The sequence below is a fragment of the Mesorhizobium sp. MC2-1-1 genome, from assembly GCF_057597255.1.
Window position 1 is genome coordinate 4,403,458 of record NZ_CP195205.1, and the last position, 109,112, is coordinate 4,512,569.

Below are 109,112 nucleotides of genomic sequence, written 5' to 3' on the forward strand. Positions count from 1 at the left end.
GCCCGAAGCGCTGGCCACGGCTCGTGACATCAGGGATGCGTTCGCGCGCCCCGAAAATGCCGGCCGGGGCGTCATCGCGATCGATGGCCGGATGGTCGAGCGCCTGCATCTGGCGGAAGCCGAAAAACTGCTGGCGAAGGCCGCGATCATCGGCGCATGATGCGCCGGTATGCAAAGATAGGCTCGAAAGATGAAACTCTACCGCTTTCTGTCCGGCCCGGACGATTCAACCTTCTGCCACAAGGTGACGGCGGCCCTGAACAAGGGCTGGCACCTGTTCGGCTCGCCGACCTATGCCTATGACAAGAAAACCAAGTCGATGCGCTGCGGCCAGGCCGTGGTGAAGGATGTCGAAGGCCAGGAATACACAGCCGACACCAAGCTGAGCGATTGGTAGCTAGCCAATCTCCCCCAGGAGGGGGAGATGCCCGGCAGGGCTAAGGGGGGCGCGAGGTAACGAGGCTTCTGCCGCCGAGCTAACGTGACGCTCTCAGCTAGCAGCGGCCTGCTCGGCCGCCTCCTCGATCCGCTCCATGTCGTCATCCGACAGACCGAAATGGTGGCCGATCTCGTGGATGAGCACATGGGTGACGATGTCGCCCAGCGTCTCCTCGTTCTCTGACCAATAATCGAGGATGGCGCGACGGTAGAGCGTTATGCGATTCGGTCCCTCGCCGGTCTGCGGGTTCCAGCGCTCGGCGATGCCGCGTCCCTCGAACAGGCCGAGCAGGTCGAACGGCGTTTCCAGCGACAGGTCGTCCATGATCTCGTCGGTCGGGAATTCGGTGATCTGGATGATGATCTCGCCGGTGAGCTGGCGGAATTCTTCCGGCAGATGGGCATAGGCCTCCAGCGCCAGAAGCTCGAGCTCGTCGATCGACGGCGAGAGCTGGTCGTGCCAGATACGTGTCTTGTAGATGCGGGCCATGGAATGTCCTTTGATCCCGGCATATAGGCTTTCGCGCCGATAGAGGCAAATGAGCCGGCGGGGCGTTCGCTTTCAGGGTAAAGGGCGAAGGAATAAATTCCTTATGAGTCTGCTTGACTCTTCCGGACGCCTCTGGAATCTATAAGAACATAACAGGAACAACTGCTGCCGGAAGTGAACGTCATGGCGATGAGCGCCGTGGCGCGGGAAACTGTTTTTGCCCTGCGCCGCCAGATCGCGAAGATCGAGGGAACGCTGCCCGAGCGCCTGCAGGCGCCGGCGGGCGGGACGCCTGTCGATGCATCCGGCTCGGACATCACCATCATCCGGCGTGGCCTCGCCGTGGCCTCGCCGGACGCCTTCCTGCGCACCGGTATCGATCGGCTTGATGCAGCTCTTGGCGGGGGCCTGCCCAAGGCGGCGCTGAGCGAAATCCATGGCCTGGAGACCCGCGATGCCGGCGCGGTCGCCGGCTTCGCGCTTTCGCTCGTAAGCCTGATCCTCAAGGAGAAGCAGGGCCTGCCGATCCTCTGGGTCGGCACAACGGAAATCTTTCACGAGGCCGGCCTTCCCTATGCCAGGGGCCTGCACGCGCTGTTCGGCATGAAGCCGGAGCAATTGCTGTTTTCCGAGGCCCCGAAACTGCTCGATGCGCTGTGGATCGCCGAGGAGGCCGCCCGCATGACGGCCTTCGCCGCCGTCATCCTCGAGATCCGCGGCAGCCCCCCGCGGCTCGACCTCACCGCCACGCGCCGGCTGCACGCCCGAGCCCAGAATGCCGGCAGGCCAGTGCTTTTGCTGCGCCAGGCCGGCGAGGCCGATCCAACCGCCGCGCCCGTGCGCCTGATCGTTTCGGGGGCGCTCGCGTCAAACCGCGAAACGGTCGCCGGACCGCTCGCGGGCTCGATCGGCCGCCCTGCCTTCAAGATCGATATCGGCAAGAGCCGCACGGCCCTGCCCGGACAATTCACACTGGAGTGGAACCCAAATGAGCACGCTTTTGCAGAAAGAACAGAGAATTCTGTCGCTGTGGTTCCCGCATCTCAGCGCGGAGCGGATCCTGCGCCAGCGCCTGGGGCGGTCCTGGCGTTCCCGGCCGTCGCATCATTTGCCACTGGTGATCAGCCATCGCGACAACAACACCCAACGCATCGCGGCCCTCGACGAGCGGGCTGAGGCGCTGAAGCTGAAGCGCGGCATGGGCATTGCCGATGCCCGCGCCATGCATCCCTCGATCGATGTGGTCGAGGCCGACCCGGAGGCCGACCGTCGCCTGCTCGAAGGCCTTGCCGACTGGTGCGACCGCTACACGCCGCTGGTGGCGATCGACGCCGAGGATGGGCTGTTCCTCGACGTCACCGGCTGCACGCATCTGTTCGGCGGCGAGCGCGCCATGCAGGAGGAAATCCTCACCCGCTTCCTCCAGCAGGGTTTTGACGTCCGTGCCGGCCTCGCCTCCACGCCGGGCGCCGCCTGGGCGGCGGCGCGCTTCCATGGCGACCGTATCGTGGCCGGCGGCGAGGAGGAGGCGTTGCTTTCGCCGCTGCCGCTATCGGCACTGCGCATCGCGCCGGAGACCCGCGCCGGCCTGGAGAGCGTCGGCCTGCGCACCGCCGGCGCGGTGATGGCCGCGCCGCGCGCGCCGCTCGCCCGCCGCTTCGGCGCCACCCTGCTTTTACGCCTCGACCAGGCGCTCGGCCGCCTCGACGAGGCCGTGTCGCCGCGCCTCCCCGTCGCGCCGCTCTCGGTCGAGCGCCACCTTGCCGAACCGGTCATGCTCACCGACGACATCGAGCGGCTGGTGAGCCGGCTTGCCGTCGCCCTGAAGGCCGACCTCGAACGGCGCGGCGAGGGCGCAAGGACGCTGGCGCTGCTTCTCTTCCGCGTCGACGGCGCCGTCAGCCGCATCGCCGTCGGCACTTCGCGCCCGATGCGCGAGCCCCGGCTGATCCAAAGGCTGTTCCATGAGCGGCTCACCGCGCTGGAGCAGAGCATCGACGCCGGCTTCGGCTTCGATCTGGTGCGGCTGTCGGTGCTGTCGGTTGCCGCCTTCGACATGGTTCAGGGCGACCTGACCGGCGAGGCGGACGACGATGATGCCGACATAGCTCTCTTTGCCGACCGTGTCCGCGCCCGCCTCGGCGAGGCGGCCGTGCTGAAGCCCGTTATCGTCGAGAGCCATCTGCCGGAGCGCGCCGTCAAGAGCGTGCCTTTCGCCGAAGCGCCGCAAAGACGCGCGCCGTCGGCCGGCCGGGCGGCGCCACCCCGAACAGCGCCACCGGTGACCATCTACCCGCCGGAGCGGCCGGTGCGCCTGTTCCGCTCGCCCGAGCCGATCGAGGTGCCGGCGACCGAGATCCCGGAAGGGCCGCCGATGAATTTCCGCTGGCGCCGCGCGCTTTACCGCGTCGCCCGCGCCGAAGGGCCGGAGCGCATCGCCGCCGAATGGTGGCGGCAACTGCCCGGCGAGGAAGAGGCGCCGACCCGCGACTATTACCGCATCGAGGACAGCGAGGGACGCCGCTACTGGCTCTACCGCCAGGGTCTCTACAGCAGCGCCGCGCAGGCCGCGCCGCCGCGCTGGTTCATGCATGGGGTGTTCGCGTGAACGCGCTGACCGTCATCCCCTATGCCGAGTTCGGCATCAGCTCGAACTTCTCCTTCCTGCGCGGCGCCTCCAGGCCCGAGGAGCTGGTGGTCACGGCGAAATTCCACGGCTTTGCCTCGATCGGACTTGCCGACAGGAACACCGTCGCCGGCGTCGTGCGCGCCTGGCAGCAGGCCAAGGTGGAGAAGATGGCCTATCACCCGGGTTGCCGCCTGGTGTTCGGCGACGGCACGCCGGACATCCTCGCCTATCCCCGCGACCGCCAGGGCTGGGGCCATCTCTGCCGCATGCTGACCCAGGCGAATCTGCGCGACGAGAACGAGAAGGGCGCGACATTGCTCAAGCTCGACGACCTGCTCGAATGGGGCGATCGAATGTCACTGGCGATGCTGCCCGATCTATCGGCGGGCGCGGAAGATAATCTGACATTAATTAGCCGGCTCAGGGATCGCTTCGGCCCGACGCTCAGGCTGGCCGTGGCGCCGGACTATGCCGGCAATGACCGCTTCCGCGTCGAGCAGGCGGCGGCGATGGCCGAGCACGCCGGCGTCCCGCTGATGGCGACCAACGACGTGCTCTACCATGCCGCCGAGCGCCGCCCGCTGCAGGACGTGCTCACCGCGATCCGCCTCAACACGCCGGTTTCCGATGTCGGGCTGGAGCTGGCCGCCAATGCCGAGCGCCACCTGAAGCCGCCGCTGGAGATGGCGCGGCTTTTCCGCCGCCATCCGCAGGCGCTTGCCGAGACGCTGCGTTTCGCCGGCGAGCTCACCTTCTCGCTCAGCGACCTCGAATACAATTATCCGGACGAGCCGACCGAATCCGGGCTTGGACCGCAGGCCGAGCTCGAACGCCTTGCCCGCGAAGGCGCGGCAAGACGCTATCCGGCCGGCGTTCCCGATTATGTGCTGAAGCGCATCGGCAGCGAGCTCGCGCTGATCGAACGCCTGAACTACGCCCGCTATTTCCTGACCGTCCATGACATCGTCAAATTCGCCCGCGACAAGGGCATCCTCTGTCAGGGCCGTGGCTCGGCCGCCAATTCGATCATCTGCTTCTGCATCGGCATCACCGAAGTCGGCCCCGAGCGCATCGACACGCTGTTCGAGCGCTTCATCTCGGAGGAGCGCAACGAGCCGCCCGACATCGACGTCGATTTCGAGCATGAAAGGCGCGACGAGGTCATCGCCTACATCTACGAGAAATACAGCGCCAAGCGCACCGCCTTGGCCGCCGCCGTCATCAGCTATCGCGGCCGCTCGGCCTTGCGCGAGGTGGCCAAGGCCATGGGCCTGTCGGAAGATGTCCGCAGCGCGCTGTCCAGCACCATATGGGGCTGGTCGACCTCCGAGCTCGGCGAAAGGGAAGCCAATTCCGGCGGCCTCGACCGCACCGACCCGCTGTCGCGCCAGGTGCTGGAGCGCGCCAACGAGATCATGGGCTTTCCCCGCCACCTTTCCCAGCATGTCGGCGGCTTCGTCATCACCCGCGACCGGCTCGACGAGGTCGTGCCCATCGTCAAGACGGCGATGGAGGAACGCAAGATGGTCGAGTGGGACAAGGACGATCTCGACGCGGTCAAGATCCTCAAGGTCGACGTTCTGGCGCTCGGCATGCTGACCTGCCTGAAGCGTGCCTTCACCTTGCTCACCGATCATTATCCCCGGGCGCGGGATCCGTTCGGACGACCTTACGTGCTCGCGACCCTTCCCGAGGAGGACAAGGACGTTTACGCCATGATCCAGAGGGCCGACACGCTCGGCGTCTTCCAGATCGAGTCGCGCGCGCAGATGTCGATGCTGCCGCGTCTCAAGCCGGCAGATTTCTACGATCTCGTCATCGAGGTTGCGATCGTGCGCCCGGGCCCGATCCAGGGCGACATGGTGCACCCCTACCTGCGCCGTCGGCAGGGCAAGGAGGAAGTCAATTATCCCAGCCTGGAGCTCAAGAAGATTCTCGGCAGGACGCTGGGCGTGCCGCTGTTCCAGGAACAGGCGATGAAGATCGCCATCGTCGCCGGCGGCTTCCGGCCGGGCGAGGCCGACGAGCTGCGCCGCGCCATGGCGACCTTCAAGCGCACCGGCACGATCGGCAATTACCGCCAGCGCATGATAGACGGCATGGTCGGTAATGGTTACGACAGGGACTTCGCCGAACGCTGCTTCAAGCAGATCGAGGGTTTCGGCGAATACGGCTTTCCCGAAAGCCATGCCGCGTCCTTCGCGCTGCTGGTCTACGCCTCCTGCTGGTTCAAGACCTTCTATCCCGATGTCTTCTGCGCCGCGATCCTGAACGCGCAGCCGATGGGCTTTTACCAGCCGGCCCAACTCGTGCGCGACGCGCGCGACCATGGCGTCGATATATGCGAGGTCGACGTCAACCATTCCGTCTGGGACTGCACGCTGGAGCAATCCGCTTTCGATCCGTCCCGCATCCTCGAACGCCATGCCTCGATGCGCGGCGTGATCGGGACGGCGCATGCCGTCAGGCTCGGTTTCCGCCAGATCAAGGGCCTGTCCGAGGAGCGCATGGAAGTTCTCGTCGCACGGCGCGGCGACGGCTATCGGTCGGTCCGCGATGTCTGGCTGCGCTCTGGCCTCGATGTCGGTGAGATCGAGAAGCTGGCGCAGGCCGACGCCTTCCGCTCGATCGGCCTCGACCGTCGCTCAGCCCTCTGGGAGGTGCGGGCGCTCGACGGCAGGAGCGCCGCGGAGAAACTGCCGCTTTTCGACCGGCCCTCGCTCAGCCTGCGCGAGCTGGAACCGGAAACGAAACTGCCAAGAATGCCGCTCGGCGAGCATGTCGTTCACGACTACCGCGCCCTCGGCCTGTCGCTGAAGGAGCACCCGGTCGCCTTCCTGCGCGAAAGGCTGGATCGCGCCGGCGTCACCCCCAATGCGCGCTTGCCATCGGTGCGCGACGGCCGCCGTGTCTCCGTCGCCGGGCTGGTCCTGGTGCGTCAACGTCCCGGCAAGGGCAACGCGATCTTCCTCACGCTGGAGGATGAAAAATCGATCGCCAACGTCATCATCTGGCCCCGCGTCTTCGACCGCTTCCGCTCGGTGGTCATGGGCGCCCGCTTCATCCGCGTCACCGGCAAGCTGCAGCACGAATCGGACGTCATCCATATCGTCGCCGACCGGATCGAGGATTTGACTCCATGGCTCGGCGTGCTGCTGGAGTCCGCCAACCGCCCGGTCATCGAGCATAATCCAGCCGAACGGCCGAACTCCACTACAAGCCGCGGCCTACCGGCCCGCCAGGACATCGAAGCTCTATCGGGCGCCGCGCAACAGGTCATGCCCAAGGGGCGCAATTTTCAGTAGCGTCGTGTCCAGCACCACAGGGAACGTTTCAGGGGCAAGAAAGCGCCTTCATCATCGACCGGCGGAGCAAGGAGCGAAGCCCTGGAATGACGGCATAAGCAACGTTCCGCCAACCCCGACGGCCGCCCCCGATGGCGGCATGACAGCGCCGCTCGCTTTACGACTGCCCGCTAAGCCGCGGTGGCGGCGGGGCCAGCATGTCCTCGGCGGAAATCGTGCGCGCCTCCGAAGGCAGCATGATCGGGATGCCGTCGCGCACCGGATAGGCGAGCTTCGCCAGGCGCGAGACCAGCTCGCCGCGCTCGGGATTCCAAGTCAGCGGCCCCTTGGTCAGCGGGCAGGCCAGCAGCTCCAGCAGCTTCGGATCGACCTCGGCCTTCCGCCCGTCACGTCCGTAAGCAGGCATCGCACCTTTCCACTGTCTATCCCCTCACCCTTGAATGGCTTGAGACTCAGGTCGGGCCCGCTCCAAAATGGCGGCCTCCGACAACCGGCGGAGCGTACCTGAAGTCCGTGAGCAGCGAAAGCGCGGCAAGCCGCAATTGGCAGGCCGGGCTCACCTGAATATCAATGCACTTACTGGATGCTGGAGCCAAACTCGTCGCCCTCGCGCGCCAGCGTCATCTCGGTGATGGCGATCAGCGTTTCGGCGCGCGTCTTCAGGTCCGGCGCTTCCAGCAGCGCCTGCTTCTCGGCCGGTCCGTAGGGCGCCATCATCGACAGCGCGTTGACCAGCATGCCGTTCTCGGCGCGGCTGACGCTTTCCCAGTCGGCCTCGAGGTCGTTGGCCTGCAGATAGGCGCGAAACGCCTTGAGCAGCGCCGGCCGGTCGACTTCGGCGGCGGCCGGGTCTTCCTCGAGATCGGCGAGAAAAGGCGCGATCTTGCACTGCCGGAACGGCGCCTTCGCCGCGAGTTCCTGCACGACGCGGAACCGGCACACGCCCTGCAGCGAGATCAGGTAACGGCCGTCGCCCGTCTCGGCGAGCGAGATGATGCGCCCGGCGCAACCGACGCTGCACAGTTCCGGCTCGCCGTCATCGCGCAATGCGCCGTCGAGGCTGGGTTGGATCATGCCGATCAGCCGTGAGCCGGCCATCGCCTGGTCGATCATCTGCAGATAGCGCGGCTCGAAGATGTTGAGCGGCATGCGACCACCGGGCAGAAGCAGCGCCCCGGCAAGCGGAAAGATCGGTATCGCCGACGGCAGATCCTTGGCGAGCCGATAGAGGGCGTTACCGACGCGCACCGCAATCCTCCAAAAGCCACGCCGGCAAGCGCATCACCCTGCAATCTCCTCTCGCACCGGCAAATCCTTATCCGGCTGGCGGCGAACCATGAGCCCGCCCTTATCTGGCGCTGGCGCTCCGCTACTCAAGCCTTCCGGCAGCGACAGCCGGCAAAAAATTCATGGCAATCCCGGATCGGGCACGCCAGTAGCCGTCCGTAACTGCGCAAACCCACCGTAGAGCGTTTCGACGATCCTGTGAAACGCCGGGCATCTCTACGAGAACAGTAGCGACGAAAGCTTACGGCGAGCCGCCAGCGTCGCCTCGTCGGTCATCCCCCAGGCCTCGAACAGCTTCAAGAGCTGCGCCCTGGCGCCGTCGTCGTTCCAGGTCCGGTCGGCCTTGATGATCGCCAGCAGATTGTCGGCTGCCGCATTGCGCTCGCCGCGCGCGTTCTGGATCATTGCCAGGTCGAAGCGCGCCTGATGGTCGGCCGGATTGGCGGCGAGCCGCCGCTCGAACTCCGCCGGATTGCCGAGCGCGGCCGCTTCGGCCGCCAGCGTCATCTTGGCGCGCAGCGCGGCGAGTGCGGGCGCATCCTTCTTGTCTTCCGGCGCCCGGGCCAGAACGCCCTCGGCGCCTTCCGCGTCGCCGGCATCGAATAGGATCTCGCCCAGGCCCGCGATCGCCTCGAGCGTCTCGGGCGCCTGCTCCAGAATGGCATCATAGATGTCGGCCGCGGTCTGGACGTCGCCCGCCGTGCGCGCCTCGGCCGCCGCGGCAAGCGCGTCCGCGATCTGGGGCGCGCCGCCGCCCTTCCCGCCCACCTTCTGGATGAACTGGGCGATCTGGCTTTCGGGAACAGCACCCATGAAGCCGTCGACGGGCTGGCCGTCCTTGAAGGCGATGACCGCGGGGATGGACTGGATGCCGAGCTGGCCGGCGATCGAGGGATGATCGTCGATGTTCATCTTGACCAGCTTGACCTTGCCGCCGGCCGCCTGCACCGCCTTTTCGAGCTGCGGAGTCAGCTGCTTGCAAGGCCCGCACCATGGTGCCCAAAAGTCGACCAGTACCGGCTGGCGGCGCGATTCCTGGATGACGTCGGCGGCGAAGGTGGCGGTGGTGGTGTCCTTGATCAGGTCGGCGGCCGCCGGCGCCTCGCCCAGCGAAACCTTGGCGCGGTCGCCGCCGCCATATTGCACCGTCTGGGCATACTGGCCCCCATTACCGCCAAACGCGCCGCTGTAAGGATTGTTGTCACTCATCGTGTCGCCCTCTCGGTCGCGCCCTGAGCGTTGGGGCCCGGCGCGTCATTGTCGAATTTCGCAAACCGCCCTCCATGTGGCGATCGGCCCCTGCTTTTCAAGGTCATGAGACTTTCAGGATAACAGGATCGTGGCCGGTTGCCTCGACGAATCTGATCAGATCGGCGGCGGCGATCGAGGTCGTCGCCTCGTTGGTCAGCGGATGACCGTTGATGACGTCGTGGCTCATCAACGCCTGGTCGAGCACCACCTTGACCTTCCCTTCCCTGTCGTTGATCAGGCCGAAGACGGTGACCGCCCCGGGGATGACGCCGAGCAGCTCCATAAGCATCTCGGGCTTGCCGAAGGACACCCGGCTGGCGGCGCCGATGAGGTGGTGGATCTGCTTCAGGTCGACCACTGCCTCCTCGCCGACGGTGACGAGGAAATAATTGTCCTTTTTGTCCTTGAGGAACAGGTTCTTGGTGTGGCCGCCGGGGATCTCGCCCCGTAGCGCCTGCGAATCGGCGACCGTGAACAGTGGCGGATGCCGCACCGTCGTGACGGAAATGCCGAGATCGGCAAGGAACGCATTGAGCTCGGCTTCGGTCTTGGGCATCGGTCCTCGCATCGTCCGGCAGGGTCATGCCGTTTACGGCCAACAATGCCGCGGGGGCAAGGCCGTGTGGGCCTCTAAGGGAAAAGCAGGAAGCGTTTTCCGCGGGGAGCTGCGGAGAAACGCAGCGCAGTTCCGGATGAGGCTGGTGGATTTTCGCGCGGAAATTACGATCGGCGCCGTTTCGGGCCGCGCCATCCCACGCTTGCGCAATGGAGTTGGTCAGGTGAGGAACGCCTCCAAAAAAGACCGTCATTTCCCTGTTGCAATCGCCGCGCTCTTCGGCCATATAGGCGCGGCTTGCGGCCCAAGGCCGCGCGAGCGGGTGTAGCTCAGGGGTAGAGCACAACCTTGCCAAGGTTGGGGTCGGGCGTTCGAATCGCCTCACCCGCTCCAGTTTCCTCATCGAGGATCAAGCAAACGAAAAGCCGCGGACCGCCGCGGCTTTTTCGCGTTTAGGGCTCGCAGGCGAGGCCCCCCGGAACCCGGAATTGCGCCTGAGCGTCGGCGAGGGCCGCCAGCGCCTCCCGTCACGGACTTCCTGCAAACGGGATCAAGCACAGGGATCTCACGATATTTTTCCCGGGCAGGTAGCGTTCGCCATCCGAAAATATCAGCCGCCCATCCGACTTGGGTCGCATGCCGAAGGGACTGTAGAGCCCCTGTTGTCGGGCGACCAGCAACTATATGTTCAGTAAAAGTGCTGGAACTAATCCGGCCGGGCAGTCTCGCGGGCACCAGTCCCGTAGGTCGTTACGTTGGGGCATAGCTAAAAACGCCATGAGGTTCACAGCCTTACAGGACCCGTGCGGGCAATGGATGGTCTACGATCTGCGCTCCGGTTGCCCGGCGCAGATACCGGACACGGTGCTGATCGGCCTGACGCGCACGCAGGCGGAAGAGCTCGCCACCCAGGCGAATGAACTGGTCTCGGCTCGGCGGCCGGCGGTCCTTTCTCGATATTCCAGCCTTTTATCGATATTTTACTGGCCCCCGCCGGAACAATCCGACTCTATTTCGACTTCTCTGCGTGTCGTGGAAGCGCGCTGCAGTGCCGGGGCGAACAAATGGGCAAAAACAAAGACTTAGGGCGGCTCGGCGATTCTGTGCGCACTGGGCCCGCTCTAACCACGCTCAAACAAGGAGCGTCAATGAGGTTCGCAGCGATGCAGGATCCGTGCGACGACTGGCTTGTGTATGATCTGGTTCTCGACATCCCGGCGGAGATGGACGGCCGGCCGCTGATCGGGCTGATGCGCGGCGAGGCCGAGCACCTTGCCGACCTAGCCAATGCCGGGCTTGGCGGGCAGACCGTCAGTTTACCGGTCCCGTTCGCCAGCGTCGCCTGACGGTACTGCCAGGGAACCTATATGGGGGACGGCTCCCATGGCGGCCACTATCCGAACGGCTGAAGATATTCGTTCTTCCTAAGGCGGTTGCCGGTGTGATCGAGCCTTCCTCGGCTTCACACCGGCGCTGCGGCGTGCCCACTATGCCGCCCACACTACCGGCCGCTTCGGCCAATGCCCGGCGTCTAATGATTGTGGGACTGCTGGAACCCGGCCACGTCATATTGCGATACGCTCTTCGAGTTCTTCGAATTCTGCGGCTGGGTGCCCGCGTAATGCGTTCCGGCATTGCCGTCCGGGTTGAAGGCAGAACCCGGAGCGGAGGCGGCATGGCCCGGCGTGGCATCCCCTGTCTGAGGCGTGCCGATGGTTTGGCTCGGCTGACCTGTCGTACCAGTTACCGTGTGGACGTTCGCGGTCAAGGCTATGCCGGTGGAAGCCATGAACAAGCTGGCTGCTATCGGAGTGAGAAGATGTTTCATCGTATTCTCCTAAAAGCACTGAGGTGTCAGGAGGGGCTCTCGGGTCTTTGGGAGCACCCGGCGAGTTCAATGCATGGCGCCCAACGCCGCGCAGCGGTTGTGGAAGGGCGATATGCATCAAAACAGGCCTAAGGCGCATCGAGCGAATCCCTTTCGGCGCGACGCGCTTTAGACATGTCGTAAACGCCTTTCGGGCCATCGGCCGTCCCGGGGCTCGCGAAGCTGTGATGTGACAAAGGGCTCGCTGGCCCGCCGGTTGCGCGACTACCCCAGCCTTGCCCGCGTCGTCCGCGGCGTCGCGAGCAGCAGGCTCGTCTCGCTGCCCGTTATGCCCGGTATCAGCCGGATACGTCGCAGCACTGCGTCGAAATCGGTGAGCGTGGTGGTGCCGAGTTCCACCACAAGGTCCCAGCGGCCGTTGGTGGTGTGGATGGTCGAAACCTCGGGAAAACCGCCGAGCGCCCGGATGACGCGGTCCGCGGCATGGCCCTCGATCTCGATCATCATGACGCCCCGAATGCGTTGATCGACCGCGTCGGCTCGCAGCACCACCGTATAGCCGATGATCTCGCCGGATCTCTCCAGCCGCTCCATGCGCGCCCTGACCGTGGCGCGCGAGACGCCGAGATCGACGGCGAGGTCGGAGACGCTGCGCCGCGCATCGTGTCTCAGAAGCGTCACCAGCCTTTCGTCGAGCGCATCCATGATTGCCATTTCGGTCAAATTGCTTGCCGGAATGATAAATCATTGTTCTCGAAATGCCAATTTCACCTGTTCAAACCGCCAGCGCCTGATGATCTAATCCGGCCAGTCAATCGCGAGGGCGGAGAAACATGCGCTGCAGGATCGTCGGCGCGCCGGTGCAGGACGGCGCGGGCAGGATGGGATGCGAGATGGGGCCGAGCGCGCTGCGCACGGCGGGCCTCGCCTCGGTGCTTTCGGTACTCGGCCACGAGGTCGAGGACTGGGGGGCGGTCGAGAAGGCAGTGGCGCGGCCCGTGATCCACGGCAACCTTGCGCTGAAGGCGCTGCCGGAGATTTCAGCCTGGACGGCGGCGATCGCCGAGACCGCCTACGCGGCTTCCAGGGACGCCATGCCGATCTTCCTCGGCGGCGACCATTCGATCTCCGCCGGCACGGTCTCGGGCGTGGCGCGCCGCGCCGCCGAGCGCCGCCGGCCGCTCTTCGTGCTGTGGCTCGACGCGCATCCCGATTTTCACACGCTCGACACCACCACCAGCGGCAACCTGCACGGCGTGCCGCTCGCCTATGCCAGCGGGCAGGCGGGTTTTCAGGGTTATTTCCCGGACCTGCAGCAAGCGGTCGACCCGGCCCGAATCTGCGCCATCGGCCTGCGCAGTGTCGACCCGGCCGAACGCCGGGCGCTCGCGCAAGCCGGCGTCACCGTGCATGACATGCGCGCCATCGACGAGCACGGCATCGCGCCCTTGCTGCGCGCCTTCCTGGCCCGCGTCGAGAAGGAGAACGGCCTGCTTCATGTCAGCTTCGACGTCGATTTCCTCGACCCCTCTATCGCGCCGGCCGTCGGCACCACCGTGCCCGGCGGCGCCACATTCCGCGAGGCGCATCTGGTGATGGAGATGCTCTCCGACAGCGGCCTGGTGTCCAGCCTCGACCTGGTCGAATTGAACCCGTTCCTCGACGAGCGCGGCCGCACCGCGACGCTCATGGTCGACCTCACCGCCAGCCTGATGGGCCGCCGCATCATGGACCGCCCGACCCGCAGCCACTCCGGAAGCCTCTGATCATGACCCAGCCGTCCCGCCTTGCCATCGTCCCCTTCGTCAGCGTCGACCGCATGATGAAGCTGGTGCTCGCCATTGGCGTCGAGCGTTTCCTGACCGAGCTTGCCGCTTACATCGAGGAGGATTTCCGCCGCTGGGAGCTTTTCGACAAGACGCCGCGCATCGCCTCGCACAGCCATGACGGCGTCATCGAGCTGATGCCGACCAGCGATGGCAAGATGTACGGCTTCAAATATGTCAACGGCCACCCGAAGAACATGCGCGAGGGTCGCCAGACGGTCACCGCCTTCGGCGTGCTCGCCGATGTCGGCTCCGGCTATCCGATGCTCTTGACCGAGATGACCATACTGACGGCGCTGCGCACCGCCGCCACCTCCGCGCTCGCCGCCAGATATCTGGCGCCCAAGGGCGCGCGCGCCATGGCCATCATCGGCAACGGCGCCCAGTCCGAGTTCCAGGCCATCGCCTTCAAGGCGCTGCTCGGCATTGACCGGCTGCGGCTCTACGACATCGATCGCTCGGCTTCCGAAAAATGCGCCCGCAACCTGGCGGCCAAGGGTTTCGACATCACCATCTGCGCGACAGGGCAGGATGCGGTGGAAGGCGTCGACATCATCACCACGGTGACGGCCGACAAGCAGTACGCCACGATCCTGACGGACAACATGGTCGGCTCCGGCGTCCATATCAACGCCGTCGGCGGCGACTGCCCCGGCAAGACCGAGCTGCATCGCGACATCCTCTTGCGCTCCGACATCTTCGTCGAGTTCCCGCCGCAGACACGCATCGAGGGCGAGATCCAGCAGCTCGCCGCCGACCATCCGGTGACCGAGTTGTGGCAGGTGATGACCGGAAAGGCCGAGGGCCGCAGGACGGCCAAGCAGATCACGCTGTTCGATTCCGTCGGCTTTGCCACGGAAGATTTTTCCGCGCTGCGCTATGTCCGCGACCAGCTCCAGGCCACCGGCCTCTACGAGGAGCTCGACCTGCTCGCCGACCCCGACGAGCCGCGCGACCTGTTCGGCATGCTGGAGAGGGCGGCAATGCAGCCGGCTGCTTGAGCGGGCCGCGATCCCCGGCCTTCGGGTCCTGAGTCACATAGTCGTTCGAGACATGCGTCGGAAAGCCGAAGCAGGAGGGATCGACTTCCGCGAAATCGTCGTGGCCTGCTCGGTCATCTTTCGGCAAAGCCTTCGACCACGATCTTGCCTCGGGTGGTGCCGCTTTCCAGAAGGCCATGTGCGATCTTCAGATTTGCCGCGTTGATCGGCGATAGGCGCCGGGTCAACGTCGTCCTCAGCCGGCCCTCGTCGACCAGGCGCGACACCTCCTTGAGCAGTCTGCCTTGTTCGGCCATATCGGGCGTGCCGAAGATCGAGCGGGTGAACATCAGCTCGTGATGGATCGACACCGACTTGCGCTTGAACAGCATGACGTCGAACGCGCCGGGATCGTCGATCAGGCCGAACCGGCCCTGTGGCGCGATCAGCTCCGCGATCTCCTTGACGTGCTGCCCGGTCTGCGTTGTCGAGAAGACGAAGGCGGGTGCGCCGAGGCCAAGCGCGGCGACCTCCGCCGCCAGCGGCTTCAGATGGTCGACCACATAGTGTGCGCCGAGTTGCTCGACCCATTCACGCGTCTCTGGCCGCGAGGCGGTGGCGATGACGGTCAGATCGGTCAGTTGGCGAGCGATCTGGGTGGCGATCGAACCGACCCCGCCCGCGCCGCCGACGATGAGGATCGCGGGAGCCGCGCCTGGCACAGCCTTCTTCACGTCCAGCCGCTCGAACAGCGCTTCCCAGGCGGTGATCGCCGTCAGGGGCAACGCTGCCGCTTCAGCCCAGTCCAGCGTCCGCGGCTTCGGGCCGACGATACGCTCATCGACGAGATGAAGCTCGGCATTGCTGCCGGGCCGGGAGATCGAGCCGGCGTAGAAGACTTGGTCACCCGGCCTGAACAGCGTCACGTACTTGCCAACGGCCCGGACGATGCCCGACGCGTCCCAGCCGAGGACTTTCCAGTCCGTCCCTTGCGGCGGCGTGCTGCGGCGGACCTTGTAATCCACGGGATTGACCGAGACGGCCTTCACCTCGACCAGGATGTCATGTCCTTCGGGCGAGGGCTCGGGCAGATCGATATCGACCAGCGAGGTGTCGTCGGTGATCGGTGACGGATTCTGATAGCCAATTGCGCGCATCGGTGGATCTCCTTGTCGCAGGCATCACTAGCGCATATGATTGAACTGCGTAATATGCATAAAAGATGCAGTTAGTATCGAAAGGATACCAGTTGGCGAAGCCCCGGCATTCCCGGTTCGACTGCAACCCAGGCTGCGCCGTGGAAGCCGCGATCAGCCTCATCGATGGCAAATGGAAGTCCGTGATCCTGCACCACCTGCTGGCCGGCACCGCGCGCTTCAATGAAATTCGCCGGCTTGTTCCCGGCCTGACGCCGCGCATGCTCACCAACCAGCTGCGCGATCTGGAGATCGACGGGCTGGTGACGCGCACCGTCTATGCCCAAGTACCGCCAAAAGTCGAATACAGCGTTTCCGAATTGGGGCGCAGCCTCGAACCGATCATTCACGCCCTGAGGGTCTGGGGCACCGACCACATGGACCTGTTTCAGCGCCGGGAGCCATCCGCGACGTCGCAGGTGACACCGCTTGAGCATCGGCCACCTGGGCTGTCCTGATTATCCGCGCCACGCCGCGCAGCTTTCCCGCTCGACAAGCACCGGCGCCAGCACCTCGCGCCTTGACGGCGCTTCCGGCTCGCCGAGGCGCTCCAGCAGCAGGCTCACCGCGCGCGTGCCGATCTTTTCCACCGGCTGCGCGATCGTCGTCAGCGGCGGCCAGGTGGTGACGGCATAGGGGATGTCGTCGAAGCCGACCATCGAGATGTCGTCGGGAACCCGCAAGCCGCGCGACCGCAGCGCCGTGACCGCGCCCATCGCCATCAGGTCGTTGCAGGCGAACACCGCCGTAATGTCCGGTGCCTGCGCCATCAATTGCTCCATCGCCAGGCGGCCGCCGGCGAAATGATAATCGGAATCGACGATCGACGAGGGCGGCAGTTCGAGGCCTGCTTCCCCCAGCGCGCGCACGAATCCGTGCAGGCGGGCCGGACTGGAGCTCGAATCGCGCGGGCCGCCGATGACGCCGATCTTCCGGTGGCCTAACCGGGCCAGGTATTTTCCGGCGAGATAGCCGCCATGCTCGTGGTCGACCAGCACCGAATCGACATTGACCGACTGGATCTCGCGGTCGAGCAGCACCGCCGGCACGCTGGGCAGGAGGCGGGTGAACACCCGAGCATGGTCGGACGAGCCGGCGAAGATCAGCCCGTCGATCTGCTTGGCCATCAGCACCGAGAGATAACGCTCCTCCTTCTCGGCATTGCCGTCGGAGTTGCACAGGATCACCGTGTATCCGGCAACGAAGCCGGCGTCCTCGATCTGCCGCGCGACGCTGGCGAAGAACGGATTGGAATTGTCGGGTAGAAGCAGGCCGATGGTCTTGGTCTCGCCGCGCCGCAGGCTCCGCGCCACGGAGTTCGGGCTGTAGCGCAGCGCCTTGATCGCGGCGCGCACGCGCTCGGCCGTTTCCGGCTCGACATGCCGCGTATGGTTCATCACATGCGAAACGGTTGCGACGGACACCCCCGCATGGCGCGCGACGTCGGCAATCGTCGTCATGGCACTGTTTCCCCAGGCAATCCCTGGAGCATGACGCTGAAAGGCGTGAAGCAGGACGGCATCATGCTCTGCCTCTTCGACCCCGGCCTCTTCAGCAACAACCTCTGGCGGTACGCGTCCACGATAACCGCGAGCACGATGGCAAGGCCGGCGGCGGGTTTGAAATTGTCATAGCCGCCGGACAGCTGCGGTCCGCACGACGGACTGGCTCCGCCCGCGATGCCGGCGGGTTCGTCCGCCGACGGTTGAGCCCTTGCCCTTGCCATCCTCCCCTCGATACCGGTAATCGGTTGCGTAACCGATTACGCAAACTAGAGCGCGGATTTGGCCAACGTCAATCCCGCGGGAAGAATGCACCGGCCCCATGGCGGCGCCGTCACCGCCAGCCGAGCGCCGGCGCGACGTGCTTCAGGATCGCTTCGATGACATGGGCGTTGTAGTCGACGCCGAGCTGGTTGGGCACGGTGAGCAGCAGCGTGTCGGCTTCGGCGATCGCCTCGTCCCCCCTGAGCTGCTCGACGAGCTTGTCCGGCTCTGCGGCATAGGATCGGCCGAACACGGCGCGCTTTTCCGGCTCGATATAGCCGAAATGGTCCTCGCCCTCGCTGCTACCGAAATAGGCGCGGTCCATGTCGTTGACCAAGGCAAAAATGCTGCGGCTGACAGAGACGCGCGGCTCCCGCTTATGGCCGGCTTCCTTCCAGGCGGCGCGATAGGCCCTTATCTGCTTGGCCTGCTGGATATGCAGCGGCTCGCCGGTCTCGTCGAATTTCAGCGTCGAGCTCTGCAGGTTCATGCCGAGCTTCGCCGCCCATACGGCAGTGGCGTCGGTGGCCGCGCCCCACCAGATGCGCTCGCGCAGGCCCGCCGAGAAGGGTTCCAACCGAAGCAGGCCGGGCGGATTGGGGAACATCGGCCGCGGATTAGGCTGGGCGAAGCCTTCGCCGCGCAGCAGGTCGAGGAAGATCTCCGAGTGCCGGCGCGCCATGTCGGCGTCGCTCTTGCCCTCTTCCGGCACGTAGCCGAAATAGCGCCAGCCGTCGATCACCTGCTCGGGCGAGCCGCGGCTGATGCCCAGCTGCAAACGCCCGCCGGCGATCAGGTCGGCCGCGCCCGCGTCCTCGGCCATGTAGAGCGGGTTTTCGTAGCGCATGTCGATGACGGCTGTGCCGAGCTCGATACGCTTGGTCTTCGCGCCCGCCGCGGCAAGCAACGGAAACGGCGAAGCGAGCTGGCGGGCGAAATGGTGGACGCGGTAATAGGCGCCGTCGGCGCCGAGCTCCTCGGCCGCGACCGCGAGGTCGATCGATTGCAGCAACGCGTCGGCGCCCGAGCGGGTGCCCGATTGCGGCGAGGGCGACCAATGCCCGAAAGACAGAAACCCGATCTTCTTCATGTGCTCCGTTCCGCTCGTCGCGATCCCTTGAACCGCTCACATTGCTTGTTGCCCAGCAGATAGCCAGCGCAGCGCCGCGATACAACGGACATCAAACGGATACAGACCGTCAATCGCCGGGAACCCGGGCGCGGCGCGATGCTGAAATCGTCGCTGTCACATGGATGTAATGGACATTTCGGAATGTCGGCGCCGTAGCGACTGCTACGAACCTTTGGCAATGGCCGACCATAATGACATCCGACGACCCCGAGGACGGGCAAAGCGCTTTCGACGATCGTGTCTCGGCAGCCTTCGAGACCCTGCCGCCGGCCGAGCAGCGCATGGCGCGTTTCTTCGTCGGCCAGAAACAGGCGGTGCTGCTGGGGTCGGCGGCGGAAATCGCCGCCCTCGCCGGCGCCAGCGATGCCACCGTGGTGCGCACGGCGCGCTCGCTCGGCTTCGAGAGCCTGTCGGCCCTGCGCCAAGTGCTGCTCGCGGATCTGACCGGAACGGCCTCGCCGGGCAGGCGGCTCGCGCGCACCTTGCAGGAGACCGGCGGTGACAGCGCCTCGGCGCTTCGTCACGTCGTCGGCCTGCATGAAGACGCGCTGGAGGCGCTGAAGCAGCCCGGGATGGAGGCGGCCTTCGCCGACGCCATCGATATCCTGGCGGCGGCCCGCCGCCGTCACATTTTTGGCATCGGGCCTTCGGGCGCCATGGCCGAATACGCGGCCCTGCAATTCAACAGGATCGGCTTGCCGAGCAGTGCGCTGTCGGTTTCGGGGGTCGCGCTTGCCGACCGCCTGCTGTGGCTGGAGAGCGGCGATGCCGTGCTCATGACCGCCTACGCGCCGCTCTACCGCGAGGTCGAGATCGTCCTCGACCAGGCCGGGGTGCGTGAGGTGCCGGTGGTGCTGATCAGCGACAATCTGGGACCGCTCGTTTCCGACAGGGTGGCGGCGACGCTGCCGGTCCCGCGCGGCAAGGCGGATCACCTGGCCAGCCATGGCGGCACCTTGGTGCTCATCGAGGCGATGATCATCGCCCTGGCGGCCAAGGCCGGCGAGGCAGCGTTCGATAGCCTGGACCGGTTGAGCGGCCTGCGCGGCGCGATCGATAAGGCATGGATGAAACGAGGAACGCGCAAGAAGTAATCGCCGCCGACATAAAAATGTCGGCAAATACAATATAATATAAAGTTGGCATTACCTTGCCTTATCGAACAACAGGAGTGCGAAATGAATATAAAGGCAACGCTTGGACTTGCGTTGAGTTTGACGGCCGTATCCATCGCCGCGCCGGCTTGCGCCGCCGACCTGGTGCTCTATGACGCCCTCGACTTTGCCGGCCCGGTCGCCAAGGCCTTTGAGGCCAAGACCGGGCTTACCGTCGACGTCGTCGAGCCCGGCAGCACCGGCGAGACGCTGGGCAAGATCGCTGCCGAGGGCAGCAACCCGCAATTCGACATCGTCTGGCTCGACGGTTCCGCGGTCATGGAGCGCATGGCGGCCGACCACGTGCTGCAACCGGTGCCGGCCGAAGCCTATGACAAGGTCGCCTGGACCGATCTCGGCAAGTCGCTGATCCCGCAAAGCCATGCTTTCCTGCCGACCGGCACCAGCACCACCGCGATCGAGGTCAACACCAAAAAGGTCAAGGCCAACAAGATGCCGAAATCCTGGGCCGACCTCGAGGGCTTCGCCGGCAGCGTCGCCGCCAAGGACCCGAACCTTTCCGGTCCGGCCTATCAGTGGCTCGCCGGCCTGTTCCAGACCAATGGCGTCGAAGCCGGCAAGGAGCTGCTCGCCAGGACGCTCACCAACAAGTCGCTCTCGGGCCTTTCCAGCGGCGGCAAGGTCAACAAGGCCGTGCTCACCGGCGACGCCTCGGTCGGCATCAACCAGGACAGCGCCATCTTCTCCAAGATCGCCGCGGGCGAGCCTGTCGTCGCTGTCTATCCGAGCGAAGGCTCGGTCTCGCTCCCGCAAGGCCTCGGCATCAGCGCCAGGACGCAGCATATGGACGCCGCGCGCAAGTTCATCGATTTCGTCACCAGCGCCGATGGCCAGGCCGCGATGCAAGACGGCGACGACACCGACTTCTTCTACATCCCGATCATCAAGGGCGTGAAGCCCAAGCCCGGCCGCGAGACCAATATCGCCTACACCCATCTCGACGACGCGACCGCCTCGGCGCACGAGACGGAGTGGAAACAGTGGTACAAGGACAAGTTCGTCCAGTGACCGCGATCGCCAGGCAATGACGATGGTGCAGCAATTCGATGCCGCCGCCGGCGGCATCGGCTCAAGTGCGTGGGCGCGCAGGCGCCTGCCCGCGCTGGCGCGTCTTGGAGGCCCGCTGGCGGTCTATGCTGTCTTCGTGCTGCTGATCGGCCTGCCGCTCGCACTCGTCCTGCTCCAGGCCGTCATGCCCGGGCTGTTCGCCGCCGACGGCGCGCAAGGCCTGTTCAGCATGGAGCCGCTGGTGCGCATCTTTGCCTCGCCCTCCGTCGCCGGCTCGATCCTGCATTCGCTGGAACTCGGCCTGCTTGCGGCGGCGACGACGACTGTTCTGGGCGGCGCCTTCGCCGTGCTGGTGCAGCGTTGTGAAATCCCGCTGCATGGCACGATTTCGCTGGTGCCCTGGCTGGTGTTCCTGACCCCCTCCTATCTGAAGGCGCTGGCCTGGGTGCTTCTGATGTCGTCGGGCGGCTATCTGGCTCAGCTCGGCCTGTTGCCGCCCTGGCTCGGCGCTTCCTTCTTCGGCCTGGGTGGCCTGGTCTTCGTGCATACGCTGAGCCTGTTCCCGCTGGCCGCATTCATCATCGGCAGCGCGCTGGCGGGCCTCGGCGGCGAGATGGAGGACGCCGCGCGCCTGTCGGGCGCCGGACCGCTCAGGATCTGGCTGCGCGTCAACGGCCCGTTGCTGGCGCCGGCGATCATGCTCAGCTTCATCGCCACCTTCGCCGAAGTGCTGTCCGATTTCGGCTTGGCCTCGACGATCGCCAGGATGTCCAGTTTCGGCGTGCTGACTTATGGCATCTATGCCGCCGCAAGCGACTATCCCGTCGACTTCCCCGCCGCCGGCGCGCAGGCCCTGGTGCTGCTGGCGCTGGTTCTGCTCGTCGTCGTTTCCGACCGCCTGCTGCGCCGGCGCGCCGATCCGCATCTGATTTCCGGACGGGCCAGGCCGGCGCGCCGCTACCAGCTCGGCGCCTGGCGCTGGATTGTTTTCGCGATAGCGCTTCTGGTCGCCTTCCTGGCGCTGATCCTGCCGCTTGGCGCGATCGCGGCAAGGGCGCTGACCAGCACGCTCGGCCATGGCCTGGCGGCCGACAATTTCACGCTGGCCAATCTCGGCGCGGCGCTCAGCCCGCAGACTTCGGCCAATGAGGGGCTGGTGCGCAGCCTCTTCTATGCCGCCCTGACCGCAATCATCGCCAGCACGCTAGCCTTGCTGCTGTCGGCCCAGCTCGATCGATCGAGCCCGGTCATGCGCACCGCGGTGCTAGGCCTGTCGCTCGGCGCGGTCGCGATCCCCGGCATCGTGCTCGGCTTCGGCTATATCCTGGTCTGGAACCGGCTGCCCGGCTTCCGCGACTGGCCGTTTCCGCATTATGGCGACGGCTCGCTGCTGGTCATGGGCTATGTCGCGGCGGCGCTGCCCTATTGCCTGGTGGTCATCCTCTCGGCCATCGGCCAGCTGGCGCCGAGCCTGACCGATGCCGCGCGGCTCTCCGGCATCGGCGCAGTCCGCCGCCTGGTATCGGTGACCCTGCCGCTGATCCTGCTCAGCGTCGTCACGGCTTTTCTCCTCACCTTCATCCGCACGATGTTCGAATTGCCCATGTCGCAAATGCTCATCCCCCAAAGCGGTCCGCCCGCGCCGACCCTGATCCTGAAGCTGTTCAGCCACGATCGCGACGGGCTGGCTTGTGCTATCGCGCTTGCCGCCATGACCGCCGCCGGCGGCGCTGCGGCGTTGGTCTGGTATCCCCTCAAGCGCTTCATCGCCGTCGGCCGGCCGCAAGGCATGCCGGCCGGGTCGGGTGAGCCGTCATGACCGCCTCGCTCCATTGCGCCGGCGTCTCGAAATCGCTCGGCGGCCGCGCCGTGCTCTCGAGCCTCGACCTTGCCATCAAGGCCGGCGAAGTGGTCTCGCTGCTCGGCCCGAGCGGTTCCGGCAAGACCACGCTGTTGCGCAGCATCGCGGGGCTGATCCACCCCGACCGGGGCACGATCAGGCTCGGCGAGCGTGTCGTCTGGAGCGAGAAATCCATCCTGCCGGCGGAAAAGCGCCGGATCGGCATGGTGTTCCAGGACTACGCGCTGTGGCCGCATATGACGGTGGCCGGCAACCTCTCGTTCGGGCTGCGCGCGCAGCGCCTCGCCGAGCCGGAGATCGCCGCCCGCCTCGGCCACGCGCTGGAGGTCACGCGGCTCGCGCCCTATCGCGATCGCTATCCGTCGGAATTGTCGGGCGGGCAGCAGCAGCGGGTCGCCATCGCCCGCTGCCTCGCCGCGCGGCCCGCCCTGATGCTGTTCGACGAGCCGCTCAGCAATCTCGACGCGGCGTTGCGCGAGGACATGCGCATCGAGATGATGGATCTGGTGCGTCGCGAGGCGGCCACCGTCATCTATGTGACGCATGACCAGGCCGAAGCCATGGCCGTGTCGGATCGCATCGCCGTGATGCGCGAGGGCCACATCGCCCAGTTCGACACGCCGCGGGCGATCTACGAGCAGCCGGCCGATTCCTTCGTCGCCGGTTTCATCGGCGGCTTTTCGGTGGTGCCCGGCACGGTTCGCGACGGACAGTTCAGCGTGCTCGGCGCCGCCGCCGACAGCCTGCGCGCGCCCGGCGCCAGACCCGGCGACGGCATGCTGGTGGTGCGGCCGGAGGATGCGCGGCCGGCCGAGGCGCATCCCGGCAACCGGCTGCAGGGCAAGGTTCTGTCGAGCGCCTTCCAGGGCCGCTGCTGGCGGCTGGCGGTGGAGCTTGGACCGCAGCGCGTCCGCCTCGATTGGCCGGAGGCGCCCCCGATCGGCTCATCACTGGCGTTCTCGCTGCCGCCGGAGCGCTGTATCGTTCTCACCAACTGATGATTCCCTCACCATAGGTTGCCTCAATGCATGGCCTGACACCGATATTTTCCACCGTGACGGCCTCATTCCTGGCGTCCTTCGTCGAGGTCGTCGAGGCTTTCACCATCGTGCTCGCCGTCGGGGTCACGCGCGGCTGGCGCCCGGCGCTGACCGGCGCTGCGCTTGCGCTCATCCTGCTTGCGGCGCTGGTGCTCGTTTTCGGGCCGCTGCTGGCGCTCGTCCCCATCACCGTCCTGCAATTCGCGGTCGGCGTGCTTTTGATCCTGTTCGGCATGCGCTGGCTGAGGAAGGCGATCCTGCGCAGCGTCGGGGTCATCGCGCTGCATGATGAGGAGAAGGCCTTCTCCAGGGAGACGGAAGAGTTGCGGCGGCAGGCCGGTGACCGCCGCGCCGATTATCTGGCCGCCGTCGCGTCGTTCAAGGCGGTGCTGCTCGAGGGTGTCGAAGTGGTTTTCATCGTCATTGCCGTCGGCGCCGCGCACGGGCAGACCCTCTATGCCGGCCTCGGCGCGCTGGCGGCCTTCGTGCTGGTGATGCTGATCGGTCTTGCCGTGCATCGGCCCCTGGCGCGCGTGCCCGAGAATTCGCTGAAATTCGTCGTCGGGCTGATGCTGACCAGCTTCGGCGTGTTCTGGACCGGCGAGGGACTCGGCGCCGAGTGGCCCGGCGCCGACCTCGCTTTGCTCGCCATCCTCGCCGTCATCGCCGCCGCATCCTTCGCCATGGTGCGCTGGCTGCGCGGCACCTACCCGTCGCCCGCCGAAGGAGCCGCCCGATGATCCGACTTTTCTTCAACGAACTCGTCGGCATGTTCGTCGACGACGGCAATCTCGCCCTCCTGGCGGTTATCCTGATTGCGCTGATCGCCGCCGCGGTGAAGGTGTTGGGATTGCCGCCGCTGACCGGCGGCGTCCTGCTCCTCGCCGGCTGCCTGGCAATTCTTCTGGAGAGCGTGCGCCGCGCCGCACGCGACAAGGCGCGCTGATCAAGGCAACGCCGCGAAAGGCACGCTGATATTCAGGTCAGGCCGAGCCGGAATCGAAGACGGGCCCGAAGCGACCAAACTGGGTGATTTCCGAGAACCGGCCTACGCCGTAGCGAAGCGTACTTAGATACGGAGCACCGGAAGCGCAGGAAGTCGCCATCTCCAGGCCGGCCTCGCCTGAATATCAGCCCGCCTTCAGTAAACCGTGAAAAGCGTCGGCAAGTGGCCGCCGACGCGGAGATACTCGACCGCCTCGATCACCGGAAACAGCGCCAGGAAATAGAGACCGTCGCGGAACGTGTTCCTCAGCGCGCGCGTCGAGAACAGCCAGTGTTCCTCGTCGCGGTAAAGCAGCGGGTTCGGCCAGAAACGCGGCGTGCGCTGGGCATAGGCCGCATGGACAGCGCCGAACTTGCCGGCGAGGTACTCCGCCTCCTTGCGCGCGGTGAACCGGAAGACGAGGAAGCTTCCCAGGCCAAGCAGCGCGGCCGCCAGCACCGAGCCGAACATCAGACCGATGCCGGCCGCTCCGACGGTCGAGAAGAAATAGAGCGGGTTCTGGGTCATCGAGAACGGGCCGGACACGATCAGCTCGTCATTCTTCCTGCCGCCGACGAACAGGATGCTCCACAGCCGTCCGAGGAAACAGGTCAGCACCATGGCGAAACCGGCCGCCTCCAGGATTTCGTGTCCGTTCGACCCTTCGGCCAGCGCCGGCCTGCTGAACAGGAGCAGGATGATGGCAAGCACGGCGGCCACCTGCACGACGATCAGGCGCTTGTGCTGATCGAACGCTTTCGGCGCCGATTTGAGGGACGTGTAGGCCATTCTTTATCATCGCTCCGGCGCCGACAGGGACGCCAGGCTTCTTCTAGACCTCCGGCCGCGCAATGACGAGACCCGGCGAATGGCTTTTTGGCCGACCTTACGAATTTGTAAGGACGCGGACAGACCGCGGTGAATTCGCCTCCTTACACCTGACGAGCGCCGCGCCGATTTTGAGTGGGCTCGAAAAGGCGCCGGACGCCGGCCCTCAACGTCAGGATTTGGTAGTGAACAAATTTGCCTTTGCCGCGCCCGCGGCCACCGCTCCCCTGGTTCCGGCTCTTGCCGTCCCGACGCCTTGCGAGACCGCGCTGAAGGACCTGCGCCCCGGCGAGGTCAAGGCGACCCTCAACGACGTCGGCGAGAACAAGGTTTACGATCTGGAGATCACGGGTATCGGACGCTGCAACGGCAAAGACGATAAGCGCGCCGACGAGCTCTTCGCCCGGGCCATGAAGGTCCTCGGCAGGTAAGCGCCCGGACCGGAAAGGATGCCGCCATGGTCGCGATAATCAATGAACACGGGTCCGGCTTGAACAGGGTCCCGGAAGTCACCCTCGATTTCTGGCTGATCAAGATCATGGCGGTGACAATGGGCGAGACGGCGGCAGACTATCTGGCCGTCAATCTCGGTCTCGGCCTTACCGTCACCTCCCTGATCATGAGCGGCATTCTCATTGTAGCTCTTGTCCTGCAATTCGGGCGGAAGCGCTACGTGCCCTGGGCCTACTGGCTGGCGGTCGTGCTGATCAGCGTCGTCGGCACCTTGGTCACCGACAACCTCGTCGACAATTTCGGCGTGCGGCTGGAGACGACGACCATCATCTTCTCGGTCGCCCTCGCCCTGACCTTCATCGCCTGGTACGCCAGCGAGAAGACACTGTCGATCCACACCATCTTCACCACCAGGCGCGAGATCTTCTACTGGCTGGCGATCCTGTTCACCTTCTCGCTGGGCACGGCCGCCGGCGATCTGGTCGCCGAGCGCTTCGACATGGGTTATCTGGCAACCGGCCTCATCTTCGGCGGCGTCATCGCGGTGATCGCTCTGGCCTGGTTCTTCCTCGGCCTGAACGGCATCCTCGCCTTTTGGCTCGCATACATCCTGACGCGGCCGTTCGGCGCCTCCTTCGGCGACCTGCTGTCGCAGCCGGTCGAATATGGCGGAATGGGCTTCGGCGCCACCTTCATCAGCCTGACCTTCCTCGGCTGCATCGTGGTCATCGTTCTTTATATGACACTGAAGGAGCTGATCGACGAAGACGACCAGGCCCTGCTCGACTGAGCGTGATCCTAGAAATTAGCACTCTCGCAAAAAAGTGTAGCGGTTTTCGGTCCACAAATGCGTAAAAACAGATGGTTAGAGCAATCTCCGTCCGGAATTGCGCCAAGACGACAAGATGGGGCATGATGCCGTCCAAAACCCGCTACACACTTTTCGGCATCATGTCCTGGGAACCAGCCAGGAAAAAGGCCCAGCCGGCGCCGCCATGCCGGCGAGGTTGAGGCGGCAAGGACAGCACGGGGCGATGCGACTTCTGCTTGTTGAGGACGATCCGAGAACCGCCGACTACATCGTCAGGGGCCTGACCGAGGCCGGCCATGTCTGCGATCTGCTGCGCGACGGCCATGACGGCCTCTTCGCCGCGACCCGCAACGCCTATGACGTGATCGTGGCCGACCGCATGGTTCCCGGCCTCGACGGCCTGTCGATGATCAAGGCGGTGCGCGCCGCCGGCGTGCATACGCCGGCTATCTTCCTGACCTCGATCGGCGGGGTCGACGACCGGGTCGAGGGCCTGGAAGCGGGCGGCGACGACTATCTGGTCAAGCCCTTCGCCTTTTCCGAACTGCTCGCCCGCATCAATGCGCTCGGCCGCCGGCCGGCGGCGCAGGAACAGAAGACGGCGCTGCGCGTCGCCGACCTCGAGATGGACCTGATCCAGCGCCGCGTGACCAGGCAGGGCCAGCTGATCGACCTGCAGCCGCGCGAGTTCAGCCTGCTCGAGGTGTTGATGCGCGGCGAGGGCCGCGTCATCACCCGCACCATGCTCCTCGAGCGCGTCTGGGATTTTCACTTCGACCCAAAGACCAGCGTTGTCGAGACGCATATCAGCCGGCTCAGGGCCAAGGTCGACCGGCCCTTCGACGTGCCGTTGATCCACACCGTGCGAAACACCGGCTACAGCCTGCATGTTCCGGGCTGATCATGCGTCCCCGCTCGTGGAGCGAGCAACCGCCTTTGCGGTGGCATGAGCGAGACGCGCTCCAGCCTGCTGCGCAGCACGCCGTTCAGGCTGGCGCTGACTTTCGCCTTTCTGTTCCTGCTGGCCTTCATCCTGTCCGGGGCGGTCGTCTATCAGTTGATGAGCGCCTCGCTCGCCAGGCAGCTCGATCAATCGATCAAGGAGACTTACTCCCTGATCGCCGCGACCTATTCGGAGACAGACAAGGAGGACCTCACCACAGCGGTGAAGGACCACGCCCAGTTCAGCCAGGACAAGGACCAGATCTTTTCCCTCACCGATAGTGCAGGGAACCGCCTGGCCGGGGATTTCACCGCCTCGGGTCTGCCGGAGGGGTTCTCCATGTTCGCGGCCGACTTGCCGGGCGTGCCAAAGGGAACCGAATATCGCGCCTATTCGGGCACGGTGGGCAACAGCAATTTGACGGTCGCCTTCTCGCTTTCGGAAACCGACGATCTTGAGATGATCGTGCTGATGAGCTTCGGCTGGGGCACGCTGTTCATCAGCGGCGTCGCGATCGCCGGCGGCGCGGTGCTTGCCTCGCGCGTGCAGCGGCGCCTCGATGGCATCGCCAGCACCATGGACGACGTCTCGCATGGCCGGCTCGACGCGCGCATTCCGCTGATCGGCAGCGGCGACGACATCGACGCCGTCTCCGCCCAGGTGAATGCCGCGCTCGACCGCCTCTCGGCGCTGGTCGACGGCATGCGCGAAGTGAGCGCCAACATCGCGCATGATCTCAAGACACCGCTCAACCGGCTGCAGATGATCCTGGAATCGGCCGCCGACAAGACGGCGTCGGGCGAGGATGTCTCCGTCGAGCTGACCGACGCCCGCGCAGAAAGCCAGCAGATCAACAGCACCTTCGACGCTTTGCTCCGCATTGCCCAGATCGAAGCCGGCGCCCGCAAGGCCCGCTTCGTCGACCTCGATGTCGGACCGGTCGTCGAGACCATCGGCGAGGTCTATGCCGATGTCGCGGAGGATGACGGCAAGTCGCTGTCGACGAGCGTCGTTCCGGATACAAAATGGTATATTCACGGCGACCGGGACCTGCTGATGCAGATGCTCGCCAATTTGGTGGAGAATGCGCTCAGGCATTGCCCGCCGGGCACCGCGATCGGGCTTTCGGTTACCGGCGACGGCAGCCACGTTCTCATCCATGTCCGCGACAATGGTCCGGGCATTCCTGCCGGGGAGCGCGAAAAAGTGTTCCGTCGCCTCTACCGGCTGGATACGAGCCGCACGACGCCGGGAAGCGGGCTGGGCCTGAGCCTCGTCAAGGCGGTGGCCGACCTGCATGGCGCCGCGATAGCGCTTGAGGATCGCAATCCGGGTCTCGGCGTGACCGTCAGCTTTCCGGCTGTGCGGGCGCCCGTCGCCTGATTCCGGGTGGGCTACCCAGACGAGGTGCCGGACGCATGGCGGGTGCCACGATGCCGGCCGGCTTACCGAGGCCGCCAGGTGATGGCGGAGTTGGTCACATAGTTCCAGGCCGCGCCGACCGCGGCGGCCGCGAGGCCCGCCACCCACCAGCGCGACGGATTTGTGTAGAGCAGGCTCGACACGCCGACACCCGCCACCACGCCGAATCCGCACAGGGCCGCGAACATGCCGAAGCCGGTCAGGAAGCGCCAGCCGCGACGGCGCAGGTCCCGATAGGTGAAGACGTTGTTGAGGGAGTAGTTGAAGGCCATGGCGGTGAACATCGCGGCCGTCTGGGCCACGGCGAAGGGCAGACCCCGCGACAGGAGCGCGTGCAAGACCGCCAGATGGACGACGACGCCGGCCGAGCCGACCAGGCCGAAGGCGAGAAACCGCGTCGAGATGAGGTCTCCCGACGCCTTGGCGATCAGCAGCCCGACATATTCGGCCACGACCATGGAATCGAGTTTGCTCTCCCCGTGCAGGCGCGGACCGAACACATAGGGAATTTCCTTGATGCGCAAGGCCGGCGAGGAAGCGACGATGTCGAGCAATATCTTGAAGCCTTGGCGGGACAGGCGCGGCGCCACCGCATCGACCACCTCTCGTCGGACCATGAAGAACCCGCTCATCGGATCCTTTATCGGCGTCTTCAGGAGCAATTGCGCGAGGCGCGTCGCCAGCCTGCTGCCGCTCGTGCGCAACCGCGTCATCGCGCCATCTGCGCTCTCATCCTCCTGGTAGCGGCTCGCGATCACCATGTCGGCCTCGCCGCGGCGAACGATCTCGAACATCGCAGACAGGCGCGTCTCGTCATGCTGGAGATCGCCGTCCATGACTGCGACGATCGGCGCCGAGCTCGACAGGATGCCTTCCAGGCAGGCGCCGGCAAGGCCGCGGCGGGCAATGCGCCGGATGGCGCGTACGCGGTAGTCGATCGCGGCTATATCGCGAACCGCCGCTATCGTTCCGTCCTTCGAATCGTCGTCGACGAACACGACTTCCCATTCGATGCCCGCAAGCGCCTCGCGCAGCCTGGCGACCAGCACTCCGATATTGGCGCGCTCGTTCAACGTCGGCACGACGACGGTGAGCTCGGCGCCTCCGCGCGGGGCAACCGCATCTCGGTGGATCGGATCGGCGGCGCGCGGCATCATGGATATGGCTTGGTTCATGGCAGGGGACCGCCTTTACCGGTCGAGGTTTGGACTGGCGGCGGCGTGTGCGTCGTCTCCGCTCGTTTGACGGGAAGGATCAGTATGTCGAAGACCGGGAATCCGGCGACGCGCTGCGCGACGTGCCAAGCCGGGCCGCTCGCCACGAACAGGCCAGCGAGGCTGTCGCGATAGCCCTTTTCGCTTGCGGCCTCGTTGGCGGAATCGAGCGCCGCGATGAAGTACCCCGCGCCGCGGCTGTTCAACCGGTCATCGCCCATGAACTGGAAGTGGCGGGGATCGCCCGGCAGCACCTGGATGGGAAAGTCAGGACCGATCGCCGCGCCGACGCGCGCCGCCTGCATCCAGTTCGACGCCACCACGAAGCTGTCGCTAGCCCTGGCCTGGCTGCTACCGGCCTTGCCGCTCAGGGCCGACCAGTCGACGATCTGCCAATTGATGTCGAATTTCGGCGCCCGGTCGAAGAAAGGCCGGGTGAAGGCGCCTGTTCTGGCCTGCGCGGCGAATCCGATCGCCAGCAAGGGAACCGTGATGGCGGGGACCGCGAGGGATGTGTTGAGCCAGCCGGAATGGCGACGCGAGAAATCGCGGCACCACTGGCCGGCGAGCGGAAACGCGAAGAGGAACCCGCTCATCGACCAGTGCGGAAGCGAATGTGCGCTGAACAGCGCGATCAGGTCGAAGAAGACCACCTGCGGGGCCGCGATCAACAGGAAGAAGCGGTCGGCCGGCGACGCGCCCGGTCGGGCAGCGCGCCACAGGCAGGCCATGGCGACCAGCCAGACCGTCGGCCACAGATAGGCCACCTGGCCGAGCAGGGTCAGCCCGAGATTGGCCGGGTGCAGGAGGTGGCCTTCGGTCGCCATGCCCCGGCCGGACTGGAACGCCAGCGAAATCCAGTCGTGGCGCATGTTCCACAGCAGGACGGGCACGAGGCCTAGCGCCGCGACGATGGCCGCCAGCCAGGGGCCCGGCATGCGCAGTTGGGCACGGCCCGACTTCGTCATGACGAGGATCGTCAAGGCGGAGATTGCGAACAGGCCGGCCTGGTATTTCGACATCAGCGCCAGGCCCAGCGCCAGGCCGGCCGCGATCCAGCGTGGCAGGCCATGCCGGGTTTCGCCGCCGAGCAGCATCGGCGCCGCCAGCCAGGCGCTGGCGAGCAGGAAGAAGTCGAGCGGTCCGTCCGGGACGACGAAGTGGCCGGCCGAGATCAGGAAGAACGGCGCAACGCTGTAGCAGGCGACAGCCCAGAAGGCGGCGGCGGCGCCGTAAGCCCGCCTGGTCAGGTCGAACAGAAGCAGCGCCGACAGCGAGCCCAGCAGCACATAGGGAAGCCTGACGACGAAGCGGCATTCACAGCCGGTGACGTCCGCCATCAGCCGGGCGAGGGCGAAGCCCAGGGGCGGATGATCGAAATAGGACAGCGAATGGCTGCGCGACACCACCACCGCGTAAGCCTCGTCTATCGACAGGGGAATGACCGCGGCAAGTCCGAGCCGCAGCACCAGGAATGCCGCGATCAGCAACATCGTCCGGGAAGCAGGGGAAGTCCCGAGATAGCCCGACGGCCCCGCGGAAGGCTTGTCGGCGGCGCTGCCTGCCCACGACTGGACGGCCTGCATCGTCATTACCGGAACGCAGTCATGTGAGCAGCGAGCGCCTGAGCGACAATGCGACGGGCGAGCGCCGGCGTCCGGGCACACGGGGCCGGGTAGAAATGATCACCGGAACGCAACATCTGGGACGGCCCCTCTCGAGCGCGGCTGGCTTTCGGCCTGCGGGAATATTAGCCGCGGCTGTTCGAGGGCGAATGTGCCTTCTCAACTATACTGGTGGTTTGCCGGGCTCTTACAAATCGGTAAACCGCAGGACGGCCGATCGCCGGACGGGCGGGTGTGCGGGACTCACCGATCGATCCTGGTCGACAGGATGATCGACGACGAGGTCCGCTCCACCCCGTCCATGGCCCCGATCTTGTCGAGCAGCGCGTCGAGATCCCTGATCGACGGCGCGTCGACGATGACGATCATGTCGAAATTGCCGCTCACCGAATGCACCGTGCGGACCGGCGGCATCGCTTCCAGGCTGCGCACCACCTTGTCGGCGAGTTTAGGCGTGACGGTGAGCAGCACATGCGCCTTGACCAGCCCCTGCTCGTAAGCGGGTGAGAGCCTCACCCCGTAACCGGCGATGATGCCGCGCTGCTCCAGCCGCTCGATGCGGCTCTGCACCGTGGTGCGCGAGACGCCGAGCTGCCGCGCGAGCTCGGCGATCGAGGCCCGCGCGTCGGCGCGCAACAGGGTGAGTAGAGCCTGCTCGGCATTTGTGAGCATTTCGACGAATTCCTTCGGCGTATCGCTTAATTTTAGGCTTCGCTTTGTCAGATTCCACACTTCCTTTCGACAGGCAAGCTGCAATGATCCGCGCCAATCGAATTGGCCCGGATCAGGATGCAGGGGAATTGATCATGAAGAACATCGTTGTCGTCGGCGCCGGCAAGATCGGCTCGACCATCGCCGAAATGCTGAGCGCCACGGGCGACTACCGCGTCACGCTCGTCGACCGCTCGGCGGCCCAGCTTGCCGCGGCCGAATTGCCGGCCGGCGTCGCGACGCGGGAGCTCGATATCGCCGCCACGGGTGAGCTGGAGAAAGTGCTCGCCGGCAAGTTCGCCGTGCTGAGCGCGGCCCCCTTCCACCTCACCACCCGCATCGCCGAGGCGGCCGCCGCCACCGGCGTGCATTATCTCGACCTCACCGAGGACGTCGTCTCGACCCGCCGCGTGAAAGAATTGGCGCACGGCGCCAAGAGCGCCTTCATTCCGCAATGCGGCCTGGCGCCGGGCTTCATCTCAATCGTCGCCAACGACCTCGCCAGCCGCTTCGACACGCTGGAGAGCGTACGCATGCGCGTCGGCGCGCTGCCGCAATATCCGTCCAACGCGCTGAACTACAACCTCACCTGGAGCACCGACGGCGTCATCAACGAATATTGCGAGCCCTGCGAGGCGATCGTCGAGGGCGAGTTGATCGAGGTGCCGCCGCTTGAGGAGCGCGAGGAATTCTCGCTCGACGGCGTCACCTACGAGGCCTTCAACACCTCCGGCGGCCTCGGCACCTTGGCCGAGACGCTGAAGGGCAAGGTGCGCACGCTGAACTACCGCACGATCCGCTATCCCGGCCACGCCGCGATCATGAAGGCGCTGCTCAACGATCTTGGCCTGCGCCACCGCCGCGACGTTCTCAAGGACATTTTCGAGAGCGCGCTGCCGTCGACGCTGCAGGACGTGGTCATCGTCTTCGTCACCGTCTCGGGCCGCAGGAACGGCCGCCTGCTGCAGGAGACATACGCCAACAAGATCTATTCGCAGCGCATCGGCGGCCTGGTGCGCAGCGCCATCCAGATCACCACCGCCTCCGGCATCTGCGCCGTGCTCGACATGCTGGCCGACGGCTCGCTGCCGGCCAAGGGCTTTATCCGCCAGGAAGACATCGCTCTCGACGCCTTCCTCGCCAACCGCTTCGGCCGCGCCTACGCCCAGCACGAGATGGTGAGCCGGCTGGCGAGCTGAAGGGCCCCGACGTCCCTTCCCCCTTGTGGGGGAAGGAATCTCAAATATGCAGCGCGTGGCCCAGCGCCTTCAGCGCCGCTTCCTGGAAGCCCTCGCCCTGGGTCGGATGCGCATGGATCGTACCTGCGATATCCTCCAGCCGCGCGCCCATCTCGATCGCCAGGCCGAAAGCGGCCGACAGCTCCGACACGCCCTGCCCAACCGCCTGGATGCCCAGCACCAGGTGATTGTCGGCCCGCGCGACGACGCGGACAAAACCATCCTCGCCTTGCCTGGTCATGGCGCGGCCGTTAGCAGCAAACGGGAACTGGCCGATCTTGATCTCGCCGGCAAGCGCCTTCGCTTCTTCCGGTGACAGGCCGGCGGTGACCAACTCCGGATCGGTGAAGCAGATCGCCGGAATGGCACGCCTGTCCCAGCTCCTTTTGTGGCCGGCGACGATCTCGGCCACCATCTCGCCCTGCGCCATCGCGCGGTGCGCCAGCATCGGCTCGCCGGTGACGTCGCCGATGGCAAAGATGCCGCGCATCGAGGTGCGGCACTGGTCGTCGATGCGGATGAATCTTCCGGCCCTGTCGAGGTCGATCTGCTCCAGCCCCCAACCCTCGGTCAGCGGCTTGCGCCCAACCGTGACGAGAATCTTGTCGGCGGCGATCCTTGCGTTCTTGCCGTCGGCCGTCTCGACCAGCAGGGCATCGCCCTTCGCCGACTGCCCCTTGGCCTTCGCGCCTGTCATAACCTCGACGCCGAGCTCGACAAGCCGCTTGAGCACCGTCCGGGTCAGCTCGGCATCGTATTGCGCGAGCACGCGCGGCAAGGCTTCGACCACGCTGACCTTCGAACCCATCTTCGCGAAGGCCATGCCGAGTTCGAGCCCAATATAGCCGCCACCGACGACCGCGAGCTTCTTCGGCACTTCGCCGAGCGCCAGCGCCTCGGTGGACGAGATGACCTGGCCGCCGAAAGGCAGGAACGGCAATTCGACCGGCGCCGAGCCGGTGGCGATCACCACCGTTTCGGCGCGGACGACCTGCGTTCCGATTTCGGTCTCGACCTCGACGGTCTTGCCGTCCCGGAACGTCGCCCATCCCTGCACGGTCTTCACCTTGGCCTTCTTCAACAGTCCGGCCACACCGCTGTTGAGCCGGCTAACGATGCCGTCCTTCCAGGCGACGGTGCGGGCCAGATCGAGCGTCGGCGCGCCGACCTTGATGCCCAGGGGATCCTTGCCGGAGGCCATATGCGCGATCTTGTGGAACTCGTCGGCGGCATGGATGAGCGCCTTGGATGGGATGCACCCGACATTGAGACAGGTGCCGCCCGGCTTGCCGGCCTCGACAATGACCGTGTCGACACCGAGTTGTCCCGCGCGGATCGCGCAGACATAACCGCCCGGCCCGGCGCCGATGACGAGCAGCTTGCAGGAGATTTCTTTCATCTTGTGGCCCTTCGATCCGAGGATCTTGCCGCAGCGTTCCTTCGCGCCCCCCTTTGTCCTGCCGGACATCTCCCCCACGAGGGGGGAGATTGGCAGCTTCGTCGCTTCGCTCATCCCTGCAACGTGAGAGATTGGCGAAACCCGGCGTGACATCTGATCTCCCCCCTTGTGGGGGAGATGCCTGGCAAGGCAGAGGGGGGCGCTGTCCCGCCAACATCTCTATCGTCCCACCCTCAATCCATGAAGATCAGCGCCGGCGTCTCCAGCAGCGCCTTGATCCGCTGCACGAACACCGCGGCGTTCCAGCCATCGATCACGCGATGGTCGAAGCTGGAGGACAGGTTCATCATCTTGCGCGGGATGAACTGGGTGCCGTCCCACACCGGCCGCACCATCATCTTGTTGACGCCGACGATCGCCACTTCCGGGTAGTTGATGACCGGCGTCGTCGCCACGCCGCCCATGGCGCCGAGCGACGTGATGGTGATGGTCGAGCCGGAAAGCTCCTCGCGGCTCGCCGTGCCGGCCTTGGCTGCATCGGCCAGCCGGTTGACTTCGGCCGCGCAGTCCCAGAGGTCGCGAGCCTCGGCATGCTTCACCACCGGCACCACCAACCCGTTCGGCGTCTGCGCGGCGATGCCGATGTGGATGCCCTGGTGCTGGTGGATGACGCCGGCCTCGTCGTCGAACAAGGCGTTGAGGCTGGGCTGCTCGGCGATGGCCTTGACCATCGCCCGCATCAGGAAGGGCAGCAGCGTCAGCTTTGCACGATCGCCGCGCTTTTCTTTGTTCAACGTCGCGCGCAACTCTTCCAGCGCGGTGACGTCGACCTCCTCGACATAGGTGATGTGCGGGATGCGCGATTTGGCGATCGACATCTTTTCGGCGATCTTGCGCCTGAGACCGACGACCTTGATGTCCTCGACGCCGTCCTTGGGGGCAAGGCCGGTTGGCCGGGCCGCCTGCGGACCCCGCGCCAGGAAGGCTTCGATATCCTCGTGGCTGATGCGCCCCGCAGGACCGCTGCCTGGAACCTGCCGGAGGTCGATGCCGGCCTCCTTGGCGCGCAGCCGGACGGCGGGGGATGCCAGCGGCTTTTCGCCCTCCGGGCGTGGCGCGCCGGATACCGGGGCGGGCCGGGCCGGTTTCGGCGCGGAAACGGCCGGTTTCGGCGCTTCCGTCGGCCTTGCCGCCGGCGTCGGGGCGGCCGGCGCCGGTTTTGCCTCGGCCGGCTCGGCCGCCGCTTTCATCTCGGGCGCTTCCCCGGCCGCCGCCTTCACATTGCCTTCGCCGGCCACCTTCAGCCGCACTATTGGCGAGCCGATCGCCACCGTGTCGCCGATCTCGGCGCCGAGCCACAGGATCTCGCCGTCGACAGGTGACGGAATCTCGACCGTCGCCTTGTCGGTCATGACGGCTGCCAGCACCGTGTCCTCGCGCACGAGGTCGCCGACCTTGACATGCCATTCCACAAGCTCGGCCTCGGCGACGCCTTCACCGACATCGGGCAGCTTGATGACGTGTTCACCCATCTCAGGCCTCCCTCCAGAGCATGATGCCGAAAAGTGTGAAGCGGGTTTCGGACGACATCATGCTTTCGTTTCGATTTGGAGCCGGATTCAGATTTCAGGTCGGTTCAACCTGAAATCATCCGGCTCTAAGCTTCCATTGTCTCGATAAGCGCGCGTCCGACCCGCGCCGGCCCGGGGAAATAGTCCCACTCCTGCGCATGCGGATAGGGCGTGTCCCAGCCTGCGACCCGCGCCACCGGGGCCTCCAGATGATAGAAGCAATTATCCTGCACCAGCGAGACCAGCTCGGCGCCGAAGCCCGAGGTGAGCGTTGCCTCGTGCACGACGACGCAGCGCCCTGTCTTCTTCACAGAAGCGACGATCGTGTCGAGGTCGAGCGGCAGCAGCGTCCTGAGATCGATCACCTCGGCATCAATGCCGGTCTCCTCGGCCGCGGCCTGCGCCACATAGACCATCGTGCCATAGGCGAGCACGGTGACCGCCGAGCCCGGCCGGCGTATTGCCGCCTTGCCGAGCGCAATCGTGTAATGGCCATCCGGCACCTCGCCGAGCTCATGCTTCGACCAGGGCGTCACAGGCCGCTCGTGGTGGCCGTCGAACGGGCCGTTATAGAGCCGCTTCGGCTCCAGGAAGATCACCGGGTCGGGGTCCTCGATCGCCGCAATCAGCAGCCCCTTGGCGTCATGCGGATTGGAGGGCACGATCACCTTCAGGCCGGAGACATGGGTGAACAGCGCTTCCGGGCTTTGGCTGTGAGTCTGGCCGCCGAAAATGCCGCCGCCGGTCGGCATGCGCACCACGATCGGGCAGGTGAAGTCGCCATTCGAACGGTAACGCAGCCGCGCCGCCTCCGACACGATCTGGTCGTAGGCCGGATAAACATAGTCGGCAAACTGAACCTCGACGCAGGGTTTCAGCCCGTATGCGGCCATGCCGATGGCCGAGCCTACAATGCCGGATTCGCTGATCGGCGCGTCGAAGCAGCGGCTCTTGCCATATTTGGCCTGCAGGCCCTGCGTGGCGCGGAACACGCCGCCGAAGAAGCCGACATCCTCGCCATAGACGATGACCTTGCTGTCGCGTCCCATCGACACATCCATGGCGTCGCGGATTGCCTCGATCATGGTTCGTCTGGGCATGGTCAGACCCCCGCCTGCTGGCGCTGGCGCCTGAGATGCGGCGGCATCTCGGCATAGACGCCCTCGAACATGTCGCGGGTCGACGGCTTGCCGCCGGCGTGCAGCGTGCCGTGGCCCTCGGCCTCCTTCTGCGCGGCGATCACCGTCTCGAGGATCTCCGCTTCCGCCTGGGTGTGCCGGTCCTCGGACCAGGCTCCCTTCTGGATGAGGTGGTTCTTCAGCCGGATCACCGGATCGCCAAGTGGCCAGGCATCCGATTCCGCCTTCGGCCGGTAAGCCGAAGGATCGTCGGACGTCGAATGCGCGCCGGCGCGGTAGGTGACGTATTCGACCAGCGTCGGCCCGAGATTGGCGCGCGCCCGATCAGCCGCCCATTTCGCCACGGCGTGGACCGCCAGGTAGTCATTGCCATCGACGCGCAGCGAAGGAATGCCGAAGCCCAGCCCCCGCGCCGCGAACGTGCCGGAACCGCCGCGCGCGATGCCTTGGAAGGTCGAGATCGCCCACTGGTTGTTGACGACATTGAGGATGACCGGCGCCTTGTAGGTCGAGGCGAAGACCAGCGCCGAATGGAAATCGGACTCCGCCGTCGAGCCGTCCCCGATCCAGGCGGCGGCGATGCGTGAATCGTTGGAAATCGCCGAGGCCATCGCCCAGCCGACCGCCTGGATATATTGCGTCGCCAGATTGCCCGAGATCGAGAAGAAGCCGTGCTCCTTCGAGGAATACATGACCGGCAGCTGCCGGCCCTTCAGCGGATCCGCCTCGTTGGAATAGATCTGGTTCATCATCGTGACCATCGGATAGCCGTCGGCGATCAGCAGACCTGCCTGCCGATAGGTCGGGAAGTTCATGTCGCCCGGCCTGAGCGCCTTGCGGAAAGCGCAACTCACGGCCTCCTCGCCGAGATGCTGCATATAGAAAGAGGTCTTGCCCTGGCGCTGCGCCATCTGCATGCGGGCGTCGAAGGTCCTGAGCGTCATCATGTGGCGCAGGCCCTCGAGCAGTTCCTCGTCGCTGAGCAGCCCGGCCCAGGGCCCGACGGCTTCGCCGGCGCGGTTCAGCACCCGGATGATGGAAAAGGCCATGTCGCGGATCGTGCGCGGATCGACGTCGACCTCAGGGCGCGGCACCGAGCCCGCCTTGGGAATGGTCACGTTCGAGAAGTCGGGCGTGCCGCCGGGCCGCACCTCGGGCTCGGGCACGTGGAAGCGCAACATTCCAGCATCGGCCATGAGCTCACGTCCTCCAAATGTTGCCCGTGCAATCCTTGCACATCCGCGCCGCCAGACCAGTGCGAATTCGCCGGGTCTTGGCAAGGACGCCCTCCGGGTCACCGGCACGGCCGTGCCGATGCGGCACGCAGACGCCAAGATGCAGATATGGCGACGAAATTTCTTGTCGATGTTTTTGGCTTGCGCGCAATTTGGCGGAAGTTTGCGCGGCGTTTCCCGCCAGAAAAGGCAATTGAGAGGCCGCGGTGGAGGCGCGGTTTCCCCTTCTCCCTTGTGGGAGAAGGAAGAGACGCTGGTTCCCGCACCCCGCCCCGTGCTAACCCACCTTGCATGGCGCAGAAGAAGGGATACGAGGTCGATTCGTGGCTCGCGAGGCCGGATCCGGCCATGGCGATTGTCCTGCTTTATGGTCCCGACCGCGGCCTCGTCGCCGAGCGGGCGAAGACATTCGCCACCAGGACAGGGCTGCCGCTCGACGATCCATTCTCCGTTGTCAAGCTCGACGGCGCGGAAGTGGACCGCGACGAGGGCCGGCTGCTCGACGAGGCCCGCACTGTTCCGATGTTTTCAGACCGTCGGTTGCTTTGGGTGCGCAATGCCAGCGGCCAGAAGGCGCTGGCCGACGACATCAAGGCGCTGACGGCCGAGCCCGCGCGCGACGCCATCGTCCTCATCGAGGCTGGCGACCTCAAGAAAGGCACGGGCTTGCGGGCCATCGTCGAGGCCGCCGGCAACGCCATCGCGTTGCCCTGCTATGCCGACGAGGCTCGCGACCTCGATTCGGTGATCGACGACGAATTGCGCAAGGTCGGCATGTCGATGACACTGGATGCAAGGCAGGCGCTGCGCCGCAACCTCGGCGGCGATCGCCTTGCCTCGCGCGGCGAGGTCGAGAAGCTGGTCCTTTACGCCCACGGCCGCAAGGAGATCGGCATCGACGACATCAACGCTCTGTCGGGTGACGTTTCGGGCGCCTCCTTCGATGACGCGGTCGATGCCATGCTGGAGGGCAAGGTCGGCGATTTCGACATTGCCTTCACCCGTCATTGCCAGTCCGGGGGTCATCCATTCCTGGTGCTGTCCTCGGCGATGCGCCAGTTGCAGGCTATCCAAGTGATGCGCGGCCAGATGGAGAGCGGAGGCCGCAACGCCGCCTCCGTCGTCGCCGGCGCTCGCCCGCCCGTCTTCTTCTCGCGTCGCAAGCTGGTGGAGAAGACGCTCGAGCGCTGGACTGTCGAGGGGCTCGGGCGCGCGCTCGGCCGGTTGCAGACGGCGGTGCTGCAGACGCGGAAGCGGCCCGATCTGTCGGAAGCGCTCGCAAGGCAGGCGCTACTCGGCATTGCGATCGAGAGTGCGCGGCTGGGGCAAAGGTAGGCAACCAGCCAATCCGCCCCAGTAAGGGATGGCCGGCCACCAATACAGAAGCAGGCGTATTCGCCAACCCTTAGCGATGGTATCTTCGACGTATGAATATCTTACCCTGCAAAATCTGATTGCCTGCGCGGGATTCTGCGTGGGGTGTATGTTTTTCTCTGCCTTGATAACAACGATCGTCTATTTCACGACTCCCGCAGATCCTGAGGTGCACTGGTTGGGCATTTTTTCGGGTAATGCTGTTGGCCTGCTTATAACGAACGCCATCGTAGTTCCGGCCATTCGCCGGCGCATGGCGAAACGGAAAGAAGCGTCCGATCCCTCGTAAGAATCTGATGGTTCGAACTGTCGGCGGTAGCGCCATGTCTGCTGTTCTGTTGCGGGCCTGGGCTAACGACCGCGGTGGTATATCACCGATATATCAGGCGTATCCAATCCTCAGCCAGAACATCATGTTCAAGCCGAATACCGTTACGCCTCAACCGACTATCGCTCGTCCTTCAGCCGCCGGCATAACTCATCGAGTTGATCGAGCGAGCGATAGCTGACCTTCAGCACGCCGCCGCCCTTGCCCTTGTGGTCGATGCTGACGATCATGCCGAGCGTGTCGGTCATCAGCTTCTCGAGCGCCAGCGTATCGGGGTCCTTGTCCGGCGCGCCTGTGGGGGCCTTGGTCTTGGCGGGCGTCGGGCCGGCGGGCATTTGCGCCAGCGCTTCCGCCTGGCGCACCGAAAGCCCTTCCCTGACGATGCGCTTGGCGAGCCCGGCAGGGTCTTCCGCCGTCACCAGCGTCCGGGCATGGCCGGCCGACAGATCGCCGTCGACCAGCATGTCGCGGATCACATTGGGCAGCTTGAGCAATCTCAGCGTGTTGGCGACATGGCTGCGGCTCTTGCCTATCACCTGGCCGAGATCGGCTTGCGTATAGCCATGCTCGTCGATGAGCTGCTGGTAGCCTTGCGCCTCCTCGACGGGGTTGAGGTCGGCGCGCTGCACATTCTCGATGATCGCCAGTTCCAGCGCGGTGCGGTCGTTGACGTCGCGCACGATGAGCGGAATCTCGGTCAGGCCGGCGCGCTGCGCCGCCCGCCAGCGGCGTTCGCCGGCGATGATTTCGTAGCGACCGGGCTGCGAGGGGGAGGGGCGCGCCACCACCGGTTGCACAACGCCGTGCTCGCGGATCGACTGGGCAAGATCGGTCAATTCGGCATCGCCGAAATGCCGGCGCGGATTCTTCGGATTTGGGCTGACGAACTCGATCGGTACCTTGCCGTCGGCCGCCACGGCGGCATTCGGCTTTTCCGGCGCCGCCGGACGGTCGATTTCGCCGATCAGCGCCGCGAGGCCACGGCCCAGCCTTTTTCTCGATTGGTCTTCGCTCATTATATTGTCCAGATCGTTTCGGGGTCGAATCGGCTAGTTAACCAAGACAAGCGGAGTCGCGCCTCAGGCGGCGCGCAGCTTGCGCTCGCGGCGGATGACCTCGGAGGCGAGCTGTAGATAGGCCTGGCTGCCCGAGCATTTCAGGTCGTAGAGGATCGCCGGCTTGCCGTAGGACGGAGCCTCGGAAACACGCACATTGCGCGGAATGATCGTCTCATAAACCTTGTCGCCCATGTGCATGCGCACGTCCTGCACCACCTGGTTAGCAAGGTTGTTGCGTCCGTCATACATGGTCAGCACGATACCCTGGATGGTGAGGTCCGGATTGATGCTGTTGCGCACCTGCTCGACGGTCTCGAGCAGCTGGCTGAGACCTTCGAGCGCAAAGAATTCGCATTGCAGCGGCACGAGAACTGAATCGGCTGCCGCCATTGAATTCAAAGTCAAAAGATTGAGGGAGGGCGGGCAGTCGATCAACACATAGCCGAACGGCGCTGAACGCTCGGTCGCGGCGCGCAGCGCGTTGCGGAGCCTCAAGACACGGTCGGGCGCCGAAGCGATCTCCATCTCGATGCCGAGCAGGTCGAGCGTCGAAGGCACGATGGACAGGCCTGGCACAGCCGTCGGCACCGCGGCCGCTTCAAGATCGAGCTCGCCGGTCAGCACGTCATAGGAAGACACCGTGCGGTCCTTGCGGTCGATGCCCAGCCCCGTGCTGGCATTGCCTTGCGGATCGAGGTCGACGATCAGCACGCGCTCGCCGATGGCAGCCAACGCCGTCGCCAGATTGATGGCCGTGGTTGTCTTGCCGACGCCGCCTTTCTGATTGGCGACGGTGATGATACGCGGTCCAGTTTTCATGGGTCTATGCCAGTAGTTCATTGCGATTTCGCCGGGCGCAATTCGGTGATTTCGAGGATGACGCCTTCGGCGTCGGTCATGCTCGAATGTTCTACCAGATCGAAGGCCCAGCGGTGAGTGCTTTCTTCCACTTCGGCGCGGTAATCCCGCCCTTTGTGGAAGAGAGCGCGCGCGCCTTTGGTCAGCCACGGCGCCGACATATCGAGCAGGTCCGGCAGCGCCGCCAGCGCCCTGGCCGTGACGATTTCCGGTGTGGAAACAAGTCCATAGCTGTCGTCGATGCGCTTGGCCAAGACACGCGCCGGTAGAACGAATTGCCCGATGACGGATTGCAGGAACGAAGCCTTCTTTCGGTTGCTCTCGACCAGGGTGATCGATCCGCCGGGGCGCTCGGCCAGCAGGAAAGCCATCACCAGCCCGGGAAAGCCGCCGCCCGAGCCCAGGTCGACCCAGCTTGTCGCCGTGGGCGCGATTCGGGCGAGCTGGGCGCTGTCCACGATATGGCGCCGCCAGACATCATCCAGCGTCGATGGCGCGGCCAGATTGATGCTCCGGTTCCATTTGAGAAACAGCTGCTCGAAAGCCTGCAGTCGCTCGAATGTTTCACGTGAAACCGGACCCGCCGCTTTCTGCAGGTCCGCCCATGCATTCCCACTCACGCTACAGACCTTCGCGCAGCGCGTTCCGCGTTGCGGACATGCGCCACGATGATAGCGAGCGCCGCGGGTGTCATGCCTTCCATGCGCTGAGCATCCGCGATCGAGCGCGGCTGTCGGGATTTCATCTTCTGCTTAAGCTCGTTCGAGAGTCCCGGCACATCGGAGAAGTCGATGGCCTCGGGAATGAGCCGCGATTCCTCGTGCCTGATCTGCGCTGCGTCAGCCTGCTGGCGATCGAGGTAAACCGAATACTTTGCTTCCGTTTCGAGCCGCTCCGCAGTCTTCGCGTCAAGCGCGGCAAAGCGTGGCTCGACGCGTGTCAGCCATGCCATATCGACGCCCGGATGCGCCAAAAGGTCGTAAGCAGAACGACGCACGCCGTCCTTGTTGATCTCCAGCCCATGCCGCGCCGCTTCATTCGGTGTCCAGGCCACCGACTTCGCCAAGACGCGAGCCTGGTCGAGCTTCTCAGCCATCCCGGCAAAGCGCCGAAGCCGCTCGGCAGCAACGATGCCGAGCTTTTCAGCCAGCGGCGTCAGCCGCTCGTCCGCATTGTCGGCGCGCAGCGAAAGCCGGAACTCCGCGCGCGAGGTGAACATTCGGTACGGTTCGGCGATGCCCCGGCTGGTCAGGTCGTCGACCATCACGCCGATATAGGCTTCGGTGCGGCTGAGCACGACCGGCTCGCTGGCGGAGGCCTTGCGCGCCGCGTTGATACCGGCGAGCAGCCCTTGCGCGCCAGCCTCTTCATAACCCGTCGTGCCGTTGATCTGCCCGGCCAGGAACAGGCCGGCAACGCGCTTCGTTTCCAGCGTGGTCTTCAATTCACGCGGATCGACATGGTCGTATTCGATGGCGTAGCCGGGTTGCAGCATCGTCGCCTTCTCAAGCCCGGGAATGGTCTTCAGGATGTCGAGTTGCACATCCTCCGGCAACGAGGTGGAGATCCCGTTCGGATAGACGGTGTCATCGTCGAGGCCTTCAGGCTCGAGGAAGATCTGGTGGCCCTCGCGGTCGCCGAACTTGACGATCTTGTCCTCGATCGACGGACAGTAGCGCGGTCCGACACCTTCGATCGAGCCGGAATACATTGCCGAGCGGCCGAGATTGGCGCGGATCAGATCATGCGTCGACGGCATGGTGCGGGTGATGCCGCAATGGATCTGTGGATTGGCGATGGCGTCCGTCATCAGCGAGAATGGCACCGGATCTTCGTCCGCCGCCTGGACGTCAAGCGAGCTCCAACCGATGGTGCGGCCGTCGAGGCGAGGGGGCGTCCCGGTCTTGAGTTGCCCGAGCTTGAAGCCGGCGCGTGCCATGGTGATCGACAAGCCCATGCTTGCCTGCTCGTTCATGCGCCCGGCGACGATCTTCTTCTCGCCGATATGGATCAGCCCGCGCAGGAAAGTCCCGGTGGTCAGCACCACGGCGCCGCAGGCCAACCTCCGATCGCCCGAAACCAGCACGGCCGCCACGCGCCCGTCTTCGATGTCGAGATCGAGAACCTCGCCCTCCACCACGTCGAGATTGTTCTGCTGCCGAATCGCATCCTGCATGGCCAGCCGGTAGAGCTTGCGGTCGGCCTGGGTGCGGGGACCGCGCACCGCCGTCCCCTTGCGGCGGTTGAGCAGTCGAAATTGGATCCCGGCGGCGTCGGCGATGCGGCCCATCAGCCCGTCCATGGCATCGATCTCGCGCACCAGATGTCCCTTGCCGAGCCCGCCGATGGCCGGATTGCAGGACATGACGCCGATCGTGTCGAAGCGCAGCGTCACAAGCGCCGTCCTGGCGCCGGCTCGCGCGGCGGCGCTTGCCGCTTCGCAGCCGGCATGGCCGCCGCCCACCACCACCACATCATAGCGATTGGTCATTTTCTGAGATCCGATGCAGAGCAATTCCAGGAAGTCTGAGCGTTCTTCCGCTGAAACAGCAGAACAGATGTAACAGGCGACTCGTTGTTTCGGCCAAAAGCGAAGCGCGTTTGAGACTGGCGACACATGTCCCCGCCGTCGCGCGCTGTCAAGAAGTGGCCATCTATCCGTTTCACGTGAAACACAGATCGCGCCTCCTCTCGGTGTTTCACGTGAGTCACTGTCAGGCAGGAACAGTCGTTTGTTTCACGTGAATCATTTACCAATGCAGAACTGCGAGAAGATGACGTCGAGTAGGTCCTCGACATCGACCGCGCCGATGATTCGACCGAGTCGATCCGCCGCCAGCCGCAGCTCCTCGGCGCGCAATTCCTGGCCATGGCCGGACAGCGCCGCTCGCAAGAAGCCCACGGCCTCCCTTAGCAGCTCGACGTGGCGGAGCCTCGACGGAAGGACCTCAGTGGCATCGCCGACTGCCACGGCGGCACGATTGCCGATCTCGTCAAGGAGCGAGCCTATCCCGGTGCCGTCCCGGGAAGAGATGACCACGTCATATCGGCCGACCCCGGTAGTTCCGATATCCGATTTCGTGCCGACGCGCAGCATCGGAGCCGCGCTAGAAACCTCGCCAACGGGCACTGGATCAGCCATGTCCTCCAAGAGCAGGATCAGATCTGTGTCGCCGGCCTTTGCCTTGGCGCGTTCGATGCCGATAGATTCGACCTTGCCCGCAGCGTCCCGCAGCCCGGCCGTGTCGACAAGCCGCACCTTGAGTCCGTTGAGATCCATGACCACTTCGAGCAGATCGCGCGTCGTGCCCGGTTCATCGGTGACAATCGCCGCGTCGCGCCTTGCCAGCACGTTGAACAGGCTCGACTTGCCGGCATTCGGGGCACCGAGGATCACCACCTCAAAACCGTCGCGGATAATCTCGGCCGCCTTGAAACCTTCAATGTGCCGCTCTATCTCGCCGGTCATCGCCGCTACGTCGGACCAGACCGCATCCGAAACGGAGCCAGGCACATCATCTTCGTCCGCAAAATCGATCTCCGCCTCGATCATCGCCCGCGCATGAATGAGGCGGCGCCGCCAACTGGCGTAGAGCTCGCTCTGAGCGCCTTCGGCATTGCGCACCGCGAAGCGGCGTTGCGCTTCCGTCTCGGCGTTTACAAGATCGGCCAATGCCTCCGTTTCGACAAGGTCCAGCTTGCCGTTGAGAAACGCCCGCCGTGTGAACTCGCCAGGCTCCGCATGTCTGACGCCGTCGAAACCGGTTATCGTCTCCAGCATCTTCGCCGCGACGGCGCGGCTGCCGTGGACCTGGAACTCAGCGACGTCCTCACCGGTGAAGCTGCCAGGACCTGGAAAGAACAGGACAAGGCCATGGTCGATCGACGAGCCATCCGGGGCCTTGAGCGTCCGCAACGTGGTAAACCGATCCTTAACAGGCCCTGCGATCGTTTCGACAACGAATCGAGCCATTGGACCGGAAATGCGGATGACGGCAATGCCCGCGGGCAGGCGTCCGCTCGATAGTGCCGCAATCGAATCCGTCGAAGCCATAGGGGAAACCCTTTGCCGGAACTGCCGAACCGCCTAGATTGAGAGCAGAGCATGATGTCGGCCGGAAACCCGACTCAGACTTTGCGGCAACATGCTCCCAGTCTTTATCACATCAGACTCAAGAAACGCCGAGCCGCCAACGTGACCTTGCCCGCGCGAAATTTGCTTGCCGAAGAAGCCAGTCCCTATCTGCGGCAGCACAGCGACAATCCCGTCCATTGGCGCGGCTGGTCGCCGGCAGCCCTTGCCGAAGCCAGGGAGCTCGGACGACCTATCCTGCTCTCCATCGGCTATGCCGCCTGCCACTGGTGCCATGTCATGGCGCATGAAAGCTTCGAGAACGACGCCGTGGCGGCCGTCATGAACCGCCTCTATGTGAATATCAAGGTCGATCGCGAGGAACGCCCGGACATTGACCAGATCTACATGGCCGCGCTCCATGCCATGGGCGAGCAGGGCGGCTGGCCGCTGACCATGTTCCTCACGCCCGACGGCAAGCCTTTCTGGGGCGGCACCTATTTTCCGCGCGAGGCGCGTTACGGCAGGCCTGGCTTCATCCAGGTGCTAGAGGCGGTCGACAAGGCCTGGCGTGAAAAGCGTGAGAGCCTTGCCGAGAGTGCCGACGGGCTGACCGCCCATGTCGAGCAACGGCTTGCGGGCGCAAAGGGCAAGGCGGTGCTCAACCGCGACGCGCTGGCCGATCTGGCCGGCCGCATCGAAGGCATGATCGACCGCGATCTCGGCGGCCTGAAGGGCGCACCAAAGTTCCCCAACGCGCCCTTCATGCACACGCTTTGGCTGTCCTGGCTGCGCGACGGCAAGGCCGCCCACCGCGATGCGGTGCTCAGCAGCCTCGAAAAGATGCTTGCCGGCGGCATCTACGATCATGTCGGCGGCGGGCTCAGCCGTTATTCGACCGACGCCGAATGGCTGGTGCCGCATTTCGAGAAGATGCTTTACGACAACGCCCAGCTCATCCGCCTGTGCAACTGGGCCTATGCCTCCACCGGCAACGACTTGTTCCGGGTACGAATCGAAGAAACCGTCGCCTGGCTGCTGCGCGAGATGCGGGTCGAAGGCGGTGCCTTCGCCGCCAGCCTCGATGCTGACAGCGACGGGGAGGAGGGGCTTTTCTACACGTGGAGCCGCGACGAGATCGAAACCGCCCTCGGCGACGATGCCTCGACGTTCTTCCAGTATCTCCAGCTCGCCGCGCCGCATGGCTGGGAAGGCAAGCCGATCATCCGCCAGAACGAAGGGCAGCAAGACCATAGCATTGCCGACTACGCCCGGCTCGCGCCGCTGAAGGCCAAGCTGTTGGCCATCCGCGAGCAACGGGTCAGGCCAGGCCGCGACGGTAAGGCGCTCACCGACTGGAACGGCCTGATGATCGCAGCGCTCGCGGAAGCCGGCCGCTCGCTCGGGCGCCAGGACTGGATCGACGCCGCGGCGAAGGCCTTCGCCCATTTTGTCGAAGTCAGCCAGAACGGCCGCCTGCCGCATTCCATGCTTGGCGAGAAGAAGCTCTTTCCCGCTCTGTCCAGCGACTATGCCGCCATGACCAACGCCGCGATCGCGCTGTTCGAGGCCACCGGCGACCAGGCCTATTGCGATCGGGCCCGGGATTTCATCGGCGAGCTCGACCGCTGGCACCTGGACCGCGACAAGACGGGCTATTGGCTGACGGCGTCGGACAGCGGCGACGTTCCGATCCGCATCCGCGGCGATGTCGACGAAGCGATCCCTTCCGCCACCAGCCAGATCGTCGAAGCGTTGGTGCGGTTGTCATCGCTCACCGGCGATCTCGATCTCTGGGAAAAGGCCTGGACGACCGCCGAACATGCCATGGGCCGCGCGTCCCAGCAGGGCTATGGACAGGCCGGCATTGTCAACGCCTGCGCGCTGGCCCTCGAGCCGCTGAAGCTCGTCATTACAGATACGGCAGGTTCCTCAAGCCTCGTTCCGGTTGCGAATCGGAATCCAGACCCCAGGCGGGTCGATATCGTCGTGCCGATCGGAACGGAAGCGAATCGACCATTGTTACCCGGCGGCGTTCGGCCACCGACAGACAAGGTGGGCGCCTGGTTCTGCACTGGGCAGGTGTGCCTGCCAGTGGTAACCGATGCCGAAGAGTTGGAGAAGTTGCTGCGGCGATAGCGCCGACGGATGAGGTGTTCCAGCGGTGTGAGGCGCTGGCATTGCCCGGAGCACCCCTTGGTCCACCGCCTTCGGCGACACCTTCTCCCACTAGGGAAGAAGGTGAGAGCTCGCAAACCGACCCTCTACAACGAGGAGGGTCGCCCGATCACGTATTCATCGAATCGAAGAAGTCGGCGTTGGTCTTGGTCTGCTTGAGCTTGTCGATGAGGAACTCGATCGCGTCGGTCGTGCCCATCGGCGCCAGGATGCGGCGCAGCACGAAGATCTTCTGCAGGTCCGAACGCGGCACCAGCAAATCTTCCTTGCGGGTACCGGACTTGAGGATGTCGATCGCCGGATAGATGCGCTTGTCGGCAACCTTGCGGTCGAGCTGGATTTCGCAGTTGCCGGTGCCCTTGAACTCTTCGAAGATGACTTCGTCCATGCGGCTGCCGGTATCGATCAGCGCGGTGGCGATGATGGTGAGTGAACCGCCCTCCTCGATGTTGCGGGCAGCGCCGAAGAAGCGCTTCGGGCGCTGCAGCGCGTTGGCGTCGACACCGCCGGTCAGCACCTTGCCGGACGACGGCACCACGGTGTTGTAGGCACGGCCGAGACGCGTGATCGAATCGAGCAGGATGACGACGTCACGGCCATGCTCGACCAGGCGTTTGGCCTTCTCGATCACCATTTCGGCGACCTGCACGTGGCGCACCGCCGGCTCATCGAAGGTCGAGGAAATGACTTCGCCCTTCACCGAGCGCTGCATGTCGGTCACTTCCTCAGGACGCTCGTCGATCAGAAGAACGATCAGGTAGCATTCCGGATGATTGGCGGTGATCGAGTGCGCGATGTTCTGCAAAAGCACGGTCTTGCCGGTGCGCGGCTGGGCGTTGATCAGCGCGCGCTGGCCCTTGCCGATCGGCGCCACCAGGTCGATCACACGCGGTGAGATGTCCTTGGTGGGCGGATTTTCGACCTCCATCTTCAGCCGCGAGGTGGGATAGAGCGGCGTCAGGTTGTCGAAGTGGATCTTGTGCCGGATTTTTTCCGGATCGTCGAAATTGATGGTGTTGACTTTGAGCAGCGCAAAATAGCGCTCGCCCTCTTTCGGGCTGCGGATCGGCCCTTCGACCGTATCGCCGGTCTTGAGCGAAAAGCGCCTTATCTGCGACGGCGAGATATAGATATCGTCGGGGCCCGGCAGGTAGTTCGCGTTCGCCGAACGCAGGAAACCGAAGCCGTCCTGCAGCACCTCGACCACCCCGTCGCCGATGATTTCGATGTCCTGGGCGGCGAGCTTCTTCAGGATCGCGAACATCAGCTCCTGCTTGCGCATGACGCTGGCGTTCTCCACCTCGAGCGATTCGGCATAGGCGATCAGCTCTGGCGGCTTCTTGTTCTTGAACTCTGCGAGTTTCATTTCTTGCATTAGATAGACTCTGGGTAGGCTTTGGGGAGAGAAATCGGCTGAATACGACAAATGCCGGGCGCGGCCGAAAGCGAGTAAAAGGGGCGGCGCATGACGGGAAGGAAGACCCGTCTTTTATCGTCGGTCGTCTGAAAGAGCAAGCCGCCTTTTGCGGGGCCCTGGCTTGACGCGAAAGCCTCAGAACGGCTTCACGACAACCAGGATGACGACAGCGATCATCAGCAATGTGGGGATCTCGTTGACGATCCGCCAGTGTCTCGCCGGCTTTTCATTCTTGTCCTCGGCGAATTTCCTGACCGCCGCGGCGAGATAGCCATGCAGACCCGACAAGACGAGTACGAGCGCGATCTTGGCGTGCAGCCAGCCGCCCTGGAATCCAAAACCTTTCCAGGCCAGCCAGAGCCCGAACACCCAGGTCACGATCATCGCCGGATTGATGATCGCCCTGAGCAGCCTGCGCTCCATTACCTTGAAGGTCTCCGACTGCAGCGAGCCCTTTTCGGCCTCGGCGTGATAGACGAAAAGCCGCGGCAGATAGAGCATGCCGGCCATCCAGGAAATGACCGCGATCACATGGATCGCCTTCGCCCACAAATAGAAGCTTTCCGGCGCGACGAAATAAAGCAGCGCGGTCAGCACCACGAGAACGACAAGGCTGATCGCCATGCGCTTCATCGCCTGGCCGGTGCTGCTATCGTTGCCAGCGCTATTTCCGTTGCTTGTGGCGCTCATCGATAGTTCCTCACCATTTTCACCATCGCCTCGACATGCGCGACCGGCGTCTCCGGCGTGATGCCGTGGCCTAGATTGAAGATCAACGGCCCCCCGCTCAGGGTCCTCAGGATGGACTCGACGCCGTCGGCCAGCGCCTTGCCACCGGCGACAAGGCGCAGCGGATCGAGATTGCCCTGCACGGCCCCTTCGCGTTGCAGTTCCTTGGCCATCGACAAAGGCACCGTCCAGTCGAGGCCGAGGCCGGCGATGCCGGTCTTTCCCCTGTAGTTGCGATAGCGCTCGCCGGCGCCTTTCGGAAAGCCAATCACCGGCACATTCGGGTGAACCGCCTTCACCCGCCGGACGATCTCGGCCACCGGCTCGACGCAGAAGGCCTGGAAGGACGGGTCGTCCAGAACGCCCGACCAGGAATCGAAGATCTGCACCGCATCGGCGCCGGCTTCGATCTGGCGGATGAGATAGGCGGCCGAATGATCTGCCAGTATCGTCAGGAGCCGTGCGAAGGCCTCCGGCTCGCGATAGGCGAAAAGTCGCGCCGGCCCCTGGTCCGGTGTGCCATGGCCGGCAATCATGTAGGTCGCCACCGTCCAGGGCGCGCCGCAGAAGCCCAGCAGCGTGGTCTCGTCGGGCAGTTTCGCGCGCAACCGTCGCACCGTCTCGTAAACCGGTTCGAGATTCACGTGAAACATCTCGCCGCTCAGCGCCGCAATCTCCGGCCCCGTGATCGGCTTCAGGATCGGCCCACGGCCTTCCTCGAAGCGAACCTCGCGTCCCAGCGCATTGGGCACCACGAGAATGTCGGAAAACAGGATCGATGCGTCGAAGCCGAAGCGCTCTATCGGCTGCAGCGTCACCTCGACGGCAAGGTCCGGATCGTAGCAGAGATCGAGGAAGGAACCCGCGCGCCTCCTGGTCTCCCGGTACTCCGGAAGATAGCGGCCTGCCTGGCGCATCATCCAGAGCGGCGGCGGTGAAACCGTCTCGCCCTTGAGGACGTCCAGCATGATCCGTTTCCCAGCCATACAGTGCTGCCCTCTCCGGTCTTTCTAATCAAATATCTATTCTAAAAGAGTCTTCTGATTCTAAGAGTTTGTTGGTTGTGATGGTTGCGACCTGTCCAGCCTGCGGCTCGAAAAGGCCAGTCAGCATATTGTCGCGTGCTCTCTTTCGCAATTTGGAGGAATCTGGGGACGAGGCGGATTCAGGCTTTCGAGTCAAAAGCTTGGCCGTTCCGTTCCGAGTTTCGCATTGTGGATGAAATCGGCCAAGAGAATTTGATCCCCGGTTTTGTCCCCAGCGCCGCGACAAAGCCTACAGCGGGTCGAATTGTGGACAAGCGGCCATCTGATACAGTCGCTTCCTTACGCAAGGCCCGACCATCCAGCCTTGTCCACAATTGCCCACAGCCTGGACCCATCCCCTGTGAACAAACCTCAGAGCTTCTTCCACCTGCATCTGATTTCCGACGCCACCGGCGAAACGCTGCTGGCCGCCGGCCGCGCCGCATCCGCACAATACAAGGATGCGCGTGCCATCGAGCATATCTATCCGCTGATCCGCACCGAGAAGCAGGTCGCCAAGGTCTTCGAGGATATCGAGGAAGAGCCCGGCATCATCCTCTACACCGTCGTCGACCAGAAGCTCGCGCGCTCCATCGATGAGCGTTGCGCGGCGATGGGCCTGCCTTGCGTGTCGGTGCTTGAGCCGGTGCTTACCGTCTTCCAGTCCTATCTCGGCACGCCGGCCGGCCGCCGCGTCGGCGCCCAGCATGTGCTCGACGCCGAGTATTTCCGCCGCATCGATGCGCTGAACTTCACCATGGAGCATGATGACGGCCAGCTGCCGGCCAATATGGACGATGCCGACATCGTGCTGATCGGCATCTCGCGCACCTCGAAGACGCCGACCTCAATCTATCTCGCCAACCGCGGCATCAAGACCGCCAATATCCCGATCGTGCTCGGCGTGCCGCTGCCGGAAAGCCTGGTCGAAGCCAAGAAACCGCTTGTCGTCGGTCTCGTTGCCACGGCCGAGCGCATCTCGCATGTCCGGCAGAACCGCATCCTCGGCACCAGCGCCGACTTCGTGCCCACCGACTATATCGACCGCGCCGCGATCAACGAGGAACTCGCCTATGCGCGCCAGCTTTGCACGAGGCATGGCTGGCCGATGATCGATGTCAGCCGCCGCTCCATCGAGGAAACGGCCGCCGCGATCGTTGCCCTGCGGAGCAAGAACAGATAACGCATTGCCCCGATCAACCGGGGACGCGTTGGGCGAAACATCATGGCCGAGAAAATCATCCTCGCTTCGGGCAGCCCGTTCCGCAAGGCGATGCTCGTCAATGCCGGCCTCGACATCGAGGCGGTGCCGGCTCTTGTGGACGAGCGGGCCCTCGAGGCCCCGCTGAAAGACAGCGGCGTCTCGCCGGAAGACGTCGCCTCGATCCTCGCTGAGGCCAAGGCGAGCGAGGTCAGCGGGCGCAGGCCGGGCTCGTTGGTGCTCGGCTGTGACCAGACGCTGTCGCTGGGCGACGTGATCTTTCACAAGCCCGCCGACATGGAAGGCGCCCGCAGACACCTGCTTGCGCTCTCAGGCAAGACACATCAGTTGAACAGCGCCGCCGTGCTTTGCCGCGGCGGCGAGGTGTTGTGGCGCCATGTCGGCGTTGCCAGCCTCACCATGCGCAAGCTCGACCCGGCCTTCATCGGCCGGCATCTGGCGCATGTCGGCGCCAAGGCGCTGTCCAGCGTCGGCGCCTATCAGATCGAGGGCGAAGGCATCCAGCTGTTCGAGAAGATCGAGGGCGACTATTTCACCATCGTCGGCCTGCCGCTGCTGCCGGTCCTGAAGGAATTGCGCGCCCTGGGGGCGATCGATGGCTGAGCGACGAGCTTTTGTCACCGGGCATCCGATCGCCCATTCCCGCTCGCCGAAGATCCACGGCCACTGGCTGGCGAAATACGGCATCGACGGCAGCTACGAAGCGATCGACGTCGCGCCGGCGGATTTCGCCTCTTTCCTGGCATCGCTCGGCGAAAACGGCTTTCGCGGCGGCAATGTCACCATTCCGCACAAGGAAGCGGCCTTCGCCGGCGTGGCCCGCCGCGACCATGCGGCCCATGAAATCGGCGCCGTCAACACGCTGTGGTTCGAGGATGGCGTTCTCTGGGGCGGCAATACGGACGGCTATGGTTTCGCCGCCAACCTTGACGACCATGCGCCGGACTGGGCGGCCAATGGGCCGGCCGTGGTGCTGGGCGCTGGCGGCGCCTCCCGCGCGGTCATCCATGCGCTGAAGGAGCGCGCGGTGAAGGATATCCGCGTCGTCAACCGGACGCTGGCTCGGGCGAAGGAACTCGCCGGTCACTTTGGCGCCGGGGTCTCGGCGCATGGCGCCGATGCGCTCGGCGGATTGCTCGGCGATGCCGGCCTGCTCATCAATACCACCTCGCTCGGCATGCATGGCAATGAAGCTTTGGCCGCCGATCCGGCGGGCCTGCCCAGCCACGCCATCGTCACCGACATTGTCTATGTGCCGCTGGAGACGCCTTTGCTTGCCGCCGCCAAGGCGCGCGGCCTGAGGGCGGTCGATGGGCTTGGCATGCTGCTGCATCAGGCGGTGCCCGGCTTCGAACGCTGGTTCGGCCGCAAACCCGAGGTCACGGCCGAACTTCGAAGCATGATCGTCGCCGACATCGAAGGCCATTGACACCCATGATCGTGCTCGGCCTCACCGGATCGATCGGCATGGGGAAATCCGCGACGGCCAGGATGTTCGCCGAGGCGGGCGTGCCGGTGCATGATTCCGATGAGACCGTGCATCGCCTTTATTCAGGTAAGGCAGCTCCGCTGGTCGAGGCGGCCTTTCCGGGCACGACGCAGGCAGGCGTGGTCGATCGCGTGAAGCTTGGGCGGCAAGTGCTTGCCGATCCCGCCGCGCTGAAGAAACTCGAGGCGATCATCCACCCGCTGGTGCGGGCCGACGCCGATGCTTTTCTGGCCATGCACCGCGCCGCCGGCAGTCCGCTCGCTGTGCTCGACATCCCGCTCCTGTTCGAAACCGGCGGCCGCGACCGGGTCGACAAGGTCGTGGTCGTCACCGCTTCGCCCGAAATACAGCGCGAGCGCGTGCTGGCCCGGCCCGGCATGAGCGAGGAGAAGTTTGCCTCGATCCTCGCCAAGCAGGTGCCCGACGCCGAGAAACGCCGCCAGGCCGACTTCATCATCGACACCGGTCATGGCTTCGACGCGGCGCGAAACTCGGTCGGCGCGATCATCGCGGAACTGGGGGATAAGCAAGGCGCCCCCCATTCCTGACTCTTGCTGTCAGCGGCAGCCATTGCCATTTTTCGCCGAAGCACGATTCTGGCGCGCGCCAGGGAAAACTGATTCGCCAAACCCGTTGATTCGAAATGCGTGAGATCATCTTCGATACCGAAACCACCGGCCTCGACATGCGCGAAGATCGCATCATCGAGCTGGGCGGCATCGAGCTGGTCAACCGCTTCCCGACCGGCCGCAGTTTCCACAAATTCATCAACCCGCAGGGGCGGGCCGTGAATGCCGAGGCGCAGGAAGTGCACGGCATCAGCGCCGCCGATCTCGTCGGCAAGCCCACCTTCACCGAAATCTGCGAGGAGTGGCTGGCCTTCATCGACGGCGCCAAGCTGATCGCGCACAACGCCAACTTCGACATCGGCTTCCTCAATGCCGAATTCAGCCGGCTGGGCCACCCGTTGATAGACACCGGCCGCGTCGTCGACACACTCGCCTTGGCGCGGCGCAAGCATCCGATGGGCCCGAACTCGCTCGACGCGCTCTGCCGGCGCTATGGCATCGACAATACCCGCCGCACCAAGCACGGCGCGCTGCTCGACTCCGAATTGCTGGCCGAAGTCTATATCGAGCTCATCGGCGGCAAGCAGGCGGCGCTGGTCCTTGACGCCGTGGCGATGCAGATGAACGGCGCCGGCGAGGTTGCCGATATCGACATTTCGATTGGCGCCAGGCCCATCATCCTTCCGCCGCGCCTCAGCGAAGCGGATAGAGCTGCGCATGCCAGGCTGGTCGGCACGCTTGGCGAAAAGGCGCTCTGGCTGAAACTGGCGGCCGGGTGATCCCTTGGACCAGGGTCAGCGCGTCGCTTCTTGCTCCGTCGGGGAATGGCGACCGCTTGGCAAATCTCCGAAGCTGGGGCCGAGGTACGTCGCGATCGTCCTTTGCGCCCTTTGCGCCGACTCCCGGCGACACTTTTCCAACAAAGCCCGTTTGCTTGGAAGGATTTAACTCTACAAACCCGATAGAATTAGCGGACGATAGAAAGGCAATCCAGTTTCTCGGGGTTTTGGAGCCTTTCAATGTCAATACTTTCACGACGCATCCTGCTTCTCTCGTCGGCCGCGCTTACGGCCGCCGCCTTGCTCGGTCCGGCCAGCGCCGAGGATCTCAAGATCACCATCGGTTACCAGACCGTGGTCGAGCCCTCGAAGGTGCCGCAGGCCGATGGCGCCTATGAAAAGGCGACCAAGGCGGCGATCGACTGGCGCAAGTTCGATTCCGGCGCCGACGTCATCGCCGCCATAGCCTCCGGCTCGGTCGATATCGGCTATGTCGGCTCGAGCCCGCTGGCGGCGGCCGCGAGCCGCGAATTGCCGATCCAGACCATTTTCGTCGTCGGCCTGATCGGTCCCTCGGAAGCGCTGGTTGCCCGCAACGGCGCCGGCATCGAGAAGGTCGCCGACCTCGCCGGCAAGAAGGTCGCCGTGCCGTTCGTCTCGACCACGCACTACAGCCTGCTCGCGGCGCTGAAGCATGAGAATGTCGATCCGAAGTCGGTGCAGATCCTCAATCTCAGGCCGCCGGAGATCGCCGCCGCCTTCGCGCGTGGCGACATCGACGCGGCCTATGTCTGGGACCCGGCGCTCGGCCAGATCAAGACGACGGGCAAGGTGGTGCTGAATTCCGCGCAGGTGGCCGCCTGGGGCGCGCCGACCTTCGACGCCTGGATCGTGCGCACCGATTTTGCCGAGAAACATCCCGAGGCCGTGCGCGACTTCGTCAAGGTGACCGGCGAGGCCTATGCGCAGTTCCTGGCCAAGCCCGAGGCCTGGTCGGTGTCCTCGCCCGAGGCCGGCAAGATCGCCAAGCTCACCGGCGCCAAGCTGGAAGAGGTACCGGAACTGCTCAAGGGCTATGTCTTCCCGTCGCTCGAGGAGCAGGCCTCGGACAAGTTCCTCGGCGGCGCGACGGTGCAGGCCATCGCCGCGACGTCCGCCTTCCTCAAGGAGCAGGGCAAGGTCGACGCCGTCTTGCCGGACTATTCGAAATACGTGACGGCGAAATATGCCAGCGAGGCACTCGTCTCGAACTGAGCTTTTCTCCATGCAGTCTCCGGAAGGATGACCGCCTTTCCGGGGATTGTTCGCAAGCGCGGCGCCTTCTTCCCTGGCCTTGCGCTCGCCTGTCCCGAAGCCGCTTACGAGGCGCGGCTTCGGGGCAGGCTCACTCTAACGCAATTCCGGACGGAAGCTTCGGCGAAGCCGCCGAAACCTGCCGCCTCACGCTTTTCCTGGAATTGCTGGCAGCGAAGGCCAGATCCGATGCCGCATCTCACCCTCGACAAGGTCAGCGTCCATTATGACGGCCAGCCGGCGCCGGCGGTCGAGCGGGTTTCGCTCGACATCGCAAAGGGCGATTTCGTCGTGCTCGTCGGCCGTTCCGGCTGCGGCAAGACCTCGCTGCTCAACGTCGCCGCCGGCCTGGTCGAGCCCGCGGGCGGCCTTGCCACGGTTGGTGGCCGGCCGATCACAGGCCCTGGATCCGATCGCGCCGTGGTCTTCCAGAACGATGCATTGTTTCCCTGGCTGACGGCGCGCGAGAATGTCGCCTTTGCGCTCAGGCTGCGCGGCGTCTCGGCAGGCAAGCGAGCGCGCCGCGCCGACGAGTTGCTGTCGCTGGTCAAGCTCGGCGATGCCGGCGACAAGCGCGTCTGGGAGCTTTCCGGCGGCATGCGCCAACGCGTCGGCCTTGCCCGGGCGCTCGCCGCCGAACCCGAATTCCTTCTGCTCGACGAGCCCCTCGGCGCGCTCGACGCTCTGACGCGCGAGCGCATGCAGACGACGCTGCTCGATCTCTGGGCCGCGGCCCGGGTCGGCGTACTGATGGTGACCCATGGCATCGAGGAAGCGCTGGTGCTGGCGACCCGCATCGTCGTGCTGGCGCCGGGGCCCGGCCATGTCGTGCGGACATTCGAGACCCATTTCGGCCGCCGCTACGCGGCTGGTGAGCCGGTCCGCGCGATCAAGGCCGATCCGGCCTTCGCCGCGGCCCGCGCTGAACTCACCGATGCGATCTTCGAGGGAGAGGCGGCATGAGCGTCGGCGCCTATGGCGAACGCGCGAGAGCGAAGACCGGCGAGAATGATAGGTTTTCCGTGCCATGGTCGCGGCCTCGACCTAGACGGACGCTCATTTCGGCAAGGCTGGTCAGCGCGATCACCATCCTCGCGTTGCTGGCCGCCTGGACGGTGGCGGCCTCGCTGCAGCTGGTATCGCCGGTCTTCCTGCCCTCGCCGGTCGCGGTGTGGGCGAAGTTCGTCCTCGTCGCCCGCGACGGGTTCGTCGATGCGACATTGTTCCAGCACATCCTCGCGTCGCTTTGGCGCGTCTTCGCGGCGCTGGTCGCCGCGATCCTCGTCGGCGTCCCGGTCGGGCTCGCCATCGGCGTCAGCAGGATCGGGCGCGGTGTGTTCGATCCGCTGCTGGAGTTCCTGCGGCCGATCCCGCCGCTCGCTTATCTGCCGCTGATCATCATCTGGTTCGGCATAGGCGAGCCGTCGAAGATCCTGGTGATCGCCATCGCCATGCTGGCGCCGGTGGCGCTGTCGACCGCCGCCGGGGTGCGCGGCGTCTCACGCGAGCGCGTCGACGCGGCGCGCTCGCTCGGCGCCACCCGCGCCCAGGTCATCCGCCACGTGATCCTGCCCAGCGCGCTGCCCTCGATCCTCACCGGCTTGCGCATCGCGCTTGGCGCCGGTTGGTCGACGCTGGTCGCGGCCGAACTGGTGGCGGCGACGCGCGGGCTGGGCTTCATGATCCAGTCGGCGGCGCAGTTCCTGGTCACCGACGTGGTGGTGATGGGCATCCTGGTGATTGCCATCATCGCGTTCGTGCTGGAATTCGTGATCCGCCGGATCGAGCGGGTGCTGGTGCCCTGGGCGGGGCGCGAATGAACGGAACGAGAAGGACGATGACCCATTCCACCGCGATGCTGTTCGCGCATCTCGGCGCTTGGCTGTTGCGTCTGCCGCCAGGTGACGAGCGCATGGAGGATCGGAGACCGGAAGACGAACCGAAATCGCCGACGCCGATGCCGCTTGCCGGCGAACGCGATCGCCTGCCGCCCCGTGACGAGAGCTTCTACTGGGCCTGGCAGTACTGGTCGCATTGAGCCGTTGCCGGCCGAAGCTCGCACTTAAGGGGCGCCTCTCATGGCGGACAGAGGAGAGGCTGCGGCAGCTGAAGGGCAGCGCCGCCTGGACAATCACGAAAGCCGGCTCGGCGGCAACGCGCCCTGATCCGCAGGGCCGCTGCCGCCCCTCATCGTCCGGATTTCGCCGCGTCTGAATGCGGAGGATTAAACAAGCGCCGATCTTCAATTCCAGAAAATAATTCCGCATTACCGCGCTAGATCGCAAATCCTTTCCTCTACTAAGTTTATAGACATACCTAGCCTGAACCCATCATCCGGCAAACGGACATTCCCGGCGCCGATCCGCAGTGATGGAGAGGTATGATGCTGAATCTGACGAGACGCGCTTTCGGCGTTGGCCTGCTGGCGGCGGCGGCCTTTTCCGCATCCTTTGGGATGGCATCCTCCGGCGCCAGGGCGCAGGAGCTCAAGGCGTTCAACATCGGCTACCAGAAGACCGGCCTGCCGGTGATTGCACGCCAGCAGCAGATCATCGAGAAGGCGCTGGCCGACAAGGGCGTGACGGTCAAATGGGTCGAGTTCACCGCCGGCCCGCCGCTGGTGGAGGCCTTGAATGTCGGCGCCATCGATGTTGGGTGGACCGGCGACGCGCCGCCGATCTTCGGTCAGGCGGCCGGCGCCAACATCGTCTATGCGGCGGCGCTGCCTTCCAATGGCGACGGCGAGGCGATCTTCGTCAAGCCGGCCTCGCCGATCCAGTCGCTGGCCGACCTCAAGGGCAAGCGCATCGGCGTCGGCAAGGGCACCAGCGCGCATAATCTCCTGGTCGCCGCCCTGGAGAAAACCGGCATCGCGTTCGACCAGGTCACGCCGGTCTATCTCAGCCCGGCCGACGCGGCGGCCGCCTTCGCCAGCGACCAGATCGACGCCTGGGCGGTGTGGGACCCGTTCTTCGCCATCGCCGAGACCCGCTACCAGCCGCGCGTGCTTGCCCGCTCCAGCGACGTGCTGAAGGTCAACACCTATTTCCTCGCCAACAAGGATTTCGCCAAGGCGCATCCCGATTTCGTCTCGACGACGATCGCCGCCCTCGGCGAGGCGGCGAAATGGGCCGACCAGAACCGCGACAAGGTGGCGGAGGCGCTGCATGAGGTGACCGGCGTGCCGCTCGACGCGCAGACGATCGCCGCCAACCGCTCCAGGTTCGGCATCTTCCCGATCACCGACGAGATCGTCGCCGGCCAGCAGGCGACGGCCGACCGCTTCTTCAAGCTCGGGCTGATCCCGAAAGCGGTGCGGATATCCGACGCCGTGTGGACCGCGCCGGGCAACTGATTTTCGTCCATGGCGCCGGGCGGCGACCGCACGGCGCCGCCGTATTTTCTCCTGTCTTCCCCGGATATCGGCCATGACCGCTTCAGCCAGCCCGCTCGATTTCTTCTGGTTCATTCCGACGCATGGCGACGGATCCTATCTCGGCACCGAGAAGCAGCAGCGTCCGCCCGAGTTCGGTTACTTCAAGGAGATCGCCCAGGCGGTAGACCGGCTGGGTTTCCCTGGCGTGCTCCTGCCCACCGGGCAGAACTGCGAGGATTCCTGGATCACCGCCACCGGCCTGGCGGCGGTGACCGAAAGGCTGAAGTTCCTGGTTGCGCTGAGGCCCGGCGTGACGCTGCCGACCTTCGCGGCACGCCAGACCGCGGCGCTCGACCGGTTGAGCAACGGCCGTCTGCTGCTCAATGTCGTGGTCGGCGGCAACCCGACCGAGCTTGCCGGCGACGGCGTGTTCCTGCCGCATGACGAGCGTTATGCGCAGGCCCATGAATTCCTCACCATCTGGCGCGGTCTGGTGTCCGGCGAACGGGTGAATTTCGACGGCAGATATTATCGCGTCGAGAACGGCCGCCTCGACCTGTTGCCGCTGCAGGAGCGGCCGCCGCTCTATTTCGGCGGCTCTTCCGACGCCGGGCAGGAGCTCGCGGCCGACCTCGTCGACATGTACCTCACCTGGGGCGAACCGCCGGCGCAGGTTGCAGGCAAGATCGCCTCGGCGCGCGAAAAGGCGGCGCGGCGCGGCCGCAAGCTGCGTTTCGGCATCAGGCTGCATTTCATCGTGCGTGAGACGGAGGACGAGGCCTGGCGCGCCGCCGAGCGGCTGATCAGCCATGTCACCGACGCGCAGATCGAAAACGCCCAGGCGCGGTTCCTCAAGGAGATGGATTCGGTCGGCCAGCGGCGCATGGCCGAACTGCATGGCGGCCGGCGCGACCGGCTCGTCGTCTCGCCGAACCTTTGGGCCGGCGTCGGGCTGGTGCGCGGCGGCGCCGGCACGGCGCTGGTCGGCACGCCCGAGCAGATCGCCGAGCGTATCCGCGAATACCAGGCGATCGGCATCGACACCCTCATCGGCTCCGGCTACCCGCATCTCGAGGAGGCCTACCGCGTCGCCGAGCTCCTGTTCCCGCGGCTCGGGCTGGGCACTCAGCGGCGGCGGGCGCACAAGGATATCGCCAACGAGTTCTCGGTCGGCTTCCACGGCGCCGACCGGCTGCAGGCTTCGTCGTGAGCCTGTCGGCGCGCCTTGTCCGCAACGGCACGGCCGGCTGGCTGTTGCCGGCGGCAATCATCGCCGGCTGGGAAGCCGCCTCGCGCGCCGGCTTGATCCCGGCCAATGTGCTGCCGGCGCCGAGCGCGGTGGCCGTTGCCTTCTGGCGGCTGACGCTTTCAGGCGAGCTGATCCGCAACATCGGCGTCTCCACCCTGCGCGCGCTGTCGGGCTTTGTCATCGGCGGCTCGATCGGTTTCGCGCTCGGTCTCGCCAACGGATTGTCGGCGCTGAGCCGCGGGCTGACCGACACGACGCTGCAGATGATCCGCAACATCCCGCACCTGGCGCTCATCCCGCTGGTCATCCTGTGGTTCGGCATCGACGAGGAAGCAAAACTCTTCCTGGTGGCGCTCGGCGTCTTCTTCCCGATCTACGTCAACACGTTGCTCGGCATCCAGGGTGTCGATCCGCAGCTGGTCGAGATGGGCCGGGTCTATGGGCTCGAGCGGCGCGCTTTGTTCTTCCGGGTGATCCTGCCCGGCGCGCTGCCGTCCGTCTTCGTCGGCCTGCGCTATGCGCTGGGCATCATGTGGCTGACGCTGATCGTCGCCGAGACGATCTCGGCCAGTTCCGGCCTCGGCTACATGGCCATGCAGGCGCGCGAGTTCCTGCTGATCGATGTGGTGGTGCTGTCGATCCTGATCTACGCGCTGCTCGGCAAGCTTGCCGACAGCCTGGCCCGCTTGCTCGAGCGTCTGTCGCTCGGCTGGCATCCGGCCTTCCAGAAAGGGTGAGAACAAAGATGCCAGCCGCCACTCTCACCGCCACACGCTCCCTCGTCTCCACGCCGGCGCAAGCCCGCACGATCGGCTCGGTCGAGGGCCGGCGGGCCTTCGCCTTCAAGGATGTGGGGAAACGTTTCGGCGACAAGACCGTGCTTGCCGGCATCGATCTTGAGGTGCGCGCCGGCCAGTTCCTGGCCGTCATCGGCAAGAGCGGCTGCGGCAAGAGCACGCTGCTTCGGCTGCTCGCCGGGCTCGACCGCCCCAGCAGCGGTTCCCTGACCTTCCCAGGTGAGGAAGGCCACGACCGTACGCGGTTCATGTTCCAGGAGCCGCGGCTTTTGCCGTGGATGAGCGTGGCGCGCAATGTCGAGATCGGCCTGACCGGCATCGTCGGCGGTGCCGAGGCCAGGCAGAGGGCGCTTGCAATGCTGGACGAGGTCGGACTCGCCGATCGCGCCGACGAGTGGTCGTCGGTCCTGTCCGGCGGTCAGAAGCAGCGTGTCGCGCTTGCCCGCGCCCTGGTCGGTCACCCACGGATCCTGGCGCTGGACGAGCCGCTCGGCGCGTTGGACGCATTGACCAGGATCGAGATGCAGCAGCTTCTGGAACGGATATGGCTCGACCAGAAGTTCACCGCCGTGCTGGTGACGCATGATGTCGGCGAAGCCGTGGCGCTGGCCGACCGCGTCGTCGTGATCAGCGCCGGCCGGATCGCCCTCGATCTCGACGTGCCGGTGGCCAGACCCCGCCGGCATGGCGCGGCGGAGCTTGCCCATATCGAGGGCACCATCCTGGATCATCTGTTCAGCCGGGCATGACCGCGCGCGGCGCCGGACGCCGCTGATAGCCGGCAGTGCAGCTCAGATGCGCGAGCGGATTGCCCAGCTCAGCCACACCACGCCGACAAGCATGGTGATGAGGCCGATATAGAGCCATCGCGTCTGGCCGGTCATGAAGCTGCCACTGACAAGGCCGAGGCCCTGCAGCGACCACAGCGCACCCAGCCCCAGCACAATCAACGCCAGCACAAAACTGATCAATCGCATCAGCTAGACCATCCCCGAAAGTCGATCCTGAACGGCAATAGGAGCACGCAAAAACACACCAAGGAATCGGACCAGTCCGGCTCCTCTGTACTTGAATTACAAGGACCGATGCTGGCCGGTAAATCGCGAACATCGGTCCGATATTCATGAAGGATACGCCTTCCTGGCTCCGGCAATATCATGACAAACTGTTTCGCGGCGACTCCAAACGTGTGCCGCCGCCATGGAACCGCCAGATCGCTGCCGCATTTGCTGCCCCATTCGGCACATATCGCGGGGCCTGTCTGTAACGGAGCAACCCCCAAAGCATGAAGAAAACCAACCAGACCGCGCTTGTCGCGGTAACGATCGCGGCTGGCCTGATGGCTGGCGCCTCCTCCGCCTCTTCCGCCGCCGCGCAGTGCGGCCGCGCTTCCTGGTATGCGCTGCATTCCAGAACCGCCTCAGGGGAACGCATGAACCCCTCGGCAATGACTGCTGCCCATCGCTCCTTGCCCTTCGGCACCAAGCTCAAGGTCACCAACAAGGACAATGGCAGAAGCGTCATTGTGCGTATCAACGATCGCGGCCCATTCGTGAAGGGACGCATGCTCGATCTCTCCCGCGGCGCCGCCAGCCAGCTGGGTTTCATCGGTTCGGGCCATACCGCCGTCTGCATGGCGCGCGTCTGAACCCCCCATTGCCCGACCATGATCCAGCGCGGCCCGAGGGTCCGGGATCATGGCCGGCATCCGGCAATCGGGGTCGGACACATAGCCTTCACATTTCGGCAGCGCACATTAAGCCGGCTCCTCCGTTCTCGGCCGGTTCCCAACGACTTGCACCAAAGATGCATTCTTCACGCGACGTGACGTATTGCATCGCAACAATATGTTGTTAACCTCCGCGCGTGACATTCAAGGCTCGGCGCTGTTCGTCGTCCCTTTGGTCGTCGGACGGCAGCGGGGTTCCCGATGTTCTACCAGCTCTATGAATTGAACCATGCGGCGCTTCAGCCGGCCCGTGTCTACGCCGACGCGGTGCGGCTGTTCTATTCCAACCCGCTCAATCCGTTCTCTCACACGCCCTTCGGCCGCTCTGTCGCCGCGACGGCCGAACTTTTCGAGCGCACCACCCGCCGCTACGGCAAGCCGCAATTCGGCCTGGACAAAACCGTGCTCGACTGGAAGACCGTCGGCGTCACCGAAAGGACGGTCTGGTCGAAGCCATTCTGCAATCTCGTCCGCTTCGAGCGCGCGCTGCCCGCCAATCGCAAGGCCGACCCGAAGCTTCTGATCGTGGCGCCGATGTCTGGCCATTACGCCACGCTGCTGCGCGGCACGGTGGAGGCGCTGCTTCCTCACGCCGATGTCTACATCACCGACTGGGTCGACGCCCGGATGGTGCCGGTGACGCAAGGCAGCTTCGATCTCGACGACTATATCGATTATGTCGTCGAGATGTTCCATGCGCTCGGCCCCGACTCGCATGTGATGGCCGTGTGCCAGCCCTCCGTGCCGGTACTGGCCGCGGTGGCGCTGATGGAGAAGCGCGGCGATCCCTTCGTGCCCTCCACCATGACGCTGATGGGCGGCCCGGTCGACACGCGCCGCAATCCGACCGCGGTCAATCTTCTGGCCAAGGAAAAGGGCATCGACTGGTTCAGGGACAATGTCATCATGCAGGCGCCCTGGCCGGTGCCTGGCTTCGGCCGCGCGGTCTATCCGGGTTTCCTGCAGCTTTCGGGCTTCATGAGCATGAATCTCGACCGCCACATCATCGCGCACAAGGACTTCTTCATGCACCTTGTGAAGAATGACGGCGACGGCGCCGAAAAGCACCGCGACTTTTATGACGAGTATCTGGCGGTGATGGACCTGACGGCGGAGTTCTACCTGCAGACGGTCGACACCGTGTTCGTGCGCCACGCCTTGCCGAAGGGCGAGATGACACATCGCGGCGAGCCGGTCGACCCGACGGCGATCCGCAATGTCGCCCTGCTGACGGTCGAGGGCGAGAACGACGACATTTCCGGCCTCGGCCAGACCCAGGCCGCGCACGACCTTTGCACCAACATCCCCGACGAAAGGCGCGCGCACTACATGCAGCCGGCCGTCGGTCACTATGGAGTCTTCAACGGCTCGCGCTTCCGCTCGGAAATCGTGCCGCGGATCGTCGATTTCATTTCCAGCTATGGCCGCCCGCACCGGGTGGCGGTGAAACCGAGGCTGGTCCGTTCCGCCAAGAGCTGAACGCCACGAACCGCCCCGGAAAGGACTTCCACTCCGCCGCCTCGCGGCGGCCGTTTGCGCTGTGGCCGCGCCTCTGTTGCTAAAGTGCCGCTACGGGATACCCCGGGTAACCATGCCGCCAAACTGGCCGTCGTCCCTAATTGACACGGACTGTAAATCGCCTTTAACGTTTCGTTAATAAAGAACAGGGCGGCGGGGACAATGACTTCCTCAGCGATAGCGCGGATTCTGCGTTTGTGTTCGGTCGCAGGGCTGGCGATTTCGGCCCACTGGGCGGTGCCCGCCTGGGCGGCCGGCGCGATGACCACCGGCGGCCTGACCTCGCAGCCGATCGGGCACTATGATTTCTGCAAGGCGCGCCCGAACGAATGCAACATCCGCCCTGTCGATCTCGAGCCTGCAAAGATGACGGACAGCCTCTGGCGCAGGCTGGTCAGCGTAAGCGCCAAGGTGAATGCCGCCGTCAAGCCGTTGAGCGATCTCGATCACTATGGCAAGGAAGAGGTCTGGGCCTATCCGGATGACGGTTATGGCGACTGCGAGGACTATGTGCTGGAAAAGCGCCGCCAGCTTTATCGCATGGGCATGTCGCTGGCCGATCTTCTGATCACCGTCGTGCGCAAGCCGGACGGCGAGGGCCATTCGGTGCTGACGGTGCGCACCGACAAGGGCGACTATGTCCTCGACAACCTGACGGACAAGGTCAAGTCCTGGGACGAGACCGGCTATCGTTTCCTCAAGCGGCAGGCGATCGACAACACCGGCCGCTGGGTCTCGATCCGCGACGGCCAGGCCGTGCTGGTCGGTTCGGTGCAGTAGGCAACAGCTCCGGCTTACTCTGCCTTCGTCATACTATGGCCCAGCGGGGAGCGAAGCTACGCGCGCAAACCATAGGATCTCTTCAGTTCGTCCAGGCACTGCCCGGCAGTCGAGCGTTGCGCTCGCCTATATACTTAGTGACGGCCATGGCGTGGATCCGCTCCCGCCCAGCCCCTGAATTATGAGGCGAGGGGGCCTCCGAAAATTTTCTGCACAACTCCATGAACCGTTTTCGTCCGCCCGGCGACACACAGCCGTGGATGACAAACCAAACCATGGAGAACTCAAATGACTGCTTTCCTGCGAAACACCCTGCTGGCCGCCGTCGCGGTATCGGCCCTGACCGGATCGGCCCTGGCGGACCAGACCGTCAAAAGCTGCGCGGCGACCAACCTCAATGACCTGTGGAGCGGCCGCTGCTGCAGCGCCGGCTCCGCGGACTGCCTTGGCGGCGGCAATGGTGGCCGCGACCATGACGGCAATGGCGGCCGCGGCAGCCCCGGCAGCACCAACGGCGCCGGCAAGCCCTGATCTCAAGAGTAAGAGCGCGCGAAGGCTGCCCGCGGCGTGGCATGCAAGAGCTCGGCCCTCGCGGCTTCCGTTCCATCACCTATGGGCGCCATCGCGGCGCAGAACGAACTCCGTTCTGCGCCGCGTTTGCCTTTCGCGCGAGGTCACGGGATGGACCCTGGGGTCCCCGCATCCATTTCGCTCGTGGATGACGAAGGTACAGGAACGGCTTCGACAAGCTGTTTTTGGGGCCAGACTATCCCTTTAGCGCAACCCGGACCGCCGCGGTGATTTTCCGCAGTTCCGCCTCGTCCAGCTTCTCGATGCTCTCGGCCAGGAGATTGGCAAGCTCGGTCGCCGCCGGCGACAGACCTGATGTGTCGATCCTGACCCTCGGATGCGAGCTTTCGGCAAGGCGGGCGAGATCCTCCGCATCGTCCCAGATGATGTTGAAATAGCCGATGATCTTCTGGATCAGCGTCCAGGTCGGCGCACCGCGGCGTCCGTGCTCGAGCGCCGACAGATAGGCGGCGCTGACGCCGATGGCCGAGGCCATCGCCTTCTGGCTGACGCCGCGCTCGGCACGCAGCGCCCTGAGCTTCTCGCCGAACGGGGTCAATGGGGCGTCCTCATGGGCGCGTCCGCCGCAGCCGCACATAGAGCGCGCCCGAGCCGCCGTGGTTGCGCGCCGCGTGATCGTGGCTGGACACCAGGTGCCGGAAGGCAGGCGTCGACAGCCAGGCCGGCACGGCGCGGCGCAGGATGCCGTCGCCGCCGGACGACGAGCCCTTGCCGGTGATGATCAGCACATAGCGGATGCCGCCGGCATGCGCCCGATTCAGGAAGGTGAGCAGCAGCGAATAGGCCTCGTCCTGCGTCATGCCGTGCAGGTCGACCCGGCCCTCGATCGGCAGCCGGCCCTTCTTCAATTTCTGCAACGTCTGGTCGTCAAGCGCATGTGAGACATGCGGCGCCTTCGGTTTTGCGGCGACGGCCACAACACCGTTGACCGGAGCCGGCGCGGGCGTCGGCTTGGGCTCGATGACGTCGGGGATCTCGACGGCGGTTTTGCCTTTCAAGGGGCGGGCCGAACGCGCCACCAGGTTCCACAGGATGCGGTCGTCGTCGCTCAGATGATCGTCGCGGCGGCTCACCGGCGCTCTCCATCGATCAAGGCGCGCGGCACCAGGGCATGGAAATCGGCGGCGTTACGGACCACGCCGGCGATCTCGCCGGCCGCGTCGCCGGAGCCGGCGAAGAGATCGCCCCGGGCGGGGCCAGTGATGGCCGAGCCGGTGTCCTGCGCGATCATCAGCCGCCGGAACGGTTTCTGGTCGAAGGCGGTGAGTGTCGGCGCATCGACGTAGAAAGGTGTGCCGAACGTGTGGAGCAGGCGGTCGACCGCCACCGAGCGGCCTGGCGTCAGCGGCACCTTGGCGGCGGCGATGGGCCCAAGCGCCGCATCGTCGACCGCGGCTTCGCGGAAGAAGATATAGGAGCGATTTTGCCAGAGGATCTCGTCGATCCGGTCCGGATGCGCCTTGAACCAGGCGCGGATCGACTGCATCGTCACCTTCTCCAGCGGGATCTCGCCGAGTTCGCTCAGGATCTTGCCGGGACCGGTGAAACGCTGGCCCGATTTCGCGGCATAGGTGACGCGGGCAAGTCGGCCGTCGGTCATCTTCAGCCGCGCCGCGCCCTGCACATGGATGAAGAAGGCGTCGACCTTCTCGGCGAGCCACGCGATTTCGAGGTTCCGGCCGGACAGCGCGCCGCGCTCAATCGCGCCACGGTCGAAATACTCGACAGGACCATCATCGGTCCGGCGGGCGAATGCCAAATAGGGGTCCATGCCGGCCGGCCGGTTGTCGTCGTCGATGTCGATCAGGTCGAGGGGCCGGCCAAGCAGCGGCACGATGAACCGCTCCGTCCTGACCGGCGAGGCCTCGACCTCGGGTTCGTAGAAGCCGGTGACGAGACCTGAACCATTTTCAGCCCTCACCAGCATCGGAACGAAATGCCGTTCGAAGAAGGATCGCGCCTCGGACCGGCCGGGAGCCGAAACGGCGCGCGCCTCGGCATAGGCCTCCGCAAAAGCATTGAAGTCGACGCCGAGCGAACCGGTGCGGTAAGGCTTTACCTGCGCATGGAGGGCTGAGCGCCGGAACGCAGCGAAGGCCGCGCGGTGATCGTCCTCGCTCCAGCCCAAAAGGTCGCCGAAAGATTCTTCGCTGAATGTTGGAGAGAGCGGCACGACCGAGCCCCGCCGCCTAGAGGCGCATGATTTCAGGTCGTTTCGACCTGAAATCTGAATCCGCCTCTAATTCGAAGAGATGAACCATGATGTCTTCCGAAAACCGCTCCACACTTTCGGCATCATGCTCCGGATCAATCTTCTTCTTCGGTGGCGACGAGCTTCCAGTTCGGGTCGCGCGAGCGGGTGTCGCGGGCGAAGGTCCAGACATCCTTGACCTCGGCCACCGTCTCCGGGTCGCCGTCGATCACGGCGCCGGCCTTGTCGCGGGTCGCTGAGATCAGCTCGGAGACTATTCGCAGCGTGATATGCGCTTCCGAGCCCTTCATCTCGGCGGCGACGATGTCGGCCTTGTCGATGCCGACGAAGGAAGACTGGATCTTTTCCGATTTCGCCTCGCGCTCGCCGATCGCGGCGACGAAGCCGTCATAGACTTCGCGCGACAGGAGGTTCTTCAGCGCCTTGCGGTCGCCATCGGCATAGGCCATGACGATCATCTCATAGGCCATCTTGGCGCCGTCGACGAAGCTTTTCGGCTCGAAGGACGCATCATTGTCCTTGATCGCGCGCAGGCCCTTGTTGAGATCGGTGTCGGGCTTGGCGAAGGCGTCGATGTCGGCGTAGGTCTCGGCTGTCGGCTCGCCCGGCACGCGCTTGCGCGGCAGCGACACGACATTTTCAGGTTTTTGCGCCGCATCGGCGTCGCGCGTGCGGCTGGCCGAATAGGGATCGAACGGGGGACGCTCGTTCCCCGTGCGACGTCCAAGCACGTTGCGCAGTTGGAAGAAGATCACAACCGCCGCTATCAAAAAGAAAATCGTGCCGAAGTCGAAGAAACCCATATTTTCCGCCAACTCGATCCCTGTCCTTGCCGGACCGGCGTAACCCCTCGGGATCGCGGTCGCATAGCGTTCAACACTCAAAGCATATAGAACGGCAGGCGCAATCATTCAAATCAAAGGCAGCCATACCTATCTAAGAGCGCCAAGGCCAGCGGCGATTGTCCGCGAGCGCCGCAAAACAAGAAAGCGATCGGTCAAGACTTGCGCATTTCGCTCATTCCGCTGTTCCTGCTCCTGCTGCCGCTGCTGGAGATCGCCGGCTTCGTGGTCGTCGGCCGCGAAATCGGCGCCCTGGCGACGGTCGGACTGGTCATCCTCTCCGGCGTCGCCGGCAGCCTGCTTTTGCGGCACCAGGGCTTTGGCGTCATGGCGCGGGTGCGCGCGGAAATGGATGCCGGGCGCGATCCCAGCCGCCAGCTCGCGCATGGCGCGATGATCGTGCTCGCGGCGATCCTGCTGATCATCCCGGGCTTCATCACCGACATCCTGGCCATTCTTCTGTTGTTGCCGCCGGTGCGCGACCTCGCCTGGCGCCTGCTCAAGAGCCGGGTCGTCATGACGACCAGCTTCGGCCGCGGTTTTTCGGCGCGTCGGCGCGACACCGTCATCGATCTCGACGACAGCGACTATTCGCGTGACGATTATCCGAATCGGCCGGATGACAGCTCGCCGTGGCGGCGGCTGAAGAACGACTGAGTCGACCCGGTTCAAGCCGCCGTTTTCAGCGTCTCGCTTTCCGAATCCGCCAGGCACGCATAGGCTCGCGGCCTGTCACCGGCGGGAGGCGGCAAAACTTGTTTTGTCCGGCCGGCCATGGTAGCGAACCCGCGATTTCAATCCGGTCAGCAATGCTGCCCAGGCAAAAGGACCAAGGCTCATGGCCAGCAACGATGACGCCGCGACCGGCGCCGCCAACGGCAACGGCGCTCAGAACCAGCCCTCGCTCAATGTACTTGCCCAGTATGTGAAGGACCTGTCCTTCGAAAGCCCCGGCGCGCCGAACTCGCTGCGCGGCCGCGACAAGGCTCCGGGCATCGCCATCAATGTCAACGTCAACGCCAACCCGCTTTCGGACAAGCAGTTCGACGTCAACCTGACCCTGAACGCCAAGGCCTCCTTCGACCAGGAAGTGCTGTTCAACGTCGAGCTGGTCTATGGCGGCGTCTTCGCCATCTCGGGCTTCCCGCAGGAGCATATGCTGCCGATCCTGTTCATCGAATGCCCGCGCCTGTTGTTCCCCTTCGCCCGCCAGATCATCTCCGACGCAACCCGCAACGGCGGCTTCCCGCCGCTGATGCTCGACCCGATCGATTTCGCGCAGATGTTCCAGCAGCGCATCGCCGAGGACCAGGCGGCGGCGAGCAAGGTCCAGGTGAGCTGACAAGCCTCCCTGGACGTGAAGTTATGCAAGCCCGGCCTCGCGCCGGGCTTTTTGCTGGCGGGCAGCCTGGCTGCCGCCAAGCGATCGCGATATGCCAGGGCGGCCTTCCCACCCCTTGCTCGGCCCGTGGATGACGAGGTGCGGATAGCGCTCCACCAAGACTTTGCCTGAATGAAAATTCCTGACGTCATCCAGTTTCAGCAAATCCATGCTTCAAAGGGCAGGTGAATTGGAACCTGGGTTTCGTGTGCGGATCGCTTAGTATAGTAATCTTATCAACATTGGGAGTGGGAGAACGATGCGCGACCTTCTGAAGACCAATTCGGCGATCGTTCGCGGACCGCGGCCGAACCCACCCGTGGCCACGGCCGCGCGCTGATCGCTTAAGTCACGTTTTCGGCTGGAAGTCATGGTTGGACGCGCCAATTCCATCATCATTGTCGGCGGCGGCGCCAGCGGCGTCGTGCTGGCGGCGCATCTGTTGAAGTCGCCCAATCCGGACCTTCGCGTCACGCTGGTCGAGAAGCGGCCGCATTTCGGCCAGGGCATGGCCTATTCGACGCTGCTGTCGGCGCATGTGCTCAACGTCAATGCCTCCGGCATGAGCGCCTATGCCGACGATGCCACCCATTTCGCACGCTGGGTGCTGGAGCGCGGCCTGGCGAAGCCTGACCAGGGACCGTTCTACGCGCCGCGCAGCCTCTATGCCCGATATCTGCAGGACTTGCTCGACGGCCTCATGGAGCGCGAGCGCGAGACCGGCCGCCTGCGCCTGATCCGCGAGGAGAGCCTGTCGGTCGCGCCGACCTCGTCGGGTGTCGAGGTCGCGCTCGCCAACGGCACCAGCGTCGTGGCGCATCTGGCCGTCCTGGCCACCGGCCACGACGAACAGCCCGGCGCCTTCCAGGGCCATGCCGTCCGCATGGGGACCGAGGCCGACGCCGAGCTCGACGCGCAAGCCGCGGTCCTGCTGCTCGGCACGGGCTTGAGCATGGTCGACGCTTTCCTGTCGCTGGAACAGCGCGGCCATCGCGGCGCGATCATAGCCGTGTCGCGGCGCGGGCTGCTGCCCTCGCCGCACCGAAAGGGCAACCCGATCAAGCTCGATATCGCCGACATTCCGCTCGGCACGGACCTTTCCTATTTCGTCGGCTGGTTCCGCAAGCTGATCCGCCAGACCCAGAAGGCCGGCGGCGATTGGCGCGACGTGGTCGACGGCCTGAGGCCGTTCAACCAGACCATCTGGCAGAACTGGCCGTCCTCGGCCAAGCGCCAATTCGTCGAGCACACCAAGGCCTGGTGGGACATCCACCGCCACCGCATGGCGCCGGAGGTCTACGCGCGTGTCATCGAAGCGGTGCGCTCGGGCCGTATCCGCCTCGTCGCGGGCAGGGTCGTGGACATCGATGCCAATGACGGCTTCGTCGTGAAGATCCAGCCGCGCGGCACGCAGGATATCGAGACGCTGGATGTCGCCCGCATCTATGATTGCATGGGCATCGCCCGCGATATCTCGAAGACGTCGAACGGCCTCGTGCGCTCGCTGCTCGAGCGCGGCCTGGCGCGTCCCGATCCATTGCGCCTCGGGCTCGACGTCACCGCGAAATGCGCTCTGATCGCGGCCGACGGCACGGTTTCGTCCAAGCTGCTCGCCGTCGGACCGCTGACGCGCGGCACCTTCTTCGAGATCGACGCCATCCCGGATATCCGGGTGCAATGCGCCAAGCTGAGCAAGCAACTTCTGGGGTGAGACGCTAGGCTCACCTCGCCGCGACAAGAAATTTCTGGACGCTGGCGGGTTTGTGAGGGCCTCGCCCATAGAATTCAATTCCCCCACTCGCCGCCGGATTGGCACGATCTATCTTCTTTCCGAACGCAAAGGGCTGGAAAAGACGGATCGCGCGACCCGCGAAACCGGAATGGCATCCGGCGGCTGGAGCATGATCCCAAAAAGTGGGAACCGGTTTTTGGAAAAGATCATGATCCGCCAAGGATGCGCAAGATTCGCAACCACCTGCATCGAACTGCTTCCATGGAGCGTCTCAGATGAGCGAGCAGAGACAACCGGCGCCCGGCGGCGCGGACACCAATCTGTCGAGGCTGCGCCCGCCTTACGCGTCGGTACTGGAGCTGATCGGTCAGACGCCGATCGTCGAGCTGACCAAATTCGACACCGGCAAGTGCCGGCTTTTCATCAAGCTGGAAAGCCAGAATCCCGGCGGCTCGATCAAGGACCGCATCGCGCTGTCGATGATCGCGGCGGCCGAGAAGTCGGGCGCGCTGAAGCGTGGCGGCACCATCGTCGAGGCCACTGCCGGCAACACCGGCCTCGGGCTGGCGCAGGTCGGCATCCCGAAAGGCTACCGCATCATCCTGGTCGTGCCCGACAAGATGTCGCGCGAAAAGATCCAGCATCTGCGCGCTTTGGGCGCCGAGGTGCGCATGACCCTCTCCGACGTCGGCAAGGGCCATCCGGAATATTACCAGGACATGGCCGAGAAGATCGCCGCCGAATTGCCCGGCGCCTTCTATGCCAACCAGTTCGCCAACCCGGCCAATCCGCAGGCGCATGAGACCACGACCGGCCCGGAAATCTTCTGGCAGCTCGGCGGCGACGTCGACGCGGTGGTGGTCGGCGTCGGCTCCGGCGGCACGCTGACGGGGCTTGGCCGCTACTTCGCGAAAAATTCGCCCAAGACCGAGATGGTGCTGGCCGATCCGGTCGGCTCGGTGCTGGCGCCGCTGATCAAGACCGGCAAGATGGAAGAGGCGGGCTCTTGGACGGTCGAAGGCATCGGCGAGGATTTCGTGCCGCCCAACGCCGACCTCTCGCTGGTCAGGAAGGCCTATTCCATCACCGACAAGCAGAGCATGCTGGCGGTGCGCGATCTGCTGTCGCGCGAAGGCATCCTCGCCGGCTCCTCCTCGGGCACGCTCTTGTCGGCGGCGCTGCGCTATTGCCGCGAGCAGACGGAACCGAAGCGCGTCGTCACCTTCGTCTGCGACAGCGGCAACAAATACCTGTCGAAGGTGTTCGACGACATCTGGCTGGCCGAGCAGGGCCTTGCCGACCAGGAACAGCACGGCGACCTGCGCGACCTTGTCATGCGCTCGCCGCGCACCGGCGACATCGTGACCGTCGGGCCTGAGGAAAGCCTGCTCAACGCCTATGGCCGCATGCGCCGTTCCGACGTCTCGCAACTGCCGGTGCTGGATGATGGCAGGCTGGTCGGCATCATCGACGAGGGCGACATCCTGGCCAAGGTCGACGGTCCCTATGACGGCCGCTGGGACCGCTTCAACGCCCCGGTGCGCACCGCCATGACGTCGAACCTGCACACGCTGCAGGCCAACCAGACGCTCGATGCGCTCTTGCCTGTCTTCGACCGCAACGAGGTCGCCATCGTCTTCGATGGCGACGAGTTCGTCGGCCTGATAACCCGTATCGACCTGATCAACCATCTGAGGCGCCGCGCAAAATGACTTCCAACGGCAAGAACCGCCTGGCCTTTTCCACCCGCGCCATCCATGGCGGCCAGAGCCATGACCCGCTGACCGGCGCGGTGATGGTGCCGATCTACGCCACCTCCACCTATGGCCAGCAGTCGCCCGGCGTGCACAAGGGCTTTGAATATGCCCGCAGCCAGAACCCGACGCGCTTCGCCTTCGAGCGCGCCGTCGCCGACCTCGAAAGCGGCTCGGCCGCCTTCGCCTTCGCCTCCGGCCTGGCGGCGATCGGCACGGTGCTGGAACTGCTCGACGCAGGCGCCCACATCGTCGCCACCGACGATATCTATGGCGGCTCCTTCCGGCTGATGGAGCGCGTGCGCAAGCGTTCCGCCGGCCTGCAGGTCAGCTTCGCCGACTTCACCGATCTGACGGCGGTCGAGGCCGCGATCCGGCCGGAAACAAAACTGCTCTGGGTCGAGACGCCGACCAATCCGCTGCTGCGTGTCGTCGATCTCGAAGCGGTCGCGGCGCTGGCCAGGCGCAAGGGGCTGCTCACCGTTGCCGACAACACCTTTGCCAGTCCCTATATCCAGCGGCCGCTGGAGCTCGGCATCGATATCGTCGTCCATTCGGTGACGAAATATCTGAACGGCCATTCCGACATGGTCGGCGGGGTCGCGGTGGTCGGCGACAACAAGGACCTCGCGGCGCAATTGAAGTTCCTGCAGAACGCCATCGGCGGCATTTCCGGCCCCTTCGACAGTTTCCTCGCGCTGCGCGGCATCAAGACACTGGCGCTCCGGATGGAACGCCACTCGGCCAACGGCCTGAAGATAGCGCAATGGCTGGAAACGCGAAAAGACGTCCGCCGGGTCATCTATCCCGGCCTCGCCAGCCACCCGCAGCACGCCATCGCCGTCCAGCAGATGCACGCTTTCGGCGGCATGATCTCCGTCGACCTCGACCGCGACCTTGCGGGAACGAAGCGGTTCCTCGAACGGACCCAGCTCTTCACGCTGGCCGAAAGCCTGGGCGGCGTCGAAAGCTTGATCGAGCACCCGGCGCTGATGACGCACGGCTCGATCCCGGCGGAAAAGCGCGCGGCCATCGGCATTACCGATTCGCTGGTTCGGCTGTCCTGCGGGATCGAGGATGGCGATGATCTCATCGCGGATTTGGATCAGGCGTTGGCGCAGTAAGCAATCCCAGGACAGTGTGAGCGCTTCGGTTCGGCGGCTTCTCCGTAGCCTTCCGTCCAGGAATCGTCGTTTCGATGAAACGGTGAGACTCTCTGAGCGCAACTGAGTGCACTTTGCAATTTCGGAACGTATCATATTGGCGCTTGCCTTTCGGCGGGCGCCGATATGAGGACGGGAATGGCAAGGAAACGCAGCGACGACGAGAACCCTGCAGCGGACCGTGGGCGCGCCGTGCGCGCCGCCGACAGCGTCGAGCGGGTCTATGCGCGGATCAAGGATTTCGCCATCGACTACCGCTTCCGGCCTGGCGAAAGGATCAACGAGGTCGAGCTCGCCGCCGAACTCGGGCTCAGCCGCACGCCGGTTCGCGCCGCCCTCAACAGGCTGCAGCGGGACGGTTTCGTCACCGCTGTGCCAAACAAGGGTTTCTTCGCCCGCGAACTGACGCCGGAAGCGGTGCGCGATCTCTATGAACTTCGCGCGGCGATCGAGCGAGCCGCCTTCGTGCTTGCCTGCGAACGGGCGACCGACGCCGAGATCGAGGCGGCGGCCGTGGCCTGGACGGGGCACAGCAGCCTGAAGGACGAAGGCTCATGGGCGAAGATCGCCGTCGCCGACGAAAGCTTCCATAGGGCGCTGACACAACTGTCGAAGAATGCGCAGATGATCGGCGCGCTCGAAGGCCTTTGCGCACGCATCCGCTTCTTCAGACGTATCGATCTGGAGTCCACGCCGCGCCGGGACCGCACCTATCACGAACATGACGCGATCATCGACGCCTTGCGCCGCCGGGATGCGGCCGATGGAGCAAGCCTTCTCGAAAGACATATCACGCTGAGCTCCACGCATGCCATCGAGGTCGCCACGCGCGGCCTGGCGCGGCTTTTTCCGGACACCGCCGCGTAAAGGCCTTGGCCCAAAGCCTCCTTGCGTGATCCCTTTACACTGAAGGGGCTGCCAGAAGATCTGCCAATCGCAGGCTGCCCCTTGCGGATCGCGAATTCCATTCTAAAGTGTACTCACTTTGCGATCCCCGGAGGCGTGATGCGCGTGATCGTGTTGGGTGGCGGCGTGGTCGGCGTCACCACCGCCTATCAGCTGCAGAAGGACGGGCACGAGGTCGTCATCCTCGAGCGCCAGCCTCAGGTCGCCGCCGAGACCAGCTGGGGCAATGCCGGCATGATCGCGCCCGGCCATTCCTTCGTCTGGTCGTCGCCCAGGGCGCCGATGATCCTGTTGAAATCGCTGGTGCTGAAGGACCAGGCGCTGCGCTTCAGGCTCTCGGCCGATCCCCGGCTCTATTCCTGGTCCTGGCTGTTCCTGATGGAATGCACGGCGGATAAGGCCAGGCGCAACACACTGCTCAAGCATCGGCTTGCCGTCTATTCGCAGTCGGTCCTGCACGAGGTCGTCGCCGACGAGGCCATCGATTACGACCGCAACGATCGCGGCATCCTCTATTTCTACCGCAGCCAGCAGGCGCTCGACAAAGGCGTCGAGCATATGCGGCTGCTCGAATCCGACGGCCAGCTGATCAAGGTGCTCGACCGCGACGCCATCGTCGCGCTCGATCCGTCGTTGGCTTCGGCCAGGGAAAAGATCGCCGGCGGCATCCATTGCCCGACCGACGAGACCGGCGACCCAGCGAAATTCACCCGGGCGCTGGCCGCCAAGGTCGTCGAGCGCGGCGGCGAGATCCGCACCGGCACGACCATCAGCGGCATCGAGACGTCCGGAGACAGCGTCGCGCGGGTGATGACCGACAAGGGCGCGGTCAAGGGCGATGCCTATGTGCTGGCGCTCGGCTCCTACAGCCCGCTGATCGCGAAGACGGTCGGCATCAGCCTGCCGATCTATCCGATCAAGGGCTATTCGCTGACGATTCCAGTCGGCAACCGCCCGGCGCCGCCGACCATCGCCGCGATCGACGAACACAATCTGGTCGCCGTCTCGCGCTTCGGCGACCGGCTGCGCGTAACCGCCACCGCCGAATTCGCCGGCTACGACACCAGCCACAAGCCTGCCGATTTCACCTTCATGAAGGGCGTGACACAGGAACTCTATCCCGAAGGCGCCGATTACGACCGCGCCGAGATGTGGGCCGGTCTCAGGCCAATGACGCCCAACAACCTGCCCGAGTTCGGCCAGCGGCGTTTGCGCAATCTCTATTTCAACACCGGGCACGGCCATATCGGCTGGACCATGTCGCATGGCTCGGCCCGCATTACGGCCGATCTCATCGCCGGCCGCGAACCGGCGATCTCGATGGACGGACTTTTGAACTGAGAACATGATCCCCGGACGGGGTCGACCAGGAAAGGGAATGCCATGTCTGTCAGCGCGGCTGCCACCCGCCCTCAATCGTCGGGGCCTGTCGATTTGGGCGTGCTTCCATCCGAGATCGATGGCGGCCTCGCCTCGCGCGCGGCGATCGGCCTGGCGATCCTCGCCACCGACCAGACGCTGGAGCATGAATTCCGCGCGCTGGTGCGCATTCCGGGCGTCGCCTTCTACGAGGCGCGCCTCTTCAACGACAACGACATCACGCCCGATACTTTGCGCGCCATCGGTCCGCGCATCGCGCCCACCGTCGACCTCATCCTGCCCAGCATCCCGCTCGATGTCGTCGGCTTCGGCTGCACCTCGGCAACCATGACGCTCGGTGAGGAGGCTGTCTTCGCCGAGATCAGGAAGGCGCGGCCAGGCGTCGCCTGTACCACGCCGGTCACCGGCGCGCTCGCCGCCTTCAAGGCGTTGGGCGCCAAGGGAATCGGCCTGCTCACGCCCTACGCGCCGGAGATCAACCAAGGCCTGGTGCGCTATTTCACCGGCCGCGGCCTCGACATTGCCGCCGTCGCCACCTTCGACCGGCGCGACGACCGCGAGGCGGCGCGCATCTCGCTGGCTTCGATCGAGGCGGCCGCCGAACGCATGGCCGAAGTGCCGGGCGTCGACGCGATCTTCATCTCCTGCACCAGCCTGCGCGTCGCCGAAGCGGTGGCGGAGCTGGAACGGCGCATCGGCATTCCCGTCACCTCTTCCAACCACGCCATGGCCTGGCATTGCCTGCGGCTTGCAGGCATCGACGACGTCGTGCCGGCCGGCGGCAGGCTGTTTGCCTTGAAAGCCGGCCGATAGCCGGTTTGGCGCAGTGCCTCGCATGACCCGCGCGGATCAGACCGTCGTCAATTTGCGTATCGTGATCGAGCGACCGGTCGTTGGCGTGCTGCACAGCCTTCAGGCAAAGGACGAACAGCCCCTTGATCCGAAATACTCGCGTGAAGGCGAGCCGCTTGCCTTCGATTTCCAGCTGCGCGTCGGTCCCGGGCCCAAATTTTTCGGCGATCAGGTTCGCCGCGAGGGTCCGGAACGGCGGTTCGTTTACATCCGCATCGGCCAATCGGCCGGTGATCCGTCCTCGCCCTGGTCCCGACGAATGAAGATCGACATCCATGACATCGGCAAAGACCTGCTCGATCGTGCGGTCGATGGCGGTGGTATCATCGAGATAAGGGTTGCCGGCACTGGCGCGGACGGCACGCCCAGCTGCGCCACGGTGCGCCCGACTGGGCGACGTTTCATCGAGCATTGACGCCGGCTCGCGCTCACGGGCGCTCGACCCGTCGCCCGGAAATTGAGCGCCGGTGCATCCAGCGGATCGTTGCAAAGGAGTATCGCTGCCCGCGCGATCGCACCGGATCGTCGCCGATTAACGAATTGGAAGGAGATGTTTAACGCTTCGTCGCTATGTCCGTACCGGGGAGGCGCAGACAGAGCGAGCATGATGAACGACGAAAAGCGAAACGAATGGCGCGCCATCTTCTACGTGCAGGCGCGCGTCGCGATCCTGTTTGTTCCGGTCGTGCTCAGCCTTCTCCTCATCGGCATCTTCGCCGGCGCCGAGCGCAAATCCGTGCCTGACGCCTTGGACCCGACCGTGACGGGCTCGGTGCGGTAATCGGATTGCTGCGAGCAGACGTTCAGTAACGTACCCACCGTCGCGCAGTGTCTGGCGCGCATACGCTGGTCCGTTTGCTTTAAGCATGATTGTCGATGCCGACTTGGCGGCGAACTCCCCTTCCCACTAGATAAAAGCGATATGAGGATCCGGCGAGCTCGGAAGGCAAAGCTTTGAAACGCGTTTGGTCCGACGATCAGCGACTTTCCGCCCATTCCTTCCTGGTCGCCTATTTGCTGGCCAGCATTGCCGCCGGTTTCCTGCTCACGGTTCACATGATGTTGACGTCGACTCAAGTGAAGGGGTTTGATGCCAATGTTCTTGCCTGGCTCGTTATCTTTGTCGCGTACGTCTATGCGTCGGTATGCTTTTCCTTTTTGATCGGAATGTTTGCGGCCATCCCGGCAATTCCCCTGATCCTCTCCTTGCGCTCTTTCGGACTGACCGGGCCCGTCCCGCACGCATTGGCCGGTGCAGGCGCGGCCGCTGCAGCTGTCGCCGAGGTGGACTTGATGAATTCTTTCGGCGGAAACCATATTGATTGGTCGACCGTTGTGATCGGCGCGGTGGCTGGCCTCGTCTACTGGATCGCCTTTGGACGCGTACGCACCATATTGGCGAGCAGGAAGCCGTTGGAGCACGCGTAGCTTCAAACAAACTTCGGGATCGGCCCGTTCTGCGGCGTCGTATCGCCCTCGAGGTCGACGAAAACCTCGTCGACGAAGCACCAGGCCCAGCCTTCCGGCGGGTCGTAGCCTTCGATGATCGGATGCTGCGTGGCGTGGAAATGCTTTGTCGCGTGGCGGTTAGGCGAGTCGTCGCAGCAGCCGACATGGCCGCAGGTGCGGCAGAGCCTAAGATGCACCCACCAGGATCCGCTTTTCAGGCATTCCTCACAGCCCAGCGCGCTCGGGGTGACTTGTCTGATGTCCTTCGTATGCCTGCACTCGTCCATCACGCTCTCCTCGCCGCTTCACCGTTTTGCGCCAGATAGGCATGCAGCGCCGCGACCACCTGCGCGCCTTCGCCGACTGCCGCCGCAACCCGTTTGGTCGAGCCGCAGCGCACGTCGCCGATGGCGAACACGCCGCTTCGGCTCGTCTCCATCGGCCCATGTCCTGGCGCCGCGTCCGGCCCGGTGCGCACGAAACCCTTGGCGTCGAGCGCCACGTTGCAATTCGCCAGCCAGTCGGTGTTCGGGTCGGCGCCGATGAACAGGAAGAGATGGCGGATGGCGCGCCTCATCTCCTCGCCGGTCGCCCGGTTGCGCCAGCGCAGCGTCTCGAGATTGCCTTCGCCGCCCTCCAGCGCGACCACCTCGGTCTCGGTGAGCACCTCGATGTTCGGCTGCGCCGCGATGCGCTCGACCAGATAGCGCGACATGGTGGCGTCGAGGCTGTCGCGGCGCGCCAGCAGCGTCACCTTCCGCACCTGGCTCGCCAGATAGACGGCCGCTTGGCCGGCCGAATTGCCCGCGCCGACCAGCGCCACCTCCTGGTCCTTGCACAGCCTGGCCTCGATCGGCGAGGCCCAGTAATGCACCGACGTTCCCTCGAATTGCGCCAGGTTGGCGACATCGAGGCGGCGGTAGCGCGCACCGCTGGCGATCACTACCGCGCGTGAGCGCACGCTCTGGCCGTCGCCGATGGCAAGCTGGTAGCGAGCGCCGTCACGGGCGTCGTCGAGCAGCTTCGCCTCGTCGGGGATGACCATCTCGACGCCGAATTTCTGCGCCTGGTTGTAGGCGCGCGCCATCAGCGCCATGCCGGTGATGCCGGTCGGGAAGCCGAGATAGTTTTCGATGCGGGCCGAGGCGCCCGCCTGTCCGCCGAAGGCGCGGCAGTCGAGCACGATCGTCGACAGGCCTTCGGAGGCGGCATAGACGGCGGCGGCCAGCCCCGCCGGCCCGGCGCCGACGATCGCCACGTCGTAAACCTTGCCCGCATCGAGCGGCCGCAGCAGGCCAACGCAGCGGGCAAGCTCGGTCTCGCCCGGATTGTGCATCAGCTTGCCGTTGGGGCAGAGCACGATCGGCAGATGGTGTGGGTCGACATGGAAGCGCTCGATCAGCGTTTTGGCGCAAGGGTCGGTGTCGGAATCGAGAGCACGGTGGGGAAGTCCGCTGCGGCGCAGGAAGCCTTCCAGCCGTAGCACGTCGCCATTGCCCGGCGGGCCGATGATCACCGGCCCGCCGGCGCCGCTTTCGAGCAGTCCGACGCGGCGCAGGATCAGCGCTCGCATGACGCGCTCGCCGAGATTGGCCTCCTGCACCATGAGGTCGCGCAGCCGCTGCGAGGGGATCACGATCGCCTCGACCGGTCCGTTCGCCTCGGCATTGACCAGCGATGGCCGGTTCGACAACTGCGCGAGCTCGCCGACGAAATTGCCGGCACCGTAGGTGATGATCGGCTCGCGCTGACCCAGTCCGCCCGCCTGGGTGATGGCGACCTTGCCCGACAAGATGAGGATCACGCCTGGCGAAACCGTGCCCGCCGTGACGATATGATCGCCGGCGGCATAGGTGCGCGCTTCGCCGAAGCGCCGCATGCGCTCGATATCCGCATCGGTCAGGATGGGAAACATCTGATCGCGGCGGGCGGCGATGGTCGGGCTGACGGAAGGGGCCATGGCGCGAACCGTAGCGCCAGGGGCGGCAGGTTTGAAGCGGTTTGTTGGGGAACTGGCCGGATGGGGAGGTTGGGCTACGGCTTACACGCCTTCGTCATCCACGGGCGGAGCAAGGAGCGAAGCGACGCGGCGCAGACCCGAGGACCCATGCCGTGACATTGGCCGAATAGTGCCACGAAGCAGAATTCTAGAACGCCGCAGCGCTTCAACGTCACGGCATAAATCCCAGGGTTTCCGCGACGGAGCTACGCCCCTGCTCTGGCCTAGGATGACGAAGCTCAGAGGCTACGGCTAATCGCGAACGTCGAAAATCTAGGAAGAGCTATCCCCGTTGGCAGTCGGGATAAATGGTGCCCAGAAGAGGACTCGAACCTCCACTCCTTGCGGAACACGGACCTGAACCGTGCGCGTCTACCAATTCCGCCATCTGGGCTGGTGGGCGCTCATGTAAGCGGGCAAACGATATGTGTCAACGCGCTTTTTTCGCCGGCGCCGATGCTGGATAGGTGGGGCTCCGGCATCGCCTCGGGCCCGGAGAGATAATCGCCGAAGCTGAAGCTGCCCCTCATCCGCCTGCCGGCACCTTCTTCCCGTATAGTGACGAGGAGAAGGAAGCTGGTTCTCACCCCTCCAGCACGTCCTTCGACGCCACGGTGGAATCGGCGTTGAGCTTGTAGACGATCGGCACGCCGGTGCCGAGCTCGAGCTTGACGATCTCCTCGCCGCTCTTGCCGTCCAGCGCCATGATCAGGGCGCGCAGCGAATTGCCGTGCGCGGCCACAAGCACCGTCTCGCCGCGCAGCACATGCGGCTGCACCTCGTGCAGGTAATAGGGCCACACGCGCGCGCCGGTGTCCTTCAGGCTTTCGCCGCCGGGCGGCGCGATGTCGTAGGAGCGGCGCCAGATATGCACCTGCTCCTCGCCCCATTTCTTGCGCGCGTCGTCCTTGTTGAGGCCGGAGAGGTCGCCATAGTCGCGCTCGTTGAGCGCCTGGTCGCGGATGGTCTTGAGCTCGCCCTGGCCGACCACGTCGAGGATCAGCTGGCAGGTCTTCTGCGCCCGTTGCAGGGCCGAGGTGTAGGCGATGTCGAACTTCAGGCCGCGTGACTTGAGCTTCTCGCCGGCGGCAAGCGCCTCCGCGGTGCCCTGCTCGGTCAGGCCGACATCGCGCCAGCCGGTGAACAGGTTCTTCAGATTCCATTCGCTCTGGCCGTGGCGCACGAGCACGAGAGTTCCCGACATGTTTGCTCCTCTGGGGTTTGAGCAATTCCGACGATTTCCGCCCGGAACTGCGTAAGAAGGAAATACTTCAGGCTTGTGTCAGGAAAGTCCGAGCACATCGCGCATGGAATAGAGGCCAGGCTTCTTGCCGCGCGCCCAGAGCGCCGCCTTTACCGCGCCGCGCGCGAAGATCGCCCGGTCCTCGGCATGGTGGGAAAGCGTGATGCGCTCGCCGGTGCCGGCAAGGATCACGCTGTGGTCGCCGACGACCGAGCCGCCGCGCAGCGTGGCGAAGCCGATCGAGCCAGCCTTGCGCACGCCGGTATGGCCGTCGCGCACCCGCACGCTGTTGCCGGCAAGATCGATGCCGCGCCCCTTCGCCGCCGCCTCGCCGAGCAGCAGCGCCGTGCCCGACGGCGCGTCGACCTTGTGGCGGTGGTGCATCTCCAGGATCTCGATGTCGAAATCCTGCGGGTCGAGCGCCTTCGCGGCCTGCTCGACCAGCACCGCCAGCAGGTTGACGCCGAGGCTCATATTGCCGGATTTGACGATCGTGGCATGGCGCGCGGCGGCGCCGATCCTGGCGTCGTCCTCGGCCGAGCAGCCGGTGGTGCCGATGACATGGACGATGCGGGCCTGCGCGGCGTAGCCGGCGAATTCGACGCTGGCCGCCGGCGCCGTGAAATCGAGCACGCCGTCTGCCTTGGCGAAGGCCGGCAGCGGATCGTCGACGATCGGCACGTTGACGGTGCCGATGCCGGCGAGGTCGCCGGCATCCTTGCCGAGATGGGGGGAATCCGGCCGCTCCACCGCGCCCGCGACGCGCGCGCCGGGCATGCTGTGGATGGCACGGATCAGCGTCTGGCCCATGCGGCCCGCAGCACCGACCACGACCAGGCCCATATCGCCGGTTTCGCTCATGCGTTTCTCCTGACGGTCTTCCTGGCGCGGCTGCCCGGCGCCGGAGTTTGGCCCGAAGTCTGGCTTGCCTTGACGTCGTCGACAAGCCCCAGTCCCTTCTTGCCCTGGATCCGGTGGAAACGGGCATAGATGCTGTGCGGGTCGGCCATAAGCGTCGCATGCGTGCCTTCCTCGACCAGCCGGCCCTCTTCCAGCACGATGATATGGTCGGCATTGACCACGGTCGAAAGCCGGTGGGCGATCACGATCGTGGTGCGCCCTTCCATCACATGGGTCAGTGCCTCCTGGACGCGCGCTTCCGCCTCGTTGTCGAGCGCAGAGGTCGCTTCGTCGAGCAGCAGGATCGGCGCCTGGCGCACGATGGCGCGCGCGATCGACACGCGCTGGCGTTGGCCGCCCGACAGCGTCGAGCCGCCTTCGCCGACCGGCGTGTCGTAGCCTTGCGGCTGCTGGCGGATGAATTCGTCGGCGGCGGCGAGTTTCGCCGCTTGCTCGATCTCGGCATCGGTGGCCGAGAGCCGGCCGTAGCGAATGTTGTCGCGGATCGTGCCTTCGAACAGGTAGGGCGCCTGCGAGACATAGGCGATCGATTGGCGCAGCGAGCGCTTCGTCACCTTCGAGATGTCCTGGCCGTCGACTTCGATCGAGCCTTTGTCGACGTCGTAGAAGCGCTGCAGCAATGCCACCAGCGTCGACTTGCCGGCGCCCGAGGCGCCGACCACAGCCGTCAACTTGCCGGCGGCGGCGGTAAAGCTCAGGTCCCGCAGCACCGGCGTGTCGGCGTTGTAGCCGAAGGTCACATCGTTGAAGCGCACCTCGCCGGTGACGATCCTGGCGTCTGCCGCGTCGGGCGCGTCGCCCTGCTTCGGCTCGAGGTCGAGCAGCTCGTAGATCATGCGCGCATTGACCAGCGCGCGTTCCATGCCGACCTGTGTGCGCGCCAGGCGTCGTGCCGGGTCGTAAGCCATGATCAAAGCGGTGATGAAAGAGAAGACCGCGCCCGGCGGCTGCCCAAGATACAGCGCCCGGTAGCCGGAATAGGCGACCACCGCGGTAATGGCGAGACCGCCGAGAATCTCGGAAATCGGCGACAGCCGCTCCGCGACGCGGGCGATCTTGTTGTTACGCTGCTCGGCCGTGTCGGCCATGATGCCGATGCGGCGTGCCAGCTCGTCCTCCAGGGTGAAGGCCTTGACGATGGCGATGCCCTGCGTGGCCTCCTGTACGGAGCCGTTCAGCTGCGAATTGATCAGCACGGATTCGCGGTTGATCTTGCGCAGCCGGCGGGTGATGTAGACGACGGCCCAGATCAGCGGCGGTCCGATCAGCAGCGAGCTGAGCGACAGCACCGGGTCCTGGTAGATCATGACGCCGACGAGTGCGACCAGCGAGACCGCGTCGCGGCTGATCGAGGTCAGCGTCAGCGACAGCAGGTCGCGAACGCCGCCGACATTCTCGTTGACCTGCGCCGCCAGGCGGCCGGAACGCGTGTCGTTGAAGAAATTGACGCCGAGCTTCATCAGATGGTCGAAGACGCGCTTCTGGTACCGGGCGACCAGGTTGTTGCCGATCGCGGCCAGTGCCACCGCCTGGCCGTAGCCGGCGAAGCCGCGCAACAGGGAGGCTCCCATGAAACCGGCGCACACCCAGAAGATCATGTCGCTGCGCCGCTCGACGAATATCCCATCGATCATCGGAGCCATGACCCACGCGAGGAAGGCAGTGGTAGCCGAAACAATCAGCAGGCAAGAGACGGCGACGACATAGGTCCAGCGGTATTCACTGCCGTTCTCGGCCAGGATGCGGCGCAGCACAGCCCTGACCTCAGCGGGCTGGACTTTCAGTTTGAGTGAAGATTGGACAGTCAAATCAGGGGCGCTTCGTGGATTCTCGTCGGGCAGGGCTTCGTTTCGGCACTCCTCTTAGCGCCCCGGCTACGGCTTGCCTATGGCGAAACTTCGTCGCGGCGGCCGGTCGCCGGCCCATGCCAGGGCGCCATCAGGCCCGCCAGTGCCGCCCGGCGGTCTGCACGCCGAACAGCGAAGGCGTCCTGGCATAGGCGGCAAGCCCAAGCAGCGCCGCCAGCGGGTGGGTGATGACATAGACCGGCATTTCGCGCATCAGCGCGCTGTGCGGCGCCTTGTCCTCGAAGGCGGCGCGGAAATTGCCGGCCTTCAGTGCCGGCACGATCTTTTGCGCGATGCCGCCGGTCAGGAACACGCCGCCCCGGCTCATGAACACCAGCGCCAGGTCGCCCGCGGTGCGGCCGAGGCAGGTGACGAACAGCGCCAGCGCCTCCTCGGCCACCGGGTCGGATTTCGCAAGCGCCGCCGCGGTGACCTCGGCCGGCGTCGTGAACGGCGCCGGCCTGGCATCGGCCTTGGCCACGGCGCGATAGACGTTGACCAGCCCGCGCCCGCACAGGATCTGCTCGCCGGAGATGCGGCCTTCAAGCTTCTCGATATGCGGGAAGACCTCGAAGTCGCGCGGCGTGCGTGGGCCGATATCCATATGCCCGCCCTCGCCCGGCACCGGGATCCAGCGATCGAGCGCGTGGATCAGCCCGGCAACGCCGAGCCCGGTTCCGGGGCCAAGCACGACGCGTCCCGCATTGGGTTCCGGCGTGCCGCCGCCGATCCTTTCCATATGCTCCTCGCCCAGCGCCACCACCGCCAGCGCCTGCGCCTCGAAGTCGTTGAGCACCACGACTTCGCTCAGGGCCAGATTGGCGAACATCTGGCGCGGTTTGACCACCCACGGGCAATTGGTCAGACGGATCTCGTCGCCGTCGACCGGACCGGCCACCGCCAGCACCGTCGAATTCGGCTGGATGGACGAGCGGTCCAGAACCGCCGCCTGGATCGCCTCATCGATGGTGGCGAAATTGGCGGTCTGGACGATCTGCGGTTCTGTCGCTTCCGAATTGGCGTCGCGCACGATCGAGAAGCGCGCATTGGTGCCGCCAATATCGCCGATCAGGACCGGGAACCGCAGCCCCGTCTCGTTCTCGCCTGACATGCTCTTGATCGTCCTCGTTGCGGCGCCGCTGCGCCGTTTCAATCGATTGACTAGCGCATGGCCCCGGAAAGGGGAAGCCCGCTCAAGCGTCAGTTCCCGGGCCTGGGCCGCGGCAGCGGGATGCCGATCTTGGGCGTCGGCGCGAAGGCGCTCGCCGCCGACGGGATCGAGGCATTGCCGCTGGAGATCGTTTCCACCGGCTCGCTCTGCGGCGGCTCGGCCGCGGCGACCGCGGCTGCGCTGCCGCCCTGGAAGGTCACGGCCGCCAGCGACGGCGCATCCGCGGCGGCCAGCACCGCCTGGCACTCTTTCGGCAGATTGGCCATCGTCATCAGATCGCGGGCCTTCGGCGCGTCGGGATTCTTGTTGGGCCGCCACGGCTCCTCGGTAAACCACCAGGCCAGCGGCTTGCCGCAGCCGTCGTCCGCGGGCGTCGCCTCCTGCCCCTTGCAGCCGGGTGAGCCCGGCTGGCAGCCGATGCGCATGTGGAAGTGATAGTCGTGGCCCCAGAACGGCCGGATCTTGCGCAACCAGGAACGGTCGCCGGTGACGGTGTCGCAAAGCTTCTTCTTGATGCCGGGATTGACCAGGATGCGCTCGACTTCCGGATAGCTCGCTGCGCGCTTGAGCAGCCTTGTGTGCGCCGACGTCCACAGCGCGTCCTTCACCAGATGCGTCTTCTCGTCGACCATCAGCGTGGCGCTCATCGACTCGCGCTGCGCCATCGTCAGCGGACGCCTCGGCATCGGCGTCAGCCAGATGTCGGCGTCCAGTCCGATCTGATGCGAGGCATGGCCGGTCATCATGGGGCCGCCGCGCGGCTGCGAGACATCGCCGACCAGAAGTCCCGGCCAGCCGTCGGCCGCGGCGTCGCGCGACAGTTTCTCGATCAGCGCGATCATCGCCGGATGGCCCCATCGGCGGTTGCGCGAGGGGCGCATCACTTCCCAGGTCGGCCCGTCCATCGGCAGGGCGACGCCGCCGGCGAAGCAGCCCTTGGAGTAGAAGCCGAAGGATTGCGCGGGCACCACCGCCGGCAGTTTCTTGGCGCCGAACAGGTCCTTGGCGCGCGGCTCGGCCGAGATCGCGGCCGCCGCCAGCGCGGCCAAAGTCACCAGCGCAAGCGCGGCGGTCAGGAACGGCCTTCTCTCGGGCAGCGATCGCAGATTCATCAGGCTGGGTCCCTCTCCAGTCTTTCCGTTTGCCGCGCGGTCAGGCGAACCTGATCAGGAACGAATCATACCACACCGCGCGTCCCGCATCGATCAAAGCATTGGAAGGTGATGCCGACCGAAACCGCTCTGTCCTTCTCGGCATCATCCTCGCATCTGGCTGCGCGGCTCTCCGTCCCGCCAGTTGTCCTCGGCCCACATCCGCTCCAGCGCCACCCGGTAGTTCGGGAACCGGAAGCGATAGCCGGCCGCCTTGATCGCCTTGTTAGCGACGCGCTTGTTCTCGCCATAGAAAGACCGCGCCATGGGCGAAAGTTGGGCGGTCTCGAACGGAATTTCGGGCGGCGGCTCGACGCCCATCAGTCCGGCGGCATAGGCGACGACGTCCTGCGGTGGCGCCGGCTCATCGTCGGTGACATTGAATATGCCGCCGAGAGTCTTGTCGGCCAGCAGCCAGAGCGCGCCGGCGATGTCGTCGCAATGGATGCGGTTGAACACCTGGCCCGGCTTGACCAGTCGCCGCGCCGTGCCGTCCGCGAGATTGGTAAGCGCGTTGCGGCCCGGCCCGTAGATCCCGGAAAGCCGCAGGATCGCCACCGGCTTGCCGATCTCGCGGCCAAGCGTCAGCCATTCCTGTTCGGCCCCGACCCGCATCACCGAGCGCTTCGACATGGGCCGGCACTCGCTGGTCTCTTCCACCCAGGCGCCGCCATGGTCGCCATAGACACCGACGGTCGACAGATAGCCGATCCACTGTAGCGCCGGCATCTGTTTCCGCAATGCATCGCCGGCGGCGTTGAGAACCGGTTCGCCGGCTTCGTCGGGCGCGACCGAGACGATGAGATGCGTGGTCAGTGCAAGCGCCTCACTCAGTTCGGGCGACAGCGCGCCGTCGAATTGCAGCGGCTCGATGCCGGCCGATCGCAGCGCGTCGAATTTTTCGGGCGCCCGGGTCGTGCCGAAGACCGGCTCACGTCGGTCGTTGGCCCGCGCGAAAGCCTTGCCGGAATAGCCGGCGCCGAAGATGAAGAAGCGTCTTGCGCTCATCGATGAACCCCTATCAATCGGCCTTCACGGGATTTTTCAGATCCGCCAGCCATTCCTGGCGGACCTCCGCATCGGGCTCGGTCTTCGAAGCCGTTGCGGCAAGTTCGCCAAACTCGCGATCGGACAGCAGTCGCGACAGGGCCCAGATTGCCGCACCCCGCACCAGCGGCGAGGCGTCGCCGAGCAGTCCGCGCAAGACCGGCGTCAGCGAGGCGTCGCCCGAATTGCCGGTGGCGATCAGCACGTTGCGGATGAAACGATCGCGGCCGATGCGCTTGACCGGCGAACCCGAGAAGAAAGCGCGGAATGCCGCGTCGTCGAGCGCGAGCAGGTCTGAAAGCTTCGGCTCGCGCAGATCCGCGCGCGCGGCAAGCTTCGCCTCGGAAGCAGCGCTGGCGAACTTGTTCCATGGACAGGCGGCCAGGCAATCGTCGCAGCCATAGATGCGGTTGCCGATCTTGTCGCGAAATTCGCGCGGGATCGGCCCCTTGTTCTCGATGGTGAGGTAGGAGATGCAGCGCCGCGCATCCAGCCGGTAAGGCGCTGGGAAAGCATCGGTCGGGCAGGCGTCGAGGCAGGCGCGGCAGGAACCGCAATGGTCGATCTCGGCATGGTCGGGTTGCAGCTCGGCCGTGGTGAAGATCGTGCCAAGGAACAGCCACGAGCCATGCGTCCGGCTGACAAGGTTGGTGTGCTTGCCCTGCCAGCCGATCCCCGCTGCTTCCGCCAGCGGCTTCTCCATCACGGGTGCCGTATCGACGAACACCTTCACGTCGCCGCCGGCCTTTGCCACGATCTTGCCGGCGATCTCCTTCAGCCGGCCTTTCATCACGTCGTGATAGTCGCGGTTTTGCGCATAGACAGAGATCGCGCCGCGGTCGCGCCTTGCGAGGATATCGCGCGGATCGTGGTCCGGCCCGTAATTCATGGCCAGCACGATGATCGAGCGCACCTGCGGCCACAGCGTCGAGGGTTGAGCCCGCCGCTCAAGCGTCTCGGCGATCCATGCCATCGAGCCGTGGAAACCGTCGGCGACGAACTCAGCAAGCCTTGCCGGCGCCAGCGGGATAGCGTCCGGCCGGGTCACGGCGACCGCCTCGAAGCCGGCGCGGCGCGCTTCCGCGTCGATCAGCGCGCGCAGGTTTTCAGAAGTCGAGGTCCGCATAATGCGACACCGGCGACAAGCCGCGCACCCGGTCGGAGAGCAATGGCCGGAAGGATGGCCGCGATTTCACCCGCGTGTACCATTCGCGCGCGGCGGCGTGCTCGCGCCAGTCGATCTCGCCCAGATAATCGAGCACCGAAAGCGTCGCCGCCGCGGCGAGGTCGGCATAGGTCACCTTGTTGCCGGCCAGCCAATGGCGGGTGCCGGCGAGCCAGTTGGTGTATTTCATGTGCTGGCGGATGTTGGCGCGCGCGGCGCGGATCGCGGCCGAATCCGGCGAGCCGCCCCCTGCCGTTTCCGGCATGACAGGCTTCAGCACCCGCTCGCGCACAAGGTGGCGGGTGACCTCGCTTTCGGCCTTGCTGAGATACCAGTCGGTCAGCCGCCGGATCTCGGCGCGCTGCATCGGGTCCTCGGCGAACAGCCGCTTGTCGCGCTTGAGCACCCCGCGCGTCTCGTCGAGATATTCGGCGATCACCATGGCGCCGACGATCGGCACGTCGCCTTCGGCCAGCAGGATCGGAAGCGTTCCGGCCGGGTTCAGCGCCAGAAACTCCTTGCGCCGCGTCCACGGCTTTTCCTCGATCAGCGCCAGCTCCTCGCCATACTCGCCGAAGGCGAGGCGGACGAAACGGCAGGTGGCGAACATGGGATGATGGAAAAGCGTCAGCATGGTTCCGCGATGATAGGGCGCACTAGTGTGGTGGATTTGAAGTTCCTGTACCCTCAATGGCATTAGCGTCCAGGAACTTCAAATCCAAAACCACACTAGAACTTGAAGTTGACAGTGTGGCTCAGAATCCGGAATTCGCACATTGCGCTGCTCCGAGGTGCGGCGAATTCCGGATTGCCACACTGGCGAATCGTCTCCTGCGCCGGTAAGTCTTGGCGGCCCGTCATGCGGCCGTCACGGTGTTGCGACCTATAGGGGGACTTCCGCGCCGTGACAAGCAAGCCGTTGTCCCCAGCTGTTCCCGAAATCCTGAGGTTGCCATGGAAAGCCAGACCATCGTCGAAGCGCTGCTGCTTGGGCTTTTGGAGGGCCTGACCGAATTCATCCCGGTGTCCTCGACCGGCCATATCCTGCTTGCCGGCCATTTCCTCGGCTTCCATTCAACCGGCAAGGCCTTCGAGATCCTGATCCAGCTCGGCGCGATCCTGGCGATCCTCAGCGTCTATTTCAGCAAGCTGTGGCAGATGCTGATCAAGCTGCCCAGCGACCCGCAGACCCGGCATTTCGTCATCGGCATCCTGATTGCCTTCCTGCCGGCCGCGGTCATTGGCGCGCTGGCGCATGATTTCATCAAGACGATCCTCTTCGAATCACCCAGGCTGATCTGCATCATGCTGATCATCGGCGGCGTGGTGCTGCTCGTCGTCGACCGCATCAACTTCAAGCCGGTCCATCACGACGTCGAGCGCTTCCCGTTGAGCGTTTATCTCAAGATCGGCCTGTTTCAGTGCCTGTCGCTGATTCCCGGCACCTCGCGCTCCGGTTCGACCATCGTCGGCGCGCTGCTGATGGGCGTCGACAAGCGCGCGGCGGCCGAGTTCTCCTTCTTCCTCGCAATGCCCACCATGGTCGGCGCCTTCGCCTTCGATCTGTTCAAGAACCGCAACGTGCTGACCTCGGCCGACCTGCCGATCATCGCCGTCGGCTTCATCGCCGCTTTTGTCAGCGCGCTGATCGTCGTGCGCTTCCTGCTCGATTACGTCTCGCGCAAAGGCTACGCCCTGTTCGGCTGGTGGCGGCTCGTGGTGGGTATTGCGGGGCTGGCGGCGCTGATGGTCTGGGGGTGAGGCGGGGTCGCTCTCTTACTGCTTCGTCGAGTTTCTTCGCGCCCCCCTCTGCCCTGCCGGGCATCTCCCCCACGAGGGGGGAGATTAACAGTTCGGCCAGCGGCGCCACCTCTTGCGACGTTGGCGATTGGCGAAAGCGAGAGCGATATCTGATCTCCCCCCTCGGGGGAGATGGCCGGCAGGCCAGAGGGGGGCGCTGTCCCGCCAGCCTATCACCGTTGAGCGAACCTCAATTCCGCCCATAAAACGCGTTCTCGACATGTACCGGCCAGCGCCAGGGCAGCACGGCCACCATGTCGAAACGCATCGAAAGCCTGCCATAATCCGGCTGGCGCGACAGCCAGATATCCGCGGCGCCCTCGATGCGGCGCTCCGATTCATGGCCGATCGCTTCCATCGCCTCGATCAGCGTGCGGCGCGCCTTGACCTCCACGAACAGCACAAGGTCGCCGCGCCTGGCGATCAGGTCGATCTCGCCGAGCCTGGTGCGGTGGCGGCGGGCGAGGATCCGGTAGCCTTTCAGCATCAGCGCCAACGCCGCCAGCCACTCGCCGCGATGGCCGCGCCGATAGGCTTTCCGCCGGTGGCCGGCCGTGCGCTCAGCCATCTCTTTGTTTGACCATGATCTTTTCCAAAAACCGGTTTCCATTTTTGGGGATCATGGTCGCTCCTTCAGCTCCAGGAGCCGCCGGTAGAGCGCCTGCTTCTGGCCGCCGGTCATCTTCGCCGCTTCCGCCGCCGCCTTCGAGGCAGGCATTTCGGCGGCGAGCGACAACAGCAGTCGGTCGATGTCGGCCGGCTGGTCCGCCATGGCCTCCGCTGGACCGACGCAGATGACGATCTCGCCCTTCGGCGTGTCGGCGGCCGCGTAATGGTCCGCCAGTTCGGCCAGCGTCCCGGTGCGCATCTCCTCGAACGCCTTGGTCAGCTCGCGGCCGATCGCCGCTTTTCGTTCGCCACCCAGCGCCTCGACCATGGCGCCAAGCGTCTCGGCCAGCCTTCGCGGTGATTCGAAGAAGATCAGCGTCGCCGGCACCCCCTTGAACGTTTCCAGCTTGGTCAGCCGCTGTCCAGTCTTCACGGGCAGGAACCCGGCGAACAGGAAGGCGTCGGAGGGCAGGCCGGAAGCGGTCAGCGCGGCGAGCGCGGCGGATGGGCCAGGGATCGGCACGACACGGACGCCGCGCTCCAGCGCCTCGCCGACCAGGCGGTAGCCGGGGTCGGAGACCAGCGGCGTGCCGGCGTCGGAGATCAGCGCCACGCTCTGCCCCGCCGCCAACGCCTCGATCAGCTTCGGTCCGGCCTCGCTGGCATTGTGCTCGTGATAGGCGGTGGTGCGGCGGCGGATGCCGTAGCGTTCGAGCAGCACGCGCGAGACACGCGTGTCCTCGCAGGCGACGATGTCGGCGGCGGCAAGCGTCTCCAGCGCGCGCAGCGTGATGTCGGCCAGATTGCCGATCGGCGTCGCAACCAGATACAGCGCCGGCGCGAGCGGTCGTGCCGCGATCTCGGTCTGTCCGATCAGATAGCTGCGTTTGTCGCCGGTCACCCAATGCCCTCATTCCGAGCAATTTCAGGAAAGTGCGTCGCGGTTTTCTGTCCGGAGTTGCGACAGAGCCAAGTCTGTTTGGCATGGCTGACGCGTCGTTGCAAAAGGTGAGATCGACATGGGGAACCCGCCATGCCTTTGCCATAGTGCGGAACGAAACCCACATCGGCGAATTTAACCCCTGATTCCCCGGGAGGAGGCAGGACCGAACGATGCCCAATCGCTTCGATATTTTCATCAGCCGGCTTGAGAGCAAATCCGCCCGTGAGGGCGCTCATCCACACCCGATCACCGCCCAGAGCGGAGTCCGCCTTGACAAGGGCGATCAGAAGCAGGTCCGAGACGGCGCGGTGCATGGCGAGAAGCACCGCATCAAGCATCGCCAGAAGCACGACGCTTAAAGGTATCGGGGCACTTTCGCCTTGAGCAGCCGCACCAGTTCCGGGTCCATGAAGTCGTAATCGTCCGGGATGTCGAGGCAGATCACCCTGGCACCCTTCAGGCTCGACCGGAACTTCTTCTGCAGCTTGGCGCGGTGCGCCTTTTCCATGACGAAGATGATGTCGGCCCAGGCGACCAGCTCATGGGTCAGCGGGTTGTCGGCGTCGTGATTTGTGCCGGCGGACTCGACCTCGATATCGTCTGGAAAACACCTGCTCGGCGGTCGGACTGCGCAGCCGGTTCTGACTGCAGACGAACAGGACGTTCCTCACCGACTACTCATTCCAGATCTCACGCTGATTTTTGCTGAGAGGGATGTACTGATCAAATGTGAGTCCGTTCAGATCAAACTCGAACACCTCGTCCTTGGCGATCCCGCGAAGCTTATTTCCAATATATGTTATGAAACTGAGGACAACGCTGAATTCGCTCAAGTGGGACAATTTTAGTTTCGATGTGACCGTTGCGTTCCTGATGAAAATCGCCTGAGCCTCAAAGAGGTCGTCATGCTCTGGAGACCTCAAGATTTCGGTCAATCCAAACTCGAACACATCATCAGTGTTTAATGTCCGCAGCGTCTCGTGGATCAGGAACTTCATCGCATAGCCATCTAGATACGGCGCGGGCCCGCCTTTGGTTCAACAAGCCGACCTTCTAGCATCCTTACTGGAGCCGATAAATCGTCCACAACAGACCAGCCACTTGGCCTGTGGGCTTACCTAGCCAGATCCGCCACCACCGCGTCGAGCACGATCATGCCGGCGGACGTGGCGCGCAGCCTTGCATTGCCGACCGGCGCCACCAGCCCTTCCTCCTGCAGCACCGAAAGCCGCGCGCTCGACAGGCCGCGCCCCGACAGCGCCTCGTAGCGCTGCAGGTCGATGCCTTCGGCGAGCCGCAATCCCATCAGCAGGAACTCGTCGGCCTCTTCAGCGCGCGTCAGAACCTCGCCGCCGGTGACGCCATGGCCTTTGGCCTCGACCAGGTTGGCCCAGGTCTCCGGCATCCTCTCCGCTATCGTCACCGTGCGGCGGCCGTTCTCGACGAAACGGCCATGCGCGCCCGGGCCGACACCGACATATTCGCCGTAGCGCCAATATGTCAGGTTGTGCCGGCTCTCGGCGCCCGGCCGGGCGTGGTTGGAAATCTCATAGGCCGGCAGGCCATGCGCAGCCGTCACCTCCTGCGTCAGCGCATAAAGGTCGGCGGCATGGTCGTTGTCGGGCAGCGTGAATTTCTTCGCCGCGTAAAGCGCGTGGAAGGGCGTGCCCTCCTCTATGGTGAGCTGGTAGAGCGACAGGTGGTCGACGGCATAGCCGATCGCCTGCTCCAGTTCCGCCCCCCACGCCTCCGGGGTCTGGCCGGGCCGCGCATAGATCAGGTCGAAGGAAAGCCGCGGAAAAATCTCTCGGGCGAGGCCGATTGCCAGAAGCGCCTCCTCGACATTGTGCAGCCGGCCGAGGAAGCGCAGATCCTTGTCGTTCAGTGCCTGCACGCCGAGCGAGACGCGGTTGACGCCGGCGGCGCGATAGCCGCGGAAGCGCTCGGCCTCCACCGAGGACGGATTGGCCTCCAGCGTCACTTCGATGCCGGCCGGCACCGTCCAGTTCTTCGCCACGGCCTCCAGCACCGCGCCCACCGTCTCCGGCTTCATCAGCGATGGCGTGCCGCCGCCGAGGAAGATGCTGGTCACCTCGCGCGGCCCGGTGCGGTCGCGCATGGTTTTCAGCTCCGTCTCGAAGGCGCGCGCGAAACGCTCCTGGTCGACGGGCTGGTGGCGGACATGGCTGTTGAAGTCGCAATACGGGCACTTGGCCGCGCAGAACGGCCAGTGGATATAGACGCCGAAGCCGGGGCTCCGGTCGAGCGGTATTGTGACCGAGCTCATGCGGATCCTGATCGCGCTGAATCCAACCGGGCCAAATCCAGGCGTGCTTCGGCGAATTTCTGGAACGCACGGGCGCGGTGCGACAGCGCCGTCGCCTGGCCGGGCTTCCAGCCGTGCTTTTCTTCCGCGCTCATCTCGCCGAAGGTCTTGTCGAAACCGTTGGGCAGGAACACCGGATCGTAGCCGAAGCCGAGCGTGCCGCGGGGCGGCCACACCAGCCTGCCTTCGGCCTCGCCGCGATAATATTCGGCCTCGCCGTCCGGGAAGGCGAGACAAATGACGGCGACGAAGCGGCCGGTGCGCTGCGAAGGTTCGGTCGCGCCGGCCTCCTCAAGCGCCGTTTCGGTCTTTTGCATGGCCATGCCGAAATCCCGGCTGCCGTCGGGCTTCTCCGCCCAGTTGGCGGTGTAGACGCCGGGCGCGCCGTCGAGCGCGTCGACGCAGAGCCCGGAATCGTCGGACAGCGCCGGCAGGCCGGTCGCCTTGGCGGCGGCATAGGCCTTGATATAGGCATTCTCCTCGAAGGTGGTGCCGGTCTCGTCGGGTTCCGGCAAGCCGTATTCCTTGGCCGATTTCGCCTCGAAGCCGAACGGCGCCATCAGGTCGGCGAATTCGCGCAGCTTGCCTTCATTGTGGCTGGCGACGACGATCTTTTGTCCGTTTAGGGAATGCATCAAAGACCCCAGATCCTTGGTTCGGCGAATTCGATCGAATTGCCCGACGGGTCGCGGATATAGATCGATTGCCCGCCTTGCGGCCATTCGAAATCGCTTTCGATGGCGATGTTCCTGGCCGCGAGATGCTTGCGCCAAGCGGCGATCTCGTCGGCGGTCGCCGCAAAGCAGAGATGCCCCTCGCCCGCCGCGCCGTGCGGCGGCACTTTAAGCCTGGCGTCCGGCGCCGGCGGAATTTTCGTCGCCTCCGCGTTGAAGAGAAGCAGCACGCCGTCGCCGCAGCGGAAAAAGACGTGCCGGCCTTCGACCTTGCCCAACGCCTCGAGGCCGATGATGTCGCGATAGAAGGCTTCCGCCGCGGTCAGATCGGTGACATAGAGAGCCGATTCGAGGATCGCAGAGGGCGTCATTCAAAGCCTACGCCACCGCCATCTGCTGCAGGCTCACCAGCCGTGAGATACCCTTCTTCGCTAGGCCCATCAGCGCGGAAAACTGCTCTTCGGAAAAAGGCTCCCCTTCGGCCGTGCCCTGGATCTCGACGATGCCGCCCTTGCCGGTCATGACGAAATTGGCGTCGGTGCCGGCCGAGGAGTCCTCGATATAGTCGAGATCGATGACCGGCTGGCCGTCATGGATGCCGCAGGAAATCGCGGCGACATGGTCCTTCAGCACCTTGGCGACGCTCACCATCTGGCGCGCTTCCATCCAGCGCAGGCAATCGTGGAGCGCCACCCAGCCGCCGGTGATGGAGGCGGTGCGGGTGCCGCCATCGGCCTGGATCACGTCGCAGTCGACCGTGATCTGCTGTTCGCCCAACGCCTGCAGGTCGACCACGGCGCGCAACGAGCGGCCGATCAGCCGCTGGATCTCCAGCGTGCGGCCGCCCTGCTTGCCAGCGGAGGCCTCGCGCCGCATGCGCTCGCCCGTCGAGCGCGGCAGCATGCCGTATTCGGCTGTCACCCAGCCCTTGCCGGAATTGCGCATCCAGGCCGGCACCTTTTCCTCCAGGCTCGCCGTGCACAAGACATGCGTGTCGCCGAACTTCACCAGGCAAGAGCCTTCGGCATGCTTGGAAACGCCGCGCTCGAAGGAGATGGCGCGCATTTCGTCGGCTTGGCGTTTGGAGGGGCGCATCAGGCCTGCTTTCTTCTCGTTTCGGAATCGTGGCCGGCTTGTAGCCGCAAGCGAGGCAAGTCGCAAAGGAAAAGGGGCGCATGAGGAAAACGGCCGGGTGACCGCAAACGCGGCACCGGGTTGCGCCGCCGTGGCTTAAGTCTATATCTTTCGGCAGGAGGTTTCTCGCCGGAATGAACAAACCAGTCGATCCGACGTCCCAGAGTCCCGGGCTTCAGTCGCCCGTACTTCAGTCACTCGACATGCGCTCGCGCGATATTTTCCGGCGGATTGTCGATTCCTATCTGCGCGACGGCGAGCCTGTCGGCTCGCGTAGCCTGTCGCGCATCCTGCCATCCTCGCTATCGCCGGCCACAATCCGCAACGTGATGAGCGACCTCGAGCATCTGGGCCTTATCTACGCGCCGCACATTTCAGCCGGGCGGCTGCCGACCCAGACAGGCCTGCGCTTCTTCGTCGATGCCTTCATGGAGCTCGGCGACCTTTCCGACGACGAGCGCCGCATCATCGAGGCGCAGGTGCGCGCCTCCGGCTCGGGTGCGACGCTGGAGCACATGCTGACAGAGGCCAGCCAGATGCTGTCCGGCATGTCGCGCGGCGCCGGCCTTGTGCTCGCCTCCAAGAACGAGGTCGCCCTGAAGCACATCGAATTTATCCAGCTCGAACCGACCAAGGCGCTTGCCGTGCTGGTCTCGCAGAACGGCGACGTGGAGAACCGCGTCGTCGATCTGCCGGCCGGCATCACCGTGTCGCAGTTGCACGAGGCCTCCAACTTCCTCAACGCCCATATCCGTGGCCGCACGCTCGCCGAAGCGCGCGCCGAGGTCGCCCGCATCAAGGATGAAACCAAATCCGCCCTCGACACGCTGTCGCAGGATCTTGTCGAGAAGGGCCTGGCGGTCTGGGCCGGCGCCGAAAGCGGCCTGCCGGCGCGCCTCATCGTGCGCGGCCGCGCCAACCTCCTGGAAAATGTCACCGCCCAGGCCGACCTCGAATTGCTGCGCCATCTGTTCGAGGACCTGGAGACGCAGGACGGGCTGCTGCAGCTGCTCGACCTCGCCGAGGAAGGGCCGGGCGTGCGCATCTTCATCGGCTCGGAGAACAAGCTGTTTTCGCTGTCCGGCTCGTCGCTGGTCGTCGCCCCTTATCGCGACAAGGACGCCCGCGTCATCGGCGCGCTTGGCGTCATCGGACCGACAAGGCTTAACTACGCCCGCATCGTGCCGATGGTCGACTATACGGCGCAACTGATTTCGCGCATGCTGCGCTAGGCGTATCGATACTCAGGCGAGGCCGACCCGGCCCGAACCCGGCGACCGGGGGCGCGGGGAACTGCGAAGGAGAAAGACATGGCGCTGGAAGCGATAAAGGCCCAGATCGACCTCCTGCTGCAGGAAATGATCAACCAGCCCAAGGACGAGCACGAGATCCAGGAACAGCTGCGCGAGAAGCTCAGGGAAATGCGCGCCATGGGCCTGCCCTTGCCGGCGGACCTCGTCGAGCTGGAAAAACGCCTCGACGACGATCTGGATGCAAAAGAGGCCTGAGTCCGGCGTCATGCCGTAATATCCGCGTGGGCACGCTTCTCTTTGAGGACATTTGCCCAATATCTCCTGTCTGCAGGCGTCCGATCGATCGGCGCGCGCTGGCAGATGAAGGAGGACAGAATGATGCGGATCGCCGGCCTCGCGGGCATTGCGTTGTTTCTCGCCACCGGCGCCTTCGCGCAGCAGGCCGGTCAACCCTTGCTCGGCGAAAAGGCCTTCGGTGACTGGAAGGTCGACCGTCCGGGCGTGCGGCGTCTGATAAAGCCCGGCGATCTTCAGGAGCCCTATGCAACCGAGTCCGCCTCGAACGGTGGCGGCATCACCGATCGTCCCGAGGGCGCGAAGCCAAAGCTTCCGCCGGGCTTCTCCGCCGACCTGGTCGCTTCCGGCATCGACAGTCCGCGCGTCGTGCGCGTGGCGCCGAACGGCGATCTCTTCGTGGCCGACAGCCGGGCGAACCAGATCCGCGTCTTTCGCCTGGCCGAAGGCAGCGCCAAGCCCGCCGGGACGTCGATCTTCGCCGGGAACCTGACCCGGCCCTACGGCATCGCCTTCTATCCGCCCGGCAGCAAGCCGCAATGGGTCTATGTCGCCAACAGCAACAGCGTCGTGCGCTTCCCCTATCGCGACGGCGACCTCAAGGCGTCCGGCAAGCCGGAGACCATCGTCGCGAAGATCCCCGCCAACCATCACTGGACGCGCGACATTGCCTTCTCGCCCGACGGCAAGACGCTCTATCTGTCGGTCGGTTCCGGCTCCAACGTCGCCGAGGACATGGCTGCCAGGCCGAAGGGCGGCATCGAGGCGTGGGCGAAATCGCAGCCGCTTGGCGCCGCCTGGGGCTCGGAGGAAGGCCGCGCCGACGTGCTGGCGTTCGACCCCGACGGTAGGAACCGCAGGACGGTCGCCACCGGCCTGCGCAACTGCTCCGGCATGACCGTGCAGCCGGCGACCGGCGCGCTCTGGTGCGTCGTCAACGAGCGCGACGAGCTTGGCGACAATGTTCCCTTCGAATACGCGACCGCCGTCAAGGACGGCGCCTTCTATGGCTGGCCCTGGTATTACATCGGCGACAACGAGGACCCGCGCCACAAGGGCGCGCGCCCCGATCTCGCCGGCAAGGTCACGGTTCCGGATGTGCTGATGCAGGCGCATTCGGCGCCGCTCAACATCGCCTTCTATGAAGGCGCCAACTTCCCCGCCGACTACAAGGGCGATGCCTTTGTCGCCTTGCATGGCTCATGGAACCGCGATCTCCGCACCGGCTACAAGGTAGTCCGTCTGAAGTTTCGGGACGGCAAGCCAACCGGCGAATACGAGGACTTCGCCACCGGCTTCGTCATTTCCGACGACGCGGTCTGGGGCCGCCCGGTCGGCGTCGCCGTGGCCAGGGATGGCGCGCTGATCCTGACCGAGGACGGCAATGGTACGATCTGGCGCGTTACGTATGGTGGGTAGCGCGTGATCGAGCTGGCGCAACGATTCCCGCCGCGAGGGAGTTACCCGTGACCGGGCATCATGATAGAAGCCGCGCTCCCCCATCGGTATCATACGCTAGGCCAAAACCATGACACTGACCGGATTCCTCGCTTACAGCGCCGCGCTCGGCGTTGCCGCCGCCATTCCTGGCCCCGGCGTCACGGCGCTTGTCGCCCGCGCGCTCGGTTCCGGCTTCCGCTCGTCGCTGGCGATGTCGTTCGGCCTGATGCTCGGCGACCTCACCTATCTCACCGCCGTGGTGCTCGGGCTTGCTTTCGTCGCGCAGAGCTTCGGCATGGTCTTCCTGGCCATCAAATGGGCCGGCGTTGCCTATCTCGCCTTCCTCGCCTGGCGCTTCTGGACCAGCGGCATCACGCCCGAGACCGTCGAGGCGCGGAAGGCCAAGGGCGGTCTGGTGTCGAGCTTCGTCGCCGGGCTGACGGTCACGCTCGGCAACCCGAAGACGATGATCTTCTATCTCGCCATCACGCCGACCATCGTCGACCTGAAGACGATCACGCTCGCCGATTACGTCATCCTTGCGATGCTCACCGTGGTGGTGCTGTTCGTGGTGCTGGTGCCTTATCTGGCGCTGGCCGCCAAGGCGCGCTGGTTCCTGAAATCGCCCCAAGCCCTGAAGCTTCTCAACCGCACCGCCGCCGGTTTCATGATGGGCGCGGCCGCTGCCATCGCCGCCCGTCAATAAAGTGTATCGATATCAAGCCGAGGCCGGCCTGACCTGAATCCAGATGCGCTCTGGTGCATGATGGCTTTCATTTCCGCCAAACCATTCCTGGAACCGGCCATCTTGGAAAATGCATTTCCGGTCCTGCACGCTTTTGAGCAACCGCCCCACTCGGATATTTTCGGTGGCCGGCCTATCTTGCGCGGCTGAAAGCCCTATTCTGGATGTCTGATTTTCCTGGGAGCGAAACCATGAACAAGCCCGTCTCTTCCGCGCGCGTGCCCGGCCGCGGCCGCGTCTTCAATTCGATCACGGAGACGATCGGCGATACGCCGCTGGTCAGGCTGGACAAGTTCGCCAGGGAGAAGGGCATCGTCGCCAACCTCATGGCCAAGCTCGAATTCTTCAACCCGATCGCCTCGGTCAAGGACCGTATCGGCGTCGCCATGATCGAGGCGCTGGAAGAGGCCGGCAAGATCGAGCCGGGCAAGACCACGCTGATCGAGCCGACCTCCGGCAACACCGGCATAGCGCTCGCCTTCGCCGCCGCCGCCAAGGGCTACAAGCTGATCCTCACCATGCCGGAGACCATGTCGGTCGAGCGCCGCAAGATGTTGGCGCTGCTCGGCGCCGAGCTGGTGCTCACCGAAGGCCCGAAAGGCATGAAGGGCGCCATCGCCAAGGCCGACGAGCTTGCGGCCACGCTGCCCAACGCCGTCATCCCGCAGCAGTTCGAGAATGCGGCCAACCCGGAGATCCATCGCCGCACCACGGCCGAGGAAATCTGGAACGACACCAAGGGCGAGGTCGACATCTTCGTCGCCGGCATCGGCACCGGCGGCACCATCACCGGCGTCGGCCAGGTGCTGAAGAAGCGCAAGCCTTCGGTGCACGTCGTGGCGGTCGAGCCGGAGGCCTCCCCCGTTCTGTCGGGCGGCCAGCCCGGTCCGCACAAGATCCAGGGCATCGGCGCCGGCTTTGCGCCGAAGATCCTCGATACGTCGGTCTATGACGAGATCGTCAGGGTCTCGAATGAGGATTCGGTCGCCAACGCCCGCCTTGTGGCCCGGCTCGAAGGCGTGCCGGTCGGCATCTCGTCCGGCGCGGCGCTCCAGGCGGCCGTCGTCGTCGGCTCGCGGCCCGAGAACAAGGGCAAGAACCTCGTCGTCATCATCCCTTCCTTCGCGGAGCGCTATCTCTCGACCATCCTGTTCGACGGGCTGGGCGCCTAGAGCGGTTCAGCGTTCCACAGAGTGGCGGAACCGCTTTAGGTCTTTGTTTTTCGCAATTCCGGACGGAAAACCGCTACGCACTTTTCCTGGAATTGCTCTGGGCGCCCCCAGGAGCCGGTTCGCCGTCGTCGCGGGGCCTTGGGTGTCGGCACTCCAACTGGACTGCTCAAAAAGCGCCTGTGGCAAGCGGGCGCTGGCTTGAGGCAGATGTAGCTTCCGGCTCATATCGCTGCAGGCCCTTGGTCGACCGGCGGGAGGATTTCTCATGTACAAGCTCTATACGCGCCCGGGCAGCGGCGGCTTCGTCGTCGAGGCTGCGCTGGCCATGGCCGGCGTGCCCTTCGAACAGATCGACGTGCCGAAGAAGGAAACGCCCGATCCGGCCTTCCTGGCCATCAGCCCGCTCAACCAGGTGCCGGCGCTGACGCTGCCGGGCGGCCATTCGCTGACCGAATCGGCGGCGATCTGCATCCTGCTCGCCGAGCGCCACCCCGATGCCGGTCTCGCCCCGGAGGCGGGATCGCCCGGCCGGGCCGATTTCCTGCGCTGGATGGCCTTCATGTCGTCGGTGCTCTATCCGGCGGTCCTGCGCCTCTATTACGCGCATCGCTACACAGCCGATGGCGAAGGCCTGCAGCCGGTGAAGCAGGCGGCGGTCGCCGAGATGGATCGCGGCTTTGCCATTCTCGACCAGGCGCTCGCCGGCCGCGACTGGCTGGCCGGCGAGACGTTGTCGCTTGCCGACATCTACCTCGTGATGCTGGTGGCCTGGCATCCCGATGTCGAGAGGGCGCGCAAAGCCTGGCCGAACATCGAACGCCTGTGGGCGAGGCTGCGCGAGGATGCGCTGATGCGCAAGCTGAACGCATCGCACGAGATGTGGGCCGAGGCCTAGTTCCCAACAAGCTTCGCCTTTTCACCCTGCAGGAATCGGCGAAGCGCCGGGTCGCGCTCGAGGCCGATCGCGCGGTCGTAGGACTGGGCCGCCTGCCTGATATTGCCGAGCCTGGCCAAGAGCCCGGCGCGTGCGGCCCAGTAGGGCTGGTAGTCCTGCAGCCGCTTGTCGTCGCCCAGCACGTAAAGCGCCGCCAGTCCGGCGGTCGCGCCCTCGGTTTCGGCGATCGCCACCGCGCGGTTGATCGCCACCACCGGCGAACCGGCGACCGCGAGCAGCGCGTCGTAAAGCTGGCGGATCGCCGCCCAGTCGGTGCCGCCGCCGCGCCGCCGCGCCGTATGGGCGGACTGCACGGCGGCCTCCAGCTGGTAGCGGCCGATGATGCCTTCTTGCGCGGCGCGAACCAGCAAGGCTTCCGCCTCGTCGATCAGGCCTCCGTCCCAAAGTGCGATATCCTGCTCGGCCAGAGGCACGAACTCTCCGTCGGGGCCGCGCCTCGCCGAACGGCGCGCCTCGGCGAACAGCATCAGCGCGAGCAGCCCCAGCGCCTCCGGCTCGTCCGGCATCAGCGAGGCGACCAGCCGGCCGAGCCAGATGCCTTCGGTAGCGAGGTTGCGCCGCCGGCTGTCGGTGCCGGTCGGATCCGACCAGCCCTCGGCGAAGGTGGCGTAGGTCGCTTCCAGCACGGCGTCCAGCCGGTCGCCGAGCTCCGCCTTCTCGGGCACGCGAAAAGGAATCCCGGTCTCGCGGATGCGTGCCTTGGCCCGCACCAGCCGCTGGCCCATCGTCGCCGGCGAAACCAGGAAAGCCGAGGCGATCGTCGCGGCGTCGAAACCGAGGATCGTCTGCAGGATGAGCGGCGCGCGCACGCTGGTGTCGATCGCCGGGTGGGCGCAGGCGAACATCAGCCTGAGCCGTTCGTCGGGCAGCTCGTCATTGGCCATGCGCGCCTCCGCCTCCTCGGCAACGAGCTGCAGGTGGCCGCGAGCCGCCTCGCTCGTCAATCGCCGCCTCATCGTGTCGACACCGCGCCTGCGCGCCACCGCCAGCAGCCAAGCTTCCGGCCTTTCGGGCACGCCGGCGCTGGGCCAGCGCTCCAGCGCGGCGGCAAAGGCGTCGGCCAGCGCGTCTTCCGCGCCGGCCACGTCGCGCGTGCGGGCCGCAAGCCAGGCGACCAGCTTGCCGTAGCTTTGCCGGGCGGCTCTTTCCGCCGCCGCCCGAGCAATCCGGGAGCGCTCATCCATCACCGGATCATTTCCGCCGCGCAGGCTTATCCTGCCTTGGCCGCGTACTCGGCCATTTCCCAGATCGGCCGCAGCTCGACCGTGCCGACGCTGGCCGCCGGGCAGCGCGCCGCCCATTCGATGGCGGTGTCTATGTCCGCCGCCTCGATCATGTAGAAGCCGGCGAGCTGCTCCTTGGTGTCGGCATAGGGGCCGTCGAGCACGTTGGTCTTGCCGTTGCTCATCCGCACCTGGGTGGTGGCCTGGGATGGCTTCAGCCGGTCGCCCGCCAGCCAGACGCCCGACTTCTTGAGCGCCTCGGTATAGGCGCCATAGGCCGCGCTCATCTGGTAGGTCGTCTCGGCAGGCACGTTCGCCATCGCGGCTTCGTCGGCATGGATCAGAATCATGTATCGCATTGTTGTTCTCCCTTTCTCGCAGGCCGCTCCCTCGCGTGCCGACCTATGTCGCGCGGCATCGACCGATTTCGACAGGTGCCTGAAGAATTTTCGCCCGTTGCCGTCACGAGCACAAGGACGGCGCGACAGGCTTCCGCCTTGGCGGGATATCGGCCGGCCCTCGTATCTTCCGTTTGATCGATGTCCTTGGCCCAAGCCGCGGCGCGATTATAGGCGACATGCATCAGCCGATCAGCCGCTGGCGCAGTTCGGAAGACGGGATCTCGCAACTGTCCTTGCGGCCGAACAGCGCGTAGCGGTTCCTGGCGACGCGGTCGTAGAGCCAGTCGCGCAGCGGCCGCGGCAGGATGAGCAGCGCCTTCGTCGCGCGCCATGGCCATCCGAGCGCGGACATGACGGCGACGAAGCTGTCGAGCTTCGTGAATGCCGCGCCGTCGATGATGGCGAGGTTGCTGTCGTAGTCGTCGGTCGGCAGGCCGTGCCGGCGAAACAGCGCCTCGCCGAAGGGCGACTGCGCCGTGGCGAAACGGAAGCGCTTTTTCCGGTCGAGCCTGATGATGAGCTGGACGAAGCCGGAGCAGAACACGCAGACGCCGTCGAAGACGATCAGCGGCTGAGGGGGGTAACAGGCGTGGGACGGCAGGACGGGACGGTTCGGTTCGGGCAGGTCGGTCATGGCGGCCCCGCTGCTTGCGCCCCCGTATACCAAGGGGGACGCTAGGCTAGCGACGACACCAAGCCAGCCGACGGCGGCGTCAAAGTCGCGGCGTTGTCGCTCGCCAGTCGGCCGCGCGCGCGAGGCGCTCGGTGCGATAGGTCGTGGCGCGCTGGTCGGCTGCCGGCCGGCAGATACGGCCGTGGTGGGCGCTTACACGTGTCATGGTCAGTTCGCGCCGACGCCAATCGAGTTGCCGCGACGCGCGCACGCCGGGCCCGGACCGCGCATGTAATAGCGTTCAGGCCGGTAGGTCGGCGCGACGAATTCGCGGATGGCGGCGGCGTAGCCCGTGATGTGGTTCCAGAAGTTCATTTTACCTGTCCCTGTCCCGCTTTCGGATGTCCCGTCCGAATTCATCGAGAGCATAGCGTCGAGGCATGAATAGTCGGTGAACGTGATGTTAATTTCTGGTCCGAAAGTCGTTGCATCGTGGCCGGATTGCGGCTGATTCGCGGTCTTTCGGTGCCTTTTGCCGGCATTCTGCCGCGTGTGACTTTTGCATCACATATGTTTCGTTCTGATGTCGCTTGGGCGCGCTTCTGTTTCACGTTCGTCCTGCGTCGCGAAATCCGTTTTCCCGCGGCATGGCGGACAGGAACCTGCCGCGGAAGACGACGTTGTCCCGCAAGGCCGGAGGTTGAATCCGGCCGTGTTGACGGCTGTGAGCCGCAACTCCCCGACAACGCGAAACATGGAAAGGCAACCGCCATGGGCTTCTTTTCGAAGGATATCAAGACGCTGGACGATCTCTTCATTCACACGCTGCGCGACATCTACTATGCCGAAAAGCAGATCGAGAAATCGCTGCCGAAGATGATCGACAAGGCGACCGATCCGCAATTGAAAGCCGGTTTCGAGAAACACCTCACGCAGACCAAGGGCCATATCGAGCGGGTCGAGCAGGTGTTCGAGCTGCACGGCGTCAAGGCCAAGACCGTCAATTGCCCGGCCATCGACGGCATCCTCGCAGAGGCCGACGAAGTCAGCGGCGATGTCGATGACAAGGAAGTTCTGGACGCCGCGCTAATCGCGTCCGCGCAGGCCGTAGAACATTACGAGATCACGCGTTACGGCACGCTGATCGCCTGGGCCAGGCAGCTCGGCCGCAGCGACTGCGCCAACGTGCTGGCCAAGAACCTCAAGGAAGAAGAGGCGACCGACCGCAAGCTCACCGAGATCGCCGAAAGCAAGGTCAACCTGCAGGCGGCCGAATAACAGGCTGCCTGGTCAGCCCTCCCGGAACCCAAGCGAACCCTGTCCGTTGCGGTTGAAACCGCATCGCGCAGGAGTTCGCTATGGCGCCACGTCCGGCCTGGAAGGGCTATCTCAAACTCTCGTTGGTCACGTGCGCCATCGAGTTGACCAACGTGGTCACCCATGCCGAGAAAGTCTCGTTCCGCATCCTCAACCGCAAGACCGGCAACACGGTCAAACGCATCTATGTCGACGCGGAGACCGGCAAGCCGCTCGAGGAGGGTG

Annotated in this window: 116 protein-coding genes, 2 tRNA genes and 1 pseudogene (2 of these 119 only partly in view); 63 read left to right on the plus strand and 56 right to left on the minus strand. The window is 65.1% G+C overall.

Annotated elements, in window-relative coordinates:
• Positions 1-160 carry the 3' end of an HpcH/HpaI aldolase/citrate lyase family protein gene (locus tag ACR64R_RS21805; protein WP_487358336.1) on the plus strand. Its footprint begins 719 nt before the window's first position, so 160 of the gene's 879 nt are visible here — the last part of the coding sequence; its start codon lies off the left edge, out of view; it ends in the stop codon at positions 158-160.
• Between the two features lie 30 nt (positions 161-190).
• Positions 191-397, plus strand: a complete 207-nt coding sequence (locus ACR64R_RS21810; RefSeq protein WP_095820644.1) for a DUF1737 domain-containing protein — start codon at positions 191-193, stop codon at positions 395-397.
• 93 nt (positions 398-490) lie between these two features.
• Here ACR64R_RS21810 and ACR64R_RS21815 read toward each other — a convergent pair whose 3' ends face one another.
• Positions 491-928 carry a metallopeptidase family protein gene (locus tag ACR64R_RS21815; protein ID WP_487358337.1) on the minus strand — a complete coding sequence of 146 codons (438 nt, stop codon included), beginning with the start codon at positions 926-928 and terminating at the stop codon, positions 491-493.
• A 183-nt stretch (positions 929-1,111) separates the two neighbouring features.
• Between ACR64R_RS21815 and ACR64R_RS21820 the strand changes: the two genes are divergently transcribed.
• Genes ACR64R_RS21820 through ACR64R_RS21830 form a run of 3 tightly spaced genes read left to right on the plus strand, consistent with a single transcriptional unit; the run spans position 1,112 to position 6,862 of the window.
• A complete protein-coding gene (locus tag ACR64R_RS21820; protein ID WP_487358338.1) occupies positions 1,112-2,104 on the plus strand; it encodes an ImuA family protein in 993 nt (330 codons plus the stop codon).
• Positions 2,046-3,536, plus strand: a complete 1,491-nt coding sequence (locus ACR64R_RS21825) for a DUF6504 family protein (RefSeq protein WP_487362514.1) — start codon at positions 2,046-2,048, stop codon at positions 3,534-3,536. Before ACR64R_RS21820 ends, ACR64R_RS21825 begins: the two co-directional genes overlap by 59 nt.
• Complete coding sequence (locus ACR64R_RS21830) at positions 3,533-6,862, plus strand: error-prone DNA polymerase (RefSeq protein WP_487358339.1); 3,330 nt, start codon at positions 3,533-3,535, stop codon at positions 6,860-6,862. Before ACR64R_RS21825 ends, ACR64R_RS21830 begins: the two co-directional genes overlap by 4 nt.
• Before the next feature lie 157 nt (positions 6,863-7,019).
• On the opposite strand, the gene ACR64R_RS21835 is transcribed toward ACR64R_RS21830, so the two are convergent.
• From ACR64R_RS21835 to ACR64R_RS21850, 4 genes are all read right to left on the minus strand, one after another.
• Positions 7,020-7,268: a Trm112 family protein gene (locus ACR64R_RS21835; protein ID WP_487358340.1), complete on the minus strand. Its 249-nt coding sequence runs from the start codon at positions 7,266-7,268 to the stop codon at positions 7,020-7,022.
• Between the two features lie 170 nt (positions 7,269-7,438).
• Positions 7,439-8,110, minus strand: coding sequence for an LON peptidase substrate-binding domain-containing protein (locus ACR64R_RS21840; protein WP_487358341.1), 672 nt, complete (start codon positions 8,108-8,110; stop codon positions 7,439-7,441).
• A gap of 255 nt (positions 8,111-8,365) precedes the next feature.
• Positions 8,366-9,358, minus strand: a complete 993-nt coding sequence (gene trxA, locus ACR64R_RS21845; protein WP_487358342.1) for a thioredoxin — start codon at positions 9,356-9,358, stop codon at positions 8,366-8,368.
• A 103-nt stretch (positions 9,359-9,461) separates the two neighbouring features.
• The gene (locus ACR64R_RS21850) at positions 9,462-9,956 is read right to left on the minus strand and encodes a prolyl-tRNA synthetase associated domain-containing protein (protein WP_487358343.1); all 495 of its coding nucleotides are present in this window, start codon (positions 9,954-9,956) and stop codon (positions 9,462-9,464) included.
• 318 nt (positions 9,957-10,274) lie between these two features.
• On the opposite strand from ACR64R_RS21850, the gene ACR64R_RS21855 reads away from it, so the two are divergent.
• The 3 genes from ACR64R_RS21855 (at position 10,275) to ACR64R_RS21865 (ending at position 11,302) form a co-directional block, all read left to right on the plus strand.
• Positions 10,275-10,349 (plus strand) — tRNA-Gly (locus ACR64R_RS21855).
• 423 nt (positions 10,350-10,772) lie between these two features.
• Positions 10,773-11,042: a hypothetical protein gene (locus ACR64R_RS21860; protein WP_487358344.1), complete on the plus strand. Its 270-nt coding sequence runs from the start codon at positions 10,773-10,775 to the stop codon at positions 11,040-11,042.
• Between the two features lie 62 nt (positions 11,043-11,104).
• Complete coding sequence (locus ACR64R_RS21865; RefSeq protein WP_487358345.1) at positions 11,105-11,302, plus strand: hypothetical protein; 198 nt, start codon at positions 11,105-11,107, stop codon at positions 11,300-11,302.
• A gap of 185 nt (positions 11,303-11,487) precedes the next feature.
• Here the strand turns inward: ACR64R_RS21865 and ACR64R_RS21870 are convergent, their stop codons facing one another.
• Together ACR64R_RS21870 and ACR64R_RS21875 are read right to left on the minus strand one after the other, a co-directional pair.
• Positions 11,488-11,784, minus strand: coding sequence for an adenylate cyclase (locus tag ACR64R_RS21870; RefSeq protein ID WP_487358346.1), 297 nt, complete (start codon positions 11,782-11,784; stop codon positions 11,488-11,490).
• Between the two features lie 264 nt (positions 11,785-12,048).
• Positions 12,049-12,489 carry an Lrp/AsnC family transcriptional regulator gene (locus ACR64R_RS21875; RefSeq protein WP_487362515.1) on the minus strand — a complete coding sequence of 147 codons (441 nt, stop codon included), beginning with the start codon at positions 12,487-12,489 and terminating at the stop codon, positions 12,049-12,051.
• Positions 12,490-12,617: 128 nt separating this feature from the next.
• Between ACR64R_RS21875 and rocF the strand changes: the two genes are divergently transcribed.
• Together rocF and ACR64R_RS21885 are read left to right on the plus strand one after the other, a co-directional pair.
• Positions 12,618-13,550 (plus strand): arginase, encoded by a 933-nt coding sequence (rocF, locus tag ACR64R_RS21880; RefSeq protein WP_487358347.1) that lies wholly within the window; start codon positions 12,618-12,620, stop codon positions 13,548-13,550.
• Between the two features lie 2 nt (positions 13,551-13,552).
• Complete coding sequence (locus ACR64R_RS21885; protein ID WP_487358348.1) at positions 13,553-14,611, plus strand: ornithine cyclodeaminase; 1,059 nt, start codon at positions 13,553-13,555, stop codon at positions 14,609-14,611.
• Between the two features lie 113 nt (positions 14,612-14,724).
• Here the strand turns inward: ACR64R_RS21885 and ACR64R_RS21890 are convergent, their stop codons facing one another.
• Positions 14,725-15,747: a zinc-binding alcohol dehydrogenase family protein gene (locus tag ACR64R_RS21890; RefSeq protein ID WP_487358349.1), complete on the minus strand. Its 1,023-nt coding sequence runs from the start codon at positions 15,745-15,747 to the stop codon at positions 14,725-14,727.
• 92 nt (positions 15,748-15,839) lie between these two features.
• Here ACR64R_RS21890 and ACR64R_RS21895 point away from each other — a divergent pair, with 92 nt between their 5' ends.
• Complete coding sequence (locus ACR64R_RS21895; protein WP_487358350.1) at positions 15,840-16,244, plus strand: winged helix-turn-helix transcriptional regulator; 405 nt, start codon at positions 15,840-15,842, stop codon at positions 16,242-16,244.
• Here the strand turns inward: ACR64R_RS21895 and ACR64R_RS21900 are convergent, their stop codons facing one another.
• On the minus strand, positions 16,245-17,246 hold the full coding sequence (locus ACR64R_RS21900) for a LacI family DNA-binding transcriptional regulator (protein ID WP_487358351.1): 1,002 nt from the start codon (positions 17,244-17,246) through the stop codon (positions 16,245-16,247). It lies immediately after the preceding gene.
• Here ACR64R_RS21900 and ACR64R_RS21905 point away from each other — a divergent pair.
• Positions 17,217-17,420 (plus strand): hypothetical protein, encoded by a 204-nt coding sequence (locus ACR64R_RS21905; protein ID WP_487358352.1) that lies wholly within the window; start codon positions 17,217-17,219, stop codon positions 17,418-17,420. The two genes, ACR64R_RS21900 and ACR64R_RS21905, sit on opposite strands and share 30 nt — an antisense overlap.
• 202 nt (positions 17,421-17,622) lie before the next feature.
• Here ACR64R_RS21905 and ACR64R_RS21910 read toward each other — a convergent pair whose 3' ends face one another.
• Positions 17,623-18,642, minus strand: coding sequence for an LLM class flavin-dependent oxidoreductase (locus ACR64R_RS21910; protein ID WP_487358353.1), 1,020 nt, complete (start codon positions 18,640-18,642; stop codon positions 17,623-17,625).
• A 233-nt stretch (positions 18,643-18,875) separates the two neighbouring features.
• On the opposite strand from ACR64R_RS21910, the gene ACR64R_RS21915 reads away from it, so the two are divergent.
• From ACR64R_RS21915 to ACR64R_RS21940, 6 genes are all read left to right on the plus strand, one after another.
• Positions 18,876-19,778 carry a MurR/RpiR family transcriptional regulator gene (locus tag ACR64R_RS21915; RefSeq protein WP_487358354.1) on the plus strand — a complete coding sequence of 301 codons (903 nt, stop codon included), beginning with the start codon at positions 18,876-18,878 and terminating at the stop codon, positions 19,776-19,778.
• A gap of 84 nt (positions 19,779-19,862) precedes the next feature.
• On the plus strand, positions 19,863-20,867 hold the full coding sequence (locus ACR64R_RS21920; RefSeq protein ID WP_487358355.1) for an ABC transporter substrate-binding protein: 1,005 nt from the start codon (positions 19,863-19,865) through the stop codon (positions 20,865-20,867).
• 22 nt (positions 20,868-20,889) lie between these two features.
• Complete coding sequence (locus ACR64R_RS21925; protein ID WP_487358356.1) at positions 20,890-22,686, plus strand: ABC transporter permease; 1,797 nt, start codon at positions 20,890-20,892, stop codon at positions 22,684-22,686.
• The gene (locus ACR64R_RS21930) at positions 22,683-23,726 is read left to right on the plus strand and encodes an ABC transporter ATP-binding protein (protein WP_487358357.1); all 1,044 of its coding nucleotides are present in this window, start codon (positions 22,683-22,685) and stop codon (positions 23,724-23,726) included. Before ACR64R_RS21925 ends, ACR64R_RS21930 begins: the two co-directional genes overlap by 4 nt.
• Before the next feature lie 26 nt (positions 23,727-23,752).
• Positions 23,753-24,508, plus strand: a complete 756-nt coding sequence (locus ACR64R_RS21935; protein ID WP_487358358.1) for a COG4280 domain-containing protein — start codon at positions 23,753-23,755, stop codon at positions 24,506-24,508.
• Complete coding sequence (locus ACR64R_RS21940) at positions 24,505-24,714, plus strand: hypothetical protein (protein ID WP_487358359.1); 210 nt, start codon at positions 24,505-24,507, stop codon at positions 24,712-24,714. Before ACR64R_RS21935 ends, ACR64R_RS21940 begins: the two co-directional genes overlap by 4 nt.
• 195 nt (positions 24,715-24,909) lie before the next feature.
• Here ACR64R_RS21940 and ACR64R_RS21945 read toward each other — a convergent pair whose 3' ends face one another.
• Complete coding sequence (locus tag ACR64R_RS21945; protein ID WP_487358360.1) at positions 24,910-25,542, minus strand: methyltransferase family protein; 633 nt, start codon at positions 25,540-25,542, stop codon at positions 24,910-24,912.
• Positions 25,543-25,766: 224 nt separating this feature from the next.
• On the opposite strand from ACR64R_RS21945, the gene ACR64R_RS21950 reads away from it, so the two are divergent.
• The 4 genes from ACR64R_RS21950 (at position 25,767) to ACR64R_RS21965 (ending at position 29,171) form a co-directional block, all read left to right on the plus strand.
• Positions 25,767-26,012 (plus strand): hypothetical protein, encoded by a 246-nt coding sequence (locus tag ACR64R_RS21950; RefSeq protein ID WP_487358361.1) that lies wholly within the window; start codon positions 25,767-25,769, stop codon positions 26,010-26,012.
• Positions 26,013-26,038: 26 nt separating this feature from the next.
• Entirely contained in the window at positions 26,039-26,824 is a 786-nt protein-coding gene (locus tag ACR64R_RS21955) for a COG4705 family protein (RefSeq protein ID WP_487358362.1), read from the plus strand.
• Positions 26,825-27,068: 244 nt separating this feature from the next.
• Entirely contained in the window at positions 27,069-27,746 is a 678-nt protein-coding gene (locus tag ACR64R_RS21960; RefSeq protein ID WP_487358363.1) for a winged helix-turn-helix domain-containing protein, read from the plus strand.
• Positions 27,747-27,791: 45 nt separating this feature from the next.
• Entirely contained in the window at positions 27,792-29,171 is a 1,380-nt protein-coding gene (locus ACR64R_RS21965) for a sensor histidine kinase (protein WP_487358364.1), read from the plus strand.
• Positions 29,172-29,233: 62 nt separating this feature from the next.
• Here ACR64R_RS21965 and ACR64R_RS21970 read toward each other — a convergent pair whose 3' ends face one another.
• The 3 genes from ACR64R_RS21970 to ACR64R_RS21980 form a co-directional block, all read right to left on the minus strand.
• Positions 29,234-30,385, minus strand: coding sequence for a glycosyltransferase family 2 protein (locus ACR64R_RS21970; protein ID WP_487358365.1), 1,152 nt, complete (start codon positions 30,383-30,385; stop codon positions 29,234-29,236).
• Positions 30,382-32,010, minus strand: a complete 1,629-nt coding sequence (locus ACR64R_RS21975) for an ArnT family glycosyltransferase (RefSeq protein ID WP_487358366.1) — start codon at positions 32,008-32,010, stop codon at positions 30,382-30,384. Before ACR64R_RS21975 ends, ACR64R_RS21970 begins: the two co-directional genes overlap by 4 nt.
• Before the next feature lie 282 nt (positions 32,011-32,292).
• On the minus strand, positions 32,293-32,721 hold the full coding sequence (locus ACR64R_RS21980; protein WP_487358367.1) for an Lrp/AsnC family transcriptional regulator: 429 nt from the start codon (positions 32,719-32,721) through the stop codon (positions 32,293-32,295).
• A 134-nt stretch (positions 32,722-32,855) separates the two neighbouring features.
• On the opposite strand from ACR64R_RS21980, the gene ACR64R_RS21985 reads away from it, so the two are divergent.
• The gene (locus ACR64R_RS21985) at positions 32,856-33,959 is read left to right on the plus strand and encodes a saccharopine dehydrogenase family protein (RefSeq protein WP_487358368.1); all 1,104 of its coding nucleotides are present in this window, start codon (positions 32,856-32,858) and stop codon (positions 33,957-33,959) included.
• Between the two features lie 40 nt (positions 33,960-33,999).
• Here ACR64R_RS21985 and lpdA read toward each other — a convergent pair whose 3' ends face one another.
• The 4 genes from lpdA to ACR64R_RS22005 form a co-directional block, all read right to left on the minus strand.
• Entirely contained in the window at positions 34,000-35,397 is a 1,398-nt protein-coding gene (lpdA, locus tag ACR64R_RS21990; protein WP_487362516.1) for a dihydrolipoyl dehydrogenase, read from the minus strand.
• A gap of 233 nt (positions 35,398-35,630) precedes the next feature.
• On the minus strand, positions 35,631-36,929 hold the full coding sequence (locus ACR64R_RS21995; protein WP_487358369.1) for a dihydrolipoamide acetyltransferase family protein: 1,299 nt from the start codon (positions 36,927-36,929) through the stop codon (positions 35,631-35,633).
• A 125-nt stretch (positions 36,930-37,054) separates the two neighbouring features.
• Positions 37,055-38,068: an alpha-ketoacid dehydrogenase subunit beta gene (locus tag ACR64R_RS22000; protein WP_487358370.1), complete on the minus strand. Its 1,014-nt coding sequence runs from the start codon at positions 38,066-38,068 to the stop codon at positions 37,055-37,057.
• Between the two features lie 2 nt (positions 38,069-38,070).
• Positions 38,071-39,303: a thiamine pyrophosphate-dependent enzyme gene (locus ACR64R_RS22005; RefSeq protein WP_487358371.1), complete on the minus strand. Its 1,233-nt coding sequence runs from the start codon at positions 39,301-39,303 to the stop codon at positions 38,071-38,073.
• 330 nt (positions 39,304-39,633) lie between these two features.
• On the opposite strand from ACR64R_RS22005, the gene holA reads away from it, so the two are divergent.
• Complete coding sequence (holA, locus tag ACR64R_RS22010) at positions 39,634-40,677, plus strand: DNA polymerase III subunit delta (RefSeq protein WP_487358372.1); 1,044 nt, start codon at positions 39,634-39,636, stop codon at positions 40,675-40,677.
• Positions 40,678-41,163: 486 nt separating this feature from the next.
• Here the strand turns inward: holA and ACR64R_RS22015 are convergent, their stop codons facing one another.
• The 5 genes from ACR64R_RS22015 to mnmE all read right to left on the minus strand — a co-directional run bounded on the left by ACR64R_RS22015 (position 41,164) and on the right by mnmE (position 47,014).
• Entirely contained in the window at positions 41,164-42,060 is an 897-nt protein-coding gene (locus ACR64R_RS22015) for a ParB/RepB/Spo0J family partition protein (RefSeq protein WP_487358373.1), read from the minus strand.
• 63 nt (positions 42,061-42,123) lie between these two features.
• A complete protein-coding gene (locus ACR64R_RS22020; RefSeq protein WP_487358374.1) occupies positions 42,124-42,921 on the minus strand; it encodes a ParA family protein in 798 nt (265 codons plus the stop codon).
• Positions 42,922-42,938: 17 nt separating this feature from the next.
• Positions 42,939-43,580 (minus strand): 16S rRNA (guanine(527)-N(7))-methyltransferase RsmG, encoded by a 642-nt coding sequence (gene rsmG / locus ACR64R_RS22025; RefSeq protein ID WP_487358375.1) that lies wholly within the window; start codon positions 43,578-43,580, stop codon positions 42,939-42,941.
• On the minus strand, positions 43,577-45,451 hold the full coding sequence (gene mnmG, locus ACR64R_RS22030; RefSeq protein WP_487358376.1) for a tRNA uridine-5-carboxymethylaminomethyl(34) synthesis enzyme MnmG: 1,875 nt from the start codon (positions 45,449-45,451) through the stop codon (positions 43,577-43,579). Before mnmG ends, rsmG begins: the two co-directional genes overlap by 4 nt.
• A 255-nt stretch (positions 45,452-45,706) precedes the next feature.
• Positions 45,707-47,014: a tRNA uridine-5-carboxymethylaminomethyl(34) synthesis GTPase MnmE gene (mnmE, locus tag ACR64R_RS22035; protein ID WP_487358377.1), complete on the minus strand. Its 1,308-nt coding sequence runs from the start codon at positions 47,012-47,014 to the stop codon at positions 45,707-45,709.
• A gap of 141 nt (positions 47,015-47,155) precedes the next feature.
• Here mnmE and ACR64R_RS22040 point away from each other — a divergent pair, with 141 nt between their 5' ends.
• The gene (locus ACR64R_RS22040; protein WP_487358378.1) at positions 47,156-49,171 is read left to right on the plus strand and encodes a thioredoxin domain-containing protein; all 2,016 of its coding nucleotides are present in this window, start codon (positions 47,156-47,158) and stop codon (positions 49,169-49,171) included.
• Between the two features lie 148 nt (positions 49,172-49,319).
• Here ACR64R_RS22040 and rho read toward each other — a convergent pair whose 3' ends face one another.
• From rho to hemE, 3 genes are all read right to left on the minus strand, one after another.
• Complete coding sequence (gene rho, locus ACR64R_RS22045; protein WP_487358379.1) at positions 49,320-50,585, minus strand: transcription termination factor Rho; 1,266 nt, start codon at positions 50,583-50,585, stop codon at positions 49,320-49,322.
• Between the two features lie 177 nt (positions 50,586-50,762).
• On the minus strand, positions 50,763-51,317 hold the full coding sequence (gene hemJ / locus ACR64R_RS22050) for a protoporphyrinogen oxidase HemJ (protein WP_487358380.1): 555 nt from the start codon (positions 51,315-51,317) through the stop codon (positions 50,763-50,765).
• Positions 51,314-52,342: a uroporphyrinogen decarboxylase gene (hemE, locus tag ACR64R_RS22055; RefSeq protein WP_487358381.1), complete on the minus strand. Its 1,029-nt coding sequence runs from the start codon at positions 52,340-52,342 to the stop codon at positions 51,314-51,316. The genes hemJ and hemE overlap by 4 nt, the downstream gene beginning before the upstream one ends.
• A 400-nt stretch (positions 52,343-52,742) precedes the next feature.
• On the opposite strand from hemE, the gene ACR64R_RS22060 reads away from it, so the two are divergent.
• The 13 genes from ACR64R_RS22060 to ACR64R_RS22120 all read left to right on the plus strand — a co-directional run bounded on the left by ACR64R_RS22060 (position 52,743) and on the right by ACR64R_RS22120 (position 63,904).
• Positions 52,743-53,564 carry a pyruvate, water dikinase regulatory protein gene (locus ACR64R_RS22060; protein ID WP_487358382.1) on the plus strand — a complete coding sequence of 274 codons (822 nt, stop codon included), beginning with the start codon at positions 52,743-52,745 and terminating at the stop codon, positions 53,562-53,564.
• Between the two features lie 42 nt (positions 53,565-53,606).
• Positions 53,607-54,206: a Maf-like protein gene (locus ACR64R_RS22065; protein ID WP_487358383.1), complete on the plus strand. Its 600-nt coding sequence runs from the start codon at positions 53,607-53,609 to the stop codon at positions 54,204-54,206.
• Positions 54,199-55,032 carry a shikimate dehydrogenase gene (locus tag ACR64R_RS22070; protein ID WP_487358384.1) on the plus strand — a complete coding sequence of 278 codons (834 nt, stop codon included), beginning with the start codon at positions 54,199-54,201 and terminating at the stop codon, positions 55,030-55,032. The genes ACR64R_RS22065 and ACR64R_RS22070 overlap by 8 nt, the downstream gene beginning before the upstream one ends.
• Before the next feature lie 5 nt (positions 55,033-55,037).
• Entirely contained in the window at positions 55,038-55,640 is a 603-nt protein-coding gene (gene coaE / locus ACR64R_RS22075) for a dephospho-CoA kinase (protein ID WP_487362517.1), read from the plus strand.
• A 95-nt stretch (positions 55,641-55,735) separates the two neighbouring features.
• A complete protein-coding gene (dnaQ, locus tag ACR64R_RS22080; protein WP_487358385.1) occupies positions 55,736-56,440 on the plus strand; it encodes a DNA polymerase III subunit epsilon in 705 nt (234 codons plus the stop codon).
• Positions 56,441-56,680: 240 nt separating this feature from the next.
• Positions 56,681-57,694 (plus strand): taurine ABC transporter substrate-binding protein, encoded by a 1,014-nt coding sequence (gene tauA, locus ACR64R_RS22085; protein ID WP_487358386.1) that lies wholly within the window; start codon positions 56,681-56,683, stop codon positions 57,692-57,694.
• A gap of 228 nt (positions 57,695-57,922) precedes the next feature.
• Positions 57,923-58,696, plus strand: coding sequence for a taurine ABC transporter ATP-binding protein (locus ACR64R_RS22090; protein ID WP_487358387.1), 774 nt, complete (start codon positions 57,923-57,925; stop codon positions 58,694-58,696).
• Positions 58,693-59,553: an ABC transporter permease subunit gene (locus tag ACR64R_RS22095; RefSeq protein ID WP_487358388.1), complete on the plus strand. Its 861-nt coding sequence runs from the start codon at positions 58,693-58,695 to the stop codon at positions 59,551-59,553. Before ACR64R_RS22090 ends, ACR64R_RS22095 begins: the two co-directional genes overlap by 4 nt.
• A gap of 17 nt (positions 59,554-59,570) precedes the next feature.
• Positions 59,571-59,771 carry a hypothetical protein gene (locus tag ACR64R_RS22100; protein ID WP_487358389.1) on the plus strand — a complete coding sequence of 67 codons (201 nt, stop codon included), beginning with the start codon at positions 59,571-59,573 and terminating at the stop codon, positions 59,769-59,771.
• A 345-nt stretch (positions 59,772-60,116) separates the two neighbouring features.
• Complete coding sequence (locus tag ACR64R_RS22105) at positions 60,117-61,088, plus strand: sulfonate ABC transporter substrate-binding protein (protein ID WP_487358390.1); 972 nt, start codon at positions 60,117-60,119, stop codon at positions 61,086-61,088.
• Between the two features lie 73 nt (positions 61,089-61,161).
• Positions 61,162-62,319 (plus strand): FMNH2-dependent alkanesulfonate monooxygenase, encoded by a 1,158-nt coding sequence (ssuD, locus tag ACR64R_RS22110; protein ID WP_487358391.1) that lies wholly within the window; start codon positions 61,162-61,164, stop codon positions 62,317-62,319.
• The gene (locus tag ACR64R_RS22115) at positions 62,316-63,095 is read left to right on the plus strand and encodes an ABC transporter permease subunit (RefSeq protein WP_487358392.1); all 780 of its coding nucleotides are present in this window, start codon (positions 62,316-62,318) and stop codon (positions 63,093-63,095) included. The genes ssuD and ACR64R_RS22115 overlap by 4 nt, the downstream gene beginning before the upstream one ends.
• Before the next feature lie 8 nt (positions 63,096-63,103).
• The gene (locus tag ACR64R_RS22120) at positions 63,104-63,904 is read left to right on the plus strand and encodes an ABC transporter ATP-binding protein (protein WP_487358393.1); all 801 of its coding nucleotides are present in this window, start codon (positions 63,104-63,106) and stop codon (positions 63,902-63,904) included.
• Between the two features lie 42 nt (positions 63,905-63,946).
• Here ACR64R_RS22120 and ACR64R_RS22125 read toward each other — a convergent pair whose 3' ends face one another.
• Positions 63,947-64,132: a hypothetical protein gene (locus ACR64R_RS22125; RefSeq protein WP_487358394.1), complete on the minus strand. Its 186-nt coding sequence runs from the start codon at positions 64,130-64,132 to the stop codon at positions 63,947-63,949.
• Between the two features lie 308 nt (positions 64,133-64,440).
• On the opposite strand from ACR64R_RS22125, the gene ACR64R_RS22130 reads away from it, so the two are divergent.
• The 4 genes from ACR64R_RS22130 (at position 64,441) to ACR64R_RS22145 (ending at position 67,713) form a co-directional block, all read left to right on the plus strand.
• Positions 64,441-64,803, plus strand: a complete 363-nt coding sequence (locus ACR64R_RS22130) for a septal ring lytic transglycosylase RlpA family protein (RefSeq protein ID WP_487358395.1) — start codon at positions 64,441-64,443, stop codon at positions 64,801-64,803.
• A 282-nt stretch (positions 64,804-65,085) separates the two neighbouring features.
• A complete protein-coding gene (locus tag ACR64R_RS22135) occupies positions 65,086-66,363 on the plus strand; it encodes a polyhydroxyalkanoate depolymerase (protein WP_487358396.1) in 1,278 nt (425 codons plus the stop codon).
• Between the two features lie 201 nt (positions 66,364-66,564).
• Positions 66,565-67,182: a transglutaminase-like cysteine peptidase gene (locus ACR64R_RS22140; protein WP_487358397.1), complete on the plus strand. Its 618-nt coding sequence runs from the start codon at positions 66,565-66,567 to the stop codon at positions 67,180-67,182.
• Positions 67,183-67,470: 288 nt separating this feature from the next.
• Positions 67,471-67,713, plus strand: a complete 243-nt coding sequence (locus ACR64R_RS22145) for a hypothetical protein (RefSeq protein WP_487358398.1) — start codon at positions 67,471-67,473, stop codon at positions 67,711-67,713.
• A 235-nt stretch (positions 67,714-67,948) separates the two neighbouring features.
• Here ACR64R_RS22145 and ACR64R_RS22150 read toward each other — a convergent pair whose 3' ends face one another.
• From ACR64R_RS22150 to ACR64R_RS22165, 4 genes are all read right to left on the minus strand, one after another.
• Entirely contained in the window at positions 67,949-68,311 is a 363-nt protein-coding gene (locus ACR64R_RS22150) for a helix-turn-helix domain-containing protein (protein WP_487358399.1), read from the minus strand.
• A gap of 10 nt (positions 68,312-68,321) precedes the next feature.
• Positions 68,322-68,846, minus strand: a complete 525-nt coding sequence (locus tag ACR64R_RS22155) for a Smr/MutS family protein (RefSeq protein ID WP_487358400.1) — start codon at positions 68,844-68,846, stop codon at positions 68,322-68,324.
• Entirely contained in the window at positions 68,843-69,946 is a 1,104-nt protein-coding gene (mltA, locus tag ACR64R_RS22160; protein ID WP_487358401.1) for a murein transglycosylase A, read from the minus strand. Before mltA ends, ACR64R_RS22155 begins: the two co-directional genes overlap by 4 nt.
• A 134-nt stretch (positions 69,947-70,080) precedes the next feature.
• Entirely contained in the window at positions 70,081-70,788 is a 708-nt protein-coding gene (locus ACR64R_RS22165; RefSeq protein ID WP_487358402.1) for a Tim44/TimA family putative adaptor protein, read from the minus strand.
• A gap of 201 nt (positions 70,789-70,989) precedes the next feature.
• On the opposite strand from ACR64R_RS22165, the gene ACR64R_RS22170 reads away from it, so the two are divergent.
• Positions 70,990-71,484: an FxsA family protein gene (locus ACR64R_RS22170; protein WP_487358403.1), complete on the plus strand. Its 495-nt coding sequence runs from the start codon at positions 70,990-70,992 to the stop codon at positions 71,482-71,484.
• Between the two features lie 181 nt (positions 71,485-71,665).
• Complete coding sequence (gene secB, locus ACR64R_RS22175; protein WP_487358404.1) at positions 71,666-72,169, plus strand: protein-export chaperone SecB; 504 nt, start codon at positions 71,666-71,668, stop codon at positions 72,167-72,169.
• A gap of 21 nt (positions 72,170-72,190) precedes the next feature.
• Here the strand turns inward: secB and ACR64R_RS22180 are convergent, their stop codons facing one another.
• A complete protein-coding gene (locus ACR64R_RS22180; protein ID WP_487358405.1) occupies positions 72,191-72,379 on the minus strand; it encodes a hypothetical protein in 189 nt (62 codons plus the stop codon).
• Between the two features lie 199 nt (positions 72,380-72,578).
• On the opposite strand from ACR64R_RS22180, the gene ACR64R_RS22185 reads away from it, so the two are divergent.
• The 9 genes from ACR64R_RS22185 (at position 72,579) to ACR64R_RS22225 (ending at position 81,423) form a co-directional block, all read left to right on the plus strand.
• On the plus strand, positions 72,579-73,919 hold the full coding sequence (locus ACR64R_RS22185) for an FAD/NAD(P)-binding protein (RefSeq protein ID WP_487358406.1): 1,341 nt from the start codon (positions 72,579-72,581) through the stop codon (positions 73,917-73,919).
• Positions 73,920-74,215: 296 nt separating this feature from the next.
• Positions 74,216-75,652: a pyridoxal-phosphate dependent enzyme gene (locus ACR64R_RS22190; protein ID WP_487358407.1), complete on the plus strand. Its 1,437-nt coding sequence runs from the start codon at positions 74,216-74,218 to the stop codon at positions 75,650-75,652.
• Positions 75,649-76,818 (plus strand): trans-sulfuration enzyme family protein, encoded by a 1,170-nt coding sequence (locus ACR64R_RS22195; protein ID WP_487358408.1) that lies wholly within the window; start codon positions 75,649-75,651, stop codon positions 76,816-76,818. Before ACR64R_RS22190 ends, ACR64R_RS22195 begins: the two co-directional genes overlap by 4 nt.
• A gap of 177 nt (positions 76,819-76,995) precedes the next feature.
• The gene (locus ACR64R_RS22200) at positions 76,996-77,724 is read left to right on the plus strand and encodes a GntR family transcriptional regulator (RefSeq protein WP_487358409.1); all 729 of its coding nucleotides are present in this window, start codon (positions 76,996-76,998) and stop codon (positions 77,722-77,724) included.
• Positions 77,725-77,862: 138 nt separating this feature from the next.
• Positions 77,863-79,104, plus strand: coding sequence for a D-amino acid dehydrogenase (locus ACR64R_RS22205; protein ID WP_487358410.1), 1,242 nt, complete (start codon positions 77,863-77,865; stop codon positions 79,102-79,104).
• Positions 79,105-79,146: 42 nt separating this feature from the next.
• The gene (locus tag ACR64R_RS22210; protein ID WP_487358411.1) at positions 79,147-79,956 is read left to right on the plus strand and encodes a maleate cis-trans isomerase family protein; all 810 of its coding nucleotides are present in this window, start codon (positions 79,147-79,149) and stop codon (positions 79,954-79,956) included.
• A gap of 22 nt (positions 79,957-79,978) precedes the next feature.
• The gene (locus ACR64R_RS22215; RefSeq protein ID WP_487358412.1) at positions 79,979-80,410 is read left to right on the plus strand and encodes a DUF5990 family protein; all 432 of its coding nucleotides are present in this window, start codon (positions 79,979-79,981) and stop codon (positions 80,408-80,410) included.
• 189 nt (positions 80,411-80,599) lie between these two features.
• Positions 80,600-80,776 (plus strand): hypothetical protein, encoded by a 177-nt coding sequence (locus tag ACR64R_RS22220; protein WP_487358413.1) that lies wholly within the window; start codon positions 80,600-80,602, stop codon positions 80,774-80,776.
• A 173-nt stretch (positions 80,777-80,949) separates the two neighbouring features.
• Complete coding sequence (locus ACR64R_RS22225; protein ID WP_487358414.1) at positions 80,950-81,423, plus strand: hypothetical protein; 474 nt, start codon at positions 80,950-80,952, stop codon at positions 81,421-81,423.
• A gap of 2 nt (positions 81,424-81,425) precedes the next feature.
• On the opposite strand, the gene ACR64R_RS22230 is transcribed toward ACR64R_RS22225, so the two are convergent.
• The 11 genes from ACR64R_RS22230 to ACR64R_RS22280 all read right to left on the minus strand — a co-directional run bounded on the left by ACR64R_RS22230 (position 81,426) and on the right by ACR64R_RS22280 (position 92,622).
• Complete coding sequence (locus ACR64R_RS22230; RefSeq protein ID WP_487358415.1) at positions 81,426-81,731, minus strand: UBP-type zinc finger domain-containing protein; 306 nt, start codon at positions 81,729-81,731, stop codon at positions 81,426-81,428.
• Positions 81,731-83,404: an FAD-dependent oxidoreductase gene (locus ACR64R_RS22235; protein WP_487358416.1), complete on the minus strand. Its 1,674-nt coding sequence runs from the start codon at positions 83,402-83,404 to the stop codon at positions 81,731-81,733. Before ACR64R_RS22235 ends, ACR64R_RS22230 begins: the two co-directional genes overlap by 1 nt.
• Before the next feature lie 348 nt (positions 83,405-83,752).
• Positions 83,753-83,837, minus strand: a tRNA-Leu gene (locus tag ACR64R_RS22240).
• Between the two features lie 189 nt (positions 83,838-84,026).
• Positions 84,027-84,647, minus strand: coding sequence for a 2,3-bisphosphoglycerate-dependent phosphoglycerate mutase (locus ACR64R_RS22245; RefSeq protein WP_487358417.1), 621 nt, complete (start codon positions 84,645-84,647; stop codon positions 84,027-84,029).
• 78 nt (positions 84,648-84,725) lie between these two features.
• The gene (dapB, locus tag ACR64R_RS22250) at positions 84,726-85,547 is read right to left on the minus strand and encodes a 4-hydroxy-tetrahydrodipicolinate reductase (RefSeq protein WP_487358418.1); all 822 of its coding nucleotides are present in this window, start codon (positions 85,545-85,547) and stop codon (positions 84,726-84,728) included.
• A complete protein-coding gene (locus ACR64R_RS22255) occupies positions 85,544-87,415 on the minus strand; it encodes an ABC transporter ATP-binding protein (protein WP_487358419.1) in 1,872 nt (623 codons plus the stop codon). The genes dapB and ACR64R_RS22255 overlap by 4 nt, the downstream gene beginning before the upstream one ends.
• A gap of 130 nt (positions 87,416-87,545) precedes the next feature.
• Positions 87,546-88,565: a glucokinase gene (locus tag ACR64R_RS22260; protein ID WP_487358420.1), complete on the minus strand. Its 1,020-nt coding sequence runs from the start codon at positions 88,563-88,565 to the stop codon at positions 87,546-87,548.
• Positions 88,566-88,654: 89 nt separating this feature from the next.
• A complete protein-coding gene (gene mepA, locus ACR64R_RS22265) occupies positions 88,655-89,737 on the minus strand; it encodes a penicillin-insensitive murein endopeptidase (RefSeq protein WP_487358421.1) in 1,083 nt (360 codons plus the stop codon).
• Between the two features lie 144 nt (positions 89,738-89,881).
• Entirely contained in the window at positions 89,882-90,784 is a 903-nt protein-coding gene (locus ACR64R_RS22270; RefSeq protein WP_487358422.1) for an SDR family oxidoreductase, read from the minus strand.
• A gap of 13 nt (positions 90,785-90,797) precedes the next feature.
• Positions 90,798-91,949 (minus strand): tRNA epoxyqueuosine(34) reductase QueG, encoded by a 1,152-nt coding sequence (gene queG / locus ACR64R_RS22275; protein WP_487358423.1) that lies wholly within the window; start codon positions 91,947-91,949, stop codon positions 90,798-90,800.
• The gene (locus ACR64R_RS22280; protein ID WP_140805139.1) at positions 91,930-92,622 is read right to left on the minus strand and encodes a glutathione S-transferase family protein; all 693 of its coding nucleotides are present in this window, start codon (positions 92,620-92,622) and stop codon (positions 91,930-91,932) included. The genes queG and ACR64R_RS22280 overlap by 20 nt, the downstream gene beginning before the upstream one ends.
• Positions 92,623-92,942: 320 nt before the next feature.
• Here ACR64R_RS22280 and ACR64R_RS22285 point away from each other — a divergent pair, with 320 nt between their 5' ends.
• Positions 92,943-93,749: an undecaprenyl-diphosphate phosphatase gene (locus tag ACR64R_RS22285; protein ID WP_487358424.1), complete on the plus strand. Its 807-nt coding sequence runs from the start codon at positions 92,943-92,945 to the stop codon at positions 93,747-93,749.
• 229 nt (positions 93,750-93,978) lie between these two features.
• Here the strand turns inward: ACR64R_RS22285 and ACR64R_RS22290 are convergent, their stop codons facing one another.
• Both ACR64R_RS22290 and rsmI read right to left on the minus strand, forming a co-directional pair.
• Positions 93,979-94,356: a YraN family protein gene (locus ACR64R_RS22290; RefSeq protein WP_487358425.1), complete on the minus strand. Its 378-nt coding sequence runs from the start codon at positions 94,354-94,356 to the stop codon at positions 93,979-93,981.
• Positions 94,357-94,407: 51 nt separating this feature from the next.
• Complete coding sequence (gene rsmI / locus ACR64R_RS22295; RefSeq protein ID WP_487358426.1) at positions 94,408-95,298, minus strand: 16S rRNA (cytidine(1402)-2'-O)-methyltransferase; 891 nt, start codon at positions 95,296-95,298, stop codon at positions 94,408-94,410.
• A 212-nt stretch (positions 95,299-95,510) separates the two neighbouring features.
• Here rsmI and ACR64R_RS22300 point away from each other — a divergent pair, with 212 nt between their 5' ends.
• The gene (locus ACR64R_RS22300) at positions 95,511-95,699 is read left to right on the plus strand and encodes a hypothetical protein (RefSeq protein WP_487358427.1); all 189 of its coding nucleotides are present in this window, start codon (positions 95,511-95,513) and stop codon (positions 95,697-95,699) included.
• Here the strand turns inward: ACR64R_RS22300 and ACR64R_RS22305 are convergent.
• The 6 genes and pseudogenes from ACR64R_RS22305 to rph form a co-directional block, all read right to left on the minus strand.
• Positions 95,696-96,011 (minus strand): annotated as a pseudogene (locus ACR64R_RS22305) (low molecular weight protein tyrosine phosphatase family protein). The gene ACR64R_RS22300 and the pseudogene ACR64R_RS22305 overlap by 4 nt on opposite strands.
• Positions 96,012-96,014: 3 nt before the next feature.
• On the minus strand, positions 96,015-96,338 hold the full coding sequence (locus ACR64R_RS22310) for a hypothetical protein (protein WP_487358428.1): 324 nt from the start codon (positions 96,336-96,338) through the stop codon (positions 96,015-96,017).
• Positions 96,339-96,454: 116 nt separating this feature from the next.
• On the minus strand, positions 96,455-97,627 hold the full coding sequence (hemW, locus tag ACR64R_RS22315; protein WP_487358429.1) for a radical SAM family heme chaperone HemW: 1,173 nt from the start codon (positions 97,625-97,627) through the stop codon (positions 96,455-96,457).
• On the minus strand, positions 97,624-98,301 hold the full coding sequence (rdgB, locus tag ACR64R_RS22320) for an RdgB/HAM1 family non-canonical purine NTP pyrophosphatase (RefSeq protein ID WP_487358430.1): 678 nt from the start codon (positions 98,299-98,301) through the stop codon (positions 97,624-97,626). The genes hemW and rdgB overlap by 4 nt, the downstream gene beginning before the upstream one ends.
• Positions 98,301-98,711, minus strand: coding sequence for a VOC family protein (locus tag ACR64R_RS22325; protein ID WP_487358431.1), 411 nt, complete (start codon positions 98,709-98,711; stop codon positions 98,301-98,303). Before ACR64R_RS22325 ends, rdgB begins: the two co-directional genes overlap by 1 nt.
• 7 nt (positions 98,712-98,718) lie before the next feature.
• Positions 98,719-99,435 carry a ribonuclease PH gene (gene rph / locus ACR64R_RS22330; protein ID WP_487358432.1) on the minus strand — a complete coding sequence of 239 codons (717 nt, stop codon included), beginning with the start codon at positions 99,433-99,435 and terminating at the stop codon, positions 98,719-98,721.
• Between the two features lie 173 nt (positions 99,436-99,608).
• Between rph and hrcA the strand changes: the two genes are divergently transcribed.
• The 6 genes from hrcA (at position 99,609) to ACR64R_RS22360 (ending at position 105,273) form a co-directional block, all read left to right on the plus strand.
• Positions 99,609-100,706, plus strand: a complete 1,098-nt coding sequence (hrcA, locus tag ACR64R_RS22335) for a heat-inducible transcriptional repressor HrcA (RefSeq protein ID WP_487358433.1) — start codon at positions 99,609-99,611, stop codon at positions 100,704-100,706.
• Positions 100,707-100,784: 78 nt separating this feature from the next.
• On the plus strand, positions 100,785-100,982 hold the full coding sequence (locus ACR64R_RS22340) for a hypothetical protein (protein WP_487358434.1): 198 nt from the start codon (positions 100,785-100,787) through the stop codon (positions 100,980-100,982).
• Between the two features lie 120 nt (positions 100,983-101,102).
• A complete protein-coding gene (locus ACR64R_RS22345) occupies positions 101,103-102,440 on the plus strand; it encodes a PQQ-dependent sugar dehydrogenase (protein ID WP_487358435.1) in 1,338 nt (445 codons plus the stop codon).
• Positions 102,441-102,549: 109 nt separating this feature from the next.
• A complete protein-coding gene (locus ACR64R_RS22350; protein WP_487358436.1) occupies positions 102,550-103,167 on the plus strand; it encodes a LysE family translocator in 618 nt (205 codons plus the stop codon).
• A gap of 230 nt (positions 103,168-103,397) precedes the next feature.
• The gene (cysK, locus tag ACR64R_RS22355; protein WP_487358437.1) at positions 103,398-104,378 is read left to right on the plus strand and encodes a cysteine synthase A; all 981 of its coding nucleotides are present in this window, start codon (positions 103,398-103,400) and stop codon (positions 104,376-104,378) included.
• Between the two features lie 265 nt (positions 104,379-104,643).
• Positions 104,644-105,273: a glutathione S-transferase family protein gene (locus ACR64R_RS22360; protein ID WP_487358438.1), complete on the plus strand. Its 630-nt coding sequence runs from the start codon at positions 104,644-104,646 to the stop codon at positions 105,271-105,273.
• On the opposite strand, the gene ACR64R_RS22365 is transcribed toward ACR64R_RS22360, so the two are convergent.
• The 5 genes from ACR64R_RS22365 to ACR64R_RS22385 form a co-directional block, all read right to left on the minus strand.
• The gene (locus ACR64R_RS22365; protein WP_487358439.1) at positions 105,270-106,517 is read right to left on the minus strand and encodes an RNA polymerase sigma factor; all 1,248 of its coding nucleotides are present in this window, start codon (positions 106,515-106,517) and stop codon (positions 105,270-105,272) included. The genes ACR64R_RS22360 and ACR64R_RS22365 overlap by 4 nt on opposite strands.
• 26 nt (positions 106,518-106,543) lie before the next feature.
• Positions 106,544-106,915 carry a YciI family protein gene (locus ACR64R_RS22370; RefSeq protein ID WP_487358440.1) on the minus strand — a complete coding sequence of 124 codons (372 nt, stop codon included), beginning with the start codon at positions 106,913-106,915 and terminating at the stop codon, positions 106,544-106,546.
• A 223-nt stretch (positions 106,916-107,138) separates the two neighbouring features.
• Complete coding sequence (locus ACR64R_RS22375) at positions 107,139-107,591, minus strand: thiol-disulfide oxidoreductase DCC family protein (RefSeq protein ID WP_487358441.1); 453 nt, start codon at positions 107,589-107,591, stop codon at positions 107,139-107,141.
• A gap of 79 nt (positions 107,592-107,670) precedes the next feature.
• Positions 107,671-107,796 carry a hypothetical protein gene (locus ACR64R_RS22380; protein WP_487358442.1) on the minus strand — a complete coding sequence of 42 codons (126 nt, stop codon included), beginning with the start codon at positions 107,794-107,796 and terminating at the stop codon, positions 107,671-107,673.
• A gap of 2 nt (positions 107,797-107,798) precedes the next feature.
• The gene (locus ACR64R_RS22385; RefSeq protein ID WP_487358443.1) at positions 107,799-107,945 is read right to left on the minus strand and encodes a hypothetical protein; all 147 of its coding nucleotides are present in this window, start codon (positions 107,943-107,945) and stop codon (positions 107,799-107,801) included.
• A gap of 396 nt (positions 107,946-108,341) precedes the next feature.
• On the opposite strand from ACR64R_RS22385, the gene ACR64R_RS22390 reads away from it, so the two are divergent.
• Positions 108,342-108,848 carry a YciE/YciF ferroxidase family protein gene (locus ACR64R_RS22390; protein ID WP_073989058.1) on the plus strand — a complete coding sequence of 169 codons (507 nt, stop codon included), beginning with the start codon at positions 108,342-108,344 and terminating at the stop codon, positions 108,846-108,848.
• Positions 108,849-108,928: 80 nt separating this feature from the next.
• Positions 108,929-109,112, plus strand: the start of a protein-coding gene (gene ku / locus ACR64R_RS22395) for a non-homologous end joining protein Ku (protein ID WP_487358444.1). It continues 680 nt past the right edge of the window; the window shows 184 of its 864 coding nt (coding positions 1-184); its start codon is at positions 108,929-108,931; the stop codon falls past the right edge of the window.

Bases quoted from the DNA above. Each gene is read 5' to 3' on its own strand.
- cysK (WP_487358437.1), top strand. From the start codon at position 103,398: ATGAACAAGCCCGTCTCTTCCGCGCGCGTGCCCGGCCGCGGCCGCGTC.
- ACR64R_RS22340 (WP_487358434.1), top strand. From the start codon at position 100,785: ATGGCGCTGGAAGCGATAAAGGCCCAGATCGACCTCCTGCTGCAGGAA.
- ACR64R_RS21970 (WP_487358365.1), bottom strand. From the start codon at position 30,385: ATGAACCAAGCCATATCCATGATGCCGCGCGCCGCCGATCCGATCCAC.
- ACR64R_RS22245 (WP_487358417.1), bottom strand. From the start codon at position 84,647: ATGTCGGGAACTCTCGTGCTCGTGCGCCACGGCCAGAGCGAATGGAAT.
- trxA (WP_487358342.1), bottom strand. From the start codon at position 9,358: ATGAGTGACAACAATCCTTACAGCGGCGCGTTTGGCGGTAATGGGGGC.
- ACR64R_RS22300 (WP_487358427.1), top strand. From the start codon at position 95,511: ATGCCCAATCGCTTCGATATTTTCATCAGCCGGCTTGAGAGCAAATCC.
- rocF (WP_487358347.1), top strand. From the start codon at position 12,618: ATGCGCTGCAGGATCGTCGGCGCGCCGGTGCAGGACGGCGCGGGCAGG.
- ssuD (WP_487358391.1), top strand. From the start codon at position 61,162: ATGACCGCTTCAGCCAGCCCGCTCGATTTCTTCTGGTTCATTCCGACG.
- tauA (WP_487358386.1), top strand. From the start codon at position 56,681: ATGTCAATACTTTCACGACGCATCCTGCTTCTCTCGTCGGCCGCGCTT.
- ACR64R_RS21985 (WP_487358368.1), top strand. From the start codon at position 32,856: ATGAAGAACATCGTTGTCGTCGGCGCCGGCAAGATCGGCTCGACCATC.
- ACR64R_RS21945 (WP_487358360.1), bottom strand. From the start codon at position 25,542: ATGGCCTACACGTCCCTCAAATCGGCGCCGAAAGCGTTCGATCAGCAC.
- dapB (WP_487358418.1), bottom strand. From the start codon at position 85,547: ATGAGCGAAACCGGCGATATGGGCCTGGTCGTGGTCGGTGCTGCGGGC.
- mnmE (WP_487358377.1), bottom strand. From the start codon at position 47,014: ATGGCTTCGACGGATTCGATTGCGGCACTATCGAGCGGACGCCTGCCC.
- ACR64R_RS22205 (WP_487358410.1), top strand. From the start codon at position 77,863: ATGCGCGTGATCGTGTTGGGTGGCGGCGTGGTCGGCGTCACCACCGCC.
- ACR64R_RS22015 (WP_487358373.1), bottom strand. From the start codon at position 42,060: ATGAGCGAAGACCAATCGAGAAAAAGGCTGGGCCGTGGCCTCGCGGCG.
- holA (WP_487358372.1), top strand. From the start codon at position 39,634: ATGGCGCAGAAGAAGGGATACGAGGTCGATTCGTGGCTCGCGAGGCCG.
- ACR64R_RS22145 (WP_487358398.1), top strand. From the start codon at position 67,471: ATGACTGCTTTCCTGCGAAACACCCTGCTGGCCGCCGTCGCGGTATCG.
- hemE (WP_487358381.1), bottom strand. From the start codon at position 52,342: ATGGCTGGGAAACGGATCATGCTGGACGTCCTCAAGGGCGAGACGGTT.
- ACR64R_RS22195 (WP_487358408.1), top strand. From the start codon at position 75,649: ATGACTTCCAACGGCAAGAACCGCCTGGCCTTTTCCACCCGCGCCATC.
- queG (WP_487358423.1), bottom strand. From the start codon at position 91,949: ATGCGGACCTCGACTTCTGAAAACCTGCGCGCGCTGATCGACGCGGAA.
- ACR64R_RS21870 (WP_487358346.1), bottom strand. From the start codon at position 11,784: ATGAAACATCTTCTCACTCCGATAGCAGCCAGCTTGTTCATGGCTTCC.
- ACR64R_RS21810 (WP_095820644.1), top strand. From the start codon at position 191: ATGAAACTCTACCGCTTTCTGTCCGGCCCGGACGATTCAACCTTCTGC.
- ACR64R_RS22380 (WP_487358442.1), bottom strand. From the start codon at position 107,796: ATGACACGTGTAAGCGCCCACCACGGCCGTATCTGCCGGCCGGCAGCC.
- ACR64R_RS22370 (WP_487358440.1), bottom strand. From the start codon at position 106,915: ATGCGATACATGATTCTGATCCATGCCGACGAAGCCGCGATGGCGAAC.
- ACR64R_RS22070 (WP_487358384.1), top strand. From the start codon at position 54,199: ATGGCTGAGCGACGAGCTTTTGTCACCGGGCATCCGATCGCCCATTCC.
- ACR64R_RS21815 (WP_487358337.1), bottom strand. From the start codon at position 928: ATGGCCCGCATCTACAAGACACGTATCTGGCACGACCAGCTCTCGCCG.
- ACR64R_RS21905 (WP_487358352.1), top strand. From the start codon at position 17,217: ATGGCGCGCGACGTCGGCAATCGTCGTCATGGCACTGTTTCCCCAGGC.
- ACR64R_RS22005 (WP_487358371.1), bottom strand. From the start codon at position 39,303: ATGGCCGATGCTGGAATGTTGCGCTTCCACGTGCCCGAGCCCGAGGTG.
- ACR64R_RS22090 (WP_487358387.1), top strand. From the start codon at position 57,923: ATGCCGCATCTCACCCTCGACAAGGTCAGCGTCCATTATGACGGCCAG.
- ACR64R_RS22135 (WP_487358396.1), top strand. From the start codon at position 65,086: ATGTTCTACCAGCTCTATGAATTGAACCATGCGGCGCTTCAGCCGGCC.
- secB (WP_487358404.1), top strand. From the start codon at position 71,666: ATGGCCAGCAACGATGACGCCGCGACCGGCGCCGCCAACGGCAACGGC.
- ACR64R_RS22260 (WP_487358420.1), bottom strand. From the start codon at position 88,565: ATGTCAGGCGAGAACGAGACGGGGCTGCGGTTCCCGGTCCTGATCGGC.
- ACR64R_RS22180 (WP_487358405.1), bottom strand. From the start codon at position 72,379: ATGGATTTGCTGAAACTGGATGACGTCAGGAATTTTCATTCAGGCAAA.
- ACR64R_RS22125 (WP_487358394.1), bottom strand. From the start codon at position 64,132: ATGCGATTGATCAGTTTTGTGCTGGCGTTGATTGTGCTGGGGCTGGGT.
- ACR64R_RS21890 (WP_487358349.1), bottom strand. From the start codon at position 15,747: ATGCGCGCAATTGGCTATCAGAATCCGTCACCGATCACCGACGACACC.
- ACR64R_RS22140 (WP_487358397.1), top strand. From the start codon at position 66,565: ATGACTTCCTCAGCGATAGCGCGGATTCTGCGTTTGTGTTCGGTCGCA.
- ACR64R_RS21900 (WP_487358351.1), bottom strand. From the start codon at position 17,246: ATGACGACGATTGCCGACGTCGCGCGCCATGCGGGGGTGTCCGTCGCA.
- lpdA (WP_487362516.1), bottom strand. From the start codon at position 35,397: ATGAAAGAAATCTCCTGCAAGCTGCTCGTCATCGGCGCCGGGCCGGGC.
- ACR64R_RS22165 (WP_487358402.1), bottom strand. From the start codon at position 70,788: ATGGGTTTCTTCGACTTCGGCACGATTTTCTTTTTGATAGCGGCGGTT.
- ACR64R_RS22350 (WP_487358436.1), top strand. From the start codon at position 102,550: ATGACACTGACCGGATTCCTCGCTTACAGCGCCGCGCTCGGCGTTGCC.
- ACR64R_RS21860 (WP_487358344.1), top strand. From the start codon at position 10,773: ATGGTCTACGATCTGCGCTCCGGTTGCCCGGCGCAGATACCGGACACG.
- ACR64R_RS21910 (WP_487358353.1), bottom strand. From the start codon at position 18,642: ATGAAGAAGATCGGGTTTCTGTCTTTCGGGCATTGGTCGCCCTCGCCG.
- ACR64R_RS21865 (WP_487358345.1), top strand. From the start codon at position 11,105: ATGAGGTTCGCAGCGATGCAGGATCCGTGCGACGACTGGCTTGTGTAT.
- ACR64R_RS22365 (WP_487358439.1), bottom strand. From the start codon at position 106,517: ATGGATGAGCGCTCCCGGATTGCTCGGGCGGCGGCGGAAAGAGCCGCC.
- ACR64R_RS22235 (WP_487358416.1), bottom strand. From the start codon at position 83,404: ATGGCCCCTTCCGTCAGCCCGACCATCGCCGCCCGCCGCGATCAGATG.
- ACR64R_RS22065 (WP_487358383.1), top strand. From the start codon at position 53,607: ATGGCCGAGAAAATCATCCTCGCTTCGGGCAGCCCGTTCCGCAAGGCG.
- ACR64R_RS21885 (WP_487358348.1), top strand. From the start codon at position 13,553: ATGACCCAGCCGTCCCGCCTTGCCATCGTCCCCTTCGTCAGCGTCGAC.
- ACR64R_RS22095 (WP_487358388.1), top strand. From the start codon at position 58,693: ATGAGCGTCGGCGCCTATGGCGAACGCGCGAGAGCGAAGACCGGCGAG.
- ACR64R_RS22120 (WP_487358393.1), top strand. From the start codon at position 63,104: ATGCCAGCCGCCACTCTCACCGCCACACGCTCCCTCGTCTCCACGCCG.
- ACR64R_RS21960 (WP_487358363.1), top strand. From the start codon at position 27,069: ATGCGACTTCTGCTTGTTGAGGACGATCCGAGAACCGCCGACTACATC.
- rdgB (WP_487358430.1), bottom strand. From the start codon at position 98,301: ATGCATTCCCTAAACGGACAAAAGATCGTCGTCGCCAGCCACAATGAA.
- ACR64R_RS21850 (WP_487358343.1), bottom strand. From the start codon at position 9,956: ATGCCCAAGACCGAAGCCGAGCTCAATGCGTTCCTTGCCGATCTCGGC.
- ACR64R_RS22130 (WP_487358395.1), top strand. From the start codon at position 64,441: ATGAAGAAAACCAACCAGACCGCGCTTGTCGCGGTAACGATCGCGGCT.
- ACR64R_RS22270 (WP_487358422.1), bottom strand. From the start codon at position 90,784: ATGAGCGCAAGACGCTTCTTCATCTTCGGCGCCGGCTATTCCGGCAAG.
- ACR64R_RS22100 (WP_487358389.1), top strand. From the start codon at position 59,571: ATGACCCATTCCACCGCGATGCTGTTCGCGCATCTCGGCGCTTGGCTG.
- ACR64R_RS22285 (WP_487358424.1), top strand. From the start codon at position 92,943: ATGGAAAGCCAGACCATCGTCGAAGCGCTGCTGCTTGGGCTTTTGGAG.
- ACR64R_RS22360 (WP_487358438.1), top strand. From the start codon at position 104,644: ATGTACAAGCTCTATACGCGCCCGGGCAGCGGCGGCTTCGTCGTCGAG.
- ACR64R_RS22185 (WP_487358406.1), top strand. From the start codon at position 72,579: ATGGTTGGACGCGCCAATTCCATCATCATTGTCGGCGGCGGCGCCAGC.
- rph (WP_487358432.1), bottom strand. From the start codon at position 99,435: ATGCGCCCCTCCAAACGCCAAGCCGACGAAATGCGCGCCATCTCCTTC.
- ACR64R_RS22310 (WP_487358428.1), bottom strand. From the start codon at position 96,338: ATGAAGTTCCTGATCCACGAGACGCTGCGGACATTAAACACTGATGAT.
- ACR64R_RS21925 (WP_487358356.1), top strand. From the start codon at position 20,890: ATGGTGCAGCAATTCGATGCCGCCGCCGGCGGCATCGGCTCAAGTGCG.
- ACR64R_RS22345 (WP_487358435.1), top strand. From the start codon at position 101,103: ATGATGCGGATCGCCGGCCTCGCGGGCATTGCGTTGTTTCTCGCCACC.
- ACR64R_RS22390 (WP_073989058.1), top strand. From the start codon at position 108,342: ATGGGCTTCTTTTCGAAGGATATCAAGACGCTGGACGATCTCTTCATT.
- ACR64R_RS21955 (WP_487358362.1), top strand. From the start codon at position 26,039: ATGGTCGCGATAATCAATGAACACGGGTCCGGCTTGAACAGGGTCCCG.
- ACR64R_RS22105 (WP_487358390.1), top strand. From the start codon at position 60,117: ATGCTGAATCTGACGAGACGCGCTTTCGGCGTTGGCCTGCTGGCGGCG.
- dnaQ (WP_487358385.1), top strand. From the start codon at position 55,736: ATGCGTGAGATCATCTTCGATACCGAAACCACCGGCCTCGACATGCGC.
- ACR64R_RS21820 (WP_487358338.1), top strand. From the start codon at position 1,112: ATGGCGATGAGCGCCGTGGCGCGGGAAACTGTTTTTGCCCTGCGCCGC.
- ACR64R_RS21980 (WP_487358367.1), bottom strand. From the start codon at position 32,721: ATGCTCACAAATGCCGAGCAGGCTCTACTCACCCTGTTGCGCGCCGAC.
- hemW (WP_487358429.1), bottom strand. From the start codon at position 97,627: ATGAGCTCGGTCACAATACCGCTCGACCGGAGCCCCGGCTTCGGCGTC.
- ACR64R_RS22280 (WP_140805139.1), bottom strand. From the start codon at position 92,622: ATGCTGACGCTTTTCCATCATCCCATGTTCGCCACCTGCCGTTTCGTC.
- ACR64R_RS21965 (WP_487358364.1), top strand. From the start codon at position 27,792: ATGAGCGAGACGCGCTCCAGCCTGCTGCGCAGCACGCCGTTCAGGCTG.
- coaE (WP_487362517.1), top strand. From the start codon at position 55,038: ATGATCGTGCTCGGCCTCACCGGATCGATCGGCATGGGGAAATCCGCG.
- ACR64R_RS21915 (WP_487358354.1), top strand. From the start codon at position 18,876: ATGACATCCGACGACCCCGAGGACGGGCAAAGCGCTTTCGACGATCGT.
- ACR64R_RS21920 (WP_487358355.1), top strand. From the start codon at position 19,863: ATGAATATAAAGGCAACGCTTGGACTTGCGTTGAGTTTGACGGCCGTA.
- ACR64R_RS21930 (WP_487358357.1), top strand. From the start codon at position 22,683: ATGACCGCCTCGCTCCATTGCGCCGGCGTCTCGAAATCGCTCGGCGGC.
- hrcA (WP_487358433.1), top strand. From the start codon at position 99,609: ATGAACAAACCAGTCGATCCGACGTCCCAGAGTCCCGGGCTTCAGTCG.
- ACR64R_RS21935 (WP_487358358.1), top strand. From the start codon at position 23,753: ATGCATGGCCTGACACCGATATTTTCCACCGTGACGGCCTCATTCCTG.
- ACR64R_RS22215 (WP_487358412.1), top strand. From the start codon at position 79,979: ATGACCCGCGCGGATCAGACCGTCGTCAATTTGCGTATCGTGATCGAG.
- ACR64R_RS22000 (WP_487358370.1), bottom strand. From the start codon at position 38,068: ATGCCCAGACGAACCATGATCGAGGCAATCCGCGACGCCATGGATGTG.
- mepA (WP_487358421.1), bottom strand. From the start codon at position 89,737: ATGAATCTGCGATCGCTGCCCGAGAGAAGGCCGTTCCTGACCGCCGCG.
- ACR64R_RS22190 (WP_487358407.1), top strand. From the start codon at position 74,216: ATGAGCGAGCAGAGACAACCGGCGCCCGGCGGCGCGGACACCAATCTG.
- ACR64R_RS22200 (WP_487358409.1), top strand. From the start codon at position 76,996: ATGGCAAGGAAACGCAGCGACGACGAGAACCCTGCAGCGGACCGTGGG.
- ACR64R_RS22290 (WP_487358425.1), bottom strand. From the start codon at position 94,356: ATGGCTGAGCGCACGGCCGGCCACCGGCGGAAAGCCTATCGGCGCGGC.
- ACR64R_RS22325 (WP_487358431.1), bottom strand. From the start codon at position 98,711: ATGACGCCCTCTGCGATCCTCGAATCGGCTCTCTATGTCACCGATCTG.
- mnmG (WP_487358376.1), bottom strand. From the start codon at position 45,451: ATGACCAATCGCTATGATGTGGTGGTGGTGGGCGGCGGCCATGCCGGC.
- ACR64R_RS22230 (WP_487358415.1), bottom strand. From the start codon at position 81,731: ATGGACGAGTGCAGGCATACGAAGGACATCAGACAAGTCACCCCGAGC.
- ACR64R_RS21940 (WP_487358359.1), top strand. From the start codon at position 24,505: ATGATCCGACTTTTCTTCAACGAACTCGTCGGCATGTTCGTCGACGAC.
- ACR64R_RS22210 (WP_487358411.1), top strand. From the start codon at position 79,147: ATGTCTGTCAGCGCGGCTGCCACCCGCCCTCAATCGTCGGGGCCTGTC.
- ACR64R_RS22020 (WP_487358374.1), bottom strand. From the start codon at position 42,921: ATGAAAACTGGACCGCGTATCATCACCGTCGCCAATCAGAAAGGCGGC.
- hemJ (WP_487358380.1), bottom strand. From the start codon at position 51,317: ATGAGCGCCACAAGCAACGGAAATAGCGCTGGCAACGATAGCAGCACC.
- rho (WP_487358379.1), bottom strand. From the start codon at position 50,585: ATGCAAGAAATGAAACTCGCAGAGTTCAAGAACAAGAAGCCGCCAGAG.
- ACR64R_RS22375 (WP_487358441.1), bottom strand. From the start codon at position 107,591: ATGACCGACCTGCCCGAACCGAACCGTCCCGTCCTGCCGTCCCACGCC.
- ACR64R_RS21975 (WP_487358366.1), bottom strand. From the start codon at position 32,010: ATGCAGGCCGTCCAGTCGTGGGCAGGCAGCGCCGCCGACAAGCCTTCC.
- ACR64R_RS22385 (WP_487358443.1), bottom strand. From the start codon at position 107,945: ATGAACTTCTGGAACCACATCACGGGCTACGCCGCCGCCATCCGCGAA.
- ACR64R_RS22220 (WP_487358413.1), top strand. From the start codon at position 80,600: ATGATGAACGACGAAAAGCGAAACGAATGGCGCGCCATCTTCTACGTG.
- ACR64R_RS21875 (WP_487362515.1), bottom strand. From the start codon at position 12,489: ATGGATGCGCTCGACGAAAGGCTGGTGACGCTTCTGAGACACGATGCG.
- ACR64R_RS21835 (WP_487358340.1), bottom strand. From the start codon at position 7,268: ATGCCTGCTTACGGACGTGACGGGCGGAAGGCCGAGGTCGATCCGAAG.
- ACR64R_RS21995 (WP_487358369.1), bottom strand. From the start codon at position 36,929: ATGGGTGAACACGTCATCAAGCTGCCCGATGTCGGTGAAGGCGTCGCC.